71 protein-coding genes are annotated in these 82,493 nt (G+C 55.8%); 40 read left to right on the forward strand and 31 right to left on the reverse strand.

Annotated elements, in window-relative coordinates:
• The first annotated feature begins 62 nt into the window (after nt 1-62).
• The 3 genes from moaA to JJL52_RS13495 all read left to right on the forward strand — a co-directional run bounded on the left by moaA (nt 63) and on the right by JJL52_RS13495 (nt 3,192).
• Nucleotides 63-1,070 carry a GTP 3',8-cyclase MoaA gene (gene moaA, locus JJL52_RS13485; protein ID WP_202053007.1) on the forward strand — a complete coding sequence of 336 codons (1,008 nt, stop codon included), beginning with the start codon at nt 63-65 and terminating at the stop codon, nt 1,068-1,070.
• Between the two features lie 40 nt (nt 1,071-1,110).
• Entirely contained in the window at nt 1,111-2,388 is a 1,278-nt protein-coding gene (locus JJL52_RS13490; RefSeq protein ID WP_202053008.1) for a DEAD/DEAH box helicase, read from the forward strand.
• A 111-nt stretch (nt 2,389-2,499) separates the two neighbouring features.
• Complete coding sequence (locus tag JJL52_RS13495) at nt 2,500-3,192, forward strand: TPR end-of-group domain-containing protein (protein WP_202053009.1); 693 nt, start codon at nt 2,500-2,502, stop codon at nt 3,190-3,192.
• Nucleotides 3,193-3,328: 136 nt separating this feature from the next.
• Here the strand turns inward: JJL52_RS13495 and JJL52_RS13500 are convergent, their stop codons facing one another.
• Both JJL52_RS13500 and speA read right to left on the reverse strand, forming a co-directional pair.
• A complete protein-coding gene (locus tag JJL52_RS13500) occupies nt 3,329-4,192 on the reverse strand; it encodes an NAD(P)-dependent oxidoreductase (protein WP_202053010.1) in 864 nt (287 codons plus the stop codon).
• Nucleotides 4,189-6,027, reverse strand: a complete 1,839-nt coding sequence (gene speA, locus JJL52_RS13505; RefSeq protein WP_202053011.1) for a biosynthetic arginine decarboxylase — start codon at nt 6,025-6,027, stop codon at nt 4,189-4,191. Before speA ends, JJL52_RS13500 begins: the two co-directional genes overlap by 4 nt.
• 83 nt (nt 6,028-6,110) lie before the next feature.
• Between speA and speE the strand changes: the two genes are divergently transcribed.
• The 3 genes from speE to JJL52_RS13520 all read left to right on the forward strand — a co-directional run bounded on the left by speE (nt 6,111) and on the right by JJL52_RS13520 (nt 8,889).
• On the forward strand, nt 6,111-6,962 hold the full coding sequence (speE, locus tag JJL52_RS13510) for a polyamine aminopropyltransferase (RefSeq protein ID WP_202053012.1): 852 nt from the start codon (nt 6,111-6,113) through the stop codon (nt 6,960-6,962).
• Nucleotides 6,963-7,097: 135 nt separating this feature from the next.
• Complete coding sequence (locus tag JJL52_RS13515) at nt 7,098-7,361, forward strand: accessory factor UbiK family protein (RefSeq protein ID WP_202053013.1); 264 nt, start codon at nt 7,098-7,100, stop codon at nt 7,359-7,361.
• Between the two features lie 19 nt (nt 7,362-7,380).
• Complete coding sequence (locus tag JJL52_RS13520; RefSeq protein WP_202053014.1) at nt 7,381-8,889, forward strand: YifB family Mg chelatase-like AAA ATPase; 1,509 nt, start codon at nt 7,381-7,383, stop codon at nt 8,887-8,889.
• Between the two features lie 31 nt (nt 8,890-8,920).
• Here JJL52_RS13520 and JJL52_RS13525 read toward each other — a convergent pair whose 3' ends face one another.
• The 6 genes from JJL52_RS13525 to uvrC all read right to left on the reverse strand — a co-directional run bounded on the left by JJL52_RS13525 (nt 8,921) and on the right by uvrC (nt 15,962).
• Entirely contained in the window at nt 8,921-9,322 is a 402-nt protein-coding gene (locus JJL52_RS13525) for a hypothetical protein (RefSeq protein ID WP_202053015.1), read from the reverse strand.
• A 119-nt stretch (nt 9,323-9,441) separates the two neighbouring features.
• The gene (locus tag JJL52_RS13530) at nt 9,442-11,721 is read right to left on the reverse strand and encodes a bifunctional SulP family inorganic anion transporter/carbonic anhydrase (RefSeq protein ID WP_236994247.1); all 2,280 of its coding nucleotides are present in this window, start codon (nt 11,719-11,721) and stop codon (nt 9,442-9,444) included.
• A gap of 436 nt (nt 11,722-12,157) precedes the next feature.
• On the reverse strand, nt 12,158-12,862 hold the full coding sequence (locus JJL52_RS13535; RefSeq protein WP_202053016.1) for a TIGR00266 family protein: 705 nt from the start codon (nt 12,860-12,862) through the stop codon (nt 12,158-12,160).
• Between the two features lie 20 nt (nt 12,863-12,882).
• The gene (locus tag JJL52_RS13540) at nt 12,883-13,482 is read right to left on the reverse strand and encodes a TetR/AcrR family transcriptional regulator (RefSeq protein WP_202053017.1); all 600 of its coding nucleotides are present in this window, start codon (nt 13,480-13,482) and stop codon (nt 12,883-12,885) included.
• Between the two features lie 85 nt (nt 13,483-13,567).
• Nucleotides 13,568-14,131 (reverse strand): CDP-diacylglycerol--glycerol-3-phosphate 3-phosphatidyltransferase, encoded by a 564-nt coding sequence (pgsA, locus tag JJL52_RS13545; RefSeq protein WP_202053018.1) that lies wholly within the window; start codon nt 14,129-14,131, stop codon nt 13,568-13,570.
• The gene (gene uvrC / locus JJL52_RS13550) at nt 14,121-15,962 is read right to left on the reverse strand and encodes an excinuclease ABC subunit UvrC (protein ID WP_202053019.1); all 1,842 of its coding nucleotides are present in this window, start codon (nt 15,960-15,962) and stop codon (nt 14,121-14,123) included. The genes pgsA and uvrC overlap by 11 nt, the downstream gene beginning before the upstream one ends.
• A gap of 386 nt (nt 15,963-16,348) precedes the next feature.
• Between uvrC and JJL52_RS13555 the strand changes: the two genes are divergently transcribed.
• From JJL52_RS13555 to JJL52_RS13565, 3 genes are read left to right on the forward strand one after another with little or no spacing between them, the layout of a single operon-like run.
• Nucleotides 16,349-17,239 (forward strand): phosphoribosylaminoimidazolesuccinocarboxamide synthase, encoded by an 891-nt coding sequence (locus JJL52_RS13555; RefSeq protein ID WP_202053020.1) that lies wholly within the window; start codon nt 16,349-16,351, stop codon nt 17,237-17,239.
• Nucleotides 17,236-18,000, forward strand: coding sequence for an exodeoxyribonuclease III (locus JJL52_RS13560; protein ID WP_202053021.1), 765 nt, complete (start codon nt 17,236-17,238; stop codon nt 17,998-18,000). Before JJL52_RS13555 ends, JJL52_RS13560 begins: the two co-directional genes overlap by 4 nt.
• A gap of 24 nt (nt 18,001-18,024) precedes the next feature.
• Nucleotides 18,025-18,660, forward strand: a complete 636-nt coding sequence (locus JJL52_RS13565) for a uracil-DNA glycosylase family protein (RefSeq protein ID WP_202053080.1) — start codon at nt 18,025-18,027, stop codon at nt 18,658-18,660.
• Between the two features lie 70 nt (nt 18,661-18,730).
• Here JJL52_RS13565 and radC read toward each other — a convergent pair whose 3' ends face one another.
• Nucleotides 18,731-19,405 carry a RadC family protein gene (gene radC, locus JJL52_RS13570; RefSeq protein WP_202053022.1) on the reverse strand — a complete coding sequence of 225 codons (675 nt, stop codon included), beginning with the start codon at nt 19,403-19,405 and terminating at the stop codon, nt 18,731-18,733.
• A gap of 103 nt (nt 19,406-19,508) precedes the next feature.
• Here radC and coaBC point away from each other — a divergent pair, with 103 nt between their 5' ends.
• The 3 genes from coaBC (at nt 19,509) to pntB (ending at nt 23,815) form a co-directional block, all read left to right on the forward strand.
• Nucleotides 19,509-20,714, forward strand: a complete 1,206-nt coding sequence (gene coaBC / locus JJL52_RS13575) for a bifunctional phosphopantothenoylcysteine decarboxylase/phosphopantothenate--cysteine ligase CoaBC (RefSeq protein ID WP_202053023.1) — start codon at nt 19,509-19,511, stop codon at nt 20,712-20,714.
• Nucleotides 20,715-20,833: 119 nt separating this feature from the next.
• Nucleotides 20,834-22,405: a Re/Si-specific NAD(P)(+) transhydrogenase subunit alpha gene (locus tag JJL52_RS13580; RefSeq protein ID WP_202053024.1), complete on the forward strand. Its 1,572-nt coding sequence runs from the start codon at nt 20,834-20,836 to the stop codon at nt 22,403-22,405.
• Between the two features lie 18 nt (nt 22,406-22,423).
• Nucleotides 22,424-23,815 carry a Re/Si-specific NAD(P)(+) transhydrogenase subunit beta gene (pntB, locus tag JJL52_RS13585; protein WP_202053025.1) on the forward strand — a complete coding sequence of 464 codons (1,392 nt, stop codon included), beginning with the start codon at nt 22,424-22,426 and terminating at the stop codon, nt 23,813-23,815.
• A 93-nt stretch (nt 23,816-23,908) separates the two neighbouring features.
• Here pntB and mutL read toward each other — a convergent pair whose 3' ends face one another.
• The gene (gene mutL, locus JJL52_RS13590) at nt 23,909-25,738 is read right to left on the reverse strand and encodes a DNA mismatch repair endonuclease MutL (RefSeq protein WP_202053026.1); all 1,830 of its coding nucleotides are present in this window, start codon (nt 25,736-25,738) and stop codon (nt 23,909-23,911) included.
• Between the two features lie 459 nt (nt 25,739-26,197).
• Between mutL and rlmB the strand changes: the two genes are divergently transcribed.
• From rlmB to JJL52_RS13660, 14 genes are all read left to right on the forward strand, one after another.
• Nucleotides 26,198-26,941 (forward strand): 23S rRNA (guanosine(2251)-2'-O)-methyltransferase RlmB, encoded by a 744-nt coding sequence (gene rlmB / locus JJL52_RS13595; protein ID WP_202053027.1) that lies wholly within the window; start codon nt 26,198-26,200, stop codon nt 26,939-26,941.
• Nucleotides 26,938-27,558, forward strand: a complete 621-nt coding sequence (gene ccmA / locus JJL52_RS13600) for a cytochrome c biogenesis heme-transporting ATPase CcmA (RefSeq protein ID WP_202053028.1) — start codon at nt 26,938-26,940, stop codon at nt 27,556-27,558. Before rlmB ends, ccmA begins: the two co-directional genes overlap by 4 nt.
• The gene (gene ccmB / locus JJL52_RS13605) at nt 27,558-28,232 is read left to right on the forward strand and encodes a heme exporter protein CcmB (RefSeq protein WP_202053029.1); all 675 of its coding nucleotides are present in this window, start codon (nt 27,558-27,560) and stop codon (nt 28,230-28,232) included. Before ccmA ends, ccmB begins: the two co-directional genes overlap by 1 nt.
• Nucleotides 28,233-28,281: 49 nt before the next feature.
• The gene (locus JJL52_RS13610; RefSeq protein WP_202053030.1) at nt 28,282-29,175 is read left to right on the forward strand and encodes a hypothetical protein; all 894 of its coding nucleotides are present in this window, start codon (nt 28,282-28,284) and stop codon (nt 29,173-29,175) included.
• Between the two features lie 86 nt (nt 29,176-29,261).
• Nucleotides 29,262-30,026, forward strand: coding sequence for a heme ABC transporter permease (locus tag JJL52_RS13615; RefSeq protein ID WP_202053031.1), 765 nt, complete (start codon nt 29,262-29,264; stop codon nt 30,024-30,026).
• Nucleotides 30,023-30,187: a heme exporter protein CcmD gene (gene ccmD, locus JJL52_RS13620; RefSeq protein WP_202053032.1), complete on the forward strand. Its 165-nt coding sequence runs from the start codon at nt 30,023-30,025 to the stop codon at nt 30,185-30,187. Before JJL52_RS13615 ends, ccmD begins: the two co-directional genes overlap by 4 nt.
• Nucleotides 30,184-30,627, forward strand: a complete 444-nt coding sequence (ccmE, locus tag JJL52_RS13625; protein WP_202053033.1) for a cytochrome c maturation protein CcmE — start codon at nt 30,184-30,186, stop codon at nt 30,625-30,627. Before ccmD ends, ccmE begins: the two co-directional genes overlap by 4 nt.
• Before the next feature lie 63 nt (nt 30,628-30,690).
• Entirely contained in the window at nt 30,691-30,867 is a 177-nt protein-coding gene (locus tag JJL52_RS13630; protein ID WP_202053034.1) for a type II toxin-antitoxin system HicA family toxin, read from the forward strand.
• 16 nt (nt 30,868-30,883) lie between these two features.
• Nucleotides 30,884-31,096, forward strand: coding sequence for a type II toxin-antitoxin system HicB family antitoxin (locus JJL52_RS13635; protein WP_202053035.1), 213 nt, complete (start codon nt 30,884-30,886; stop codon nt 31,094-31,096).
• 38 nt (nt 31,097-31,134) lie between these two features.
• Complete coding sequence (locus tag JJL52_RS13640; protein WP_202053036.1) at nt 31,135-33,090, forward strand: heme lyase CcmF/NrfE family subunit; 1,956 nt, start codon at nt 31,135-31,137, stop codon at nt 33,088-33,090.
• The gene (locus JJL52_RS13645) at nt 33,083-33,610 is read left to right on the forward strand and encodes a DsbE family thiol:disulfide interchange protein (protein ID WP_202053037.1); all 528 of its coding nucleotides are present in this window, start codon (nt 33,083-33,085) and stop codon (nt 33,608-33,610) included. The genes JJL52_RS13640 and JJL52_RS13645 overlap by 8 nt, the downstream gene beginning before the upstream one ends.
• Nucleotides 33,607-34,065, forward strand: coding sequence for a cytochrome c-type biogenesis protein (locus tag JJL52_RS13650; protein ID WP_202053038.1), 459 nt, complete (start codon nt 33,607-33,609; stop codon nt 34,063-34,065). Before JJL52_RS13645 ends, JJL52_RS13650 begins: the two co-directional genes overlap by 4 nt.
• On the forward strand, nt 34,062-35,294 hold the full coding sequence (gene ccmI, locus JJL52_RS13655; protein ID WP_202053039.1) for a c-type cytochrome biogenesis protein CcmI: 1,233 nt from the start codon (nt 34,062-34,064) through the stop codon (nt 35,292-35,294). The genes JJL52_RS13650 and ccmI overlap by 4 nt, the downstream gene beginning before the upstream one ends.
• A 213-nt stretch (nt 35,295-35,507) precedes the next feature.
• Nucleotides 35,508-36,716: an HDOD domain-containing protein gene (locus tag JJL52_RS13660; RefSeq protein ID WP_236994249.1), complete on the forward strand. Its 1,209-nt coding sequence runs from the start codon at nt 35,508-35,510 to the stop codon at nt 36,714-36,716.
• Between the two features lie 53 nt (nt 36,717-36,769).
• Here JJL52_RS13660 and JJL52_RS13665 read toward each other — a convergent pair whose 3' ends face one another.
• Nucleotides 36,770-37,891: a hypothetical protein gene (locus tag JJL52_RS13665; protein WP_202053041.1), complete on the reverse strand. Its 1,122-nt coding sequence runs from the start codon at nt 37,889-37,891 to the stop codon at nt 36,770-36,772.
• Between the two features lie 266 nt (nt 37,892-38,157).
• Nucleotides 38,158-40,113 (reverse strand): diguanylate cyclase domain-containing protein, encoded by a 1,956-nt coding sequence (locus JJL52_RS13670; protein WP_202053042.1) that lies wholly within the window; start codon nt 40,111-40,113, stop codon nt 38,158-38,160.
• A 590-nt stretch (nt 40,114-40,703) separates the two neighbouring features.
• Here JJL52_RS13670 and JJL52_RS13675 point away from each other — a divergent pair.
• From JJL52_RS13675 to JJL52_RS13705, 7 genes are all read left to right on the forward strand, one after another.
• Entirely contained in the window at nt 40,704-41,741 is a 1,038-nt protein-coding gene (locus JJL52_RS13675; RefSeq protein WP_202053043.1) for an MJ1255/VC2487 family glycosyltransferase, read from the forward strand.
• 1,169 nt (nt 41,742-42,910) lie between these two features.
• Nucleotides 42,911-43,834 (forward strand): DNA-binding response regulator, encoded by a 924-nt coding sequence (locus tag JJL52_RS13680; RefSeq protein ID WP_202053044.1) that lies wholly within the window; start codon nt 42,911-42,913, stop codon nt 43,832-43,834.
• Between the two features lie 845 nt (nt 43,835-44,679).
• Complete coding sequence (locus JJL52_RS13685; protein ID WP_202053045.1) at nt 44,680-45,543, forward strand: hypothetical protein; 864 nt, start codon at nt 44,680-44,682, stop codon at nt 45,541-45,543.
• Between the two features lie 102 nt (nt 45,544-45,645).
• A complete protein-coding gene (locus tag JJL52_RS13690; RefSeq protein WP_202053046.1) occupies nt 45,646-46,011 on the forward strand; it encodes a hypothetical protein in 366 nt (121 codons plus the stop codon).
• Between the two features lie 35 nt (nt 46,012-46,046).
• A complete protein-coding gene (locus JJL52_RS13695) occupies nt 46,047-46,727 on the forward strand; it encodes a C39 family peptidase (RefSeq protein WP_236994250.1) in 681 nt (226 codons plus the stop codon).
• Nucleotides 46,728-46,753: 26 nt separating this feature from the next.
• A complete protein-coding gene (locus JJL52_RS13700; RefSeq protein WP_202053048.1) occupies nt 46,754-47,239 on the forward strand; it encodes a hypothetical protein in 486 nt (161 codons plus the stop codon).
• Between the two features lie 132 nt (nt 47,240-47,371).
• Nucleotides 47,372-48,703: a transporter gene (locus JJL52_RS13705; RefSeq protein ID WP_202053049.1), complete on the forward strand. Its 1,332-nt coding sequence runs from the start codon at nt 47,372-47,374 to the stop codon at nt 48,701-48,703.
• Between the two features lie 322 nt (nt 48,704-49,025).
• Here JJL52_RS13705 and JJL52_RS13710 read toward each other — a convergent pair whose 3' ends face one another.
• Nucleotides 49,026-49,700: a transaldolase family protein gene (locus JJL52_RS13710; RefSeq protein WP_202053050.1), complete on the reverse strand. Its 675-nt coding sequence runs from the start codon at nt 49,698-49,700 to the stop codon at nt 49,026-49,028.
• A gap of 321 nt (nt 49,701-50,021) precedes the next feature.
• Between JJL52_RS13710 and JJL52_RS13715 the strand changes: the two genes are divergently transcribed.
• A complete protein-coding gene (locus JJL52_RS13715; protein WP_202053051.1) occupies nt 50,022-50,942 on the forward strand; it encodes a TIGR01777 family oxidoreductase in 921 nt (306 codons plus the stop codon).
• Between the two features lie 315 nt (nt 50,943-51,257).
• Here JJL52_RS13715 and JJL52_RS13720 read toward each other — a convergent pair whose 3' ends face one another.
• From JJL52_RS13720 to JJL52_RS13750, 7 genes are all read right to left on the reverse strand, one after another.
• A complete protein-coding gene (locus JJL52_RS13720; protein ID WP_202053052.1) occupies nt 51,258-51,743 on the reverse strand; it encodes a VOC family protein in 486 nt (161 codons plus the stop codon).
• A gap of 378 nt (nt 51,744-52,121) precedes the next feature.
• Nucleotides 52,122-54,875: a pyruvate, phosphate dikinase gene (gene ppdK, locus JJL52_RS13725; protein WP_202053053.1), complete on the reverse strand. Its 2,754-nt coding sequence runs from the start codon at nt 54,873-54,875 to the stop codon at nt 52,122-52,124.
• A 117-nt stretch (nt 54,876-54,992) separates the two neighbouring features.
• Nucleotides 54,993-55,430, reverse strand: a complete 438-nt coding sequence (locus JJL52_RS13730) for an NUDIX domain-containing protein (RefSeq protein ID WP_202053054.1) — start codon at nt 55,428-55,430, stop codon at nt 54,993-54,995.
• 331 nt (nt 55,431-55,761) lie between these two features.
• A complete protein-coding gene (gene nosR, locus JJL52_RS13735) occupies nt 55,762-57,099 on the reverse strand; it encodes a response regulator c-di-GMP phosphodiesterase, NosR family (protein ID WP_202053055.1) in 1,338 nt (445 codons plus the stop codon).
• Nucleotides 57,100-57,117: 18 nt separating this feature from the next.
• Nucleotides 57,118-58,995, reverse strand: a complete 1,878-nt coding sequence (locus JJL52_RS13740) for an ATP-binding protein (protein ID WP_202053056.1) — start codon at nt 58,993-58,995, stop codon at nt 57,118-57,120.
• A 14-nt stretch (nt 58,996-59,009) separates the two neighbouring features.
• Nucleotides 59,010-59,828: an HDOD domain-containing protein gene (locus JJL52_RS13745; protein WP_202053057.1), complete on the reverse strand. Its 819-nt coding sequence runs from the start codon at nt 59,826-59,828 to the stop codon at nt 59,010-59,012.
• Complete coding sequence (locus tag JJL52_RS13750; protein WP_236994251.1) at nt 59,816-60,682, reverse strand: response regulator; 867 nt, start codon at nt 60,680-60,682, stop codon at nt 59,816-59,818. The genes JJL52_RS13745 and JJL52_RS13750 overlap by 13 nt, the downstream gene beginning before the upstream one ends.
• Nucleotides 60,683-61,254: 572 nt before the next feature.
• Between JJL52_RS13750 and JJL52_RS13755 the strand changes: the two genes are divergently transcribed.
• On the forward strand, nt 61,255-61,839 hold the full coding sequence (locus JJL52_RS13755; RefSeq protein ID WP_202053058.1) for an ANTAR domain-containing response regulator: 585 nt from the start codon (nt 61,255-61,257) through the stop codon (nt 61,837-61,839).
• A gap of 21 nt (nt 61,840-61,860) precedes the next feature.
• Nucleotides 61,861-64,923: a PAS domain S-box protein gene (locus JJL52_RS13760; RefSeq protein ID WP_202053059.1), complete on the forward strand. Its 3,063-nt coding sequence runs from the start codon at nt 61,861-61,863 to the stop codon at nt 64,921-64,923.
• A 201-nt stretch (nt 64,924-65,124) separates the two neighbouring features.
• Here the strand turns inward: JJL52_RS13760 and JJL52_RS13765 are convergent, their stop codons facing one another.
• The 7 genes from JJL52_RS13765 to JJL52_RS13795 all read right to left on the reverse strand — a co-directional run bounded on the left by JJL52_RS13765 (nt 65,125) and on the right by JJL52_RS13795 (nt 73,795).
• Nucleotides 65,125-67,158 (reverse strand): putative bifunctional diguanylate cyclase/phosphodiesterase, encoded by a 2,034-nt coding sequence (locus JJL52_RS13765; RefSeq protein ID WP_202053060.1) that lies wholly within the window; start codon nt 67,156-67,158, stop codon nt 65,125-65,127.
• A gap of 917 nt (nt 67,159-68,075) precedes the next feature.
• Nucleotides 68,076-68,627, reverse strand: a complete 552-nt coding sequence (locus JJL52_RS13770; protein ID WP_236994252.1) for a response regulator — start codon at nt 68,625-68,627, stop codon at nt 68,076-68,078.
• A 224-nt stretch (nt 68,628-68,851) separates the two neighbouring features.
• Nucleotides 68,852-69,112 (reverse strand): hypothetical protein, encoded by a 261-nt coding sequence (locus JJL52_RS13775; RefSeq protein WP_202053061.1) that lies wholly within the window; start codon nt 69,110-69,112, stop codon nt 68,852-68,854.
• A 124-nt stretch (nt 69,113-69,236) separates the two neighbouring features.
• Entirely contained in the window at nt 69,237-71,501 is a 2,265-nt protein-coding gene (selD, locus tag JJL52_RS13780; RefSeq protein WP_202053062.1) for a selenide, water dikinase SelD, read from the reverse strand.
• Nucleotides 71,491-72,579, reverse strand: a complete 1,089-nt coding sequence (gene mnmH, locus JJL52_RS13785; protein WP_202053063.1) for a tRNA 2-selenouridine(34) synthase MnmH — start codon at nt 72,577-72,579, stop codon at nt 71,491-71,493. The genes selD and mnmH overlap by 11 nt, the downstream gene beginning before the upstream one ends.
• A gap of 241 nt (nt 72,580-72,820) precedes the next feature.
• Nucleotides 72,821-73,510: an O-methyltransferase gene (locus JJL52_RS13790; protein ID WP_202053064.1), complete on the reverse strand. Its 690-nt coding sequence runs from the start codon at nt 73,508-73,510 to the stop codon at nt 72,821-72,823.
• A gap of 48 nt (nt 73,511-73,558) precedes the next feature.
• Entirely contained in the window at nt 73,559-73,795 is a 237-nt protein-coding gene (locus JJL52_RS13795; protein ID WP_202053065.1) for a TIGR02647 family protein, read from the reverse strand.
• 197 nt (nt 73,796-73,992) lie between these two features.
• Between JJL52_RS13795 and JJL52_RS13800 the strand changes: the two genes are divergently transcribed.
• The 4 genes from JJL52_RS13800 (at nt 73,993) to chrA (ending at nt 77,842) form a co-directional block, all read left to right on the forward strand.
• On the forward strand, nt 73,993-74,988 hold the full coding sequence (locus JJL52_RS13800) for an efflux RND transporter periplasmic adaptor subunit (protein ID WP_202053066.1): 996 nt from the start codon (nt 73,993-73,995) through the stop codon (nt 74,986-74,988).
• A 166-nt stretch (nt 74,989-75,154) separates the two neighbouring features.
• A complete protein-coding gene (locus JJL52_RS13805) occupies nt 75,155-75,766 on the forward strand; it encodes an RcnB family protein (protein ID WP_202053067.1) in 612 nt (203 codons plus the stop codon).
• A 74-nt stretch (nt 75,767-75,840) separates the two neighbouring features.
• Nucleotides 75,841-76,359: an O-acetyl-ADP-ribose deacetylase gene (locus JJL52_RS13810; RefSeq protein ID WP_202053068.1), complete on the forward strand. Its 519-nt coding sequence runs from the start codon at nt 75,841-75,843 to the stop codon at nt 76,357-76,359.
• Nucleotides 76,360-76,483: 124 nt separating this feature from the next.
• Nucleotides 76,484-77,842, forward strand: coding sequence for a chromate efflux transporter (gene chrA / locus JJL52_RS13815; protein ID WP_202053069.1), 1,359 nt, complete (start codon nt 76,484-76,486; stop codon nt 77,840-77,842).
• Between the two features lie 18 nt (nt 77,843-77,860).
• Here chrA and JJL52_RS13820 read toward each other — a convergent pair whose 3' ends face one another.
• The 4 genes from JJL52_RS13820 to JJL52_RS13835 are packed head-to-tail and all read right to left on the reverse strand — an operon-like array spanning nt 77,861 to nt 82,235.
• Nucleotides 77,861-79,354, reverse strand: a complete 1,494-nt coding sequence (locus JJL52_RS13820; RefSeq protein WP_202053070.1) for an efflux transporter outer membrane subunit — start codon at nt 79,352-79,354, stop codon at nt 77,861-77,863.
• Complete coding sequence (locus JJL52_RS13825) at nt 79,351-80,334, reverse strand: efflux RND transporter periplasmic adaptor subunit (RefSeq protein ID WP_202053071.1); 984 nt, start codon at nt 80,332-80,334, stop codon at nt 79,351-79,353. Before JJL52_RS13825 ends, JJL52_RS13820 begins: the two co-directional genes overlap by 4 nt.
• 18 nt (nt 80,335-80,352) lie before the next feature.
• Complete coding sequence (locus JJL52_RS13830; RefSeq protein ID WP_202053072.1) at nt 80,353-81,075, reverse strand: ABC transporter ATP-binding protein; 723 nt, start codon at nt 81,073-81,075, stop codon at nt 80,353-80,355.
• Nucleotides 81,076-81,077: 2 nt separating this feature from the next.
• Nucleotides 81,078-82,235, reverse strand: coding sequence for an ABC transporter permease (locus JJL52_RS13835; protein WP_202053073.1), 1,158 nt, complete (start codon nt 82,233-82,235; stop codon nt 81,078-81,080).
• Nucleotides 82,236-82,493: the final 258 nt, after the last annotated feature.

The raw sequence follows: 82,493 nt of genomic DNA on the forward strand, positions 1-82,493 counted from the left end.
ATTCTTAACGAAGGGCCGGCGCTGCTGCGCGCGGTCCCGACCATTTTGAGCTACGCGACGCGATGTCAAACCTTCCTCAAGCCAGCCAGCTGATAGACCGTTTCGGCAGAAAGATCGATTATTTACGGATCTCGATTACCGACCGCTGCGACTTTCGCTGCGTCTATTGCATGGCCGAGGATATGACATTCCTGCCGCGGGCGCAGATTCTGACGCTCGAAGAGATCGAAACGATCGCTCGGGCCTTTACCGAACTCGGCGTCAAAAAAATCCGGATTACCGGCGGCGAGCCGCTGGTCCGCAAAGGCGTGCTGGATTTGCTGGAAAATCTCGGCAAACTTCAGGGGCTTAGGGAACTGGTCATCACCACCAACGGCGCGCAGCTTGAATCGATGGCGCCGGCCCTTAAACGAGCCGGGGTCAGAAGGATCAATGTCAGCCTCGATTCGCTCGATCCCGCCAAATTCAAGGCGATTACCCGCGTCGGCAATCTTCAGGCCGTGTTGAACGGGATCGCGGCCGCGAAGGCCCAAGGCTTCGAACGCATCAAGCTCAACACGGTCGTGCTGAAAGGCAGCAATCACGAGGAAATCTGCGAGCTGGTGCAATTTGCGGTCGACAGCGAAATCGACATCAGTTTCATCGAGGAAATGCCGCTCGGCATCGTTGCGCATCACGACCGTGCGCTTGCCTATTATTCGAGCGATCGGATTAAAAAGGATTTGGAATCGCGTTTTACGTTGCTTGCAACGCCCGAAAAAACCGGTGGACCTTCGCATTATTTCCGGGTTGGGGGAACCGCTACCCGCGTCGGTTTCATTTCTCCGCATAGCCATAATTTCTGCAGCGCCTGCAACCGGGTTCGCCTGACCGCCGAAGGCCGGCTGCTGCTCTGCCTCGGCAACGAGCATTCGGTCGACCTGAAAAAAGTGGTCCGTACGCATCCGGGCGATATCGACGCGCTGAAGCGGACCCTGATCGATGCGATGCAGATCAAACCGCTTCGGCACGAATTCAACATGCAGGAGCAGCCGGTGATCCTGCGCTACATGAACATGACCGGCGGCTAGCCGTTCGTCTCCCTTTTCTTTATTTAATCGAGTCTTTTTGATGTCTTTCGCACAACTGGGCCTTGCCGTGCCGCTCTTAAAAGCGGTCGCGGAGCAGGGCTATGTCACTCCGACCCCGATCCAGCAACAAACGATCCCCCTGATCCTCGACGGCCGGGATGTATTGGCCGGCGCCCAGACCGGCACCGGCAAAACGGCAAGTTTCACGCTGCCGCTGTTGCAGCGTTTGGCCGAATCGAACGACAAACCGCAAAAGCCGCGCAAGATCCGTGCGCTGATTTTGGCGCCGACCCGCGAGCTGGCCGCCCAGGTGTATGACAGCGTCAGGGTTTACGGCAAACATCTGCCTTTATTCGCCGAAGTTGTGGTCGGCGGCGTCAGCATCAACGGCCAGATCCGCAGCCTGCAGCGAGGCTGCGACATCCTCGTCGCGACGCCGGGGCGTTTGCTCGATCATCTGCTGCAAAAAAATATCGAACTGTCGCATCTTCAAATGCTGGTACTCGACGAGGCCGACCGGATGCTCGACATGGGATTTCTGCCCGATATCCGCAAGATCATCAGTTATTCGCCCAAACAGAAGCAGAGCCTGCTGTTTTCGGCGACTTTTCCCGAGGAAATCCGGGGACTCGCCAAGCAGTTGCTGCACGAACCGGCCGAGGTCTCGGTTGCGCCGCACAATACCACCGCGGACAACATCAAGGAACTGTGCTATGGGATTGCCAAGGAGTACAAGCGCGAGCTGTTGTCGTACCTGATCGGCAGCAACAACTGGAAGCAGGTGCTGGTTTTCGTGCGCACCAAGCACGGCGCGGACCGGCTCGAAAAGCAGCTGATCAAGGACGGTATCCGGACCGCCGCGCTGCACGGGGATAAATCGCAGGGTGCGCGGACGCGGGCGCTGGACTATTTCAAGACCGGGCAGATCGCCGCGCTGGTCGCGACCGACATTGCCGCGCGCGGGCTCGACATCGACGAACTGCCGCACGTGATCAATTTCGACCTGCCGCAGGTGCCCGAAGACTACATTCACCGGATCGGCAGGACCGGACGCGCCGGCGCGAACGGGGAGGCGGTGTCGCTGGTTTGCCCCGAAGAAGCCTATCAGCTCGCCCAGATCGAGAAGCTGCTCGGCCGCGAAATTCCCCGGGTCGCCGATACCGGTTATGAGCCGGTATCCTTGAAGGTGATGGACAGTCCGAATTCCAAGGCGCCGAAAAATCCGTCCGGCAAAAAGGATTACCGGCACCACAAGAAAACGCCGAAGCGCGGCGGCAAACCGGCGGCTCCAAAGCCGCGGCGCGGCGGTAGCCGGTAAGGTTCGCTGTCGCCGCAAAATCCCCCCGAAAAAGGGGATTTTATCTTGATCTTTCCGAAAGCCTGTTGTTATGCTATCGGAATTTGATAACTATTACCGAGGAGGCATTCGATGTCGATTTTGAATTCGTTGACCAAGCGCTCGCGCCTGAATTCCGCGATTAAGCAAACCAAGGAAGCGCGCAAGAGCGAAGGCAATAAAGCGGATTATCTGTTCAAGAAAGTCTATGAAGACTATGCCGACATCGTGCAAGACGATCCGTTGCGCGCGGAAGCGCTGTATTTTTGGGGTCATGCGCTCCTGCATCAGGCCAAGACAAAAATCGGCGAAGAAGCATTGAATCTTTACCGCGACGCGATATTGAAATTCGCCTTCTGCCTGACCCTGGAGCCGAATTATCTGGCGGCCGCGATCGACGGCGGGGTGTGCTACATGGACATGGCGCGTCTGGAAAGCGCGGCGAAAAATTCCGAACTGTACGCGAAAGCGCAGCAGGAGTTCGAACGCGCCAATTCGATTCAGGCCGGCGCGGCCTCCTACAATCTCGCCTGTATTCATGCATTGCGCGGCGAGAACGAGGATTGCCTGAAGGCACTCGAAAACGCGCGTGATAAAGGCAGCTTGCCCGATATCCAGGATATTCTGAACGATCCGGACATGGCGGGCGTGCAGGATCAAGCCTGGTTTATCGAATTGCTGGAGGCGCAAAACAAAAAGCAGGAAGAAGCCGCAAAAGCTTCGAAAGAAGACGCTGCCGAGACCTCGTCCGAGGCGGACCAGGACCAAACCGAAACGGATGCTTGAGGTCTCTGTAGGATACCTGCCGGAATGACGAGCATCAAGCACATAGCGCGATCGCCCTGTGTAGGGTACGCTGTGCATACCTTTTATGTAAGTGTTGGGATAAATTTAAAAGTTACGCGTAGTGTACCCTACGGTTTTACAGTTGCCGGCGGTGTTTTAGACGATACATCGCCGAGATGTCCTCATCGCCGTGACCTTCGCCCATCAACTGTTCGTAATCTCTGAGCGCCATCTCGCTGACCGGTATCTCGACACCGGCTTCGGCCGCCATCGTTTGGCAGATTTTCAGATCCTTGTGATGCAGGGCGAGCCTGAAGCCCGGCTTGAAAACGCCCTGCGTCATCGTTAGGCCGCGCTTTTCGAGAAACCAGTTGCCGGCCGCGCCGCCGGCGATCACTTCGATCACTTTGTCCATCGGCAAATGCTGCGCTTCGGCGAAGGCCAGCGCTTCGGTGACCGCTTCGTTGATGCCCGCACACATGATTTGATTGACCGCCTTGGTGGCTTGTCCCGCGCCGGTCGGACCCATGTATAAAATCCGTGTCGCCATCGCGGAAAGCACCGGTTTTACGCGCTCGAACACCGCCTCGTCGCCGCCGACCATCATCGCCAGCGTACCGTTTTTCGCGCCTTCGACGCCGCCCGATACCGGCGCATCGAGAAAAAACGCCTGCTTTTCGGCCAATCGGCGACCGGCCTGTTGCGCGGTCGCGCTGCTGACGGTCGACATGTCGGTCACGATCGTACCGGGCCTGACCGCCCTCCGTATCGAATCCACGACGCCTAGCACATCCGAGTCGGCGGAGACGCAGATCAGCACGATATCGACCGCTTCGGCCAGAGCCTCGATACTTTTAAACGCCGTGACCTGAAGATCTTCCGCAAGCGCTTCGGCGGTTGCGGCGGTACGGTTGTAGACGCCTTCCAACACATTCGCTTTTGCAAGATTCTGCGCCATCCCGACGCCCATCCCGCCGAGCCCGATCATGCCCGCTTTCATGCTTTCTCCAGGTAAGTGTAAGATGTCAGGCCGGCGCCGAGTTCCTGTTCGTACGCGTGCCGTTCCTGTTCGCTAAGGCCGCTCGCGGCGAGTTTTTCCCGGTAGGCGGCCTTCAATTCCTCGGGACGGATGTGTACATAATCGAGCAGGTCGGACACATGCTCGCCTTCCTGAAAGTCGTAGAAATGATAGCCATGTTCGTCCAGCTCGATATTGATCGCATGGGTATCGCCGAACAGGTTGTGCATGTCGCCGAGGATTTCCTGGTAGGCGCCGACCATGAAGAAGCCGATCAGGTATGGTTCGCGGCTGTCGATCGGATGCACCGGCAGCGTTTTTTCGATGTTCTGCCCGTCGATATACTGGTCGATGCGGCCGTCCGAGTCGCAGGTCAGATCCTGCAGCACGGCGCGCTGGCTGGGGTATTCGCCCAGGCGGTGGATCGGCATGATCGGAAAAATCTGATCTATCCCCCAGATGTCCGGCATCGACTGGAACAGCGAAAAATTGCAGAATACCTTGTCGGCCAGTTTTTCGTTCAGTTCCTGCAGGATCGCCGCTTCGCTCTGGTAAGCGGGATTCAGCCGGCGCTGCAGCTGCCGGCAGAGCAGCGCATAGGCGTTCTCGGCCCGTGCAAGCCCTTCGATATCGAGCGTGTCCTGCGCAAATTGGGCGCGCGCCTCCGCGAGCGCGAACTGCGCGTCATGGTACAGTTCGACCGGATTGCAGCGCTCCGGCAAAGCGGGCGGCTCTCCACCCTGATAGGGCGATTCGATATCGGTGACATTGGTGATCAAGACCGCATGGTGCGCGGTGATCGCCCGGCCCGATTCGGTAATGATGTCCGGTTCGGGTTCCTCTTTTTCCGCACAAATCTCGGCAAAGCTGCGCACGATATTCTGCGCGTATTCGTCGACGCTGTAATTCATCGACGACTCGCGCCGCGAACGGCTGCCGTCGTAATCGACGCCGAGGCCGCCGCCTGCATCAACGATGTTGATCGGCGCGCCGAGCCGGCGCAGTTCGACATAAAACTGGCCCGCTTCCTTCAAGGCGACCTTGATGTCGTGAATGTTGGCAATCTGCGAACCCATGTGGAAATGCATCAGTTTCAACGCATCGAGCAGATGGGCCTCTTTCAGGCGTTTGACCAGTTGCAGCAGTTCGTTGGCGTGCAGGCCGAATTTGGACTTTTCGCCGCCGCTGTTCTGCCATTTGCCGGCGCTGATGCTGGACAGGCGCACGCGCACGCCGATGTTCGGACGGATATCCAGCTTGCGTGATTCCTCGATGATCAGTTCCAGCTCGATCGGCTTTTCGATGACCAGGTACAGGTCGAGCCCCATTTTCTGGCCGATCAGCGCGAGCCGGATGTAGGCTCTGTCTTTGTAGCCGTTGCAGATCACCACCTGCTGATTCGAGAGCGCCATGATCGCGAGCAGCTCGGGCTTGCTGCCGGCTTCGAGTCCGATCGGGTTCGCTTTCAGAATGCCTTCGACCACTTGGCGCTGCTGGTTGACCTTGATCGGATACACCGGCGTGTAGCGTCCCGTATAACCGTATTTCGCGCAGGCGTTTCCGAACGCCCGGTTCAGCCGGTTGACCTTGTCCTTCAATATGTCGGTGAAACGTACCAGCACCGGCAGCGACAGGTTTCTTTCATGCAGCGATTGGGCAATTTCGTAAAGATCCAGTTCGGCCGTCTGCTCCGAATTGGGTTTGACCGAGACATGGCCCGCCGCATTGATCCCGAAATAACCGTCTCCCCAGCTTTCGATTGCATAGGTTTCTGCGGCGTCTCGGAGGCTCCAATCGGGGTTTTCAGTCGAATTCAAAGTTGATCTCCATGATGTCGTAAGTGCGCAATTCTAATATATAATGCTAGGTATTTTACCCGTTTATTTATACAGGAACGCAAATGATGAATCCTTCCGAATGGTTTACCGAAGAAGCGCCCGGCGTGGCTTCGGCCTTTTCGCTGAAAATCACGAAAAAGCTGCACGAGGAGCAGTCGCCGTTTCAACATTTGGAAATTTACGAAACGGAGAGCTTCGGCAACCTGATGGTGATCGACGGCTGCACGATGGTATCGACGCGCGACAATTTCTTTTATCACGAGATGATCAGTCATCCGGTGCTCTATACCCATCCCGATCCGAAACGGGTCTGGATCATCGGCGGCGGCGATTGCGGCACACTGAAGGAAGTCCTGAAGCATCCGTCGGTCGAAAAGGCGGTGCAGATCGACATCGACGAACGGGTCACGCGTCTGGCCGAAATTTATTTTCCGGAATTGTGCGAGTCGAACGGCGATCCGCGCGCAGACCTGAAATTCATCGATGGGATCAAATGGGTCAAGGATGCCGAGCCGAACTCGGTCGACATCATCATCGTCGACAGCACCGATCCGGCGGGGCCTGCCGAAGGCCTGTTCAGCGAGGCGTTTTACCGCGACTGCTTCAACTGCCTGTCCGAAAACGGCATGGTCGTGCAGCAAAGCGAGTCGGCGCTGTTCTACATGAAGCTGATCGGCGAGATGCGCGGCGCGATGCAGGCGGCAGGCTTCCCCTATCTGCAGACGCTGTTCTTCCCGCAGTGCATTTACCCGTCCGGCTGGTGGAGCGCGACGATCGCGGGTAAACAGAGCCTGAAACAGTTCCGTGAACAGGACGCGGCGAATAAACCTTTCGATACGAACTTCTATAACGTCGACATCCACAAGGCGGCGCTGGCGCAGCCGGAGTTCTTTAAAAAAGCGTTCGGCGGTTGACGGTCGGATTTAATCGCCTGCAACGGCGTCTATACTTAACAGAAAGAGCCGGGGCGGCTTGAGCCGCTCCGTTCACCCCGGGCGGCTTTTATGCCGCCCGCTTTCGCTACGACGATATTCTTACGGAGTTTACCGATGTTTTTTGATGCCAAATCGATCGACGAAATCGCCAGCAAGCTGGCCAATACCATTCCGCCGGGCTTGAACCATTTGAAGGAAGACCTCGAAAAAAATTTTCACGCGGTGCTGCAAGGCGCCTTAAGCCGGCTGGATCTGGTCACCCGCGAAGAATTCGAAGTGCAGAAACTGGTGCTGGCGAAAACCCGCGCGAACCTGGAAGCGCTGGAAAAACGCGTCGCCGCGCTCGAACAGCAGGTGTTAAGCAAGGAAGAACTGTAGGCACGGGCTTGGCTTGACGATGGCGCTGGCGATTGTTTACAGCCGGGGGCGCACCGGCATCGAAGCGCCGCTGGTGACGGTCGAGGTCGATGTCGCCAACGGTTTGCCTTCGCTGAATATCGTCGGCTTGCCGGAGGCGGCGGTCAAGGAAAGCAAGGATCGGGTGCGCGGCGCGATCCAGAACTCGCGCTTCGAATTTCCGGCGCAGCGGATTACGGTCAATCTGGCGCCGGCCGATCTGCCGAAAGAAGGCGGACGCTTCGATTTGGCGATCGCGCTCGGGATTCTGGCCGCCTCGGGACAGATCCCGCTGTCACTGCTTTCCGAAGTCGAATGCATCGGCGAGCTTTCGTTGGGCGGCGATCTGCGTTCGGTCGACGGTGTGCTGCCGGTCGCGATCCAGGCACGCAACAACCGGCGGAAGTTGATTCTGCCTAAAAACAATACCGCCGAAGCGGCATTGATCAAAGGCATCGAAATCATTCCAGCGGTTCATTTGCTGGATGTCTGCGCGTTTCTTTCCGGGCAGAAGACGCTTGCGGTCGAAGGCGAAAACACCTTGCCCGAGCGGACTGCCGACGATTTGGATTTTGCCGATGTGCACGGCCAATACCATGTGAAGCGGGCCTTCGAAATCGCCGCGGCCGGGGCTCACAATATTCTGATGCTCGGGCCGCCGGGTACCGGCAAGTCGATGCTGGCCGCGCGGCTGTCTACCATTTTGCCGCTTTTGACCGAACAGCAGGCTCAGGAAACCGCCGCGATCGCCTCGGTCAGCGATCAGGGACTCGATGTGGCGAATTGGCTTCGGCCGCCTTTTCGGGCGCCGCATCATAGCGCATCGGCTGCGGCGTTGGTCGGCGGCGGCAGCAATCCCCGTCCCGGCGAAATCTCGCTCGCACACAACGGCACGTTATTCTTGGACGAATTGCCCGAATTCGATCGGAAAGTGCTCGAAGTGCTGCGCGAGCCGCTCGAAACCGGCCATATCACGATTTCGCGCGCGAACCGCCAGGCCGATTTTCCGGCCCGCTTCCAGCTGGTCGCGGCGATGAATCCATGCCCCTGCGGCTATCTGGGCGACGCTTCGGGCCGCTGCCATTGCACATCGGAGCAGGTGATGCGTTACCGGGCGCGGATTTCGGGGCCGCTTTTGGACCGGATCGACATGCATCTGGAAGTGCCGCGGGTGCCGCATGAGGTGTTGCGTAAGGGTTCGCCCGAAGGGGAAGAGAGCAGCGCGACGATCCGGGCTCGCGTCGATGCGGCGCGCCGGAGGGCCGTTGCACGCACCGGCAAGGCCAATTCGGCGATGTCCGCGAAGGAAGTCAAACAGTTCTGCGCCTTGTCCGAGCCCGGCCACCGGCTGCTGGAGCAGGCGATGGACAAATTCGGCCTGTCGAATCGGGCGTATCACCGGATATTGAAGCTGGCACGCACGATCGCGGATCTGGGGGAATCCGAAACGATAGAGATGGCGCATTTGAGCGAGGCCATCGGCTACCGCAAGCTGGATCGGCGGTCTTGAAAGCGCCGCCGATCGAGCACAGGCAGGGAGATTATTTAATCTTGACCAGTTCCTTGCCGTCGCTGGAGAAATGGCAGATGCCCGCCGCAAAGTGGCCGCAGTCGGTCGATTGTTCGATTTTCGCACCGTTCGGGCTTAATTTGATTTTGAGTTCGCAATAATCGGCCTGTCCCTCGATATGTTTTCTCATCAGCAATTCGTTTTCGCCGGTGACCTTGGCTTCGCCCGAAACGTCCGCTGAGCATGCATGCGCATCCTTTTCATTGGCATTCGGTTCGAAATCGACATCGGTGCTGACCGTGATTTCATCATTCAGTTTGGTGATTTTCAAATGGTGGACGTGGTTGCCTTCGCGCAGCAGATAATGATCGGTGGTCGCGAACGCGGAGCCGGAAGCCAGCAAGGCTGCCGCCAGAAACACATGTTTTTTCATCGGGTTATCTCGTGTTGAGTGGTTGAAATCGGGGGTTGAAGGCCGGCAGGAATGCGATCCCGCCGGTCTTGCCGCTGTTGTAGCTCATTCGACCGAAGCGGGCAGCCTTGCATTTTACCTCATACGGCGGATTTGCCCAAAGCCGGCGCGGCGGCAGCCGTTTTATCGGAAACCGTTCCTCCAGCGTCCGTATGGGAGCAGCAGGCCTGTTCGGGCGGCGTATCGGTGTAAAATTCGACATGGCCCGTTTCGACATCGTACATGCCGCCGACGATATCGATTTGTCCCGCCTTTTCCATTGCTTCCAGCAACGGGCTTTGCTTCCGGATTTGCTCGACGGTCAACTGGACGTTGCGTTCGGCGACTCTTTGCACGAGCAGGGTTTTATCCTCCGCCGTCTCTTCGCTCAACTCCTCGCGCGCGGCGTGCACTGCCGGTTTGATCTTTTGCAGCAGGCCGGTCAAATGCTCCAGCTCCACGTCGGCGCAGGCGCCCTTGATCGCGCCGCAAAGGCTGTGGCCGAGCACGACGATCAATTTCGATCCGGCCAGCTTGCAGGCGAACTCCATGCTGCCGAGAATGTCGTCATTGACAATGTTGCCGGCGACCCTGGCGCTGAAGACGTCGCCAAGTCCCAGGTCGAAGATCAGTTCAACCGAGGTTCGCGAATCGATGCAGCTTAAAATGATCGCGATCGGGAACTGGCCTTTCCGGGTGTCGTTGACCTGTTCGAGCAGGTTGCGGTTCGATTTCAGGTTGTTTACGAAGCGCTCGTTGCCTTCTCTCAGGATTGCCAGTACCTCGGCCGGGGTCAGCGACTGTTGGGAGTCGTAGGTTTGTGCGCGAATCATTTCGGGCGGCGGCAGCGTGCCGAATCCGCGCAGGTTTTCGACCGTCAGCTTGATGTTCTTGATTTGGGCTTCCGAGCGGAAGTTCTGGATGATTTCGTAAATATCGTAGTCGATGAATTTCGAGCGCGTCGCATCGATCACGATCTCGGAGCCCGGCGGCAATTGTTTCAGAGTCCGCTGCACATTGGCCTTGTTCAAAAACGAAACCTGTTCCGAGAGGCGCAGCACGGTCTTGTTACCGATCTGTGTTTCGCGCATATAGAAGGAGCCGCGGTAATTTTCGATCAGGATTGCCAACAACGCGATCGTCATGCCGATCGCGATGCCGGTCAACAGGTCGGTCAATACGAGGCCGAGCACTGTTGCGCAGAACGGGATGAAGTGATAAAGGCCGGCCAGGTACATGTTTTCGAATTTTTGAGGCCGTGCCAGCCGGTAGCCGGCCAGCAGCAGGACGCTGGCCAGGCTCGCCAGCGGTACGAGATTGAACACGGCCGGGATGAAAAGCACGGTAAACAGCAGCAACAGCCCGTGAATGAAGGAGGCAGCCCGGGTTTTTGCGCCGGACTCGATGTTGACCGAACTGCGGATGATCAGTTGCGTCATCGGCAAACCGCCGATAAAACCGGCGCAGATATTGCCGATGCCCTGCACGATCAGTTCGCGGCTGGTCGGGGTAATCCGTTTGTAAGGGTCGAGCTTGTCTACGGCTTCCACTGCCAGCAGGGTTTCCAGGCTCGCAACCAGCGCGATCGTCAGCGCAAACCAGTAGATTTTCGGGTCGAATAACCGGCTGTAGTCAGGAAAATAAATCTGGCTGAAGATGTCCGCCGGATGCTCGAAGACCGGAATCGTCACCAGGTGGGAACCACTCAACGCCCAGGCCGGGTAAAATTTTTCGAGTAGGACATTGGCCGCTACGCCGACCAGCAAGGCGACCAGGCCGCCCTGCATCAAGCGCAGCCCCGGATATTTTTTCTTGATCCAGAACTCCCAGGCCAGCAGGCTTGCCAGCGAAAGCGAAGAAATCAGCACCGCACCCGGCGAAATGCTGCCGAGCATGTGGGACAGTTCCGAAAACGAGGAATATTGATCGCTCTGAAAAAAGGTCTCGTCGCCTTCGTAATCCCGGTCGTAGCCGACCGCATGCGGAATCTGTTTCAGGAACAGGATGGTGCCGATACCGAACAGCATGCCGTTGATCACCGAAGAGGGGAAATAATAGGCGATCACCCCGGCTCTCAAAATGCCCATTGCGACCTGGATCAAGCCTGCCAGCACCACGGTTAAAAGAAAGGCATTGAATCCCAGTTGTTGAATCGCCGAGAGAATGATCACGGTCAGTCCTGCTGCCGTGCCGCTGATCCCCAGGGTCGAACCGCTGATTTGCGATACGAGCAGGCCGCCGATGATGCCGGTGGTCAGCCCGGACAGGGGAGGAGCCCCGGAGGCCATCGCAATGCCCAATGAAAGCGGAACGGCGACCAGAAAAACGGCAATGCCGGCGGAAATATCGTCTTTAAAATTTTTGGGTAACGAGCTGAACATTGTTTTTCGTCCCGATAATCGGTTGGAAGCGGAGGGGTGTCGAGTAAAAGGCTTTAGATGGTTTTGAATCGAAACTATATTGCCCGATATCTTGATTTTGTCAACATGAGCTTAAGGTAAAATGATTTTCCGGTCTACGGTGAATCATCGCATGAGCAAGCGGAACTTCTGCTGTTGTGAACGCTTGGCCGGCCGTTCGGAAGACCTTCCGCCCGGCATTCGTACAAGTTAGATCAATGATGCGCCGGCTTGAGCCGATGCTATGGCCAGGCGCAAACCTGTTGGTTTTGATAGGGGGCAAAGAGCCTGAGGCAAGTCTTATGCTCAAGGTTGAGGTTGTCCGGCGTTCGGCATGAGCGCCTGAATTAGGGAGTTTGCAGCCCGGAGGTTTGGCAATGGATCCTGTCCGGGGCGGCTTGAACGCGTTCCGAAACGGCTAGCGGTTGCCGGGCATGCCTTTTATCAGCCAGGACAGAAATGTTTCCCGGTTGCGCGAGCAGATGACGACCTTGCCTTTGCCGGAAAATTTGAGCACCATCCCTTCACCGCTGGTGACGCTGTTGACCAGTTGCCCCAGCAGTCCGCCGCTCCGCTGGGTGGCGACCGAAATTTCGTGACGCAGACGGCTGTCCCAGGCGACCACGTGCGCATTGTCGATCACGACATCCCTGCCGGGTTCGACGTCGAGTATGAAACTGGAACCGAAGCCGGAGACGGCCACTTTGCCGCGGCCTGACGCCTCGCAGATGAAAAAACCGCCGGTCTGTCCGAACAGCGCCGATCCGACGCCTTGAGTGCGCACGTTCAGGTTCACGTTGTATTCGGCAGCGACGAAGGCGCCGTCGCTGATCAGGTAATTGGTTTCGCCGACGTCCAGCACCTGGATTGCGCCCGGCAGAGTCGGCGAGAGCAGGCAATCGCCGGCGCCGCGAACCGCCTCGATATGCTGCTGGAAAAACGACTCGTCATTCGCCAGCCGCCGCATTAAAGCCCCGCCGAGCCCGCCGGTCATCTTGCCCTTCAGCTCCAGCGTATCTTCCATCATCACCATGGCATTCGATTCGCAATAGATTTTTTCGCCGCTGGCCAGGCTGACATGCAGGAAGGGATCGACATCCCCGGTGACGGTGAATTGAGCCATACGGTCTTACCTCTTTCAGATCATTTTTTCGCGATCGTATTCCACGCGGCCAGCCAGGTTTGCGATTGGTAGGCGTCGGCTTTCCGGTCGAGCGCCCCGAGCAAGACCATCCGCAAGGTATGATTGACGATTCCGAAAAAATAGGCAAAGCACAATGGCGGCGCCAGATTCCGGATTTCTCCGCTTTTTACGCCGGCTTGGAAAATTTTGAGGATTTTTGCGAACGGTGCGGTGTCGAGCAGCGGTTTCTCGTCCGGCAATATCTCGTTCATGTTCACTACCAACAGCAACTGCATCACGTCCGGCGCTTCGTCGGCCAGCCTGAACAAGAGATCGACAATGCTGCGCAGCTGTTCCGAAGGCTTTGGGTTCTTACGGCGAATATCGTCGATCGACACGTTCAAACTGTCGAAGATGCTCGCATAAAGCGCCGCGGCGATCATCTGCTTGTTTTTGAAATGGTGGTAAATGCCGCTGGTGCCCTTGACGCCGGCCGCCTCGGCGATGTCGGTCAGCGAGGTATTGAAATAGCCCTTTTCGGCGAACAGTTTCAGCGCTGCGAGCAGAATCTCGTCCTGCGTGTCGGCTTTGGTCTGTGTATCTTCTTTTTCCTGATCCATTATTATTCTTTCACAGCCGATTCAATGGGCTGTATCTTAGGTTGATTGGCGTCCCGGAACGAAAAGGCGTTCGGAACTTAAACATTCAGCTTTCCTTGATCGCGGTAATCGCCGCGGCCAGATAGTTGATCATCGACCACAACGTCAATGCGGCGGCGATATAGAGCAAAACATAGCCGATCGCATTGATCGGAATGCCGAACAGATCCTCGCGGTAAAGCAGCATCCCGATCGCCACCATCTGCGCCGTCGTTTTCCATTTGCCGAGCAGGGAAACCTTGACTTTCGCGCGCTGGCCGATTTCGGCCATCCATTCCCGGAGCGAGGCAATCGTGATTTCGCGGCCGATAATGATCGCGGCCGGCACCGCCAGATAGGGGTTGGCCTGTTGCTGTACGATCAACACCAGCACGAAGGCCACCATCAATTTGTCGGCGACCGGGTCCAGAAACGCGCCGAACGGCGTCTCCAACTGCATTTTTCTGGCCAGATAGCCGTCCAGCCAGTCGGTAATACCCGCCGCGATGAAGATTGCGGTGCAGGCGATATTCGTATAGGCCCAAGGCAAGTAAAACACGACCATCAACAAGGGAATCAGCGCGATCCGCAGCAAGGTCAGGTTCGTCGGTATGTTGAATTCAATGGTCATCTGGTTGATGAAAGCTGTCGTATATACGTTGCGCCAATTGACGGCTGATGCCGTCTATGCTGGAAAGCGCATCCACACCCGCCTGGGTTACGCCTTGCAGCCCCCCGAACTGTTTTAGTAATGATTGCCGCCGCTTGGGCCCCAGTCCTTCAATCGATTCCAATACCGAGCGTTTTTTTGCCTTGCCCAGCCTTTGCCGATGCCCGGTGATCGCAAAACGGTGCGCCTCGTCGCGAACATGCTGGATCAGCAGCAGGCCTCCTGCGCCCGGATTGACCGCAAGCGGTTGATTTTGATCGACAAGGATCAGTTTTTCCATGCCGGGCTTCCGGTCCGGGCCTTTTGAAACGCCGACTATCATAACACTGTTTATGTCCAATTCCGCCAGTGCCTTTTGCGCTTCGTGCACCTGCCCTTTGCCGCCGTCGATGAAGAGAATGTCCGGCGCTTCGTGTTCGCCCTGTTTCAGGCGCTTGAAACGCCGCATGACGGCCTGATGAATCGCCGCATAATCGTCGCCCGGCGTGACGCCCTCGATATTGAAGCGCCGGTAGGCCGATTTGACCGGGCCTTCCCGGTCGAACACCACGCAGGAGGCGACCGTCTGTTCGCCCTGGTGATGGCTGATGTCGAAGCATTCGAGCCGTTTCGGCAATTCCGCGAGGCCGAGTTCGTCCTGAAGGCTCAGGAAACGCGCGTACAGGCCCTGTTTGTCGGCCAGCTTGTTCTGCAGCGAGGTTTCCGCATTCTCCACGGCCATTTGCAGCCATTTCATCCGTTCGCCGCGGACGTTCGTGCTGATCGCGACCTGATGCTTGGCCTGATTGGCCAGCACCTCGGCGATCAGCTCGCTCTCTTCGAGCGCATGGCTGACGATCAATTCGTGCGGCGGCGGCCGCTCCAGATAATATTGCGCAACGAACGCCTGCAGGATCGCGGCCGGATCGTGTTCGTCCGACATCTTCGGAAAGAACGGCTTGTTGCCCAGATGCTGGCCGCCCCGGATGAAGAACACCTGGATGCAGGCCATGTTCGCTTTCGTCGCGCAGGCGATGATGTCGACGTCGCCGCGTTCGCCGTGCACGAAATTCCTTTCGAGAATCGCGCGCAATTTGACGATCTGGTCGCGGTATTGCGCCGCCCGTTCGTATTCCAGCGCGGACGCCGCCTGTTCCATTTTCGCGATCAATCGCTCGATTAGCAGTTCCCCCTTGCCTTCGAGAAACAGGACCGTGCTTTCGACGTCCTGCGCATAGCCGGGTTTGTCGATCAAACCGACGCAGGGCGCGGTACAGCGTTCGATCTGATATTGCAGGCAAGGGCGGGTGCGGTTTTGAAAGACCGAGTCCTCGCATTGCCGCACCGGAAAGATTTTCTGCAGCAGTTTCAGGCACTCCCGGACCGCGCCGACGCTCGGATACGGCCCGAAATATTTGCCCGGCCGCTTTTTGGCGCCACGGTGAAAGGTCAGCTGCGGAAAAGCGTGTTCGCTGGATAGATAAATATAAGGATAGGACTTGTCGTCGCGCAGGCAAATGTTGTAACGCGGCTTATAGCGTTTGATCAGTTGCGATTCGAGCAACAAAGCCTCGCCTTCGGTATGGGTTACGGTCACTTCGATCGCGGCGACTTTCGCCACCATCGTATGCTGCTTGATCGATGCCGTTTTATTGTTGAAATAAGTCGAGACGCGGTTTTTGAGGTTTTTGGCCTTGCCGATATAGAGGATTTCGCCGTCGGCGTCGAGCATGCGGTAAACGCCGGGACGCGTGGTCAGGTTTTTGATGAAACCTTTGGCGTCGAAGGAGTTTTTAGGTTGTGCGGAATTCATACCTTATTCGATTCAGTTGCCGGCCTCGAAAAAAGCCTGCCGGGCTTTGGCCATCCGGCGATTGTATACAGGCTTGGGAAACGGGGCAATTTGGCGAGGCGTATTTTAATTGCCGGCTTCTCGTCCATGAAAAAGTTTACGTGGAGATGCCGTTAAATGATGAAGCGGAGGTGGGGGAATAGGCGCCGGTTCTTCGTTAGTGTCGGGCGGAGGAAAGAAATTCAATCGCCGGATTATTTCGGCACGCTTCCAGGCGCGCATGCTGTGGGCATAATGCCGGGCGCTACCCTGCGTAGCCGATCCGCATGGACATGGCCCGCTCCGATTGGTTGCCCGGGATCAAATGGTGCTAAAATGCACCGTTTTGAATTCTTCGGCGAGGCCTCATGAACGCTCCTGCGGCGCTGTATCAATCGGCACTGACTTCCTTAAAGCTTCGCGCCCGCGGCAAGGTGCGCGATATTTACGACATCGACGACCGGCACATGCTGATCGTGACGACCGACCGGCTGTCCGCCTTCGATGTGATTTTGCCCGATCCGATCCCCGGTAAAGGGCGCGTGCTGACGCATATCTCGAATTTCTGGTTTGCGAAAATGCGACACGTGATTCCGAATCATCTGGTCGATATCCCGCTCGAGCAGGTCGTTCCCGATCCGGACGAACGCGCGCAGGTCGAAGGTCGGGCGATCGTGGTGAAAAAATTAAAACCTTTGCCTGTCGAAGCGATCGTGCGCGGCTATCTGATCGGCTCGGGCTGGAAGGATTATCTGAGAACCGGCGCCGTCTGCGGCATCCGCCTACCCGAAGGGCTGCAGCAGGCTCAGCAATTGCCGGAGCCGATCTATACCCCCTCGACCAAGGCCGAAGTCGGCGATCACGACGAAAACGTGAGCTTCGCCAAGACGGTCGAACTGATCGGCGAAGCGCTGGCCAATCAGGTGCGCGAAACCAGCCTCAAACTCTATAAGGAAGCAGCCGCCTATGCGCAGGAACGCGGCATCATCATCGCCGACACCAAGTTCGAATTCGGCGTTGACGAGCAGGACGTGCTGTATTTGATCGACGAAATTCTGACTCCGGATTCGTCCCGCTTCTGGCCGGCCGACCAATACCGGGTCGGTATCAGTCCGCCGAGCTTCGATAAACAGTATGTGCGCGACTACCTGGAAACGCTCGATTGGGACAAGACCGCGCCGGGGCCGTCCCTGCCTGCCGAGGTGGCGGAATACTGCGCGGCCAAATACCGGGAGGCGGAAGTCCGCCTAACGCAATGAAAATTATTTCGTGGAATGTGAACGGCATCCGTGCGGTGCAGGGGAAGGGCTTCGCCGAGACGCTGGCGCGGCTCGACGCGGACTGCCTGCTGCTGCAGGAAACCAAGGCGCAGGTCGAGCAGATCGAAAAGGTGACGGCCGACATCGACGGCTATCACATTTATTCGAACTGCGCCGAGCGCAAGGGTTATTCGGGCGTATCGCTGATGTCCCGCGCCGAGCCGCTGGCGGTGGTCAAGGATATCGGCATCGCCGAGCACGACCGCGAAGGGCGGGTCATTGCGGCCGAGTTCGAGCATTTCCATCTGGTGAACGTCTATGTGCCCAATTCGGGCCAGGAGCTGGTCCGGCTCGATTACCGGAGAACGTGGGATGCCGAATTTCTGGCATATCTGTTGACGCTGGAGAGCCGGAAGCCGGTCATTGTGTGCGGCGATTTCAATGTCGCGCACCGCGAAATCGATATCGCGCGGCCGAAGGCGAATTACAACAAGTCGGCGGGCTATACGCAGGCCGAAATCGACGGTTTCAGCCGTTTTCTCGACGCCGGATTCGTCGACACGTTCCGTCATTGCCATCCGGATACGGTCGCTTACAGTTGGTGGAGTTTCCGCGCGAATGCCCGCGCCAATAACATCGGATGGCGGATCGATTACGTGCTGGCCAGCCGGGCGCTGGCCGGCAAGGTCAAACAGGCGTTCATCCTCCCTGAAGTTACCGGCTCGGACCATTGCCCGGTCGGCATCGAGATTGATTTATAACCGATGCCGATGCAGGAAGAACAGATGCGGGCGCACCGGGTTGCGCTCGCGGCGTGTAAAAAATGCCCGCTGATGATCGGCCCGGTGGTCAGCGGCAGTCCGGTATTTTCGCCGATCCTGCTGATCGGTCAGGCGCCCGGCGACAAGGAAGGCGGCTTCGGGAAGCCGTTCGCCTGGACCGCCGGCAAGACGCTATTCAAATGGTTCGAGCGCATCGGGCTGGATGAAGAAACCTTCAGAAGCCGCGTCTATATGGCGGCCGTGTGCCGCTGTTTTCCGGGCAAAAATCCGAAAGGCGGCGACCGCGTGCCGAGTACGGAGGAAATCGGCAATTGCGCGGGCTGGCTCCAGGCCGAAATCGAACTGCTCAAGCCGGCGTTGATATTGCCGGTCGGCAAGCTCGCGATCAGTCAGTTGATGGCGGTCGACAAACTGGATCAGGTAATCGGCAGACTGCACGAAGTCACTTTTCACGGCCATCCCGCCGAAGCGATCCCGTTGCCGCATCCGTCCGGCGCTTCGACCTGGCACAGAAAGGAGCCGGGCATCGGCTTGCTGGAGTCGGCGTTGTTGCTGCTGGAAGCACATCCGGCCTGGCGGCAGGTTCGTGACGCAGAGCGTCAAGGGCGGCATTCCCACGCCGGAGCGCGGGAACGATGAAACCCATGATTTCCACACGCCGGTGATGCGGGCCGTAGGGTACGCTGCGCGTACCTTTTTTGTAGCCGCCTCAAATCAACCCGTGCTCCGCAAACGAATACGGCATCCCGTCGCCGATGATGAAATGATCCAGCACCCGGATATCGAATAGCGCCAAGGCCTGTTTCAATTTCTCGGTGATATGCCGGTCCGCCTGGCTGGGTTCGGCGATGCCCGAAGGATGGTTGTGCGCGAAGATCACGGCCGCCGCGTTGTGATGCAGCGCTTTTTTCGCGACTTCGCGCGGATACACGGCCGCACCGTCGATCGTGCCTTTGAACAGTTCTTCCAGTTGGATGACCCGGTGCTGGTTGTCCAGGAACAGGCAGGCGAAGACTTCGTAACTGTAGCCGCGCAATTGTGCGCTCAGATAAGCGCGGGTCGCTTCCGGACTGGTCAAGGCGCTGCCGCGCTGCAGCACTTCCCGGAAATGCCGCCGCGCCATTTCCATGACCGCCTGCATTTGCGTGTATTTGGCGTCGCCGAGCCCGTTCGCCCGGCAAAAGCGTTGCCGGTCCGCATCGAGCAGGGCTTTCAGCGAGCCGAAATCGGTCAGCAGTTCGCGCGCAAGATCCACTGCCGATTTGCCGGGCGTACCGGTGCGCAGGAAAATCGCCAGCAGTTCGGCATCGGTCAGCGCGCCGGCGCCGCGCTGCAGCAATTTTTCCCGCGGCCGGTCTTCCGCCGCCCAGTCTTTGATTCCCATGAAGTATTCCTCTTTTCGGTAAAAAGCGATACAGTTTAGATGTTAAGCATAGAAGAATTCGCCCATCCTTGCCATAATGCGGCTTTTATCAACGCTACCCGGTATGAGCGAACCGAAACGAATTTTATTGGGCGTCAGCGGCGGCATTGCCGCCTATAAAGCGGCGGAGCTGGTGCGATTGCTGCGCAAAGATGGGGCGGAAGTGCGGGTTGCGATGACGCGGGCGGCTGCCCAATTCGTCACGCCGCTGACGTTTCAGGCCTTGTCCGGCAATCCGGTGCATACCGACCTGCTGGATGCCGAAAGCGAAAATGCGATGGACCATATCAGCCTGGCGCGCTGGGCCGATCGAATGGTCATCGCGCCGGCGACAGCCAACCTGATCGCGAAACTGAGCCACGGCCTGGCCGACGACCTGCTGACGACGCTGTACCTGGCCGCGACTTGCCCCGTGTATGTCGCTCCGGCGATGAATCAGGCGATGTGGGGCAAGCCGGTAACCCAGGAGAATGTTGCGGCATTGCAACGGCACGGCGTGCGCCTGATCGGTCCCGCCCAAGGCGAGCAGGCCTGCGGCGAAACCGGTTTCGGGCGGATGTCGGAACCGCAGGCTATCTGCAACGCGCTGCTGGGCGACCCGGCCGAACGGTCCCTGCAGGGCATGAAAGTCCTGATCAGTGCCGGACCGACGCGCGAGCCCCTGGATCCGGTGCGCTACATCACCAACCGCAGTTCAGGCAAGATGGGCTATGCGCTGGCCGAGGCGGCGAGAGAGATGGGCGCAAGCGTCATACTCGTTTCCGGGCCGACGCAGTTGCCGCCACCGGCACAGGTCGATCTCGTGCGCGTCGAAACGGCCGCCGAGATGTACGCAGCGGTTATCGCCCGCGCCGAAGCCGTGGATATTTATATCGGCGCTGCGGCGGTCGCCGATTACACCCCTGTCGAAGCGCAGCCCGAAAAGATCAAGAAACAGGGCGATACGACCACTCTGGTGCTGAGCAAAACCCGGGACATCCTGGCCGAAGTGGCCGCCCTGGAGAAACGCCCCTTTACGGTCGGCTTTGCAGCCGAAACGGCCGATCTGGAAGCTTACGCGCTGGACAAACTGGCGCGCAAAAACCTCGACATGATCGCGGCAAATTGGGTCGGGCAGGCAGAAGGCGGCTTCGACAGCGACCGGAACGCACTGGAAGTTTTCTGGAAAGGCGGCCGCAAAACGCTGGCGATGACCGATAAAAAGTGCCTGGCCGACCGGCTGACCGCCTTGATTGCAGAAAGGCTGCAAGCAGGCGTTGTGGCCCATTAAGGGGAATTTCGGTTTTTTATTGAAATGGATAAGCTAATCTTCTATCCTGACTTGGCTTCGAGTTGAAGCCGTTCCATAAAACTCGGTTGTTCATGCCCGTTCCAGATACAGGAGACTCTATGAAGATTGGTGTACCGAAAGAAATTCATCAAGGCGAGAAGCGCGTCGCGCTGACGCCCGAAACCGCCGAACAAATCATGAAACTGGGTTTTTCGGTCTGTATCGAAAAAGGGGCGGGACAAGGAGCGGATATTTCGGACGAGGCTTACAAGGAAGCCGGGGTTGAAATCGTCGACGACGCGAAATCGTTGTGGAAGCATTCCGACATCGTGATGAAAGTCAGGGCGCCGGAGCGCCACCCTGAATTGGCGATAGACGAAACCGATCTGCTACCGGAAGGCGGCCGCCTGCTCAGCTTTATCTGGCCGGCGCAAAACGAGGCGCTGATGCAGAAACTGGCCGGCAAAGGCTCGACCGTACTGGCGATGGACAGCGTACCCAGAATCTCCCGGGCGCAAAAACTCGACGCGCTGAGCTCGATGGCGAATATCGCGGGCTACCGGGCCGTGATCGAGGCCGCTCAGCACTTCGGCCGTTTCTTCACCGGCCAGATCACCGCGGCCGGCAAGATTCCTCCTGCGAGGGTGCTGGTGATCGGCGCCGGGGTGGCGGGGCTTGCCGCGATCGGGGCCGCGAAAGGGATGGGGGCGATCGTCCGCGCTTTCGATACGCGCCCCGAAGTGAAGGAACAGATCGAGAGTATGGACGCCGAATTTTTAATGCTCGATTTCAAGGAGGAAGGATCCGGCACCGGCGGCTATGCGAAAACGATGTCGAAGGAATTCATCGAGGCGGAGATGGCCCTGTTCGCCCGCCAGGCGATGGAGGTGGACATCATCATTACGACCGCGCTGATTCCCGGCAAGCCGGCCCCCGAGCTGATTACAAAGGGCATGGTCGAATCGATGAAGCCGGGCAGCGTGATCGTCGATTTGGCCGCCGAGCAGGGCGGCAACTGCGCGCTGACCGAAAAAGACAAGGTAGTGGTCAAGCACGGCGTTACGATCATCGGCTACACCAATCTGCCGAGTCGGCTGGCGAACCAGTCCAGCCAGTTGTATGCGACGAACCTCAGGCATTTGCTGACCGAACTGAGCCCGGAAAAGAACGGCGAGATTAACGTAAACATGGACGATGAAGTGATACGCGGCGCGACCGTGATCAAGGAAGGCAAAATTACCTGGCCGCCGCCGGCACCGAAATTGTCGGCCGCGCCCGCGCCGCAGACCGAAGCACCGGCCAATCCGGGGGTGGCGGAAAAAACCAAGCCCAATCACCGCCTGATTCCGCCGGCGGTCAGGCCGTTCATTCCGCTGGTGCTGGGCGGTCTCGCGCTTTACGGACTCGGCAGCGTTGCGCCGGTGTCGTTCATGTCGCATTTCACCGTGTTCGTATTGGCCTGCTTCGTCGGCTACCAGGTAATCTGGAACGTGACGCCGGCGCTGCATACGCCGTTGATGAGCGTGACCAATGCGATCAGCGGCATCATCGTGATCGGTGCATTGGTCCAGGTTTCCGCGCCGGCGATCACGATCAGCGTCTTGGCCGGCCTGGCGATCCTGATTGCTTCGATCAATATCGCGGGCGGCTTTTTGGTAACCCGGCGCATGCTCGAAATGTTCAGAAAATAAGAAGAATAAGGAAAAACCATGTCTCAAAGTTTAGTCACAATGTCTTACATTGCCGCGACGGTACTGTTCATTTTGAGTTTGAGCGGACTCAGCAATCAGGAAACCGCGCGGCGCGGCAACTATTACGGCATGCTCGGCATGGCGATCGCGATCGTCGCGACCGTTATGAGCGGTTCGGTCACCGCGTATGCGATTTTGCTTTCTGCATTGCTGTTCGGCGGCGCGATCGGCTTCAAGGCCGCGAAAGAAGTCGAGATGACGCAAATGCCCGAGCTGGTCGCGATCATGCACAGCCTGGTCGGGATGGCCGCGGTGTTGGTCGGTTATGCGAATTTCATGGACGAAAGCAGCTCCTTGACCGGCATCGAAAAGACGATCCATGAAGTCGAGATCTATGTCGGGATTCTGATCGGTGCGGTGACTTTTTCGGGGTCGGTGATCGCGTTCGGCAAATTGAGCGGCCGGATCGACGGCAAGCCGATGCTGTTGCCGGCCCGCCACTGGCTGAATCTGGGCCTGTTGGTCGCCGTCATTTATTTCGGTTACTTATTTTTACAGCAAGCCGAAACCGGCGGCGGTACCCTGCCTTTGGTGGTGATGACCGCAATCTCGCTCGCGTTCGGCGTGCACATGGTGATGGCGATCGGCGGCGCTGATATGCCGGTCGTGGTGTCGATGCTGAACAGCTACTCAGGATGGGCTGCCGCCGCGACCGGTTTCATGCTGAGCAATGATCTGTTGATCGTGACCGGCGCATTGGTCGGCAGCAGCGGCGCGATCCTGAGCTACATCATGTGTCGGGCGATGAACCGCAACTTCGTCAGCGTGATCGCCGGCGGCTTCGGCACCGGCACGGGTGGCCCGGCGGCGGTCGTCGAAGGCGACGTGCAGCCGATCGACGCGGAGGAAACCGCGCAGCAACTCCTGGCCGCGAAAAACATCATGATCATTCCGGGCTACGGGATGGCGGTTGCGCAGGCGCAGCATACGGTCAATGAAATCACCAAGATTTTGCGCGAAAAGGGCAAGAAAGTCCGTTTTGGCATCCATCCGGTCGCAGGAAGAATGCCCGGCCACATGAACGTGCTGCTGGCCGAAGCGAAGGTGCCGTACGACATCGTCTACGAAATGGACGAAATCAACGAAGATTTTCCGAATGTCGACATTACGATGGTGATCGGTGCGAATGACATCGTGAATCCGTCCGCGCTCGACGATCCGAACAGCCCGATCGCCGGGATGCCGGTGCTGGAATGCTGGAAAGGCGGCACGACGATCGCGATGAAGCGCAGCATGGCGTCCGGCTACGCGGGCGTCGGCAATCCGCTGTTCGTGATGGACAATACCCGAATGTTGTTCGGCGATGCGAACGACAGGCTGCAGGCGGTATTGAAGGCGCTCAGGAGTTGATGTTGTAGGCTGGGTTGGAGCGATAGCGCAAACCCAGCGCATTTTTACCTTGAATGCCGGGTTTGCGCTATCGCTCCAACCCAGCCTACCTAGTTATTGACCGCGCATAAAAAACCTGTCCAGTTCCTGGGTCGATAACTCAACCCAGGTCGGACGGCCGTGATTGCACTGGCCGCTGCGTTCGGTTTCTTCCATATCCCTGAGCAATGCATTCATCTCGCCGACGGTCAGCCGCCGGTGCGCCCTGATCGATCCGTGGCAGGCCATTGTTGCCAGGAGCGCATGGGTGCGCTGCTGCACGCGCTGGCTGGTGCCGTGTTCGGACAGGTCGGCTAGCACGTCGCGCAGCAGTGTTTCGGCATCGCATCCGGCCAACAGGGCCGGCAGCGAGCGCAAAACCAGCGTTTCGGGGCCTGATCGGTTTACTTCGAGGCCCAACGAGGCGAAATAGTCGTGCGACTGTTCGGCGATGTCCGCTTCGCGCGAAGTGACCAGGATCTTGATCGGCAGCAGCAGCGGCTGCTGCGCGACCGCCCCTTGTTCATATTGCTTCTTCAACCGCTCGTAACTGACCCGTTCGTGCGCGGCGTGCGCATCGACCAGGATCACGCCGTGCGGCGTCTCCGACAGAATATAGATATTATGCAGATGCGCGACCGCGAAGCCCAGCGGTGGAATGTCTTTTTTTTCCGGTTCGGTTGCGGGCGGCACCGTTGGAGCCGGCAGCGTTTGCGCTGATGCAGGAGGGTGTAGCGCTCCGTAAGCTCGGATTTCTTCCTGCACAGACAGCGGTAGCGTCGCTTGCTCCGGCGGGCGCGGTTGAAAAGGCGGCGGCCGGCGTTCCGGCATCTGCCGAATCTGGTCGGGTGCTGCGGCCGGCGAGTCAATAACAGGAAGGGTAACGACGTTTTGCTGCTGGCCCGGGCGGACTTCGGCCAGCGAGCGGTGCAGCGCGCTGAACAGAAAGTCGTGCACCAGCCGGCCTTCCCGAAAGCGGACTTCGAGCTTGGCCGGATGCGCGTTCACGTCGACCAGCGCCGGATCGAGCGCCAGATACAGCACGAATACCGGCTGGCGGCCGTGGTAGAGCACGTCCTGATAGGCCTGCTTGACCGCATGCGCAATCAGCTTGTCCTTGATCAGGCGGCCGTTCACGTAGAAAAACTGCATGTCCGGCTGGCTGCGCGAAAAAGTCGGAAGTCCTACCCAGCCGGTCAGCTCCAGTCCGGACGAAGCAAAATCGATCTTCACGCATTGCTCGATGAAGGCCGAACCGCAGATGCCGGCGACTCGTTTTTCCTGTTCGGCCGGCGTTTCGGCCGGTTTCAGGTTCAGGATTTCTTTCTGGTTGTGCGTGAGCCGGAAGCCGATGTCGAAACGGCTCAGCGCCATCCGCTCGACCAGCGTCTGGATGTGCTCGAATTCGGTTTTTTCGGATTTCAGGAATTTGCGGCGCGCCGGGGTATTGTAAAACAGGTCGCGCACGTCGACCGTGGTGCCTTGGGGGTGCGGATCGGGCTGAGGGTCGAAGTCGCGCTCGGTGCCGTCGGCGGCGACCCGCCATGCGCAGCTGCTGCCCTCGGTCCGGGAAATCAGCGTCAGGCGCGCGACCGAGCTGATGCTCGGCAGCGCCTCGCCGCGAAAGCCCATGCTGGCGACGTGTTCGAGGTCTCCCAGCGTCGAAATCTTGCTGGTCGCATGCCGCGACAGCGCCAGCGGCAGGTCGTCCTTGTCGATCCCCCAGCCGTCGTCGCGGATCCGGATCAGCCGCGCGCCGCCCTGTTCGATGTCGATCTGGATTTGCCGCGCGCCCGCGTCGAAGCTGTTTTCGACCAGTTCCTTGACCACCGACGAGGGCCGCTCGACCACTTCGCCCGCCGCGATCTGGTTGACGAGCTGGGTTGGGAGTAAATGAATGCGCATCCGCGTATTTTCAAAAAGCCTTATTTTACCGTCGATCGGGCCGAAAGCGTAGAACAGTCGCCCGAATCAAGGCCGTGCTGATATAATTACCGGATTTTCGGGTAGGATACCCTCGACTGCATGGGCAGAGATTTGCTCCTCGGCAATAGGGCTCCTGGATTGTCTACTTCCTGCCTCCCTGCAGCCGTCGACAACCGCTCCCTGCGTTGTCCTACCTCCTGGAGTCGTGCAATCGCTGCATTCACGTCCTCCCTGGCGTTCCTGCAGGCGGTACCAGCCCAAGGAAGGGCGAGGGAGATCGCGTCGGGAACAAGCGATCGACGCCCCCAGGGAGGGGGAAGGTAGATCGCGTCGGGAACACGCGATCGAGGGCAACGCATGGAGCAGTTGCCGAGTGCGTACCTTTTTCTTTGACAAGCCATAAATATTTAAGGTACGCGTAGCGTACCCTACGACTTGATGAAATTAAGCAAAATCTTCGGCCTGCATGCCGTGCAATCGGCTTTACAGTATTCGCCGAACAAAATCACCCAGGCCTGGATCGACGGGCAACGGCAGGACCAGCGACTGGTGCGGGCGCTCGACGAGCTGGAAGCGCTCGGCATCCGGCCCGAGAAAACCGACCGCAAGCGGCTTGACCGCTTCGCGGAAGGGGGACAGCATCAGGGCATCGTGATCGAAGTCGAATTGCCCGGCGAACTCTCGGAATCCGCGTTGAAGGATGCGGTGCAGAATCTGGATTCGCCGGCGCTGTTCCTGGTCCTCGACCAGGTACAGGACCCGCACAACCTCGGCGCCTGCCTGCGGACCGCCGACGCCACCGGCGTGCACGGCGTGATCGTCACCAAGGACAATGCGGCCGGAATTACCCCGACCGTTTGCAAGGTGGCGAGCGGCGCCGCCGAAACGGTGCCGGTCTATCAGGTGACCAATCTGGCCCGCACGCTGCGCTGGTTGAAGGACCAGGGCATCTGGGTGTTCGGTGCGGCCGGCGACACCGCGCAGAGCGCCTATCGATCCGATTTCACCGTGCCGATGGCGTTGGTCGTCGGTGCGGAAGGCAAAGGGCTCCGGCGCCTGACCCAGGAAGCCTGCGACATGCTGGTTGCACTACCGATGCGGGGCAGCGTCGAAAGCCTGAATTTGTCGGTCGCGACCGGGGTGCTGTTGTACGAAGTACTGCGCCAGCGGATGAAAGGATGACGATAAAACCGGTCACGCTGACCGGCGAACGGCTGAGCTGCATCCGCGACGACCGCGTCCTGTTCAAAGAGCTCAATTTCACCCTGCCTGAAGGACAAGTTTTATTGCTCGAAGGCAAGAACGGCAGCGGTAAAACGTCGCTGCTGCGGATTTTGTGCGGTTTTCGCGAGGCCGATGCGGGACGGGTGCTGTGGTGCGGCGAAGAAATCGACGACAGCCGCTATTATGCGGACATGGCCTATGTCGGTCATCTGGATGGAATCAAGAAGGAACTGACCGTGCTCGAAAATCTGAATGTATCGCTCGCGCTGGGCCGTCCCGGCCGCTATTCGATCTTTGATGCGCTGGAGAAGGTGCATCTGGCGGGCTACGACGACGTGCCTGCGCAGAGCCTGTCCGCCGGTCAGAAACGGCGGCTGTCGCTGGCACGGCTGTTGATCACTCACAATCAACTATGGATTCTGGACGAGCCGTTCACCTCGCTCGATAAGGCCGGTATCGCGCTGATCGAATCGTTGATGCGCGAACACTGCGCCGCCGGCGGCATGATTGTTTTGACTTCGCACCACGACATTGACCTGCACGATGCGCTCGTGCAGCGGATTTATTTATCCTGATGACATTGACCCGAGCTTTTCTGGCGATCATTCGCCGCGATCTGGTGTTGGCGTTCCGGCGGCGGGCGGAGATGATCAACCCGCTGCTGTTTTTCATCTTGGTGATTACCCTGTTTCCGCTCGGAATCGGTGCGCAGCCGAACCTGTTGCAGGCGATCGCCCCGGGCGTGATCTGGGTAGCGGCATTGTTGGCGGCGATGCTGTCGCTGGACGGCATGTTCCGCTCCGATTTCGACGACGGCTCCCTCGAACAGATGCTGCTGAGTCCGCATCCGGCCTCCTTATTGGTGCTGGCCAAGGTGATCGCGCACTGGCTGGTGACCGGGCTGCCGCTGCTCCTGGTCGCGCCGCTGCTGGCGGTATTTTTGGGACTGCCGAGCCATGCGCTGGGCGTGCTGCTGCTGACTTTGCTGCTCGGCACGCCGGTCTTGAGCCTGATCGGCGCGATCGGCGTCGCGCTGACTGTCGGACTCCGGCGCGGCGGGATGATCCTGTCGCTGCTGGTGCTGCCGCTCTACGTGCCGGTGTTGATTTTCGCGGGCAATGCGGTGCAGATGGCGGCGAGCGGCTTGCCGGTCGATGCGCAGATCAGCATCTTGACTTCGATGTTGCTGTTGGCGCTGGTGCTGGCGCCTTGGCCGACCGCGGCGGCATTAAAAATGAGTATTCATTAGCACTATCCCGTAAAATGAAAGTCTTATTATCAATTTAGAGCATGAGCGTATGGGGTCAATAAAGTACCGTTCCGTTTTTTCACCTGCGACTCGGCAGCAAAGAAAGGAAAACTTCGACAGTTACTGGGAGTTTTCCCAACAGCATGGCGGCGAACTGTTCGAACAGGATAGGGACTTGGCCAAGAAACGGGCAAAGCTCAAGCAGTTCCGGGACAATCCAGTCAAATTGCGCAAACCGCTTGCCGATCCCGATGCATTTTATCGCAACTATGTCGCTTTACAGGACGATCCTGAATCCCTGGACCGCATGACGTTGATGCTGACCGCCATCTATAAATTCGCCCGCCATGAATGGGTCGGCATCAAAGGCGCTTGGGATGCGGTGCCCGATATGGCGAATTCCCATACGGTCGAAGATAAAATCAGCCGTGTGCATCTGGCCGAAGAATTCTGCCACGTGCGGATTTTTGATGAAATGCTGCGTACGTGCGGCCTGGATCGAGTGGAATGGGTGCCTTTAAGCCCTTTTAAAGAAAAAATTTACGAACAGTTTCCCAAGTTGCCGGGGTTTTTAATGGATGCCCCCGCGTTCGTTACCGAATTGATGGGCGTCACCTTCTATTGCCATTTACACCGCTTATTTGATGATGTGCTGGCTGACGAGCCCGAAGTCCGCGACCGCTTGAAAGACTTATTGGATGAGATCACCCTGGACGAGGTCGCGCATGTCGGTCAGCGCAGAAATTTTGTCGGTCCCTTAGGCATCAAAATATCGAAGCTGCTGGTTGGGCCGTTCTATACGATGTTTTTTAACGATATTCCCGAAGTAGGTAGATTGTTTAATGTCCCGCAGATGATTAAAGACGGCGAAGCTTTCGATTATAATGATCTGCCCAATCACCTGATTGAGCGCAGTTGGATTCCTTCATATTGTAAAGTATAAAATCAGGCGCATGTTTCCAGGCGTCAGTCGGGAAAGTCCGGCTTGGGCGTTGATTTTGACCTGTTTGCCTTGAACTTCTTCCTTTTATGTTTTTGATTCCCGATTCATTCGTCCGATTTTTTCACCGGATGGCCTCGCCGCCGCATTTCTATGCGCTGACCGAACGCCTGATGCCGTGGCTGACGGCCATTTTCATCCTGCTGGTCGGGAGTGGCCTGTACGGTGGCCTGTATCTTGCGCCGCCGGATTACCAACAGGGCGACAGCTACCGGATCATCTATATCCATGTCCCGAGCGCCTGGATGTCTTTGTTCATCTATACCGTAATGGCCGCAGCGGGGGCGGTCGGCCTGGTCTGGCGGATTAAGCTGGCCGAGGTGGTCGCGATCAGCAGCGCGCCGGTCGGCGCCGGGTTTACCTTCATCGCGCTGGTAACCGGCTCGTTGTGGGGCAAGCCGATGTGGGGGACCTGGTGGGTCTGGGACGCGCGGCTGACTTCCGAGTTGATTTTATTGTTTCTATATCTCGGCGTGATCGGGCTATACGGCGCGATCGACGACAAGCGCGTCGCCTCCAAAGCCGTTGCGATTCTGGCCCTGGTCGGCGTGGTGAATATCCCGATCATCCATTATTCGGTGGAATGGTGGAATACGCTGCATCAGGGGCCGACGGTCAGCAAGATGGACAAGCCGTCGATTCATGTCAGCATGTTGGTTCCGCTGCTGCTGATGGCGCTCGCGTTCAAGGTGTATTACCTGATCGCGATGCTGCAGCGGGCGCGCGTCGAAGTCCTGCAGCGCGAGCGTTCGGCGCAATGGGTACGGAACAAATTTTTCGGAACGGCGTCATGAGTGTGCAAGAATTTTTCGCAATGGGCGGTTATGCCTTTTATGTCTGGACCGCTTATGGGATTACCCTGGCGGTGCTCGCCGCCAATATCCTGATCCCGGTCATGCAGCGTAAACAATGGCTGCGCCGGCAACTGTTAAAGAACAAACGGAAGGAAGGATGAAACCCGCTAGAAAACAGCGATTGCTGCTGATCGGCCTGATGGTCGTCGGCATCGGCGCGGCGACTTTTTTCGCGCTGAAATCATTTAACGACAACCTGATGTATTTTTTCTCGACGACCGATGTAGTGGCCGGCAAGGCGCCGAAGGACGCGTTGTTCCGACTGGGCGGGATGGTAGTCAAGGGCTCGGTGTCGCGGCCCGGCGACGGGATGACGGTCCGCTTCACGCTGACCGATTTCAGCAAGGAAGTGCCGGTCGAGTACACCGGCATTCTGCCCGACCTGTTCCGGGAAGGGCAGGGCATCGTCGCGCACGGCAAATTGAACGGCCAGGGCGTCTTCATTGCCGAAGAGGTGCTGGCCAAGCATGACGAGAATTACATGCCGCCGGAAGTGAAGGCGAGCTTGAAGAACAACGATGCCTCTATGGAAGGTAAATGATTTGATCCGACATCGGTCAAAAAAACACTGAACAAACAGACCTATTATCAAGCAGGCAAGGAAATGAAAGTTTCGGAAGTTTTGAATTTGCTTGCTGTCGATGGTTGGTATCTTGTCAATACGCGAGGTAGCCATCGTCAATTTAAACACCCTACAAAGGCAGGACGCGTGACTGTTCCCGGGAAGCCTGGTGACGACTTGGCGCCCGGAACTTTGAACAGTATTCTCAAACAAGCCTAATTAAAGAGGTAAAGCGATGCGTTATGCAGTCATTATTGAACAAGCCGAAGGTAACTATTCCGCTTATGTGCCTGACTTGCCGGGATGTATCACTACCGGGGATTCCATTGCCGAGATCGAGCAAAATATCCGTGAAGCGATCGAATTTCATCTTGAAGGTTTGCGCGAAGAAGGGTTGCCGATTCCCGTACCCTCAACCATTGTCGAATATTGCGATCTGGTCGCCTGATTAATCAACATGGACAGCAATAGGAAAGGTCGATCCCAATGATACCCGAAATAGGACACTTCGCCCTGATCATGGCCCTGTGCATGGCGATCGTTTTGGCCACTCTGCCGATCCTCGGCTCCGCGCGCGCGATTGCCGGCTGGATCGGCGTTGCCAAGCCGGCCGCTTATGCCCAGCTCCTGTTCATGGCGATCGCGTTCGGCTGCCTGACCGCGAGTTTTATCGCGCACGATTTCTCGGTCGCCTATGTCGCGACCAATTCGAATACCGCGCTGCCGATCTTGTACCTGGTCTCGGGCGTCTGGGGCGCACATGAAGGGTCGCTCTTGCTCTGGGCGCTGGTGTTGGCGGGCTGGACCGGTTTGGTCGCGCGTTTCAGCGGCAGTATTCCCGAGGCGACCGTCGCCCGCGTGCTCGGCGTGATGGGTCTCGTATCGATAGGTTTTTTGCTGTTCCTGCTCCTGACCTCGAATCCGTTCGAGCGGCTTTTTCCCGCGCCAGCCGAAGGCCGCGATTTGAATCCGCTCCTGCAGGATCCCGGTCTGGCGATCCATCCACCGATGCTGTACATGGGCTATGTCGGCTTTTCGGTCGCGTTCGCGTTCGCGATCGCGGCCCTGCTCGAAGGCCGGCTCGATGCGGCCTGGGCGCGCTGGTCCCGGCCCTGGACCAGCATCGCTTGGATGTTTCTGACGATCGGGATCGCGCTCGGCAGCTGGTGGGCCTATTACGAACTGGGCTGGGGCGGCTGGTGGTTCTGGGATCCGGTCGAGAACGCCTCGTTCATGCCCTGGCTGGTCGGCACCGCGTTGATCCATTCGCTTGCCGCGACCGAAAAACGCGGCGTATTCAAGACATGGACCGTGCTCTTGGCCATCTTCGCTTTTTCGCTGAGCCTGCTCGGCACCTTCCTGGTCCGCTCGGGCGTACTGACCTCGGTGCATGCGTTCGCAAGCGACCCGGCGCGCGGGTTGTTCATCTTGGTTTTTCTCGGCATCGTAGTCGGCGGTTCCTTGTTGCTGTATGCGGTCCGGGCGCCGGCCGTCAGAAGCAGCGCGACCTTCGAATGGGTTTCGCGCGAGTCGGTGATTCTGTTGAACAACATCCTCTTGGTCGTGACCGCGGCCAGCATTTTGCTCGGCACGCTCTATCCCTTGGTGATCGATGCGTTGGGCCTCGGCAAGATTTCGGTCGGGCCGCCGTATTTCAACGCGGTGTTCATCCCCCTGACCGCGCCGCTGACGATCGCGGTCGGCCTCGGCGTGCTGTTGCGCTGGAAGCGCGACCTGTTCGGCGAACTGGCCGTACGGGTGCGCTGGATCGCGCTGGCCTGTTTCGCACTGGGCTTGCTGTTGCCGTTGGCGATGCCTTTTTATTCGTGGGCGGCCGCGCTGGGGCTTAGCCTCGCGTTCTGGACGCTGGCGAGCACCGGTCTGTCCTTCTACGACCGGATGGGCGCAAAAGGCTTGTCCTGGGAGCGGCTCAAAGGCATTCCTTCAGGGTTTTACGGGATGACGCTCGCGCATGCCGGGATTGCGGTTTTCGTGGTCGGGATTACGCTGACCTCGGCTTACAGCGTCGAAAAGGACGTCAGGATGGCGCCGGGCGAAGCGCTCGACCTGTCCGGCTACAGTTTCCGCTTTCATGGAATCAAAGAGACGCAGGGCCCCAACTATGTCGCCGATCAGGCATTCGTGACGGTCGATTATAAAGGCGAACGGGTTGCCGAAATGGAGCCGCAAAAACGGGTTTATCAAGTGCAGAAAATGCCGATGACCGAAGCCGCGATCGACGCGGGCCTGTTCCGCGACCTGTTCGTTGCGATCGGGGAGCCGCTCGGCAACCAGGGTGCCTGGAGTCTCCGGATTTATTACAAATCGTTCATCCGCTGGATCTGGCTCGGCGCAATCTTTATGGCAGCTGGAGGATTTCTGGCTGCGCTCGACCGGCGCTACCGGATCAATGCGAAAACCAAGGCAGGCGCACATGCTTAAATACCTGATTCCCCTCGTCATCTTCATCGTATTGGGTGTGTTTCTGGCGATCGGGCTCAAATTGAATCCGACCGAAATTCCGTCGCCGTTCATCGGCAAACCGGCGCCGGCCTTCAGCGCGGCGAAGCTCGACAATCCGGAGCAAAAACTGACGCCCGCCGATTTGCAGGGCAAGGTCTGGCTGTTCAACGTCTGGGCGTCCTGGTGCACCTCCTGCCGCGCCGAGCATCCGGTGCTGAATGAGCTGGCAAAGCAGCAGACGGCGCCGATCATCGGGCTGAACTACAAGGACGTGCGGGAAGACGCGCTGAGCTGGCTGAATCAGCTCGGCAACCCTTATGAGATGAGCATCGTCGATCCGGAAGGCCGGATCGGCATCGATTACGGCGTCTACGGTGTCCCGGAGACTTTCGTGATCGACAAGAAGGGCATGATCCGCCATAAACTCACGGGGCCGGTGACGCCCGAAATCGTTCAACAAACCCTGCTTCCCCTGATCGCCAAACTGCAAGCCGAATGAAACCGATTACGCTGATTTTTCTTTTGCTGTTGGCCGGCGCAGGCCTTGCCGGCGTCGAATACCGGGAATTTGCGAACCCCGAGCAGCAGGACGCCTACGAATCGCTGACTTCGGAGCTGCGCTGCCTGGTGTGCCAGAATCAGACGATTGCCGATTCGAACGCGGATCTGGCCGCGGACCTGCGCCGGCAGGTCTACGAGATGCTGCAGAAAGGCCAGTCGAAGGAAGACATCATTAAATTCATGACCGAGCGTTACGGCGATTTCGTGTTGTATAACCCGCCGTTCAAGAGCAAGACCGTGCTGCTCTGGTTCGGGCCGGTGTTGTTTTTCTTGATCGGCGTGACCTTCGTGATTCTGTTGATCCGCCGCAAACAAACCCGCCCGCCCAAGGCGCTCAGCGACACTGAGCGGCAAAAGATTCGCCGTCTGCTGGATGAAGGGGACCGCTCTTGAACGTCGTATTTTTTCTGATTGTGGCCGCTTTTATCCTGGTCGCTTTGGCGTTCGTCCTGCCGCCGATCTGGCGCGCGCGGGAGTTGCAGAGCTCCGATCTCGATCACCGCAACATCGAAATCGCCCGCAGTCGCCTGGCCGAGCTGAAAAGCAATCTGCGCGCCGGGGGGATTACTCAGGCGCAATTCGACGAGCAGTTCGCCGAACTGGAGCTCGCGCTGAGCGACGATCTGTCGATCGAAAGCCGGGTCAAAGCGGCGCATAGCCGCGGCCGCTGGATGGCGTACGTGGTTGCCCTGGCTATTCCGGTACTGGCCGGGTCGCTGTATTTTTCGCTCGGGCGCTTCGATGCGGTCGAACACGGCGAGGAACTGGCCAAGGCCGCGCCGGACGGGATGCCGACACCCGCCGACATCGAGAAAATGGTCGCCGGCCTTGCCGAAAAGATGAAGGCGAATCCCGACGACGCCGAAGGTTGGCTGATGCTCGGTAAGTCTTACAAATACCTGGAGCAATATCCGAAAGCCGCCGACGCGTTCGCGAATGCCTACCGGCTGCTCGGCGACAAGCCCGAGGTGATGCTGCTGTACGCCGAAGCGCTTGCGTTCGCGGCAGACAAAAACCTGGCCGGCAAGCCGTCCGAGCTGATCTTCAAGGCCCTGGAACTCGAACCCGAAAACCCGAACGGCCTCTGGCTGGCGGGTCTTGCCAAGGTTCAGCAGGGCGACCCTCAGGCCGCGGCCGCGCTGTGGCGCAAGCTCGAATCCTTGCTGCCGGAGGGCTCCGAACCGCGGAAGGAAATGCAGAAAATCATCGCCGGCCTGCCCGGCCAGGGGCTAGCCGCGGCTGGCGAGCCGGAGGCGCCGCCGGCCACCGTCCCGGCCAAATCGATTACCGTCGAGGTCGATCTGGCTCCGGAGCTCCAGTCGTCCGCGAGCCCCAACGATACGGTCTTCATTTATGCCCAGGCTCCGTCCGGACCTAAAATGCCGCTGGCGATCGTACGCAAGCAGGTCTCCGACCTGCCCGTGAAGATTACGCTCGACGATTCGACGGCGATGATGCCGGCGATGAAATTATCGAATTTCGGCGAAGTGAAACTGCTGGCGCGCATCTCCAAATCCGGCCAGGCCGTCGCGCAGCCGGGGGATTTGATCGGAACGGCCGAAAACGCAGCCGTGGCCGGTTCAAAGGCGTATACCATCGTTATTAATCGCAGGGTTGAATGAAGTCCTGATGCATAGAGGCAAGCGCTGCGTGTTTTATCGGATTACCGGCGGGTTTGCATAATTACCGTTTTTGATATACTTCAGGGGATCGTCCCCAATATTTATGAAGTCTTTGCCAACCGGTAGCCTATGATCTGGAAATTGTTGAAAAAGCGGGCGGGTATAACCGCTGCGAATAAAAATCACGCTGTCACGGCCTTGCCCCTCGACTTTTTGAAAAAACTCATTCCGATCGGCGAATTGTCTGCGGATGAATTGCTGGCCTTGAAATCTACTTTGCGAAGCTTTGAGGAGGGCGAGGTTGTTTTCGGTCGGGGAGATGTTTCCTCGGAGCTGATCTATCTCTACGAAGGCGAAATATATCTCGAATCGGTCAATGGCAACGGATATCTCGTCGATGCGTCAACCTTTAAAGCCTGCTACCCTCTTTCGACCAGTACCGAGCAACGCTTAACGGCGATTGCCAGATCTTCGGCGAAAGTCGTTTATTTACCCCTGTCCGTCTTGAAGCGCAGTTCGGCAGCTGCCTTCGTCAATAAACCATTGATTACGCCGACGGATGTTCCGCCGTCCTTGCAGAACAGCGGTTTTTTCAAAGGCTTTTGCGAAGCGATAAAATATGACCAATTGGTTGTGCCTACCTTGCCCGACGTAGCGTTACAGTTGCGCAAAGCACTGCAAAACGAAATCGGGGTTGCCGACGTCGTGAAAATCATCAACCTGGACCCGGTAATCTCTTCCAAACTGATACAGGTCGTAAATAACCCGGTTTATCGGGCACACAAGGCGATTACTAATACCCAGGATGCCGTCTTGCGCTTGGGAATGCACACAACGCAAAACATCGTTACCGGCATCAGCCTTAATAATCTGTTTCACAGCCGTGATAAGCGCCTCAACGACCGTATCAAGCGAATATGGCAGCAAAGCATCCAAGTTGCCAGCATCAGCTGTACGCTGGCTTCGCTGAATCGCAAAATCAATCCCGATGAAGCCCTGTTGGCAGGATTGGTTCACAAGATCGGCATATTGCCCATCCTCGCTTATGCCGAAAATCGGGGAAACGAACGTTATACGGAAGAGGAGCTGGATCAAACGATTTCGTTGCTGCAAGGGAGAGTGGGGGAGTTCATTTTGCAAAAATGGAGCTTTCCTAATGCAATGCGCTCAATTCCTTCCCAGGCTGCCAATTGGTACCATGACAACGCCTCTGGCATACAGTTAAGCGATATTGTGATATTGGCGCGCTTTCACAGCGAGCTCGGCGATTTGCGTAGCCAGAATTTGCCTCCGATCAACACGCTGCCGGCATTTCAAAAACTTGGCGATAACGCGCTGACTCCCGAAATGTCATTGCAGGCATTGGCGGATGCCAAGCAGCAAATTGCCGAGACATTGAGTCTTTTCAAGAATCAGACCTGAAAGTAGGCGGAAAACGGGAGGTCTTCGTTGAGGGATCATTTACCCAAGCGCGCCTACTCGCTGGCTCCGGTGCTTTCCGGGTACGGGCGGTAATTTCCCGGCGGTAAGGCGATGCAGAGACGCTGCTGAGGGCGATTGTTTTCGAAGAGCATCACCCGATTGACGATGTCCTCTGCGCTGCTTTTTCCTATCGGGCCGGCGGCGATTCGTCCGGTTGCCGCACTGACCAGATGCACGTAAGTTTGGTGCGGTCCTCCCGCAAGATCGGAGTTGATCAACAGTTCGGTAGTATCCGGCTCGTCTTCTTTTTTCGGCGCTGCGCTGCCCGGGTTGCAGGTGCCGAAAAAGATCAGGCCGTCTTCGGCGAGCAGCGAGCGCAACGATTTCGTAAAAGTGAAGAATCTTTCCGAAGCGATTTCGGCGGTATTTTTTTGCTCGAACAACGGTTCCCGGCAGGTTCGCGCGCAAATATCGAGCCGGTAAGGTTTGAGTCTTGCCGGGCTGTTGGCCAGCTTGTCCGGTCCGCAGTATCGCTCGAAGCAGCTTTGGTCCAGAGGCTGCAGCCGCATTTCCAGATTTTTCAATTGCTGAAAGATGTCGCTCGACTTCATCGACTTGAAGTTATCCAAATTCGAAGCGATGTAGTCGCTGAATGCGGGGTTTTTTGTAAGTCCGTAAGTGATCTCCATCCTGTTCAAAAGCCCCGGCTGCGCTTCGGAAAGCTGAACCAGTTCGCCCTTGCCTTCATTGATCCGATATTTTTGTCGGAATACCGCATTTTTCATCACCGGCCCGTCGAAACCGCCGTGGCTGATGAAGATGATCCGGTCGAAAGGAGGCGATTCCAGCGCCAATCGTTCGACCTGCGGGTAATAATCGGACCAGTTCCAGATGTCGTGCAGTATTTGCACTTCCGAATTGAAGCGGCTCTTGTAAAAAGTTTTCAAAACGCGCGCGGGTTGTTCGGGCCAGCGAGGCGTTTCATTGGTGCTCGGATCCCTGCTCAGCAAGGGGATCAGCAATACCCGCTTAGGCGATTCGTGCAGTTTCAAGTTGGTCAGTTTGCCTTGAAAGGCGCTGCACGACTTGGAATGGTATTGGTCGGCGTAAACATCGGCTGAGCCGGCAGCAAACAGCAAGACCGTTAGCAATGACATGTTCAGGATGTTTTTCATAATGAGGTCCGGCAAGCAAATGGGAAATCGAGTGTTTTAGCGAGAGATCTGTTAGGAAACGCCAATGCTAAGCTGCAAATATCGTCCGTAATCGACTTCATCCCTCTGTTGGCGCCATAAACCGGCAGAAAACAGGCTCCGGCACCAGTCCGTATTGCTTGTGATGATGCTGCAAACTAAAGACAATTTTAATCTCAAAAAGCTCCTGCTGAGTTTGTCCCATTTTGTTTGTTTTTTAAAGTAGCAGTGCGGAGGAAATTCTCCGTCTATGCCTCAAAAGAATAGCCGAGCCTTTTTTGTTTGGCATGGTACATGCTGGCATCGGCGTAGCGCAGCAACGCATCGCAGTTGTCTGCGTGGCGGGGATAAAGGGCGATACCGATGCTGACGCCGAGGCGGATCGATTCTCCATTGTAGGTGATCGGTTCATGAATGATTTCGACGATCTTTTTCGCGACGGACGCGCACGCTTGCTCGTCGCAGTCCGGCAGCAGCAGCGCAAATTCGTCGCCGCCGAAGCGCGCAGCAGTATCGGTATCGCGCAGAGTAGCCATCAGCTTTCTCGCGACTTCCTTTAGCGCATGGTCGCCCGCGGCATGCCCTAATCTGTCGTTCAACGATTTAAAGCCGTCCAGATCCAGGTAATGCACTGCAAAAGGCATCCGGTTGCGATTTGCCATCGCGAGGGAATGTTGCAGGCGTTCGATGAACAGCCGCCGGTTGGCAAGGCCGGTCAATTCGTCGTGAAAAGATAGCCAGATCAGGCGTTCGTCTTCCTGCTTGCGTTTGGTGATTTCGAAAACCAGGCAGTCGATGCCGATACAGTTGCCGAATTCGTCATAAACCGGCTCGCTGGTGATTTCCAGCCAATGCCGCTCGTTGCCGCTATCGTAGACTTCAAGCGCGAAGGGAGCGCAGGGGATGCCTTGGCGGTTCAGTTCGAACAGGTTGTTGATGCTTAGATTTTCGGGGTTGTCGGTAATGTAATGTTGAAATCCGGCAATGAAATCGTCGGGCCGATAGCCGAGCATCTGGGTCACGGAAGGGCTGACATAGGTGATTTTGCTCTTTTTATCGCATTGAAAGAAAAAATAGTTTTTACTCTGATTTTCGATCAAATTGCGAAAGCGGATATCGTAGTTTTGCAGATCGGTCGCGCGTTTCAGCAGCATCCGTTCAAAATCGCCCGGCAACTGCGGATCCGGGGGCGCGGCGTGCGCCGGTTTGTCTTGACGAGACGGCGAGGCACGGCGGATATGGCGCCGGACGCGCACGCCCCATATCCAGACATAGCTGATAACGAATAAAAATAAGAACGGCGATATCGTTTCCTGCAAGCCATTTTCGGCGAGTGTAAACTCTTCCGGCTGGACGGGGGCGGGGTTTTTCTCGGCGGCAACGGGGAGCTCGGGAGGCGGAGGCACCCACTTGAAATAGATCGCATTCATTTCCGCTTCGCTCAACACGTCCAGCCCTTTTTGTAAAATGCCGGCCAATATCGGCCAGTCTCCGCGCACGGCAATGCTTTCATCGGCCGTATGGCGCTCGTAAAAGCCGGCGAATTTGATGCCGGTCAACCGGTGACTGGTTTGAAGATAATTGGCGGTGCCTACGAAAGTAATGCAGGCATCCGCTTTTTGCGCGCTGACCGATTGCAGGCATTCCAGCATCGATTCCACAGGATGGGGCTTGATCGAGGGATGCTTTTTTCTGATGCCTTCCGAAAATTGATAGCCTTTAGGATAGGCGACGGTTTTGCGGGCAAGGTCATCGGGCGCTTTGATTTCGGTATCCGACTCCCTCGTAATGAGCGCCAATGATTTGGTCAGATAGGGATGGGTGAAATTAAACCAGAGTCTGCGTTCGGGGCGGTCGACCATCGTCGCGACTACATCCACGCGACGTTCGGCGGCGGCTTTGTAAAGCTGGTTCCATGATTTCCGGGGAAATGGTTCGAAACGGATGTCCAGTTTCCGGCTCAGCGTATCGAAAATGTCGACCGCGATGCCGCTGAAACGGCCGTCCGAATCGGCAAAACTGTAAGGCGGAAGGGAGTCGTCGAAAGCGACCCGAATTTTTTTATGGTGCGCGAGCCATGCTTTTTCTTTTACGGTCAGTTTTATCGAAGGCGGGGCTGAGGTTTGGCTGCGCCACATCATTTCGGTGGTGCTGTCTGCCAACGCGCAATTCACCAGCAGGCACAAAGCAATCATGGGGGGCATTTTCAGGATATGCGGGTTAAGTCGGGGAGATACGCGATTAAATGCGTTGTTTCGAATGTATGCATGGTTCGAAATGTTTGAGCTTCCGGTTGAGTTCCATCCGTTATTAGACGGTGCGCTGGTCCTGACGTTCAATGCGCAGGACGGCGGCGCCTTTTTGACGCGGAGTTTCGTTCCGGCAATGCTGTAGAGAATAGAAACAAACATGCGGCAAAAAATTGATCCCGATCAAAAAATCGTCAATGTTCCAAAATTTGAAACGAGGGCAGTCAAGCTTTTTTACGGGGGCCTCGGCGATCTGCATGATGCCGCGTTCCTGGGTTGATCTTGACCGCACACCGTCGATCCTTTGCTTTGGCAGGTATTTCAGCACATAGACGGCCTAATTGCCAGCTTTTAAACCGTGTTCGGGTTTCATCAAACCGTCACGGAACAGTTAACGTTTTGTCATAAACGCTTGCTATTTTATCCGCTGTATCTGTCGGGAACGAGCCAGAAGAAAGGCATGATTTTTCGGACAAGTCGAGCAAGCCCGATGTCTGTATCGGAACGGCCGGCCTGTTCGGTTACAAAAGGAAAAATAACTCCGGATGAAAATATTTTACGGTGTGCAAGGCACAGGCAACGGCCATATTACGCGGGCGCGCGAAATGGCCAAAGCCTTCGCGGAAGCGGGTGTTGAGGTGACTTACTTATTCAGCGGCCGGGAGGCGTCCCGCTATTTCGACATGGAGGTTTTCAACGCTTACCAGGTCAGGAAAGGGCTGACTTTTCACACCCGGAACGGCGATGTCAGTTATCTGAAGACCGCGATCGAAACGCATCCGATCCATTTCGTCAGAGACATCAAGACGCTCGATTTCAGCGATTACGATCTGGTGCTTTCCGATTTCGAGCCGGTTACTGCCTGGGCCGCTCAGTTCAGAAACAAAAAAGTCCTCGGCATCGGGCATCAGTATGCGTTCAATTATCCTATACCGCGGGAAGGCGGAGATTTCATCGCCGAAAAGGTAATGAAATATTTCGCGCCGGCGCGACAGCATATCGGTCTGCACTGGCATCATTTCGGCCAGCCGATCCTACCCCCGATCATCGCAGTGCATGAGCCGCCCGAACAATCCATAACGAACAAAATCGTCGTATACCTGCCGTTTGAGGACCCGCAGGATGTGATCAGAATGCTGAGGCCGTTCAGGGAGCATGATTTCTTCGTCTACACGCCCGTACGCTTGGTTTCGCCTTCCGAGCATATCAAGATCCGGCCCTTATCGCGCGAAGGCTTTCAAAAAGATCTGACAGACTGTGTCGGTATCCTCAGTAATGCCGGTTTCGAACTGGTCAGCGAGGCGCTGCAGCTCGGCAAGAAAATCATGGTCAAGCCGCTGCATTCGCAGATGGAGCAGATTTCAAATGCCGCAGCGCTGAAACAGCTCGGCTACGGACGGATTATGAACGAACTTGATTCGAAGGCACTCGCGCGCTGGCTGGAAAATCCGCACCGGACCCGGGTCACTTACCCAAATGTCGCCAAAATCCTGGTGCGTTGGATATTGGAGGGAATGCCGTCCATCGGCGATGATTTTATCGAGGCATCCTGGAGTAAAGTGAATGTTTTCCATTTTAATTGATATTAGGAAATAAGTGCCTATGCGACGTTAACCCGTTATTTACCGCCCAAATTTTTCAAAGATTCTACACAAGGCAGATCGCATCGTTTCAAAACCTTGGTAGCCGCCCAGGGCGACCCTTCGTAGCGGATTTCTTCCATCGATTCTCGGTCGGCTTCAGTTCGGGCGAGGAGGGAGTGGGGAGGATCTCGGCCCAGACACGATTCCCAGCTAGTTTCTTCCGCCGCTTTACGATACCTGAAGCGTTGCACCCACCACGAGGGACAACTTTTCAGGGGGCGCAAGCGGATAAAATCCTCAATCGCCGAGATGATTTCGAGGGGTGGCCGCACCGTCTACCGTATGGAAATAGGCTTTCATTCCCCGGTCCGGACTTTAACACTTACTGCGCTCAATAGAAACGCATGCGCCTCTTGCCGGACGCAGCCACGGGGTATAGGGGAAAGCATCCGGCAATGGCGCTGCTCGGCTTCACTCAATTTCTTCACAAACTTTGTTTTATCACGCCAGTTCAGAAATTAAACGGTTTAATTTTTGCCAAGCCTTCTATGCCAAATCGCTTAACGATTTAGCGGTAAAGCTAAAGTAATCGGTAGCCGGAGTATCTATTTATTATCCTTTTTATCGTTATTTTTTTCTATTGTTATTAGTGGGCATACATATAGAATGCAACCAACATCAGTTGCTCTCCATGTGTATGAGGTGAAGTCTATGTTTTGAATCCAGGAATGGATACTCTCGAATTGAAAGCGTCCCATAAATAAAAATCTGCGTAGATAGAGAGCTAAATGATTTTGGCTTAGCTAGATACTATCCAGATTTAGTCATAGATAATTCGCAACTCGCTTCCGAGGCGCCCTAATTCAAATACTGGATGATTCTTATGGGACGCTGAAATACGATAGGCCTGTTAACCTGCTTGAAAGGCCAATATCATCCTGTCAGTTATGAGTTTATCGGCTTTGCCATTCATGTGGAAAAAGCTCCGTATGAAGTAAAAAGCAGCCTCAGTTTATAAATATTTGCTTTTCGGTTTAGTTGTTGGCGGACTATTAACTGCGAGATTATTTGGCTCTTCTTGAGTTAATGACCGCATGGTAGAAGGATAACCAAAGATAGATAGCCGGTAAATACATTTTTCTTTAGGATGATATAAAAAAGGAGATATTATGAGAGCGGTAAAAAATATTATGGTTTTTGACAATGATAAATATTTTTTATTTATGCTTAAAGGTTATTGTTATGCGAATGATGTGCGGATGGTTGAGGCGGAGTTCAATATTGATGGAATTAAAGAAGTGCAAAGATGCAGTCCCGGGCTAATTTTAATTTCACTCGACTTGATCAGTTCCTTGGAAAATAAAAGCATCGAAACCGATTTATTACGGTTGGCATGCAAAGACAAAGAAATAAAAATCTATGGTCTAAATAAAAGATCCGGTAATATTGTCTCGGCTGATATTCCTGAATGGATTGACAGCTTCGTAAATAATCCCATGAATATTTCCGAAATTGACAAGCTTGTTAAATTCGTTTTTAGATATAATGGGTTACAGGATCGAAGAATACATAAAGAAAGGCGCATAATAAAAGACAGAAGGCAGGACAACATTAATAATAGCGGCTATGCTGGAAATCAAGAAATAAAAACCGGAAATCCTGATTATCCTTTTCATGAAAACGGAAAATCGCAAGACTTCTATGTCGATACCCGGAACAAATGTTTAATTCTAAAAGGCCATAAGATTGATCTGACTCCGAAGGAATTCGAACTGATTGAGTATCTATCAACTGATCCTGACCGTATTTTTACACCGGATGAAATCGTAAAACACCTTTGGCCTGAAAATCATCGAGCAACAAAATCGGATCTTTATCAATATATTCACTTGTTACGGAAAAAAATAGAAAAAGACCATAATCATCCGCAATTCATATTAAATGCCAAAGGTTTTGGATACAAGCTGAACATTTTAAGTCGGCAGAATTCAGGTGAAATTTCTGATTCACAAGGAAAAAGTACAGGAAGAGTCAAGCAAGCGGAACATTTGCCGATGGCGGCTGATTTACGCCGTAGATTTAGCGTGTTTTGACAAAGTCGGGCAATTGCAAAGAAGGCGTTTTGAATTTGGATGAATGAGGTTAATTGACGGTTAGACACGTGGTGGGCTGGCTGAATATTTAACCGATTTAAAGCAGTTTTTCCATCATACAAAGAAATGAAATGGTTCTTTTTTAAAGATGCTCATCAGTGCTGCTTTGACAGTCATACTGCGTTTCGATGGGCAATTATCCGAAATCGCTTTTGAGAATTGAGGCTTTTGCCATGCCGATTATTGCCGTCAAGATTGAGGGCGTGTCGGGTATGCCCACATGCCCTTAAATTAAACTCTCGTCGTTATACAAAAGTTCTGCAAACTCATACATTGGAGTTCAAAGCTTGCTTTGAGTGCCGTACTTAAGAGTGATCCAAAGCAAGCTTTGGACGCTTGCCAGTCTAATTATCGGGTCAGGCTATCCGAGGTGCATAACGACGAGAATTAAACCACTTCATTCTATTTCGGCAATCCATGCCAAAATAAAGAATTTATCTTACCTTAACGGCATTGCCGCCTACAAAAAGGCATCTTCAAATTTGATTGTTCATTCAGTATTGTTCGATGCTGTAATCCTCTTCTCTTGCTTCAGTCTTTGAAAAAGGCATTTCTTCTCTGCCCCTAGGAAGACTTCATTTTACTTTTCATGAAGTATTTTTAGATGTTCTTATAAATAAAATTTAATGCTGATTTTATGGAATTTTAAACTGAAGCTGAAAGATACTTTGCCTCAGGTAATAGCCAATCTGATTCATTCTTTAAGGTTGAAGAGAAAGCTAGTTCCTATCTCTGTCGGATCGATATCCGATGGAATTCGAAACTTTAATTATGGAGTAATAGCTATGAATCATTTCAATGAGAAAATATGGGTTGCAAGTGTTCTTATGGCTTTGGGCTCTACTTCCAACGCTTGGGCGGATCCTGCTAGCACAACAGATGATGTGCAAGTTGCAATTGTGGATACGGCTAGCAAAGGTCAGGGCAATGCTGCTGCGAGCGACCACAGTTCGTCCACTTCCACTACGACCAACACGGATAGCAGTCAGGACAACGATACCATTACCAAGACCGATACCCAAACCCAAACCCAAACCTACAGCGACAACGATACGGCTACAAAGACCGATACCAAAACGATTTCCAAAACAGAAACCGGCGGTATTGGCGAAGATGGCAAGGCAAAAGCTGACAATAACGGTGCCGCAGTGAACGGCAGCGGATCGGCAACTTCCAACAAAACCTATACCGGCGGCCAGGGCGAGGATGCCTATGTAAAAGCTAAAGACAATTCGGCTGCTGCGAATAACGGCAACGTAACTTCGACTGTTGCGACTTACGAGTCGGCTGTCAAGGGAGACGGCTCCGCATCGGCTAATGTTGGAAATGCCACTGCGACCTATACGGCGACCTACATAGAACAGAAGCTTTTCGGCTTCGGAAATGCCGCTTCAGGTTCCGGTGATGTTACCGTTAACAATCAAAAATTGGACGGTGTGGTAACCGGAATTGCGGCTGTCGTGCCGATTGAGGATAAATTTTCGGTTGTGGCTGCACTCGATGCTAATAAAATCAATGGTTCGGTTATAGGGAATGCGGGCATTACCCAAACTTTCCAAAATTCAGGCACCGCTTTAAACCAACAGAACATACAGGTTAGCGGTACTATCAATATTGGTGATGCAACTGCAACAGTGCCGGTACCTTAATGTTTATTGATTGTTTTAGTTAATAGATAGCCGATAGCCGGTGAATGGTGGATTGTTCACCGGCTATCGGTCGACAAGGCGCAACTGTACGAGGAGAACAACATGGAAGCGATATTCAAGAACTTCTTTTTAATGGCATTACTCATGATGGCGGGAAGTTCCACGGTAAATGCCGACTCTTTTCAAACATCGAAAAAGTTGATGCTGTTGGCTTCCGCCGAAAAAGCGTTGTCGGAAGAGTTGGATAAGGCGCGGGGCCGGGAAGGCGTGGATGTGGCAACGTTGAATCTCCAGAACGTCCAGGCTACGCTCAACAACAATCAGGCCTCCAATAATGTGAGCGGTTACAACGTGATAGCGGATGGGTCATTTGCCGGTGCCAGCGGCATTACCAGTGTGGTTCAAAATAGCGGTAATAACGTCATCATCCAAGATACCACTATTGTGAATGTAACAGTCGCACCTTAACAAAGCTATCGAATATCAATAATATGCGACGTTTTTTGGGCACATACATCCTGTTCGCTTTACCTGTATTCTGTAGCAATGCGGGTTCCCTCAATCTAAATGGCATTGCCGGCGGCGGGAATTATGAGCTGCCGGTGACGACTTTTTTAGAGCGGCGCTTCAAAACGGTTTACAAACAACAATACGATTTCAGTTGCGGTTCGGCGGCATTGGCCAGTCTGCTGACTTTTCATTATGAAGATATCGTCAGCGAACGCGATGTGTTTATCGATATGTATCTGAATGGCAATCAGGAAAAGATTCAAAAGCAGGGATTTTCGTTACTCGATATCAAACGGTTTCTGGAAAGGCGGGGGTATCGCTCCGATGGGTTCAAAATTAATCTGGCTCAATTGGTTACTGCCGATGTTCCGGCGCTTACCATCATTAATAACAACGGATACATGCATTTCGTGATTATAAAAGGCGTCACCGATCAGGAAATTCTGGTGGGAGATCCCGCGGTAGGCGTAAAAGCGATTCCTCGCGATGAGTTCGAAGCCATGTGGCAGAATCGTATTTTGTTTTTAATTTATGACAAATCGGATCTGGCTGGGAAGCATTTTCAAGATGAAGATGAGTGGGCTTTTCGGGTCAAGGCGCCTTTAGGGGCCGGTGTCGATCGAAAAAGCCTGAGCGAATTTAATTTGCTGCAACCTTACTTCAAGGATTTTTAATGCAGAGGATGCAGGGAGTGCAGAACGTGAATATCAATAAAACTTTCGTCTACCCTAAACTCATGCAGACAGTGTTGCGGATAGCGTTTTGCGGCGTCTTTGGCGCGGCAAGGCAGGTGTTAGCCAATGAAATGCCGGACATTGAAAGCCAACGATTTGTCCATTGGGAACGTGCTTCCGACAGCGAACTGGATCTGCTCAGGGGTGGGTTTATGCTTCCGAACGGGATGAGCATCGACTTTAGTATCCAGAGAATCATCTCTTTGAATAATGAAGTCATCTTATCTTCATTCTCTCAATTACCGAGCAATATCACATTAATTCAGAATGGCGACTTCTCGCAAGCACCTGCTCTCGGCATGGCCGGTTTGGGGACGGTAATTCAAAATAACTTGGATAACCAAACGATTAAGTCACTCACCAATATCGATTTAACCGTAAGTAATATTAAAAGTATGCAATTAAATTCCGGAGCCATGGTTTTTAACAGCCTTATTATGTCCAATCGGTAATGCGGGCTAAGTGAATTTTCCTCATAGGCCGCACTTGATAATTTAATTATTATTTTTTTGAGTTAAGAGCAATTAATCAATAAATCAAAAAATTCAGTGGCCGCCATTCTAATCCTATAATAAAAAGAATATATGAAGAGCAATTTTGGATATGGAAAATTTCTTCAATGCCGGATTGTTAAAGGGGTTATATTTATCTGGTGTTGTTTTTTTGCGAGCAGGAGTTATGGGGTAACAGGCAGGCAAACCGATGAATTAGCGGAATATAAAAAACTTATTGCCGAGCAGCAAAAGCAATTTGAAAGACAGCAACAAATAATTGCCGAGCAAGGCAGACAGCTGGAACTGTTAAAAAAGCGCATCGATTCTTTGGCAAGTCAATCGGGACAGAACAATCAGGGCCTCCCCGCGCAAGCATCGGGTCAGTCTCAAATGGCTTCGGCAAAAAACGATAGAGGTCCTTCATCAAAGTCGGCCCTACTTCCCTCCAAACCCGTCGGCCAGGCGCCTCCGGAAGTAAAAAAACAAAGGCCCCCCGAGATTCCCAGATTAAGCCAGACCGTTGGCGGCGTGTTGACCCGCAAAAACAACCTGGTTTTTGAGCCTTCGATTTTGTACAGCTACTACGATAATAATCGGATTTTCCTGGATGCCTATACCCTGCTTCCGGCTATTGCAATCGGCCTCATCGATGTTCGCCAAATCAAACAGCACACGCTGATGGGTAACGTCGGGCTGCGGTATGGTTTGACTGACCGGTTGGAACTTGAGCTGAGGGTTCCGTACGTATACCGTACCCAAGAGCAGCGCGCCCGGCCATTGGATCTTTCCCCGTCGGGCGTCGATAAAGTTTTCGAGACCGATGGAAGCGATATCGGCGATATTCAGTTCGCCGGCCGCTATCAGCTCAACTCGGGCTCTGACGGCTGGCCCATTTTTGTCGCCAATATGCTGGCGACGGTGCCTACCGGAAAAAGTCCTTTCGATATTCCACAAATTTATGCGACAGGGATTCCGGGCTTTAATTTTCCTGCGGAGTTGCCGACGGGGGTCGGATTTTTTAGCGCCCAGCCCAGCATTACAGCGCTTTACCCTACGGATCCCGCGGTATTCTTCGGTAATATCGGGTATATTTATAATGCGGAAACAAGCACCAATGCCGGCGATTTTGATCCGGGCGATACCCTAGGGATAAGTTTTGGCCTGGGTTTCGGTATCAATGAACGCTCCTCATTCAGTCTGGGATACTCTCACCGGCATATTTTCAATTCTTCTCTTGATGGGGTGGACATAGAAGGAAGTGCAGTCGATATCGGGCAACTTTTGGTAGGTTACTCCTATAAATATTCCAAAAGAACCACATTCAACTTATCTTTATCTTTAGGCGCCACAACCGATGCGCCGGATGTTACGCTTGAATACCGGATGCCTATGACTTTCGATGTGGCTAATCTATTTAAATAGTCTGTTTTGCCCTTTCTGCGGCAGAATCCGGAGGCAATGTCATTAAGTTAAGCCATCATCCCGGCATTCTTTGCCGGGATGACGAACTTTTTGTCTTAACTTAGAATTTGGGCGGAAATAACTTCGCGGTTTTAATGTGTTCGCATCGCGTACATTTTCAGCGCGTACGCGTTCACTTCCCCCTTTTTCAAAGGGGGAGGTGGGCGTTTATTTCAGCCCATCTTCAGCCTATTAATTTCGGGAAATTATTTGGAGTCAAACCCTTAACGGCAGCGGCGCCAAAGATGGCAGTTTGGGGAAAAATAAATTTTTTGACGAAATTCTAACTTTCGAATGAGAGTTTCCGTTCAAAGACCGCTTGCCAGTCTTGGGTAAAACGATTCACCGCCGGTTGCACGGCCGGATGCGCAAACAGTTCGGCCGCGATGGCGGGCGGCAGCGTGATCGCGCCGACGCCGGCCTTCAACACTTCCAGTACCTGCTGCGTATTCTTGAAGCTGGCCGGCAGCAGCTTGCTGCCGAGCCGGTGCCGGTCGAGCAGCGACTGCAAATCGGCGACGACGCCCGTGCCGTTTGCACCCAGCGCATCGATCCGATTCACATAAGGCGCCAGATAATCGGCGCCGCACAAGGCGGCCAGAAATCCTTGCTGGACGCTGTAGATCGCGGTCGCCAAAACCGGGATGTTGTGTGTCTTCATCCGTTTGATCGCGATGAGCCCGACTTCGGTCGCCGGCACCTTCACGACGATCCGATAAGGCAGTTCCTGGAGGTGTAAAGCTTCCCGGACCATCGAGTCGGCGTTTTCGCCGACGACCTGCACATGAATCACCGCCTTGTCTCCCAGGATTTCGGCGACTTTCGGCAGCAATTCGGCCAGCCCGATGTCCGATCCGGCCAGAATGGAAGGATTGGTGGTAATGCCGTGCACCGGCAGGCTGGCACCGAAGCGCGCGATCTGGCCGAAGTCGGCGGTATCGAGATACAACTCAAACATTAAAATGTCCTGATCAAAATAAACGGAATTTTAACGGAGCTGCAAGCTTCGGCAAAGCCTGTTCGATGATGCGCGCTCTCCGGGCGGGAGTTGGCGTCTCGAGCCTTGCTGGTATATTGTCCCGGTATAGGGTCAATGTCGTTAAGTTAAGATATTGCGTAGGCCGGATAAGCGAAGCGCACTTTTGTGCCCTCTGGGTATCCGGCAATTGCGTGGTGGATGTGCTTCGCTTATCCACCCTACGAGCCATTAACTTAACAGCATTGGATATATGGTTCGGGCTTGGATTCGGTGCAGTCAATTACCTCAGGAGGGCTTCAAATGAAAATTCTCGTTACCGGCGGTACCGGTTTTATCGGCAAGGCCCTGGTCAAAGCCCTGATCGGAGAAGGCCATTGGGTGACCGTATTGAGCCGCAGCCCCGAGAACGTCGAACGGATTTTTGGTCCGGAAGTGATAGGGCTCGGCCATTTGAGCTTTTTGCAGCCCGACGCGTCGTTCGATGTGATCGTGAATCTGGCCGGCGCGCCGATTTTCGACGCGCGCTGGAGCGAAGCGCGCAAACGGCTGATCCGGGAAAGCCGGATCGGCTTGACCGAACAACTGGTCGCCTGCATCGAGCGGATGACCGTCAGGCCGAAGCTGCTGATCAACGGCTCGGCGGTCGGTTATTACGGCGATCAGGGCGATCAGATACTCACCGAAGCGTCCTCCGTCCGGCCCGATTTTTCGCACCGGCTATGCGCGGACTGGGAACAGGCGGCGAGCCGGGCGGCCGAGTTCGGCGTCCGGGTCTGCCTGATGCGGAGCGGGCTGGTGATTGCCGGTGACGGCGGCTTATTGCAACGGATGCTGTTGCCGTTCCGCCTCGGCATTGGCGGGCGGCTCGGCAGCGGTCGGCAGTGGATGTCCTGGATCCATCGGGAAGACTGGATCCGGATCGCGCAGACGATGATCGCCGATGAAACGATGCAGGGTCCCTACAATGCGACTGCGCCGAATCCGGTCACGAACCGGCAGTTTACCTCTACACTGGCGCGCTGCCTGCACCGTCCGGCGCTGTTTCCGGTGCCTGCCTTCGTGTTGAAAACGCTGTTCGGCGAAATGTCCGAGCTGGTATTGGGCAGCCAGCGGGTGTTGCCCGAACGGTTGATGATGCACGGCTTTATGTTTCGCCATCCGGATCTGGAAGGCGCCTTGCAGGCGGCGCTGGCGACGAAATCGGGAAGTTTTGAAACATAAAAATATAGGTATCTAAATTTGATTTAACGTTTTTAGGATTAAGGGCCGTAGGATGTGCTGAACGAAGTGAAGCGCATCGTTCGCGTGAGAAGAGTTCCCTCGATCGGTGCGCCTCGTGCCTCGGCACATCCTACACTTGGCGCATCTTACGGGTTAATAAAAATTGATCGAAGCTGATCGGCCACTTCCTGCCCGTCAATGTTTATTTGCGAGTGTCTGCTATAGGTCTGAAATTGCTCGCTCAGCGCTCCTGTTCAGCGGCGGGCCACATAGTGGATCGTCCGCTGCAACCGATTATTAGACCGCCCGCATCTCTCATCCACGGCGCGCCGCCTCGATAGTGGATATGTCAATCTTCCGCATCGTCATCATCGCATCGAACGCGCGCTTGGCGGCAGCGGGATCGGGATCGGTGATCGCTTCCGTGAGGGCCAACGGCGTGATCTGCCACGACAATCCCCATTTGTCCTTGCACCAGCCGCAGGCGCTCTCTTCTCCGCCATTGCGGACGATCGCATTCCAGTAGCGATCCGTTTCGGCCTGGTCGGCGGTTGCGACCTGAAACGAGAACGCTTCGTTGTGCCTGAACGCGGGCCCTCCGTTGAGCCCGAGGCACGGAATGCCCATCACGGTGAAGAAAACCGTCAACACATCCCCTTGCTTGCCGGACGGAAAGTCCCCCGGTGCGCGGTGCACAGCGTCGACGGAAGAGTCTGGAAAGGTAGCGGCGTAAAACCGAGCCGCATCCTCGGCGCATCCGTCATACCAGAGGCAAACCGTGTTCTTTGCTATCTTTGTCATGTCGTTTCTCCATCGAGTCCGCGTAGGTCCGATTAGCGCAGCGTAATCGGACGCATGTCATTCATCGCCGTCCACCACGCAATTGACATCGCCGCACTATTTCGCGCAGCAAATTGATCTCGCGAATAAGCAGATCATTTTGATGCCCCCGCAGCAGGTTTACCGTAAAGAACCATGTTCCTCCTGGGATAAATGCGCGTCTATAGTTTGGCATACCCCTTGCGTGTTTTAGAAAACCTCAATGAAAACGCTTGCTCAACCGCATGCGTCCGATTACGCTGCGCTAATCGGACCTACGCGGGCTTTTCGATGACTTGTAAGGTCAAGCTCGGATTTTTACACATTAAAGTCCTTGCTTCCCGCTCTGCTGCATCGAGTCTATGAGTTATTGGAAAACTCATGCTCCAAGAGTTTCGCATGCGCCGCGGCCAGGCGTGCGATCGGGATGCGCGGCGCCGAGCACGACACATAATCCAGCTTGATATGGTGGCAGAAGCGGATCGACTGCGGATGGCCGCCCTGTTCGCCGCAGATGCCGATCTTCAGGCCGGGGCGGGTGCGGCGGCCGAATTCTGCGGTCATCTTCATCAACTGCCCAACGCCCTTGACGTCGAGCACTTCGAACGGATTGTCTTCGAGCAGGCCGGCCTCGTTATACAGCGGCAGAAACTTGTTCTCCGCATCCTCCCGCGAGAACGAGAAGGTCGCCTGCGTCAGGTCGTTGGTGCCGAACGAAAAAAACTCGGCCAGTTCGGCCAGCTGGCCGGCGCGGGTACAGGCGCGGACCGTCTCGATCATCGTGCCGAACTTGAAGTCCAGCGTCAGGCCGTAGCGGGTTTCGGTTTCCTGCCGGACTTCGGCGACATATTCCTTGACCCGCTTGAGCTCCTCGGCGGTGATCACCTGCGGGACCATGATTTCCGGCGCGATCTTCAGGCCCTGCTGTGCGCAGAGCGCGGCGGCTTCCAGCACGGAGCGGATCTGCATCTTGTAGATTTCCGGGTACGACATGCCCAGGCGGACGCCGCGGTGTCCCAGCATCGGATTCACTTCGTACAGATCGCGGACTTTCATCAGCATCAGTTCTTTTTTCGCGATTGCCTTGCTGATCACCTCTTCGTTCAACAGATCGAACGGGGCGGGCAGCGTCGTCAGGTGTCCGGACAGTGTTTCCAGCGTGACGCGCTGGCCCTTGATCATCGTTTCGTACTTTTTCAGGGCCTGGATTTCGTCTTCCAGCTGATGTTCGCTGGGCAGAAATTCATGCATCGGCGGATCGAGCAGCCGTACGGTGACAGGGTACGGGGCCATCGCGGTAAACAATTTTACGAAGTCTTCGCGCTGGATCGGGAACAGTTTTTCGAGCGCCGCGGAACGGCTTTCCGGGTCCTCGGCGAGAATCATGTCGACTACCAGCGGCAGACGCTCCTTCGCGTTGAACATCCGCTCGGTGCGGCACAGGCCGATACCGACCGCCCCGTAGGCGAGCGCCTTCTTTGCACCTTCGGGCGTATCCGCATTCGCATGCACCTTGAGCTCCGCGTAGCCGTCGGCCCACGCGAGCAGCGTTTGCAACTCATCCGAAACGGTCGGCGCCACGGTCGGAATTTCACCCAGATAGATCAGCCCGGTGCCGCCGTCGATCGTGATGATGTCACCTTCATGGATCAGCACGTCGCCGACCTGCGCGCGGCGCGCCCTGACGTCGACCCGGATGTCCTCGGCGCCCGCAACACAGGCCTTGCCCATCCCGCGCGCCACGACCGCCGCGTGCGAGGTTTTGCCGCCGCGGCTGGTCAGAATGCCCTCTGCGGCGAAGAAGCCGTGGATGTCTTCCGGCTTGGTTTCCTCGCGAAGCAGGATCACCGCTTCGCCGGCCTTGCCCATCATCGCTGCGGTATCCGCGTCGAAAACGCATTTGCCGCAGGCGGCGCCGGGGGAGGCCGGAAGGCCCTGTGCGAGCGGCGGAACCTTGTTGTGCGGGTCGAGCTGGGGATGCAATAGTTGTTCGAGCATTTCCGGATTGATCCTGAGCAGCGCCCGTTCCTTGCTGATCAGGCTTTCCTTGACCATCTCGACCGACGTTCGGACCATCGCGGCCGCGTTCATTTTCGCGTTGCGCGTCTGCAGGCAGTACAGTACCCCGCGTTCGATCGTGTATTCGAAATCCTGCGCTTCGCGGTAATGCTGTTCGAGCTTGTCGCGCAGCTCGGACAGCTGGCGGTACAGGTCGGGCATTTCCCTGGCCAGTTCCTGCACCGGCTTCGGCGTCCGGATGCCCGCGACCACGTCCTCGCCCTGCGCATTGACCAGATATTCGCCGTACATTTCGTTCGCGCCGGTGCCGGGGTTCCGGGTAAAGCCGACCCCGGTCGCGCAGTCGTTCCCCATATTGCCGAATACCATCGTGACGATATTGGCCGCGGTGCCGTTGGCCATCTTTTCGGTCACGTGAAACTCGCGCCGGTAGTCGACCGCGCGCCGGCCCATCCAGGAATCGAACACCGCCTTGATCGCCAGCTCCAGCTGTTCGTAGACGTCTTCGGGAAAAGGACGGCCGGTTTCTTCCCTGACCACCTGCAGGAACAACTCACTGATCTCCTTCAGATGATCCGCATCGAGCGCGACATCGGCCTTGATGCCCGCCTGTCTTTTGACCTCTTCGAAATGTGCGTCGAATTTTTCGTCCGGAATGCCGAGCGCGACCTTGCCGAACAGTTGAATGAAGCGGCGGTAGGCGTCGTAGCCGAAGCGGGGATCGCCGGTCGCTTCGATCAGGCCCTGCAGGGTTTCCCGGTTCAGTCCGAGGTTCAGGATCGTGTCCATCATGCCCGGCATCGAAATCGCCGAGCCCGAACGCACCGAAACCAGCAAGGGCCGGCTTTTACCGCCGAAGGTTTTGCCGGTCGTCCGTTCTATCTCCTGCATGTGGCGCCTGACGTCGTCCATCAGCCCGTCCGGCAGACGGTGATGCCCAAGGTAATCGAGGCAGGCCTCGGTCGAGATCACGAAGCCGGGCGGTACGTTTAGGCCGATCTGGGTCATTTCGCACAGGTTCGCGCCCTTGCCGCCGAGCAGCGCCTTGTTTTTGCCGTCGCCTTGTTGGAAAGAAAAGATGTATTGTGTCGTCATGCTGGTTCCCCCTGTAGCCATAAGCGGACAAATGGCCGAATTCCATCGTCTGCGGCGTTCTTGCGCCCATTGATTATATAGGTTAGGTGTTAAACGGATGCTCCTACCCGTATCTAGCTAAAAACGTAATGGTGTGACTTGGCCCGTCGCCAAAAAATTCCGGTAGTCGGCCAGCACCCGGGCGTGATCAAACGCCAGCAGTTCGGGCAGTGTCGCAAACGTGAAAATGCCGCAGTTCTTCGCATCATCGGCCGCAACCGGCATTCCATGCGCCTCGGCCACATAGCAGGCGGTCACCGTATGGCCGCGGGCATCGCGCTTCGGGTCCGAATAAATGCCGAGCAGCGCGGTCAGACGCACGTCGAGCCCGACTTCTTCTTTCGCTTCGCGGATCGCCGCCTGTTCGACCTTTTCGCCGACATCCACGAAGCCGCCCGGTATCGCCCAGCCGTAGGGCGGAAAAGCGCGCTCGATCAGGATGAAGGGCCGTTCGGGCAGGTCGATCAGTTCGATGATCGTGTCGGCGGCAAGCAGGGGAGTGATAGGTTTGGCCATGGCTGATCGGATAGTTTTTCTGTGATGGCAATGATTGTAAACCGGCTTGTCCGGTTTCGGAAAGATAGACAAAGCATTCTCTCTGTCAGAGAAATTACTCTCTAAATTTATCTCAAACGCAAACCGCAAAATTTATTGCTCGAAAAATAAAAATAGTATCCAGCAATTAAAATCGGATCAAAAACCATTCTCGAGGGTGTGAAAAATAAGTAATTTACTTAGACAAAGCGAGCATGAAACGCTAATAATTTACAAAATCTACAAGCGCTGGTGTTCGGGTTTTACGAGAGAGTTGCTTGGTGATTTTCCGTTCGTATTGGGGCATCGTCAATCAATTTTTACATCGAGTTACAGGAGTGCCAATGCGTACTTTTATCAGCGGAGAGATTTTTTGGTTCCTATGTAGATTGATAATGCTATTGAGCATGCGCTCGGTCAAAATACAATTTTTCAGGTAAAGTTGTCCTTCGTAAGAGACTTCTTCGATATCCATGCCAACCTCTAACTGCGTCCAAGATAACTCAATGATGGGACGGTCGTTAGTGAATTGAGAGTTTTTATCCAAATGCTGTAAAAACTCTTCAACAACCTCAGGATCATAATATTTTATTTTTTGCTGAAGCAGATATTTGCGTACCTCCATGACCGACATCGGCTGGCCTGTGACGTTTCCCTCCAAATAAGTGATGTAATCTCTGATGACTGCCAATATTCTTGAGCCCAGCGGAATCTGATTGCCTTTTAGCCCTTCGGGTACTCCCGAGCCATCGTAATGTTCATACTGGTAGTGAATCAGATTAATGGCGGGTTCAAGTTGCGTTAAGCCTTTTAATAACACTCCAGTTTCTTGGGCATGTCTTAAATAGCGGGGGAGTTGTTCCCGATTCAGGCTGTTAAGCGGTTTTTCCAATATCTCATCGGATAGAGTCATTTTACCCAACTGCAAAAGTAAACCCGCAAATACCAGTTGTTTGTTTTCAGCCTCATTCATGCCCATTCGTTTACCGATGGCATAGGCATTATCCGCTATATATTTCGAATGTCCGCTTTTAATGCCGGGGCGCATTTCAATGATTCGTGAAAATGCGCGGATGGAATCAGTAAACTGCTTTTTTAAATTTGCATTGGCTTCGTCAAGATGCAGCATGGCATTATTGAGCAAAGCAGTTCGTTGCTCAACCTTTTCCTCCAACTGTTCGTTGAGTTCCTTTAAGGCCATATTCTGCTGGTAAACAATCTCGGATAATCGATCCCGCTCTTCTCTTATATATTTTTGTTCCAGAGTATTCCGGACCAGTAATTTAAGTTCTTCATCATTCCAGGGCTTATTGCAATAATTCGAAATCCGGCCGTTATTGATCGCGTCGATGGTCGACTGCAAATCGGCATAGCCCGTCAATAAAATGCGGATTGTCTTTGGCCATTGCTCTACGACTCGGGTAAAAAATTCGGCACCGTTCATTGCGGGCATCCGCATATCGGAGATGATCAAATCCACTGGATTTTGGCGCAAGATCTCCAGTCCGGCCGGGCCGCTTTCTGCAAAGTAAGTCACATACTGTTCATTGTGGAATAGGCGGCGTAGGGCTTTCAGCACATTCGCTTCGTCATCGACGAATAAGATTGAGGCAGGGCTATCCTGTGCGGTGCTTGGTAAATCAGCTAGCATATTTTTTCCACTGCCGTATTAATCGAAATCACTGGCATCTTGCACATTTTCGACAAGTGCTCCTGCGACAGGCAAGGCAATCCGGAATGTAGTTCCTTGGCCTAACTGGCTGCAAACGTGAATTTCCCCTTGATGTTTTTTGACGATGGAATAAGAAACGGAAAGCCCGAGCCCGGTGCCTTTGCCGACCGGTTTGGTGGTAAAAAACGGATCGAATATTTTATTTTGATGCTCGGGGGCTATGCCTTGGCCCGTATCGCTGATTTCTATCCAAACCTGATCATTCTCCGTTCCGGTACGCAGGGTAATGGTGCCTTCATGTTCGATAGCGTGCGCCGCATTGACCAGTAAATTCATAAATACCTGATTAAGCTGATGCGGCAAGCATCTAACCTCGGGCAGATCGCCAAATTCCTTGACAACCTTGGCTTTGTACTTAATTTCATTATTAACGATATTGAGAGTGCTGTTCAACCCGGCATGCAAATTCGTCCATTGCCAGTCATCCTCGCCGCCGAAGCGAGAAAAATCTTTGAGATCTTGAACGATTTTTTTCACCCGGGTAGCGCCTTCCTGGGATTCTTCCAATAAATCGAGGACATCGTTTTTTAAAAAATCGAAATCGATTTGTTGTTTGAAAGCACTAATTTGCGCGAACTGTTCGGAATTGTCGGGAAAGGCTTCCGCCTTTTCATAAAAGGCCACCAGTGTTAGCAAGTCATTGACATAAGTTTGTAAGGACGTCAGGTTGGAATTGATATAGCCAATGGGGTTGTTAATTTCATGCGCGACGCCCGCAGCCAATTGGCCGACCGAAGCCAGCTTTTCCGACTGTACCAGTTTTTCTTGGACTTCCTGGAGTTGCTTCAGCGCGGCTTGTGTTTCCCTGTTTTGCTTTTTCAATAATTCCGTGGCTTGTTGGTATTGGGTGATATCCACGGTAATGCCGTCGATGCGCGCCGACATATCCTGACTTTTCGGAATATAACGCATATGGGTGGACAGCCAGCGTAATTGATTAGTGGAGTGAACGATTCGATAGGTTATCTTTTGTACTTTTGTGTTTTTTAACTGTTCCAGGCAGTTTTTGACATTTTTGCGATCATCGGAATAAATGATATCCCACCATAAAGTGGGGCGTGCGAAGAAATCGGCGGCCGGGTAGCCAAAAATTTCGTTTGCTACCTGATTGAGATAAAGAGGCGTAAAAGTGTCGGGCATAATTGACCAGACGACGCTATCCAGCGAATTAAGCGTATCATGCAAACGTTTTTCCGAATGTTCCAGACACTGGCGGGTGGTTTCTAATTGCTGATTTAATTGCAAGTAATGGTTGTTAAGTACTGTGGACTGTTCAAGGCGCTCCTGTTTTTCACGATGTAGCCTGGCATTGTCGATAACCAAAGAAATTAAATTAACCAAGACAAGTCCGAGTTCCAGGTCACTCTCGGTATAGCGTGTCTGGCCATGGAGTTTATTGACGCTCAGTGCGCCGATAATCGTGTCATCCAACCGTAAGGGCCAGCAAAGTGCCGATAAGGGGAGGAAGGCCCGTTTTGCACGAGAGGCTTGATTGAAACGCGGATCATCCGAGATATCTCCTTGAAGAACGACGGGTTTGCCGCTTTCTGCTACCCACCCGATAATTCCGCTACCGGGAGCTATGACACTGCCTAAACATTCTGCCGGCAAACCGATACTGGCTACAATGCAAAGCTTGCTGTCCGGCTCCCCTTGATATAGAGCTAATGAGCCGGTGTCGGCTTTGAAGCCCTGTACGATATGCCGTAGTATTCGCTCGAATATTTCATGAGTGGTATTTTGCAGAAGGTCGGCTTGCCCCAGTCGGTATAAGTCGTGTATCCAGTTTAATTGCGGGGCTTCAATTAATGTCATTAGTTCTCCTTTACCTAAAATAAAGTAATAATCTGATTGGCAAACTGTAATCCGCTCTCAGTGCAACGTGCCGATTGTTCGGCCGAAATATTAAGAGTGTCGCGCGCAATGTGCATGGTGTCGTCTACCTCCGAGGTTGACTCATCGGCTTGTTTGGCTTTAGAGATTAACGTATCAGCAGTATAGACCAGTAGTCCTAGAGATTTGCCGGTATCGGGTCGAGGAGGATTTTTATGCTGTTCGATGGCTTCTTGAATCGAGAGAGGAAAATTCCAGTGATGCGCGGCTTTACCGCCAATTTCTAAGTTGTCAAAGCCTAAGATACGCCGTTCCGTTTCCAATAGAGAGAGCGAGTTTTCCTGTTGAATCCTGGTAAATTCATCAGGAAAAAGCGCTACGATTACCAGGCGTCCGATGTCGTGCAATAGCCCTGACGTGAAGGCAAGATCCGGATTAAGCCCGGAACAGATGGCAAGTTGCCGGCTGCATTCGGCAACGGCCATACTGTGGTGATAAAACTGGCGATAATCAAAATCCTTATGCCATGCCGGCAATAATTTTGAAAAGCAGATGCTAACCAGCATATCTCTTATTCGATTCAGGCCCAGTAATACAATGGCTTCCCGTAATGATCCTATCTCTCTGGACATGCCGTAAAAAGGCGAATTGGCGATACGTAAAATCCGTACCGTCATGGAAGGATCCTGGCCTATTTTATCGACCAATTTAGCCAGGTTGTGTTTGTCATTCAAATAGTGCAAGGCTTCCGTCAGCAATGCAGGCATTGAGGGCAAATCCGCTAAACAAGCGAATTTATTTGTTAAGTGAGGCATGTAGGGCATTCCTTTTTCGGTGACAAGACAATAATAATTCCCTGCGATTGGCTAACTCTTCCCATGCTGCTTACCAATACATGCGCAGCATTTTCCCCACCGAAGGTAATCATACCCCCCTCTAGCTGAGTAAAGTCGTTAAAATCGGCTTGTTGTAAAAGTTGTAAAAGAGAATCGGGTAAAACATCGGTTGCCAAAGAGCCCAGTAAACAGGCGCATGTAGGCTGGCAAAGTATCGCCTCAGCCTGGCGGTTTGATGATACTATCATGCCGTCTGTATCAATACCAATGATACCCACCGGCAAATGCTCAAGAATTTCCTGAGAAATTTGCAACAAACTGAGGCTATGGGTAATTTCGCGGGTTTTTTCAATCACTTTTTGCTCAAGATTCTGGTTGAGTAAGGACAGTTCGTGATTGGCAAGTTGGAGCTCTCGGCTTAATCGCAAATTTTCGTGCTCCATTTCATGGAGCTGAAATGCTTCGCGGATATTTTCACGAAGCAAATCATCATCCCAAGGTTTAGTTAAAAATTTATAGATGGCTCCTTCATTGATGGCGTTAGTAACTGATTCGAGCTCGGTATAACCGGACAAGACAATCCGCAAGGTCTTGGGATAAAGGATTTTAACCTTACGTAGAAATTCTACTCCGGTCATATGCGGCATACGTTGATCCGAGATGATAACGCCCACTTCTTGCTTTTCCAGTAAACCCAATCCCGCTTCGCCGCTATTGGCGACCAGAATGGTGTAGCCGTCACGGCGCAATGTTCGTTTAAGCGCATTGGTGATATTCACTTCATCATCGACCAACAGGAGGGTACGAGAATTTTGTGGTGCTTCTTCAATCATGGGTTGATACTAGAAAGTGGCGGCGGTATCTAAGATATGGCACTTGGGCATCCTTTGGTAGCATGTAGGCGGCCGACGGATCGGGCGCCGCTGTGGTACGGCGGGTTTTCAAGGCGGCGGAGGCTGGGCCGGGAAAAAATGGACGCCGGCAAATGCGGGGCCGGGCGAAGACGGCAAAAGGATTGCCCCGTGCTGCTCGACCGGGTTTGGGGGCCGGCAGCCGGTTTTAGGCGCTTAGTTTAGGAGTAAGACAGTTAAGATACAATAGCGGTGCGAAATTTGCCGTATTGTGGCCGCCATCCGTGCAGGGATGGCGAAGGTTCTCTGTTTCCCGAGCGGAAGTTGAAGAAAATCATCAAATTGAAGAAATTCCTAGAGGCTATGCCGGGGACTAATTCGAATTGGCCTTGTCGTGCCCGAACAGGTTCCATTGCCCCCGGCAAAGGGGGTTGGTTGCAGTATCAAAGCGATAGGCTATACTTCCTTCGCGCAAAATCCAAGCTTGCCATCGGCCATCTTTTTGCCCAGAATGGGCGGCTGGGTCTTTTCCATTTTCCAGATCGAGGTAATAAATGCCATCCTCCCGTATTCTGCTCGTTGACGACGACAGATTGATTATCGCTACCTTGGCAAAAGACCTGCGCAATGCGGGCTATCAAGTCGAGACGGCGGATTGCGGGGAAGCGGCACTGGAACTGGCCGGGCGAGGAAGTTTCGACTTGGCCGTGCTGGACATCCGCATGCCGGGTATGTCGGGGATCGAGATGGCGAGGGTGCTGCGCGAGCACCACGGAATCGCGGCATTGTTTCTCTCTGCCTTTTCGGATAGGGATCTTGTACGACAGGCCGTAGCGGAAGGTGCGCTGGGCTATGTGACCAAACCGGCCGACAGTCCCCAACTCATTCCCGCCATCGAAACCGCTATTGCCCGCTCGCGCGATTTGACTGCATTGAGAGAAACCCAAAGGAACTTGGAGCGCGCCCTGGCCGCCGGACGCAAAACCAGCATGGCCGTGGGCATTTTGATGGAACGGCGCGGTTTGAGCGAACAGGCGGCATTCGAGGCGCTGCGCGGCGGCGCCCGAAAACACCAATCCAAGCTGGAGGATTATTCGCATGATCTGGTGGCGGCCGCCCAACGGCTTAACCGGGATTAGCGGCAGTGACTTTACAACGGCATGCAAACCCTCAACGGCGAACCGGTTTCTTTTCCGGCTATATCTCCATCCGGCTCCCGAGAACGTAAAAAAGTCCAACTGAGCCTGCTCGCCTCGTTAGCCTTTTTTCTCTGTTTAGCGAACTTTGCCAAGGTGCAACTGGCAAAGGTCGAAGCCTTCCTGCCCGTTTGCCAGACCGCCCTTATCGTCATCGAACTGATCACAGCGGTCCTGCTGTTCGGTCAGTTCCGCATCCAACGTGCCAGGTCGCTGCTCATACTGACCGGCGGTTACCTGTTCAGCGCGGCGATGGCCGTTGTTCATCTGCTAAGCTTCCCGAACTTGTTCGGACTGGCCGGACTCGCGGGCGTAGGGCAGCAAACCGCGGCCTGGCTCTATTTCTTATGGCATGGCGGATTTTCGGCCTTTATCATCGGCTACGCGCGGCTACGAAGCAGCAAGCACGATGCCCTGTCCGAAGGTTCCGCGATAGTCTATAACCTGTGTACAGTTACGGTTACGGTGGCCGTCCTGGTAATTGGCTTCGCATTATTGACGACAAAAGGTCACGACTTATTGCCCGTCATCATGCGGGGAAATTTGGATGCACCGGCGAAATTTTTCGTCGCTCTGGCCACTTGGCTGTTAAATTTCGCCGCGTTGCTCACGCTGTGCTCAGGACGTCCGCAAACCGTATTGGATTTATGGCTCATGTGGGTAGTCTGCGCCTGGCTGTTCGATACGGCCCTGGCTTCCGTTCTGAACCACGGCCGTTACGATGTCGGCTGGTATGCGGGGCGGATTTACGGACTGGCCGCGGCCGGCTATGTTCTCGTGCAATTATTGCTCGAACAAAGCAGGTGGTATACGCAACTGGCAAGGCTGCATGACCGACGAATTGCCGAAAACGCGCATCGGCTCGATTTGGCGGACCGAAGGCTGGCTTTGGCCCAACGCACTGTGGCCACCGGATTTTGGGACTGGGACCTGGCCAGCGGCAAAGTGACATGGTCTTCAGAGCTATTCCGGCTGTTCGGCCTCGATGCCGCCGCCGCTGTAGCGAGCTTCGAGACTTGGCGCAGCATCATCCACCCCGAGGATTTGTCGGGAGCGAAGGCGCGAATCGACGAGGCTGTCCGGACGCGGCAGCCCTTGTTCAGCCGCTACCGCGTCATCCATCCCGGCGGGGAAGTGCGCTGGATCGAGGCCTTGGGAGAGTCCTTTCATGACGGACACGGCCAGGGCCTGCGCATGTCGGGTATCTGTATCGATGTGACCGGACGCATGCGGACGGAAGAAGCCTTGCGCGAGAGCGAAGCCCGCTACCGAACCTTGTTGCGGCAGGCGCCCGACGGCATCTTTGTCGCCGATGCCGACGGCCGGTATCAGATTGTCAATGAGATGGGGGGGCAGATGCTGGGCTATTCGCACGAGGAATTCCTGGGCATGAGCTTTCCCGACATCCTTGCACCGGAAGAACTCTCCCGCTTTCAGGACCATCTGCAACTCTACCGGGATACCTCGATCGGACACACGATTTCCAGCGAATGGTGTTTTCGCCGCAAGGATGGTTCGGTATTCGTCGGCGAAGTCATGGGCCGCAGATTGTCCGATGGCCGCTTGCAGGCCATTCTGCGCGACGTCACACAACGCCGGCAGAGCGAACGGCAACTGCGGCTTCAGGCGGAAATTCTGTCCAGAATCGGTGACGGTGTGAATCTTGTTTCCTGCGCCGATGGCTGCATCGTTTATGTCAATGCCGCTTTCGAGGCGTTATTCGGCTATGAGGCGGGCGAACTGCTGGGACGGCCTGCCGCTATCCTCGACGCTGCCGACGCGAGCTTGTCCGAAGCCCGCGCACGGACGATTATCGACAGCCTGCGCGCGGAAGGCTGCTGGCAAGGCGATGTATTGAACCGCCGCAAAGACGGAAGCTGTTTTTGGAGCAACGCCAGCATCACGACCCGCGATTTTCCGGGCTGGGGCGCCGTTTGGCTATCCGTGCAGCGGGACATTACCCCGCGTAAACAATTCGAGGCGGCCTTGGCAGAGCGGGACAATCTTCTGCGCATCATTAGCGACAATGTCGAAGAGCATATTTGGATCATGGATCGCCAGCATCGCATCCAGTTTGCGAATCCCCCGATGATGGACATTGAGCGAGCGGACGGGCAATTCTTTGGGCCGGATGTCTGCAATCTGCTGGGACGGACCGAATTGGAAATCTTCGGCGACAATAGCGAGTCTCGGGACCTGTACCAGTCCAATGAGAAAGTGATGAGTACGGGCTTGGCGGCCATTACGGAAGAATGCATTCCTACGCGCAGAGGATTGCGTAATATGCTGGCCTCGCGTTACCCGTTTCGTAACGGTGCCGGAGAAGTCAATGGCCTGGTCGGTGTGGCCCGCGATATCACCGAACGCAAGGAGGCGGAAACCGCGCGCCTGATCGCCGTGGAACGCCAACGCGATACCTTGGTGCGCGAGGTCCACCACCGCATTAAAAACCATTTGCAGGGCGTAATCGGTTTGCTGCGTAATGCGATTACGGTTAACCCGGGCGTTGCGGATCCCTTGGAGGCGACGATTGCCCGCATTCGTACCATTGCCGAGGTTTATGGTTTACAAAGCCATCCGGGAGAAAGCCAAATCCGGCTTAACGCTTTGACTCGGAAAGCGATTGCCGGCTCCGACAGTACGGCCGTATTCGAGGCGGTCGCCAATACCGGGGAATTTCCGTTGCTCCAGGAAGACACCGTCCTCTTGGCATTGATGATCAACGAATTGGTTACCAATGCCGGCAAGCATCGGGTTGCTCCAAGTTCGGACCGGCCGGTAACTGTGCGCCTGGAAGAGGATGCGCAAGGCGCGCGCATCGAGATTGCCGGCGGCCCGGCCCGCTTGCCGCAAGGTTTCGATTACGCAAAACGCCAGGGGTTCGGCACGGGGCTGGAACTGGTAGCGGCTTTGCTGCCGGAGAAAAGGATGCGCTTAACCTATCGGCAAACCGGCGACAAGGTCGTTGCGTCGCTGGAGTTACGCCCCGCCAGCCCCCTTCCGCCCGACGCTCCGATTGAGAGATGATGCCGGAACAAATGTACAGCCGGTTAAGCGAAAGCCCTGCTGCTCGAATATCCCTTCATTCTGTCAATGTTAGCGTATAGCTTGCGGAATTTGGCCGTTGTATCCCTTAAAAAGCCGAACTGCGATATAAAAATCACACCCGCCGCGGTCGAGTGCCGCATGAGCTCATCATCCTCAGAGGATGTCCGCGTGAGCCGCCGGTCAATTTTCCGTCCCCTTATTTCTATCGGCGCTGCCGACCTTTTGGGCGCGCAGCAGGGACTCGAATTCTGACGCCGGCATGGGTTTGGCGAAGTAGTATCCCTGTACCGCGTCACAGCCGTGTTGCAGCAGGAAAGCGAGCTGGGCCTCGGTTTCCACGCCCTCTGCGATAACGTTGAGTCCCAGGCTATGACCCATGGCGATGGTGGCTGCAGCGATGGCGCCATCCTTCGGCTCCGAGACATTGCGTATGTCGCGTACGAAAGTGCGGTCGATTTTTAACCGGTCCATCGGCATGTGCTTAAGCTGGCCTAAGGACGAATAACCCGTACCGAAATCGTCCAATGCCAGCGCGATTCCTAACGTGCGAAGCTCGTGGAGACGGCGGGCGGCGCTTTCCGGGGAAGCGGCCAGCGCGGTTTCCGTTATCTCCAGTTCCAATTTTTCCGGCGGATAGAGAGTGATGGCAAGCGTCTTTTTGACAGTGTCGGTAAATTCCTCGCGCTGTAGCTGGCGCGCCGATACATTTACCGCAAGGCGCGGCAACGGTACGCCTTCGCGTAGCCACCGGTTTCCCTGCAGGCAGGTTTGTTCGAGCACCCATTTACCGATAGCGCAAATTTGGCCGGTGGTTTCGGCCAAGGGAATAAACGTGGACGGTGAAATCAAGCCTTTTTTGGGGTGCTTCCAGCGCAGCAGCACTTCGGCGCCCAGAAGCCGTCGGTCGGGCAAGGAAAACTGCGGCTGGTAATAAAGCTCGAACTGGGTTTGTTCCAGGGCGTCATGGATCATGGTTTCCATTTCCAGATTTTCCTGGATGCGGGTATTCATGACCGCGGTGAAGAAGCGAAAATCGTCGCCGCCATCGTTCTTTACCGAGTACATCGCGGTATCGGCGCACTTCATCAGCATTTCCGGCTCTTGGCCGTTTTCGGGGTGCAAGGCTATGCCGATACTGACCGAAAAGCGCAGGCGCTGAGTGCCGAGGCAGAAGGGCTCGAACAGTTGTCGACGGATCCTAGCGGCGAGCCCCGATACGGCTTGCACCGCCTCTTTGCCGCGCAATACCACGGCAAATTCGTCGCCGCCCAGTCGCGCCACCAGGTCGCGTTCGCGTACACAATGCTTCAAGCGTATTGCGGCCTGCTCCAGCAATTTGTCGCCCAGACTATGGCTGTGGGTTTCGTTGACAGCCTTGAAGCGGTCCAAATCCAGCAGCATCAGCGCCACTTGCTCGCTTTCCGCTTGCGCAATCAATAAGCTCTGCCTGAGATACTCCTGTAAGTAAAGCCGGTTCGGCAGACCGGTGAGAGCATCATGGTAGGCTATAAAGTTTATCCGTTCCTGCGTTTTTTTGAAATGCGTCGCATCGGCGAAGCTGGCCACATAGTACTCGATATCTCCCAAACGGTCGCGTAACACGGATACTGTCATTTGCTTGGGGAAAACGCCGCCGTCCTTGCGGCGGTCCCACAGTTCGCCTTGCCACAGGCCTTCGGCGCGAATGCTTTTCCACATGTTTTTGTAGACTTCACGACTCGTGTGCCCGGAAGAAAGAAGCTTCGGATCCAGGCCGATGACTTCTTCCCGTCCATATCCGGTCATTTCGGTGAAAGCTTCGTTGGCTGCGACAATGCGGTTATTGCGGTCGGTAATCAGGATGGCCTGGTCGCAATGATTGAAAATATGGGCGGCGAAGAGCGCTTGGCGACGGTCGTGGTTGCGTTCGATGAGATTGCGTAACACCCCGGTTAATGTTTTTGATGCTACCGATCTGTTCAGATAATCGTCCACGTCCAGGTTCAATTCGGCAAGCCGGCGCTGCTCCGAGTCGTCGCCGGTCAGCAGAATGACCGGTACGCCGGCGGCGGCGCCGCATTCCCTCAAAGTCCGTACCAATTCGATCAAGTCCGTGTCGGACAGTTTGATATCGAGCAATATCAAACTGGGCTGTTCCGGTTCGCATGCCGACCGGGCTGAAGCGGCGCAGGTGGCGGTTTTCAGGCGAAATTCGGCATTTAAACTGCCAGCCATTTCAGATTGACCGGCGGAAGGCGTATGCACTAGCAGTAACAACGGCTTTTTTGTTTGCGGCAGGAAGAAGACATTGCTCATGCCAAATCTCCGCACTTCCCAGGTTCAGTCATCACCGGGTTCCGGCAAACCGGAGCCGCCGGGCCGCACCGCAGTAGGGTGCCGGTGCCGGGTTGGGCGTAAGGCGGAGTTTCGTACCGCAGCGGCGTTGTGGTGCCGCGGATGTTTCGGGGATGGCGGCGAAGCCTGCGTGTTCCGCCCGGGACGGCAACCGGCGCCAGGCGACACGCATGCCTTGGGTAAAGGGCTAACGGGGTTTCACTGAATCTAGGGTATGGCACTTGGGCATCCTTTGGTAGCATGTAGGCGGCCGACGGATCGGGCGCCGCTGTGGTACGGCGGGTTTTCAAGGCGGCGGAGGCTGGGCCGGGAAAAAATGGACGCCGGCAAATGCGGGGCCGGGCGAAGACGGCAAAAGGATTGCCCCGTGCTGCTCGACCGGGTTTGGGGGCCGGCAGCCGGTTTTAGGCGCTTAGTTTAGGAGTAAGACAGTTAAGATACAATAGCGGTGCGAAATTTGCCACATTGGAGCGGATTTGTTACATAAATAAAGATTCACCTTTGATTTTTTCAAGTAACTGAAAATATTGACGCTGCAGAGGTATTCAAATAAATCGATATTTAATTGATTTATGCAGCAAGACCCGGAGAGTCGAATTTCAATACCGTCCTATTCAGTCAAACAGGCCGGCGAGAAGAAAACGGCTGGGATTTAGTAAATCGAGCTCCGGCAAAATAAATCATTGCATTGGAACGAGGAAAAGGGAACACGATCGGTTTGGATAATTGTCGGTCTTTTTTTTGTAAAACAGAATATTTCGAAGCGAAAAAATTTTATTTCGGCAAGCAGTGGGGCATCAGTCATAGTTGCTTGAATTAATAATGATTGAACCGTCTTCTGTCCATTTTACTTTGGTGATTCCGGGTTCCTCGGCTTCCAAAGCATTGAGTATGGCTTCCTTTTGCTCTAGTAAGAGGCGCTGCCTTCTGACTTCGTCGGCCAATGTCTTATTTTCCATAAGAATATGCTTATGCTCCAGGCCCCGCGTTACCGCGTTTATGAGTTCGACAGGATTCCAGGGTTTGTTAATAAAACGGAAAATTTCCGCCTCATTGATAGCGTGTTGGATACTATTTAAATCCGCATAGGCGGTAAGAATCATTCGGACTGTGTCAGGCTGGATTGCTTTGAAAAACGTCAGGAACTCCACACCGTTCATACCCGGCATCTGATAATCCGAGATAACAAGATCAAAGGGCATCTTTAGAGCGGCAGCCAACGCCTCTTCACCATTGAGAAAGGAGGTTACCTGATAATCTTTCAGGAGCCGAGAAATCGATCGTAAAACATTGGGTTCATCATCAACCACCAAGATTCTGGAGTTGTTCGCTTGAATTTTTATAGACATACGACGGACCTGGAAAACAGACGTATAAAGTGGGTTGATTATAGGGAAGAACAGGTTATCTGTGCAATTTTGTATTTTAATGCCGGGTACGAAAAATTCCTGACAAGTGAGGGCGTTGAAGGATATGCACCGGCATAAAATTACAACTTTTTGATTTTATTGCAGATACGCGGGCTGGCTTAGGCGGCCGTTGACGGCGATGCTCCTTTACCGTTCGTTTCCTGTCATGCGGCTATACGGCCGGTTTCGATTTGCACAGAAAGCTCAAACTCGGCAGCGAGGACGGCAAGCAGATTAACCCTGTCGGTCTCTCGAACCGGATGCAGCCCGGTCGTTTCGGCATTCCGAATACAATGCGCCCGAGCCGTCATGTGGCGCTGATCGAGGAAAAGGCCGCATCCGGAAAGGCAGTGCGGGACTTCTTGCTGGCGTACCTTCCGCTGCTGGCGCAGTTGAATCAGTTGATCGGTTTCCTGTTCCGCCATTACGGTAATGTGCCAGATATGAGGAACTACACTAACCGGTTTGGGCGCGGATTTCCGGACAGACGGCGTCTGGCCGAGGACGCGGCTTTTTTAAGAGGACGGCTTCGGGGCTCTGGCCGTGCGGTCATACTGAGAGCATTTGAGGGCGCCCGATTACTTCGCCGATCACGGCAGCTCCTATTACACCGGAGCGATGAAGCGCGGATAGACAAGCTTCGGTTTGCTCGGGCCGGATCGAAAACAGCAGTCCGCCGCTGGTTTGAGGATCGAACAGGGCCGGGTGAGTGGCTGGCGAGATTTTACTGCCCAGGATTGGCTGCACGGACCGGAAGTTCCGTTCGGCGAGCGAGGCGGCGTAACCTTTTCCGAATAATTCGGCAACGCCGTCCAATAACGGAATCGCCCGATAAACGAGCTGGACGCCCAAGGTACTATTATCGCGCATCATTTCGAAGGCATGGCCCGCCAGCCCGAAACCGGTGACGTCGGTGCAGCCTCCGATCGCGAAAGGGCGGATCGCCTCCAGTGCCGCCCGGTTCGATTGCCGCATGTTCAGCAGCGCCGCGTCGACCCATTTCCCGTTTGCCTGTGCCAGCATGTTTGCGGCCAGGAGCACGCCGGTGCCGATCGGTTTGGTCAGGATCAAGCGATCGCCCGGGCGGGTCAGCCGTTTCCTCAGCACTTTCTCCGCTTCGACTTCGCCCTGGACGGACACTGCAATCGCCAGTTCCGCACCCTCGCCGGTATGGCCGCCGACCAGCGAGACGCCGCTTAGGGTCAAACTATTCAGCACGCCGGACATGATCTGAAAAATGTCTTCCCGATGAATCCGTTCGCTGGCGGGAGGCAGCGTCAGGCCGACTTGCGCGGTCTTTGCGGCGCCGCCCATCGCATAGATGTCGCTGAGCGCGTGCTGGGCGGCAATCTGGCCGAAGACGAACGGATCGGAGATGAACGACCGGAACTGGTCCAGGCTTTGCAGGCACAGCCTGTTTTCGCCGAAGCGGGTCAGCGCGCAGTCTTCGCCGTCTTTCGCGCCCAGCAAGACGGCATCGTCGGGGGGAATATCGAGTTTTTCGAGGCTCTGCGCCAGCGCCGAAGCGGCCACTTTACTGCCGCAGCCGCCGCAGGTATTGTCCCGCCAATCGTCGGGAACCAGCGAGAATTTGGGCTTGGGCATCGCGCGGATGAAGTGTTGCGGTTTCGCTGGGAAGGAACGCGCCTGAAAACGCCGCATGAAGTGTCGGTCTATCCTGTCCTTCACGCGCCATAACAGCGAAGGGCTCAGCCAGCGCAGGATCGAGGCGTCGTCCTGATGCACGATCGCTTGGCGGTCGCCGGTCGTAATCAGCGACAGTACGTGTTTTTTCGGGCGAAAGATTTTCGGCGCGGACTGGCGGGTGAAAAAGGCGCGGAGGTTGTGTTCGAGCACCGCGCCTTGCCGGACCGCGTACACGCCGGCTTTTTTCAGCGGAGAAGGGGTGAAATGGATACAGTCCCCGGCCGCGAAGAGCGCGTCCCCGTTTTCGACGCGCAGTTTTTCGTCGACTTTCACGAAGCCGTTCCGGTCGACCGCCAGGCCGGAAGCCGCAAACCACGGCGGCGCCGCCGCCTCGGTCGCAACCAATATCCGGTAAAACGCCTCGCTCCGAAGCCGGCCCTGATTGTCTTTCAGCAGCAAGCCGCTTTCCTGCAATTGCAGCACTTCGGTATTCGGCAGTACTTTGATTCCCGCCGCATCGAGCGTTTTAGCCAACTGTTTCCCCGCGCGGACGTCTTTGGCCGAGACCAGAAAATCGTGGCGATGGATCAGACTGACCTTAGCGTGCCATCCGTTCCGGTCGATCAGCATTTTCAGGATGATTGCGATTTCGACGCCCCCGGCGCCCGCGCCGACCACCGCCAGCGCTAAAGGCTCCCGGCCTCGGTAAACCTTCAGGCCTTCGATCAGCCGGTCCCAATGGGCGATGAATTGCGAAATCGGCTTCATCGGGATCAGTTTTTCGGTCGATCCCGTCGCCGGGTTTCCGATCGACCGGGGCGCAATCCCGACGTTGATCGATGCGCAGTCATAGCCGATTTCGGGACGGCCTTCCAAGCGAACCTTTTTGAGTTGCGGATCGATTCCGATGATTTTGGCTTTGACGAAGCGCTGGCCGAGTTCCTCGCAAAGCCGCCTCAGATCGAAATGGCATTCCTCGTAGTCATAATAGCCTGCCAGATAGCCGGGCAGCATGCCCGAATAGGGCGAATGGGTCTGGTCCGAGATCAGGGTAACTCGGAGTCCGCCGATCGGGTTCATCGCGAACCTTTTCAGCACCTGGATATTGGCGTGTCCGCCGCCGAGCAGCACCAGGTCGGAAACGATCGGCGGCGGATTATGATTCATGCTGCAGCCTTTGCAAAAAATCGAGACAGCCTTCCCAGTCGCCCCGAAACAGCGTCTTGCGGGACTTCAGCGCCAGCGAATACAGATATTGCTTGTCGTAATAGATGCTCAGCAGGCGTTCGATCCAGTCGAGGTGAAGTTCCTGGCTGTCTTCGTGTATCGCATCAGCCGCGAATGCCCGGGCCAGCCGCTTCTTGATTGTGTCGCATTCCAGCCCCCCGAGCTTGTTTCGGATCCTTTCGATGTTCATGGAAAAACGCTGTTCCAGCGCTTCTGTCTGCGTGCCGCCAGCCAGAGGCATTTGAATGTATTCCCGGTAAATGGCCAATGCCCGCTCCCTGACCGGCATTTCGATCCTAGCCATCGGCGCAGCCGCCATCCGCGCATAGAAATCGTCGGGCACGTGGCAGCGGCCGATGTTCGGGCTTTCGTCTTCCAGCACGGCGTTCGGCGTCATTCGGTAAAGCGCCTGCGCCAGACTGTTCTCGAAAGTCGCCTGCTGCGGCTGAACGGTGCCGAAATGGGCTCCGAACGCGCTGCCTCGATGATGGGCGAGTGCTTCTAGATCGACAATGTTCAGGAGCCGGTGCAGCAGGCGGGTTTTGCCGGAGCCGGTCATTCCAGAGAGCACCACGAACGGCGCCGGATTGTCCAGCATCTTCAGCGCTTCGTGCCGTAGCGCTTTATAGCCGCCCTCGACCCGCAGCACTCGACGGCCGTTTTGATAAATCCAGTCTTGCGCAATCCGCGACCGAAGCCCTCCTCGCCAGCAGAACAGCAATGCCGGCGCCTCGGGATGGCGGTCGATCGCCTCGCACCAGCGGCGAATCATCGCTTCTTTATAGTTGCCGCTGACCAGTTCGTGCCCCAATGCTTTGGCCGTTTCGGAGCCTTGGGTTTTATAGGCCAGGCCGACGTCGTGGCGATGCGCGTCAGAAAGGATCGGCATATTGACCGTATGAATCAGATGCGCCTTTTCATACTCGCCTTCGGACCTGACATCGATCGCAGCCAGGCTTCCGCCGGTGCTCAGCAGTCCGAAGGCTTCGGAGGCGGAGACAAGGGGATAGGAATTCATTATGATGCGAAGCATGTTCAGGAAGGAAAATACCCTAATCAATGTGGACCGAACGAGATACGCTCCAGTCCTTCCGGAGAAGCCTAGGCTCGGAGGCCGATTATAACAGCAGCGATTGGAGGGAACGGCGCATTTTAAGCTATGTTGCCGATTGGCGGTTCGCGTCGGGCTAACGGACCTGGCGGAATATGCCGTGAGAGAATGATAGGATCAGCGAATAGCCGCCGGCTGGATTCTTACCTTATCCGGTTTTTTTGCGCGCTACAAGCACGCCGTCCCGGATCGGGTTGATGTACGCGTCGAAGTCGGGATCGCCGAAAATCAGCGCATTGTGTTCGAGTATCGCCTCGGTCCAGCCGGGTACGATGTCGGTATACTCATCCATTGCGACGCGCCCGTGCCAGAGCACGTTGTCGGCGATATAAAGCCCGCCGGGGCGGATTCGGTCTTTGGCAAGGCGCCAGACTTCCGGATAATCGCCTTTATCGACGTCGTTATAGCAAATATCGAACGGTTCGTGGGTGCGGGTGAAAATGTCCTGCGCCAACCCGGTATGGAAGTCGATCCGTTCCCATAAACCCGCCGCTTTCAGAAAATGCTCGGCCTGGAACCGGTTCAGCGGATCGCCGTCGGTGCAGACAACCCGGCCCTCGGAGCCCACGGCGCGGGCAAACCAGTAGGCCGAATAACCGTAGCCGCTGCCGAACTCGAACACGCTCTCAGCGCTGACCGATCGGGCCAGCGACTCCAGAAACACCCCGACCAGGCGCCCGACGATCGGGAAACTTCTCTGCACGGCCAAGGCCTCCATCTCCCGCAACACAGGGGTATCGGTGCGGCCGAGCAAGCCGCGCATATAGTTTTCGATCGCCGGATCGACCGGAACGATAGAGGTACGATTGGACGGTGTGGAAGATGTGCGATCGGTCATCGGCGGTTTTCTCCTGGCTCTATGAGAAGGGATGGCTCCGGGCTTTTTTCACTCCGCGGTCAGGATATCCAATACGGCCTGGACCTGTTCGGCAGTCTCGCGGCCGAGCGCGGTCAGGTAGCCGCCGTCTTCGTGCGTGACCAGTCCTTTGCGAAACAGGCGCCGGGTTGCTTCGATCACTTGGGTGTCGGCATTTTTATGTACCTTGATGCCTTCCTGCGTGGTGGTCAGATTATAACGAACCAGCACATTCAGTTCATCGACGAGTTCGGGAGTATAAAACACGGGAAACGCTCCATTTTCGGTAAATTAAAATCTGTTGGCATTGTAACCCGAATTTGCGGCGTCCGTTCAAGCGTTGAGGAGCTTGCCGGAGGCTTAGGCAGGTTTACGGACGGTGGTATACCGGCTATGCTATCGATTTTTCGTCTTGATCCTCTTTTTACTCGATGTTCGCGATGCGTTTCCGTTCGTTACTTCTCATGGCCGTGCTGTTTGCGTTTGGCGGACCGTTGGCGGCTGCTGTCGATGCCGAGGAAGGCGGCGATGCGGAACCGGCCTTGGAGGACGATTCGGGAGGCATGCCGGTCGTCAGTCTCGATCGGCAGAAACAAAAAATGGCTGGCCTGGAGATCGTGAAAGTCCGACCGAGCCAATATCAGCCGGAATTCACCGCCTACGGCAAAGCGGTCAATGTCCAGCCGCTCTTGGCGCTGAGGAGCCAATACCGGGTCGCGCTGTCCGAGCAGAAAAGCGCCGGCGCACGGCTCGCCCAGTCCGGGCAGAGCATTCGCCGCACCGAAGAATTATACCGGCATGGGGTCGCGGCCAAGCGGGTCATGCAGGAGCAGCAGTCGTTCTGGCAGACCGACAAGGCGCAGTTCGAGGCCCGGCGCGCCCAGAGCAATGCGGTGCTCGAAGAGGCGCGGGTGATGTGGGGCACCGAATTGGCCGATTGGGCATTTCAGGCCGGCAAGGACCGGTTGAGCGATTTCGTGAGCGGCAAGGAAACCCTGCTGCTGGTCACCCTGCCGGCCGGCAAGGCATTGCCGCTGCCGAATACGGCGGCGTTCGCCGATCCCGAAGGCAGTCGCGCTAATGCCGAGGCTGCCGCCTATATCTCGCCCGCGCCCCAGATCGATCAGGCCGTGCAGGGAACCAGTTATTTCTTTCGGACCTCCGGCAGCAGGGTCAGGCCCGGCATGACGGTCAGCGTGTGGCTGCCGGATGGCAACGCGCAGGAAGACGGCGTTACCATTCCCGCATCAGCGCTGGTCTGGTCGATGGATCAGCCGTTCGTGTATGTGAGAACCGGTCCGGAAGCCTTTAGCCGGCGCTTGATCGGAAACTACCTGCCTTCGCCCGAAGGCTATTTCGTTCGGGACGCGTTGAAGGCGGGCGAAGACATCGTGTCGGTTGGCGGGCAAATGCTGCTGTCGCAGGAGTTTCGTGCGCAAATCCCCGACGAGGACGATTGATTACGTTGCCCGGAGACCGAAAATAAACGCAAGCCTCCATTAAGCCGATGTTCATCGGCAATGTGTATGCTGATACCCAGAGAAAAGGCCTGATCCAAAAGCCCCTGCCGGGTTTTTGGAACGGCTTACCGGTTCAGTATCGTAAATTCATTGGGAGGAGATTGTCATGATTCGATCGGATTTTCGGGCTAAATGTTTCATTTTGGCGGCCGTTGCGTTGCTGTTTACGGCAGGTCCTGCGTTTGCGGACAAGCCGGGTTGGGCGGGTGGGCCTCACGGAGGACAAAATCGCGAAGCCGAACGGCGGCAAGACCGGCGCGATTATTCGGGCAGGGAACACCAGGGCGGGGATGGCGGCCGGCGGGATTGGGACGGCGACCGGGACTACCGGCGCGAGAGACATGCGGACCGAAAGGACGGGCCGCGTTATAAGGACGTGGATCGTCCTCGTTACAGCGGCGGCCGGTATTTCGTCGATAATCACCGCACGATCGTGCACAATTATTATTACGACCAATACCGCGGTTACCGCTGCCCGCCGGGATTAGCGAAGAAAGGCAACGGTTGCGTGCCGCCCGGCCTTGCAAGAAGATGGGCGATCGGCCGGCCTTTGCCGCGCGATGTGGTTTTTTACGACGTGCCGCAGCCCGTGGTCTTGGGCTTGGGATATCCGCCGCCGGGCTATCGGTTTGTGCGCGTGGCGTCGGATATTCTATTGATTGCGATCGGCACCGGGATGGTGATGGATGCAATCTACGACCTAGGTGGCGGCTGGTAGCGGTCTTTCCCTCCCTCGGCCGCATCGCCGAGGGGGGCATGTTAAGCAGAACTTTTTCCCGTAGGGGCTGAGGCATGGCCGCAAAACTGACTGCGATACAAGCCGATATCACCGTTTTAGCCGTCGATGCGATCGTCAATGCCGCCAATAGCAGTCTCTTGGGCGGGGGCGGCGTCGACGGTGCGATCCATCGCGCGGCCGGCCCCGAATTGTTGCGGGAATGCCGGCTGTTGGACGGCTGCGAGGTCGGCGATGCGAAGCTGACTCGAGGCTATCGGCTGCCGGCTCGATATGTGATTCATACGGTCGGTCCCGTCTGGCAGGGCGGGACGCGGAATGAGCCCGAACGGCTGGCATCGTGCTACCGGCGTTGCCTGGAAATCGCGGCCGACCATGATATCCGTACTCTGGCGTTTCCGGGCATTAGTACCGGCATTTACGGCTATCCGGTCGAACTGGCTGCGCAGGTGGCTTATCGGACCGTCTCCGCTACGGTGGCCCGCCTGGTTTCGATAGAAGAAGTCATTTTCTGCTGTTTCTCGGCGGCCGATCTGGCCGTATACGCCAAACTGCTCTCATTAGGCATGAAATGATCTGCGTCTCGTTTGCTTCCGTTTAGAGACTGCTTGAACGTCTTGAGGAAAAACGGTGCAAGCTGTGCTTTCTGACAGTGGTTTGGTTATAATCTCGGGCTGTTTTTTATCAGGAAAACAACCGATGAATCCGCCCGATTCGGCCGAGAGGCCGCCCCAACCTGTCACGTTGCGCCAGGCTTTCGGCTATTGGCTTAAACTCGGGTTTATCAGTTTCGGCGGCCCGGCCGGTCAGATTGCGATCATGCACCACGATCTGGTCGAGAATAAGCGCTGGATTTCCGAGCGGCGTTATTTGCATGCCTTGAACTACTGCATGCTGCTGCCCGGTCCCGAGGCGCAGCAGCTGGCGACTTATATCGGCTGGCTGATGCACCGGACCTGGGGCGGAGTAATCGCCGGCGGACTGTTCGTGTTGCCTTCCTTGCTGATACTGATCGGCCTGAGCTGGATTTACCTGGCGTTCGGCCAGATTCCGGTCGTCGCCGGCGTATTGTACGGGATCAAACCGGCGGTGACCGCGATCGTGCTGTTCGCGGCTTACCGAATCGGGGCGCGGGTGCTGAAAAATGTGCTGCTCTGGGCGATCGCGGCGCTGGCGTTTCTGGCGATCTTCCTGCTTCATATGCCGTTTCCTTTGATTGTCTTGAGTGCTGCCTTGCTCGGGGCGATCGGCGGCAAACGGGCGCCGCACCATTTTGCGGTCGGAGGCGGTCATGGCGCGGCGCACCGGCATTACGGGCCGGCGCTGATCGACGATCATACGCCGACGCCGGAGCATGCCCGTTTCGGTTGGCGGCGTCTCGTTAGAGTGATCGTCATCGGGCTGATCCTGTGGGGCGGCGCCTTGGGCTTGCTCTGCGCCCGCTATGGATGGGACGATGCGTTAACACAAATGGGCTGGTTCTTTACGAAGGCGGCGTTGTTGACATTCGGCGGTGCCTATGCGGTGTTGCCGTATGTGTACCAAGGCGCGGTCGAACATTACCAGTGGTTGAGCCCCGAGCAGATGATCGACGGCTTGGCGCTCGGCGAAACCACGCCGGGGCCGCTGATCATGGTCGTCTCGTTCGTCGGTTTCGTCGCCGGGTGGGGCGAAGCGCTGCTCGGGCCGGAGCAGCGCTTTCTCGCGGGCGCGGCGGCAGCTTTCGTGGTGACTTATTTTACCTTTCTGCCGAGTTTTCTGTTCATTCTGGCCGGCGGCCCGCTGGTCGAATCGACGTACGGCAATCTCAAATTTACCGCCCCGTTAACCGGCATCACCGCGGCGGTGGTCGGTGTGATCCTGAACCTTGCCGCGTTCTTCGCCTTCCATGTATTCTGGCCGAACGGCTTTTCCGGCCGCTTCGATTATGTCTCGGCGCTGATCGGTGCGGCGGCGCTGCTGATGCTGTTGCGCTACCGGATCGGGGTGATCTCGGTGATTGCGGCCTGCGGTGCGGCGGGGCTGGTTTTTAACCTTGTGGCTGCGGGAGCGGTCTGACGGATTCGGCGGCGCTGCTTAAGAGAGGGGACTGGTTTGGGGTAACGAAAGTTGACTGTGCTGCCGGCGGTTTTCCGGCTCCGCAACTTCCCAGCTGCCGCCCAGGGCCTTATACAACGCCACCCGTTGGCCGGCGAGCCGGGCCTGGCTTTCGATCAGGGCCTGCCGCCGGGCCAGCAGCGACCGTTCCGCGGTCAGCACGTCAAGAAAACCGGTCAATCCCTTCAGGTAGCGTTCGCGGGCGAGGTCCAGCGCCAGTTTTTCGGCGGCTTCGGCTTGCTGCAGCTGCGCCTGGCGCCGCCGCTCCTGTTCGATTGAAGCCAGCGCATCCTCGACTTCCTTGAAAGCATTCAGAACGGTGGCGCGATAGGCATGCGCCAGCTCCTGATAGCGTGCTTTCCTGCCTTCGATATTGGCCTGGATACTGCCCCAGTTGAAGATCGGAAACGCCAGGGTCGAAGCGGCCGACCACGATTTGCCGAGCATCGTGAAATCGGTGATGTCGGTATTCTGGAGGCCGATGAAGGCCGCCAGGTTGATGCGCGGATACTGGGCGGCAACCGCGGCGCCGATGTCCGCATTGGCGGCTTTCAGCCTTCGTTCGGCACTCAGGATGTCGGGCCGGCGGCGCAGCAGTTCCGAGGGCAGTTCGGCGGAGACCGGCTCGGCCGGCTGCGGAATCGGCGCGGGCCGCTGCAGGCGTTGGGTCAGTTCGCCCGGCGCCCTGTCCAGGAGCACGCTCAACGCGTGCAGGGCCAGTTTGACCTGGTTTTCGTAGAAAGGGAGTTCCGCTGCGGTCGCCTCGACCTGCGCCTGGGCTTGCGCCACATCCAGATAGGAGGCGAGGCCGGCTTTTTGGCGTTCCCGCGTCAGATGCAGGGTGTCCTGCTGGGTAGCCAGGTTATCGCGAATCACCGCCAGCAGCTGCTGATTGGCGCGTAGCGTAACGTATTGGCCGGCCACTTCGCCGAGCAGGCTGACCGTCAGGGCGCGGCGGTTTTCGATTTCGGCTTCGATAGTTGCTTCCGCCGCCTCGACGGTCCGGCGGATGCCTCCGAACAGGTCGAGTTCCCATTGCGCGTCGAAGCCCGCCTGGAAGATATCGATCAGATTGTTGCCGATGCCGAACGCGCCACCGGATGCCGTGCCGCCGACCGCGGTTGTCGTTCCGGCTGAAGAAGTGAAGCTGTTCAGGCGGCGGGAAGCGTTGCCGTGCGCGGAAAGCGTCGGCAGGCCGGCGGCAACTGCCTGTGTCCTTTGGGTGCGGGCGATCCGGATGCGCTGGAATGCCTGTTTCAGATCCAGATTGGTCGCGGCCGCTTCATCGAGCAACCGGTTCAAAGCCGGGTCGCCGAACGTTTTCCACCAGGCCTGATCGCTGTGCAGCGTATCCGGGGAAGAAGGGCTTTCGCTCCATTGGGCGGGCGCGGGCATTCGGGGGCGGACATAATCCGGGCCGACCGTGCAGCCGGCCATCGTCCCGGCGAAAATCAGCAAGAGCGTTTTGTTCATGCCGGCGGCTTGGGAAGAGCGGTGGGGGGCGGCGCGGTTTCACGGCCGACATCCGGCGCCTCGATGAAAACGTCCATCTGCTGCCCGACAAAGACCGGCATCTTATTGCGATCGAAGCTGTACAGCACTTGCAAAACCCGGGTATCGACGCGTTCGGTACTGTCGCCGGTCAGCGATTTTTTGGGCACGACGAAGGGTTCCACCCAGGCCAGCGTCAGGTCGGTCCGAAACCGGCGGTTGCCGCGCAAATAGGCGACCGCTTTGCTTTCCCGACGGAAGCGCCAGGCGTCGTTTTCGTCGATATCGACGCGGACATGCAGGTCTTCCAGATTGCCGACCAGCATCAGCGGGGTGGCAAGCGGACCTGCCTGGGCGAATTCTCCCGGCCGCACGTTCACTTGCAGTATTTCGGCGTCGATCGGGGTTTCGACCTGCAGTAAATCCAACGTGGTCCGGCTTTCTTTGACCGCCGCTTCGGCCTGCAGCACCTGCGCCTTGGCGCTGTCGAGCCTGCGCTGTGCAATCAGCGTGGCGTTCCGGCGCCGGTCGAGTTCTTCGGTGCTGATCGCGCGGCGGTCCTCGATGCTTTCGGCCAGGCGCTGCAGTACTGCGGCATCTCTGACGCCGGCTTTCGCTTCGCCGACCGCGGCCTTCGCCCGCGCCAGATCGGCTTCCCGCACGCTCAGGTCGGCCAGTGCCGCACGGTCGTCGATCGAAAATAAAAGATCGCCGCGTTTGACCCGGTCGCCGACTTTGACGTTGACCGACTTGACGATGCCTGCCAAGTGGGTGCCGATCGCAATATTCTCGCTTTTCGCCTCGACGATGCCGGCGCCGGCGATGAACGAGGCATAAGGCGAAGTGGCCGGTTCGGTTGCGGCCTGGGCGACCGGCGTCGGCTTGTTGCTGGTGAACACCTCGAATACGCCGAACAGGAAGCCGGCGGCGGCCAGCACGGGTAGAGTATATTTGGGTAGCATCCTTAATTCCGTGAAGGGTTAAACTCGGCGTTGCTCATCATCCGTCCGGGATTGCTGCACTTTGACGATTTTCCCGTCGTCCATTTGTGCAATCCGGTCCGCAAAATCGAAAATGCGGGCGTCGTGGGTCACGATCACCAGCGCCCTGGAGCTGTCGACCGCGACCGACTTCAGCAGTTCGAGCACATGCCGCCCCGTTTCGTGGTCCAGCGCGCTGGTCGGCTCGTCGCAGACGATCAGCCGCGGGTCATGGACCAGCGCGCGCGCAATCGCCACGCGCTGCTGCTGGCCGCCGGACAGTTGGGAAGGCAAGGCGGCTGCGCGATTTCCGAGGCCGACCTGTTCCAGAACACAGTTCGCCTTGCGTACCGCCTCGTGGCGGTCCATGCCGTTGATGATCAGCGGAATCGAGACATTTTCGGCCGCGCTCAGCGTCGGCAGCAAATTATAAGCCTGAAAGACGAAGCCGATATTTTCAGCGCGAAACTTCAGTTTTTCCCGGCTGCTCAATTTCAGCAGGTCCTGGCCGAATACGCTGCACAGGCCCGAATCCTGGTCCAGAATCCCGGCGATGACGGAAATCAAGGTCGTCTTACCGCAGCCGGACGGGCCGACCAGCATCATCAGTTCGCCGACGCGGACTTCGAGGTCGATACCCTGCAGGGCGGTGATTTTTTGCGAGCCGGCAGCATAGGTTTTGACGACATTTTGGCACCATACGGCCAATCCATTGCCATTCATGCTCATCCTTTGAACACGACCGCCGGTTCCAGCTTGATCACTTTGCGGATACTCAGCAAGGCGGCGAACATGCAGATCAAAGTTATGCCCGCACCGCTGAACACGAGCAATTGCCAGGGGAACTTGAACGCCAGAATCGTATTGCGCATCGTAAAGCCGAACAGGGCGGTCAGGCCGACGCCCAGCCCATAGCCGATGCTGCCGACCAGCAGTGCCTGCAGCAGGATCATTCTGAGCAGTACGCCGTTACTCGCGCCCATTGCCTTCAGCACGCCGAACTGCCGGAGGTTTTCCAGCGTGAAGTTATAAAAGGTCTGGCCTGCGATCGCTGCGCCGACAATGAAGCCGAGTGCGACCGAAATGCCGAAGTTGATCGGGATCCCGGTGTTTTTCATGAAATAATCGTAGGTGAGCGTCTGGAACTCTCTCTGGGTATAGGCGGCCAGGCCGGTCGATTCGCGGATGCGGCGGGTGAGTTCGCCGATGTTCTGGCCCGGTTTGGCCTTGACCAGCACGAACGACAGCAGCTTGCGCTCCCGCGGCGCATACTGCAGCGCGCGGTTGTAGGTCGTATAGAGGACCGGCTGGGACTGGAAAGTGCGCGTTGTCTTGGCGATCCCGACCACGATCGCGCGCCGGTCGTTCAGTTCGAGCGTGTCGTCGATCGCCAGCGGCACGGGTTTTCCGTCTTGCGCCGGCGCTTTGGCCAGTTTGGTGGTCGCGCCCTCGATGTCGACGATTACGCCGTCGCTGCGGCGCAGGTCTTCCAATCTTCCTGTCAGCATCACCGGCGGGCCGCCGATCAGTGTGGCATCGTCCAGGCCGATCAGGTTGCAGGTTTGAAAAGTCCCGTCATAAAGGCGCGCCTTGATCAGCCCTTTATACAAAGGCACCGCCCAGGCGACGCCGGACACGCCGCGCACCCGATACAGTTCGGTGTCCTGCATCGGCTTGATGTCGTCAATGAACTGTACCTTCGGGTCCATCACCCAGATGTCGGGCAGGCCGACGTCGGAAATGAAGCTGTACGATCGGGTCATCAGGCCGAGAAAGATGGCGGGCTGCTGGGTCATGATCAGCGAGGCGAAGGTCAGCCCCATCACGATGCCGAGATACTTTCCGCGGTCGCCCATCAGCATGGTTAGCGCAATGTAATTCATTTTTTAGGGTCGGGAATTCGAAGTGTTCGGTCATGGCCTGATCCGTGTAGTTTAGCTCCTCATTGACGAGCAGTATTTTAATCAGGATAAATACTTTAGTAGAGAAGATGATTTAACGCTAAGTTCAGCTCTTGTAGGGTGGATTCGCCGCCAGGCAATCCGCCATTGCTTTGAGGCCTGCTGGCGTTTTGCTATCGCGAAAACGCCCTTGTATCTTAATCCCGGCCATGATTAGCTATCATGACCTGAGGCAGAATG

Origin of the sequence: Candidatus Methylomicrobium oryzae (genome assembly GCF_016745425.1) — a bacterium.
GTDB classification, from domain to species: Bacteria; Pseudomonadota; Gammaproteobacteria; order Methylococcales; family Methylomonadaceae; genus Methylomicrobium; species Methylomicrobium oryzae.

What these genes read in the sequence shown, in the direction of transcription:
- moaA (WP_202053007.1), top strand. Translation starts at nt 63, where the DNA reads ATGTCAAACCTTCCTCAAGCCAGCCAGCTGATAGACCGTTTCGGCAGA.
- JJL52_RS13490 (WP_202053008.1), top strand. Translation starts at nt 1,111, where the DNA reads ATGTCTTTCGCACAACTGGGCCTTGCCGTGCCGCTCTTAAAAGCGGTC.
- JJL52_RS13495 (WP_202053009.1), top strand. Translation starts at nt 2,500, where the DNA reads ATGTCGATTTTGAATTCGTTGACCAAGCGCTCGCGCCTGAATTCCGCG.
- JJL52_RS13500 (WP_202053010.1), bottom strand. Translation starts at nt 4,192, where the DNA reads ATGAAAGCGGGCATGATCGGGCTCGGCGGGATGGGCGTCGGGATGGCG.
- speE (WP_202053012.1), top strand. Translation starts at nt 6,111, where the DNA reads ATGATGAATCCTTCCGAATGGTTTACCGAAGAAGCGCCCGGCGTGGCT.
- JJL52_RS13515 (WP_202053013.1), top strand. Translation starts at nt 7,098, where the DNA reads ATGTTTTTTGATGCCAAATCGATCGACGAAATCGCCAGCAAGCTGGCC.
- JJL52_RS13520 (WP_202053014.1), top strand. Translation starts at nt 7,381, where the DNA reads ATGGCGCTGGCGATTGTTTACAGCCGGGGGCGCACCGGCATCGAAGCG.
- JJL52_RS13525 (WP_202053015.1), bottom strand. Translation starts at nt 9,322, where the DNA reads ATGAAAAAACATGTGTTTCTGGCGGCAGCCTTGCTGGCTTCCGGCTCC.
- JJL52_RS13530 (WP_236994247.1), bottom strand. Translation starts at nt 11,721, where the DNA reads ATGTTCAGCTCGTTACCCAAAAATTTTAAAGACGATATTTCCGCCGGC.
- JJL52_RS13535 (WP_202053016.1), bottom strand. Translation starts at nt 12,862, where the DNA reads ATGGCTCAATTCACCGTCACCGGGGATGTCGATCCCTTCCTGCATGTC.
- JJL52_RS13540 (WP_202053017.1), bottom strand. Translation starts at nt 13,482, where the DNA reads ATGGATCAGGAAAAAGAAGATACACAGACCAAAGCCGACACGCAGGAC.
- pgsA (WP_202053018.1), bottom strand. Translation starts at nt 14,131, where the DNA reads ATGACCATTGAATTCAACATACCGACGAACCTGACCTTGCTGCGGATC.
- uvrC (WP_202053019.1), bottom strand. Translation starts at nt 15,962, where the DNA reads ATGAATTCCGCACAACCTAAAAACTCCTTCGACGCCAAAGGTTTCATC.
- JJL52_RS13555 (WP_202053020.1), top strand. Translation starts at nt 16,349, where the DNA reads ATGAACGCTCCTGCGGCGCTGTATCAATCGGCACTGACTTCCTTAAAG.
- JJL52_RS13560 (WP_202053021.1), top strand. Translation starts at nt 17,236, where the DNA reads ATGAAAATTATTTCGTGGAATGTGAACGGCATCCGTGCGGTGCAGGGG.
- JJL52_RS13565 (WP_202053080.1), top strand. Translation starts at nt 18,025, where the DNA reads ATGCGGGCGCACCGGGTTGCGCTCGCGGCGTGTAAAAAATGCCCGCTG.
- radC (WP_202053022.1), bottom strand. Translation starts at nt 19,405, where the DNA reads ATGGGAATCAAAGACTGGGCGGCGGAAGACCGGCCGCGGGAAAAATTG.
- coaBC (WP_202053023.1), top strand. Translation starts at nt 19,509, where the DNA reads ATGAGCGAACCGAAACGAATTTTATTGGGCGTCAGCGGCGGCATTGCC.
- JJL52_RS13580 (WP_202053024.1), top strand. Translation starts at nt 20,834, where the DNA reads ATGAAGATTGGTGTACCGAAAGAAATTCATCAAGGCGAGAAGCGCGTC.
- pntB (WP_202053025.1), top strand. Translation starts at nt 22,424, where the DNA reads ATGTCTCAAAGTTTAGTCACAATGTCTTACATTGCCGCGACGGTACTG.
- mutL (WP_202053026.1), bottom strand. Translation starts at nt 25,738, where the DNA reads ATGCGCATTCATTTACTCCCAACCCAGCTCGTCAACCAGATCGCGGCG.
- rlmB (WP_202053027.1), top strand. Translation starts at nt 26,198, where the DNA reads ATGAAATTAAGCAAAATCTTCGGCCTGCATGCCGTGCAATCGGCTTTA.
- ccmA (WP_202053028.1), top strand. Translation starts at nt 26,938, where the DNA reads ATGACGATAAAACCGGTCACGCTGACCGGCGAACGGCTGAGCTGCATC.
- ccmB (WP_202053029.1), top strand. Translation starts at nt 27,558, where the DNA reads ATGACATTGACCCGAGCTTTTCTGGCGATCATTCGCCGCGATCTGGTG.
- JJL52_RS13610 (WP_202053030.1), top strand. Translation starts at nt 28,282, where the DNA reads ATGGGGTCAATAAAGTACCGTTCCGTTTTTTCACCTGCGACTCGGCAG.
- JJL52_RS13615 (WP_202053031.1), top strand. Translation starts at nt 29,262, where the DNA reads ATGTTTTTGATTCCCGATTCATTCGTCCGATTTTTTCACCGGATGGCC.
- ccmD (WP_202053032.1), top strand. Translation starts at nt 30,023, where the DNA reads ATGAGTGTGCAAGAATTTTTCGCAATGGGCGGTTATGCCTTTTATGTC.
- ccmE (WP_202053033.1), top strand. Translation starts at nt 30,184, where the DNA reads ATGAAACCCGCTAGAAAACAGCGATTGCTGCTGATCGGCCTGATGGTC.
- JJL52_RS13630 (WP_202053034.1), top strand. Translation starts at nt 30,691, where the DNA reads ATGAAAGTTTCGGAAGTTTTGAATTTGCTTGCTGTCGATGGTTGGTAT.
- JJL52_RS13635 (WP_202053035.1), top strand. Translation starts at nt 30,884, where the DNA reads ATGCGTTATGCAGTCATTATTGAACAAGCCGAAGGTAACTATTCCGCT.
- JJL52_RS13640 (WP_202053036.1), top strand. Translation starts at nt 31,135, where the DNA reads ATGATACCCGAAATAGGACACTTCGCCCTGATCATGGCCCTGTGCATG.
- JJL52_RS13645 (WP_202053037.1), top strand. Translation starts at nt 33,083, where the DNA reads ATGCTTAAATACCTGATTCCCCTCGTCATCTTCATCGTATTGGGTGTG.
- JJL52_RS13650 (WP_202053038.1), top strand. Translation starts at nt 33,607, where the DNA reads ATGAAACCGATTACGCTGATTTTTCTTTTGCTGTTGGCCGGCGCAGGC.
- JJL52_RS13665 (WP_202053041.1), bottom strand. Translation starts at nt 37,891, where the DNA reads ATGAAAAACATCCTGAACATGTCATTGCTAACGGTCTTGCTGTTTGCT.
- JJL52_RS13670 (WP_202053042.1), bottom strand. Translation starts at nt 40,113, where the DNA reads ATGCCCCCCATGATTGCTTTGTGCCTGCTGGTGAATTGCGCGTTGGCA.
- JJL52_RS13675 (WP_202053043.1), top strand. Translation starts at nt 40,704, where the DNA reads ATGAAAATATTTTACGGTGTGCAAGGCACAGGCAACGGCCATATTACG.
- JJL52_RS13680 (WP_202053044.1), top strand. Translation starts at nt 42,911, where the DNA reads ATGAGAGCGGTAAAAAATATTATGGTTTTTGACAATGATAAATATTTT.
- JJL52_RS13685 (WP_202053045.1), top strand. Translation starts at nt 44,680, where the DNA reads ATGAATCATTTCAATGAGAAAATATGGGTTGCAAGTGTTCTTATGGCT.
- JJL52_RS13690 (WP_202053046.1), top strand. Translation starts at nt 45,646, where the DNA reads ATGGAAGCGATATTCAAGAACTTCTTTTTAATGGCATTACTCATGATG.
- JJL52_RS13705 (WP_202053049.1), top strand. Translation starts at nt 47,372, where the DNA reads ATGAAGAGCAATTTTGGATATGGAAAATTTCTTCAATGCCGGATTGTT.
- JJL52_RS13710 (WP_202053050.1), bottom strand. Translation starts at nt 49,700, where the DNA reads ATGTTTGAGTTGTATCTCGATACCGCCGACTTCGGCCAGATCGCGCGC.
- JJL52_RS13715 (WP_202053051.1), top strand. Translation starts at nt 50,022, where the DNA reads ATGAAAATTCTCGTTACCGGCGGTACCGGTTTTATCGGCAAGGCCCTG.
- JJL52_RS13720 (WP_202053052.1), bottom strand. Translation starts at nt 51,743, where the DNA reads ATGACAAAGATAGCAAAGAACACGGTTTGCCTCTGGTATGACGGATGC.
- ppdK (WP_202053053.1), bottom strand. Translation starts at nt 54,875, where the DNA reads ATGACGACACAATACATCTTTTCTTTCCAACAAGGCGACGGCAAAAAC.
- JJL52_RS13730 (WP_202053054.1), bottom strand. Translation starts at nt 55,430, where the DNA reads ATGGCCAAACCTATCACTCCCCTGCTTGCCGCCGACACGATCATCGAA.
- nosR (WP_202053055.1), bottom strand. Translation starts at nt 57,099, where the DNA reads ATGCTAGCTGATTTACCAAGCACCGCACAGGATAGCCCTGCCTCAATC.
- JJL52_RS13740 (WP_202053056.1), bottom strand. Translation starts at nt 58,995, where the DNA reads ATGACATTAATTGAAGCCCCGCAATTAAACTGGATACACGACTTATAC.
- JJL52_RS13745 (WP_202053057.1), bottom strand. Translation starts at nt 59,828, where the DNA reads ATGCCTCACTTAACAAATAAATTCGCTTGTTTAGCGGATTTGCCCTCA.
- JJL52_RS13750 (WP_236994251.1), bottom strand. Translation starts at nt 60,682, where the DNA reads ATGATTGAAGAAGCACCACAAAATTCTCGTACCCTCCTGTTGGTCGAT.
- JJL52_RS13755 (WP_202053058.1), top strand. Translation starts at nt 61,255, where the DNA reads ATGCCATCCTCCCGTATTCTGCTCGTTGACGACGACAGATTGATTATC.
- JJL52_RS13760 (WP_202053059.1), top strand. Translation starts at nt 61,861, where the DNA reads ATGCAAACCCTCAACGGCGAACCGGTTTCTTTTCCGGCTATATCTCCA.
- JJL52_RS13765 (WP_202053060.1), bottom strand. Translation starts at nt 67,158, where the DNA reads ATGGCTGGCAGTTTAAATGCCGAATTTCGCCTGAAAACCGCCACCTGC.
- JJL52_RS13770 (WP_236994252.1), bottom strand. Translation starts at nt 68,627, where the DNA reads ATGTCTATAAAAATTCAAGCGAACAACTCCAGAATCTTGGTGGTTGAT.
- JJL52_RS13775 (WP_202053061.1), bottom strand. Translation starts at nt 69,112, where the DNA reads ATGGCGGAACAGGAAACCGATCAACTGATTCAACTGCGCCAGCAGCGG.
- selD (WP_202053062.1), bottom strand. Translation starts at nt 71,501, where the DNA reads ATGAATCATAATCCGCCGCCGATCGTTTCCGACCTGGTGCTGCTCGGC.
- mnmH (WP_202053063.1), bottom strand. Translation starts at nt 72,579, where the DNA reads ATGAATTCCTATCCCCTTGTCTCCGCCTCCGAAGCCTTCGGACTGCTG.
- JJL52_RS13790 (WP_202053064.1), bottom strand. Translation starts at nt 73,510, where the DNA reads ATGACCGATCGCACATCTTCCACACCGTCCAATCGTACCTCTATCGTT.
- JJL52_RS13800 (WP_202053066.1), top strand. Translation starts at nt 73,993, where the DNA reads ATGGCCGTGCTGTTTGCGTTTGGCGGACCGTTGGCGGCTGCTGTCGAT.
- JJL52_RS13805 (WP_202053067.1), top strand. Translation starts at nt 75,155, where the DNA reads ATGATTCGATCGGATTTTCGGGCTAAATGTTTCATTTTGGCGGCCGTT.
- JJL52_RS13810 (WP_202053068.1), top strand. Translation starts at nt 75,841, where the DNA reads ATGGCCGCAAAACTGACTGCGATACAAGCCGATATCACCGTTTTAGCC.
- chrA (WP_202053069.1), top strand. Translation starts at nt 76,484, where the DNA reads ATGAATCCGCCCGATTCGGCCGAGAGGCCGCCCCAACCTGTCACGTTG.
- JJL52_RS13820 (WP_202053070.1), bottom strand. Translation starts at nt 79,354, where the DNA reads ATGAACAAAACGCTCTTGCTGATTTTCGCCGGGACGATGGCCGGCTGC.
- JJL52_RS13825 (WP_202053071.1), bottom strand. Translation starts at nt 80,334, where the DNA reads ATGCTACCCAAATATACTCTACCCGTGCTGGCCGCCGCCGGCTTCCTG.
- JJL52_RS13830 (WP_202053072.1), bottom strand. Translation starts at nt 81,075, where the DNA reads ATGAATGGCAATGGATTGGCCGTATGGTGCCAAAATGTCGTCAAAACC.
- JJL52_RS13835 (WP_202053073.1), bottom strand. Translation starts at nt 82,235, where the DNA reads ATGAATTACATTGCGCTAACCATGCTGATGGGCGACCGCGGAAAGTAT.